This is a genomic window from Pseudomonas agarici (genome assembly GCF_001543125.1).
Classification (GTDB): Bacteria; Pseudomonadota; Gammaproteobacteria; order Pseudomonadales; family Pseudomonadaceae; genus Aquipseudomonas; species Aquipseudomonas agarici.
Genome location: NZ_CP014135.1, coordinates 883,062 through 974,888, shown reverse-complemented (window position 1 = coordinate 974,888; position 91,827 = coordinate 883,062). Strand labels below are relative to the sequence as shown.

Here is a 91,827-nt window from a genome sequence, read left to right as displayed (position 1 = left end):
AGCGACGGCCATGCGGAGATATTGGTACCGGCCAGCTACCTGAGTGGATTGGGCCATGGAACTTCCCTGTCGGCGACGTTCAAGGCGACGTTTGATCGCAGCAGCGTCGAGGCCAATGCGCTGACGTTCCCGGCGCACGGATTGAGGGTGGAAAACAACCCGCGCATCCTGACGGCGCCGGCCATGCGAGAGTCGGACTTACTTAATGACACTCTCAACCTGGTAAAACCCGTCACGAGCGTCACCATCGAAGTTGATTACCTGGGTATGCAACTACAGGACCAGATCACAATGGTCTGGGAAGGTACGGTTGGAGCAGGCTCCACAACACAAACCAAAACAGTCACGACACTGGGGCGCCAGACATTCTCGGTCAGCAGTACCGTCATTACGCCCAACCATAATCGAACGGTAAGGATCTACTACCGTGTGCTACCGAAGGGCGCAATCGAGGAAATGCCACCATCGCCGACGCGGAGCATTTCCATTGTTAATACCGCACTGACCGGTCGTGCTACCTATCTTGACGGTACATCCCCTCATAGCTATCGACTGACGGCTCCCTTAACGCTCATCATTACACTCCCCGCTACCCCAGACTATACGGTGCTGCTAACCACCCATGCGAATAGCACGGATAGAGTCACCAGAATACGTGAAGCCGACTCAAAAGCGATGCATCACTATTTTATCAATCGAATCGGAAGCGAACCTGCCCCCTCATCAAATTTAAATCCGACCAACGTACCTGGAATCTGGTATCGATACACTCTAAGTGATAGGCCCGCGCAGATCGTAGGCCCAAGACTTCTTGCCGCAGGCTCTACTTTTTACAACGTCATTGGCAACATGGCAACGTTGGAGTTTGTAAAAGTAGGAACTGTGACCACAGGTACAATTTCGGCTGGAACACTCCTCGAATCTTTTATGGGGACAAACAGACTTTTGTATAACAGCTTCGTATTAACCAACAGCATTACCTTTAGTGCGCCATAGTTCTTTGTCTTATTCAGGACGGGACACAGAAAACCAAAAGAGGAAGCCAAGGCTTCCTCTTTTGGTTTACACGGATCGCTTACCAGCTATAGCGGATCCCGACATTGGCACCCCAGGGCTGGTCAATCTTCTCGCCCTTGCTGAAGTCCAGGTCCGCATGCACTTGCCATTTCTCGCTCAACGACATCGCCACACCAGTACCGATCTCCACCCGCGAACCCGACAGGTCGTTGTGGAACGTGTTGTCGTTGACCTGCACCTTGTTGTTCTTGGCGAACTCCTGCACGAACGCCGTGCGCAGGTAAGGCTGAGCCACGCGACCTTCACCCATGTCGAAGTTGCGCCCGCCCGTCACCCCAACCTTACCGAGCAACGACAAGGTGCGACCGTTTTCCGCCTTCAGGCCGTTGTCCAGCTTGTAGTCCTTGGCTCCTATCGCCATCGCCGTGACCTGTACCGCCGGCTCGACGAAGTAGTCGTTGTCCAGCTTGATGTGCTTGCCGAACTCTCCGGAAACACTGGCACCCAGATCCTTGTAGTTGCCCTTGGCCTTCTGGCCGTCGCTGAGCGCCACCGAGGCCTTGTTGTGGAAGCTGTTGAGCTTGGCCACACCGTCGAAGTAGTAACCGCTCTGCTCATCCAGCCAAGTGGTATATCCACCGATGTAGGTACTGTGCACCGTGCCATGGGTACCACGGCCCAGGCTCAAGTCGGATTTGCTGTAGCCTGCCATTACACCGGCCAGCCATTGCCCGTCACCCACCGGCAGACGCCCGTCCGCACCGAGGGAAAGGCCCTGCTGAACCTGGTCATAGGCGCCGCCCTTGCCAGCATCGACCTTGTGCTTGTTGCCATAGGTGCGCATCCAGCCACCGCTCTGGCCGCCGTTGAAGCGCAGTTCACCCATGCGCGAACGCAGGGAGGTCAGCTCGCCGTACATCACGGTCGGCGCGACATTGGCCAGGGCCAGCACCGAACGGGTGCCGGGGCTGATGACTTTGGTGGACGGGTCCAGGTGCCAGTCCTTGCCATCGTCATCGGCGATCAGGCTGTAGGAGTAGGTCCCGACGTCCACGCGGTCGCCCAACAGGCTGAAGGTCGCGCCGCCATCGGCGGTGCGCACGACATGCAAGCGGTCCTCGGACAGCGGATCGGCACCGCTGCTGCTGATCAACAGTTTGTGCTCGCCCTCGGAGGTGCCGGTAACGTTGAGGAAATCACTCTGCAGGTGGGCGAAGTCGGCGGTCATGATAAAGGTACCGTTGCCCGCCAGGTTTTCCACGTCCAGTTGATAGAACGCACCGGGGTCGCCGAACTTGACGTTACCGCCGGCCATGTTCAGGTCACCGATGCTCTGGTGGTCGGTCATCACCCAGGTGGCATCACTGTTGAGCGCCAGGGTATCGACATTGTCCAGGCGACCGGTGAGGACCGAACCGTTGTTCAAGGCCACGTGGGCGGTGCCACCGGCATCCTTGACCACATCGCCGGTCATGGAAGCGCCGTCCAGGCTCAGGTCCAGGGTGCTGGCGTTGCCGACCTGGATATTGCCGGTCAGGGCGCTGTTGCTGACGCGCATATTGGCGTTGGCACCGTTGGCCAATTCCACCATGTTGCCGTTACTGCCCACCAGGGTCGAGCCGTTGCGCACGTCAATTTCGCCAGTGATCAGGGTGTCGAGCAGAATCGCCGGTCCGGCCTGGCCGATTACATGACTGTTATCCAGGGTCAGCTCAGGCTGCGTACCGCTCGGAGAATTACTGTCACGGGTCATGAGCACACCGTTGGTGGCACCGGTGATCAGGCTGCCAACAGCCGTGGCTTCACCGCCACGCAAGATCAGGCCTTCACGGCTCTCACCGGTCACGGCGGAGTTGTTCAGCAACAAGGTACTGAATTGTGTAACGTTCGCACCGTAGGTCGCACCGGTGATCGTACTGTTGTTGACCACGGCTTCGGAGCCAGTAGTGGTCGCAGGGTTACGTACCACGTCCAGGCCACCGGCCATGGTGCTGCTGATATTAGAGTTGGAAATCGTGCCATGGCTGTTGGCCAGACTTACGGCTACCGTTGCAGCAGTAGAGCGTACCCGGCCACCGTCCATGTTCAGGGTGGAGCCTGCCATTGCCCGAATATCATTGGTCCGGCCACCGGCATGAACATTCAAGGTCGCACCGTTCCTCAGGATATAGCTGTCCGACAGAGTGGAGGAGGTGACATTAAAGGTTTTGCCATCGATTTCAGTGGCAGCGAAAGCTTGTCCGCCAAGAAAGTACAAAGGTGCGATAGCCATCAATTTGATAGCTGTAAATAATCGTGTGTGATGAAAACGTGGTGTTTTGATATTACTCATGTCATGCGGCTCTCAGAAAAGTTCCAGTTAGAACCCGGATCCCCGTATCGAATAGGTCTCCGTTTTCAAGGCCGTTCAGACTACATACCGACTTAACTTACCTATGTAGGATTTTTCTCCATTATAAGTAGTAAAAGTATTATAAAAAATAATCAAAACACACATTCTCTGCGTAACCGCTACGTTGACTTACAGGTTCAATCGGAAGATGTCGACGTGCAATATAAAAAAACATCCAGGTAGCACGCTACCCGGATGCTGAGTCAACGTATTTCAAACCCGCTAGTGGCCTCGTGTGGCACCCGGCACACAAGTCCCAGACACGGCGCCGCTGCGCACATCCCACCTGGCACGCACCTCATCGGAAGTCCCCCGATCCTCGCTCGATGGCCTGAAAAGGCTCCAGGTAATACCGACATAACCCCGACCTCCCGTCTCGGTATACATGCCGAAATAGGGCAAATTCAGCTCACGAGTAAAACCATCCTGGACGTCATTGAGCCTCACCTCATATTCAGAAGAGTCCACTTGGCTTCCGGGTACCAATGCAATGGGGTTGAAGGTATATCTGACCGCATGAACAACGACAATATCACCAGGTTCCAACGTGCTGCTGTCGAAAATTCTGATGGGAACTCCCAGCCATGGTTCATGGGCACACAGAATAGTGTCGTTGGCATTTACTTTTTCGAAAACAGGATCCTGCAATCCTTCCAAAACAAAAACACGGACACTGACAGTTTCTGACGGAGAATGTTTGTAGTTGTTTGCATTACTAATCTTGTAATAGACAGGAATCTGGCCATTGCCATACAAGTCAATAGTGCTCCACGGAATAGTCAACCTCACTTCAAAGTCGGGATCCTCGTCTCCCTGTACCGTGTAGCTATCTGTCAATACGCCCGGCGCCGTACCGTAATACAGCTCAATGGTCTCGCCCGCCAGAGAGCCTGGATAGATGGTAAAAGTCGCGTGGGCATCGTCCCCCCGATCGCTCGGGATCAGGACGTTATCCATTTGCGAAGTGCCTTTTACCAGAGGGAGCTCAAGGATTGGGTCCTCTGGACCCGGTCCAGGGTTGACCACACCCGGCTCTGTCAAATTGACTTCCACTGAAGCTGGTGGAGCGCCGTAATCGTCACCACCACGCCTGACAATGTACGTCACGTTTGCGTCGTACTCATTACCCGGTGCCGCCACCACGTTGTAATCGGCGATGAATGACAAGGGAAATAAAGGTGCCAGTCCAAGTCGTTGATCACCGATGTATGTACCGTGCCAGTAGCAGTAGACCACATCATTTTGCAGGTAATCGGTGAAGGTCGGCACTTCCACCACCACGCCATTGCGTGCCATTTCCTTATTGATCAACGGTGCCCCTACGACAACCGGAGGCTGCAGCCCAGTAGGCGGGTTACTGAGTTGAACATTGACTGTCGTCGGAAACGAGGTCTGGGTAAAGTTGCCGGCCCGGTCCGCGATCTCATAGGTAATCGCCTTGTCACCTTCTCCACGGTTCGTGATGATCAGGGACGATACGAAGACGTTAATCGGTCCAATATCAGGGACGAGGCCATCCAGGGTCGCTGTAGGGCTTGTGCCCCAACGTATTTGCCAGGTGTCGCCGGGCCTGCTGTCTACAGGACGCGGGATAGTTAGCGTAATACCGTTGCCATGACTACTCAGGTACTCGGGCGTGAGGGTATTTCCTGGCAAATCCGCAGGCAGTTCGATCGCCCTCGGCTGATTGTTGAGATTGGGGTCCACAGTGTCTACAAAAATAGTAACAGGATCAGATTCCGCAGGGTTTTCACCGTTCAGCGTAACGATATACCTGATTTCTTTTTCTCCATGCTGCTGGAGCAAAGAAGATTGGACGGTGATTGACACAGGGTCGTCCGTGATAGGGCCTGGAAAGTCGAAAATACCAACCGGTCGAGTTCCGATGTAGGCGATGACCGTGTCCACCTCCCCAAGTTGGTCCGACGCATGCATCCACAACGGAATATCAAAATCAACCCCATTCACTTGGGCCTCAACGGGGACTACGTTAGTCTGACTGTCGCCGACGATGTCCTCCAGAGTATTGGTCGGAATCGGCGCCGCTGCGGGAGGATCGTTGTCTAACAGACCATTATTAATAGAAGTAATCTTTTGCGTTGACATGTTTGCAAGCTCCTTACAAAAGCGGACAAATCCCGGGCTGAACAAAACCATGGGCGAACGCCCAAAGGATGTCGTGATGAAAGAAAGGTACTTCCACCCAACAACGCGCCGTAGACGAATCGGGAAAGAAATCGGTCGGCTTGCGTTGAAGTCAAAACCATTAAACAAACATCCGGTTGTTGGCGAAACTGTCAGTGTTGACAGGTGCCAAAAAGCCGAAAATGTGCATCAGCCAAATGTTGTATATTTTTTTCAACCTGCTAGAAAAAACACCTTGTGTCATAACACTGGGTAGCAAACAACCACCGCCCTGCTCCAAATCACTCTAAAGAATTTGGAGGTATTCAGCAGTCTCAAGAAAGAGTTCAACCGAACGTCGGGTATGTTGAATTGAAGCTATCAGACCTATATGAAGGGGTTCATTTATTGAGTGCAACAAAAGGATCAGAAGGGCCATGGCCCTTCTGATAGACAGATCGCCACAAGCCGGACGATTCAGTCTTCGCCAAGGCACGGAGGCTGGTTGACGCGAATCAGACTGATAGGTAGCAATCTCTCCCCCGATTTGCCCACCCCACCCTGCGCCTTGATCAACCTGTAACCTACAACCGCACAGCCATTCCTCGGGCTGTCCGACCCTTCCGCAGGCTTGATCAACCCGGGAAGTTTGACGTAAGGATCGAACGGCACTACGAAAATATAACCATTGAGGGCCTCTTCCGCTGTCAATGTATGCGGGAACACCTCCACCGTTTCCGGGATGACCGGTGCGTTGTTGGTGGCACCGGCATGGCCGACCCAGGACAGTTCTATTTTATCGCCCATCGCCAACCGCACGGGGTCACCCGGTATTCTCACCCGAACCCCAAGCCAGGGCAGATGCGAACAGTTGATAAACCCCGAGCTAGGTCCCCCGTCATAAGTAACATCCGGAAACTCAGGGCGCGCCAATCCGATGATGGGGATCACATTGACGTTGATCGGTGTGTCAGGCGCGCGTTGCCGGTTCACCCCATTGAATGTCCAGTAGTAGGCCTGCACCACGGCGTTGCCGACAGGTTCGACGATAGCCCAGGGGATGAAAAACTCCACTTCATCTCCTTCTCTCTCGCCGGTCTGTACGGTGTGGGTATCCACCGGCGTAGGATGCGCGGCCCACATCAATTCGAGTTCCTGACCCGGACGGGGATCTGCATACAAGGGCACGACAGCTCGAACGGGCCTGCCGGCATCGGCGCCGGTAATGATGTTATCGCCGGTTACCCCCTTGATCGTCACCTGTTCGAGCCGATTATTGATCGGATCAGGGTTGCCCGGATTGACCGGACCAGCGACGGTCAGGTCAACCGGTACGAAGCGTGGATCGGAAGGCCTTGCGGTGCCGATACCCCGGCGCCAGGTATAACGGGCCAGAACGGTACCCGGCGTGACTTCGAAGCCTCCAGCGGACAAAATGCTCCAATCGATAGCGACCCTTTGCGGCCAGGTCAGGGAGGCGTCGAACACGATCACGGGCAGAGGAATCATATTCCAGAACGGGCTGATGACATCTCCATCCTCGAGATCGAGGACTCGGTCGATGAGCATATAAACGCCACCTGGGGAACGGGCGTCCTCCAAGTCAACCAGCCCGTCGTCTGCTTGTGGCACCCGGGGAGCGGGCAATGTTATGGGAGAAGCCGTCAGGTTGACCCGAACCAAGGCACGATCGGAGCGCAAGCCGGTATTTCCAGCCCTGTCGATCAGATGGTAGTAGGCTGTGAATTCACCGTTGCCGTTGCGACGAATATCCTCACCCTCGAAGATCAGCTCGACAGGCGCGCCGTCCTTGTGCATTTGCTCGATTTCAACGCTAGCCACCGGATCGAGATCTCGAAAGGGTAAACGCTCCCAATAGGCTTCGACCACATCCTCAAGACGTATGTCGGACCAGTGCTCCACGGTGGCGACCACGCGATCACCATTGACCGCCAGATAGGCATCGGTGACCCCATCTCTCTCCACCTCCGCCGGGAACTTCAGTTTCACCCACGGTTGCGCCTGATTGGGCCCTTCCTTATCGATATTCACACTGATCGGATGCGAAAGCTCCGTCGGGTTTCCCGATACCAGTTCGACCACATAGCGCACCTGATGTGGGCCTGAAACGCCCAGTTTGAGAGCGGGGATAAATCCGAAAAAGGGAATGATTTCGCTTCCATAAGGGGCCATCACGGTGCGCGTGTCAACCGGCTTGGCCTCATCGTCCCAATAAAACTCGACCGTTGTAATTTCTCCGGGGTCCAGCGTCCCCGATCCACCCCACAGCTCAACGACTTCTACCCGTAAGTCCTGGGATTGAGCTGAACGGGGGATCACGTAGGCGCTCTCGTCCGCTAGCAGCGGCAGTGCATCGGGGACATGAGGTTCCTTGAGCGCCTTCGGGGTTTCTTCGTTTCGAGAGGGAAACCCAGTGGCTGCTGACTTGGCTTCAGGCATGTCTGTTCTCCTTGCGAGGTTGACCAACGAAGCGGCCGCTGACCACCGGGTTGGGGCATGACCAACCGACAAGGCCGTGGAGAACATTTAATGCGCAAAGCCCTGGAGCGGATACTGTCAGAAATGACAGGTCGCGGGGCCTTACGTCTGAAAAGCGAAGCCGCCAGATGCCGTTGATCGGGGATTGCCTGGCAGTTTTTTGGCTTGATGTGCTGCATTACGACAAAAAAGCCCCTGTCACTAGGGCTCCATTCGCTGCGATTTGAGGAAAAAAGGCATTACCATTGGCGTGAATGACTTGCATATCGCCACGCACGCCAGAAGCGCCGGGCTGGTGGTGGCAGTGGTGACGAACAATGCAAACTAATTCCCGCGCGGCAATGGCTTGATTGTCGAAAACCGGGTCACAAGTTAACCGGAGCGGCGGGACAGGCCGAACTTCCCACTCCTTCTCGGTTGTTTATCGCAGATCGTGGCTACGCTCGGCGCTACTGTCATTTCTGACATGATCAACCGACAAGGCCGTGGCAAACATCTAATGCGTAAAGCCCTGGGGCGGATACTGTTAAGAATGATGGGTCAGTGCTTACCTCTGAAATACAGGCCTGCGGATCTACGGTTTGTCTGCGAAGGTTTTTGGCGTTTTTGAGGTTCTCATCGCTGGCAACCCCCTTGTACACAAGGATCGAGGCAGTTGTCAGAGCGGCGGCAACGCCCACTCGATCGGCGCCAGGCCATTCTGCTCGAGGAACTTGTTGGTCCGGCTGAAATGCCCGCAACCGATAAACCCACGATACGCCGACAGCGGCGAGGGATGCACCGACTTGAGCACCAGATGCTTGGTGGCGTCGATCAGCTTCTGCTTGCCCTGGGCATGGGCACCCCATAGCAGGAATACCAGTTTGTCCTGGCGCTCGCTGACCACTTCGATGATGCGATCGGTGAAGAATTGCCAGCCCCGGTTAGCATGCGAGGCGGCATTGCCGCGTTCCACGGTCATGGTGGTGTTGAGCAGCAGCACGCCCTGCTCGGCCCAGCTTTGCAGGTAGCCGTGGTTGGCGATATCGATGTTCAGGTCGCGTTGCAATTCCTTGTAGATATTGACCAGCGACGGCGGCGCCGGCACCCCGGGTTGCACCGAGAAGCACAGGCCATGAGCCTGACCGGGACCGTGATACGGGTCCTGGCCGAGGATCACCACTTTCACCTGGTCCAGCGGGGTGGTGTTCAGCGCATTGAAGATCAGCGGCCCCGGCGGATAGATCTGCTTGCCGGCAGCATGTTCCAGGCGCAGGAACTCACGCAACTCGGCCATGTAGGGCTTGTCGAACTCATCACGCAAGGCGCGTTTCCAGCTCGGTTCGAGTTTGATGCGGTCGTCGTCGGTCATGAGGTCCTGTCCTGAGTGAGCCATGGGGCGGACACTAGGAAAGCCGATCACGCTTGTCAATTGGTCCGACGCATTACCGGCAGTTTCCCACACAAGGATCATACTGAGCATTCAACCCGCAGTTTGAGGTCGCAATGAATCTGCACTTCGAAGAGCTCATCGGCACCGATGGCGCGCGGATCGGCGTCGCCAGCCTGAATGCCCCACACACGCTCAACGCCCTCTCGCTGCCGATGATCGCGGCCCTTGATGAACGGCTCGATGCCTGGGCCAAGGATCCACAGATCGCCGGCGTGCTGTTGCGCGGCAACGGCGCCAAGGCCTTTTGCGCCGGTGGTGAGGTCCGTAGCCTGGCGCAGGAATGCCGCGCCCGACCGGGCGAGGTGCCAGCGCTGGCGGCGGCGTTTTTTGCTGCGGAATACCGCCTTGACTATCGCCTGCACACCTATCCTAAGCCGCTGATCTGTTGGGGTCATGGCTATGTGCTCGGTGGTGGCCTGGGCTTGTTACAAGGTGCCAGTATCCGCATCGTGACACCCAGCAGCCAACTGGCGATGCCGGAAATCGGCATCGGCCTGTACCCGGATGTCGGCGGCAGTTGGTTCCTCTCTCGCCTTCCGGGCAAGTTGGGGTTGTTCCTCGGCCTGACCGGGGCGCGAATGAATGCACGCGATGCAGTGGACCTCGGGTTGGCCGACCGCCTGCTGCGCGACGATCAGCAAGAAGACTTGATCAATGGCCTGCTCCGGCTCAACTGGCAGGAACAGACGGCCAGGCAGCTCAACAGCCTGCTCAAGGCGCTGGAACATCAGGCTCGCGAGCAGAGCCCGGCGGCACAGTGGCTGCCACGCCGGGAGCGGATCGATGCGCTGCTGGATGTCAGCGATGTGGCCTGTGCCTGGCGAACGCTGGTCCAGCACAGCGAGGATGCCGACGAACTCATGGCCATGGCGGCGAAAAACCTGAAGGGCGGCTGCCCGTTGACGGCTCACCTGGTGTGGGAACAGATCGCTCGGGCACGGCACCTGTCATTGGCTCAGGTGTTCCAGATGGAATACACCCTGAGCCTGAACTGCTGCCGCCACCCGGAATTCAGTGAGGGCGTGCGGGCCCGCTTGATCGACAAGGATCAACGACCGCGTTGGCATTGGCCGGATGTGACGGCGGTGCCACGGACGGTGGTCGAGGCACATTTCCACAAGGTCTGGGAGGGGCGGCATCCGTTGGCGGACCTGTCGGATTACTGAAGGATGGTCGAGGTGATGGAGTGAAGTTGTATGCTGAAGTTCTGCCTCGCCACAATACTAGTGCCCACGGCCCGCGCCGTGCCTGTATCTGCCGTTGCCACCATGATCGCCCCCGCCGTATCGGTAAGGCTGGCCCCAGCCATGGTTCGAATAGCCCCGTGGCGCCGGTGTGTAATAACGCGGTGCGGCGTAATAGCGAGGCCGCGGCGAGTAATAGCGCGGTTGTGGCGCGTAGTAGTAGTCTCGACGGTAGTAGGAACCGCCGCCGTAGTAAACCGGGGCGGGCACTGTGTAGACCTCGGAACGGTAGTAGTTCGCACCGCCATCGTAATAAGGCACACACGCGCAAAGAGTCAAAGCCAAGCTTGCCGTGAGCAGAAGTCGAGGGTACATGGCGGCCTCCTGGACCGCGAAGAAGCTACACCAGCGACGCTGGTAAGCATGCGTCGACAAACCCATCCACGCACGTCATTTAAGACTTTGAAATCGGCATGAAGTGCCGTTTAAGCAATATTTTGAAACATGCTTTTTAAGAGAGAGCAGGGTTGACGGATCGCTCCCAGGCTGGCGCGTGGGAACGATCAGGGCCGGGACTCAGGGCCGTGCATTGAGTTGCTGTTGCAGGTTCTGGATCTGGCTTTGCAGGGTGTTGATATTGCGCGTGACCTGACCACGGAAGGCGTCGAACTCCGCGGTGCTGGCGCTCTGACCGCCCGCGCTCCGGCGGCTGTCCTGTTCGCTCTTGAGCACGATCATATCCTGCTCCAGACGCTCCAGGGCGACGCTCGGGTTGCCCTGTTTCTTCAACGCGGCAATATCGGCGGCATGGCCCTTGAGCTCGGCATCGAGCTTGCCGGCATCCGCCTGAGCGGCCTTCAGCGTCGCCAGGTCGCTCGTCAGGCTCTTGACCTGGGCCTGCAACTGGCCATTGGCACTCTGCAGCTCACTGGTTTGCGCGCTCATCTGTTGCAGGCGCTGCTCCAGTCCGGTCTGCTGACCGGCGACACCTTGCTGTTGCTTGCCCTGTTCCAGCAACTTGCCTTCCAGTTGTTTGACCTGCAGCTTCAACGCTTCGCTGTCGCTATTGACGTTGGATTCAGTGGCCACCACCTTGCCGGAAATTGCCTGCAGGCGCCCCGCCGCGTCCTCGCTGATCCGCGCAAAACTCTCCTGGGTGGCAACCAGCTGCTGCTCCATCAGCGAGATCTGCTGGAAGCTCCACCAGGCCAGCCCGGCAAAGGCGAAGAACAGCGCCCCCACCAGCGCCCACAACGGACCGGTGCCCGGTCCCTTGATCTTGGCCACCGGGGCGCTGCGCGAAGCGACTCTCGTGCGCTCACGGGCAGCCGGCGTCACCGGAAAATCATCCTCATCGCCCACGTCGGCGCGCAGGCTCGGTACATCGTCGAAATCGTCGTTGGCATCGTTACGCATGAAAGAACCTTTGCGGACCACATTGATGGCGAAATATACCGAGTATAAACCCGTTACCCACCGCGCTGATCGACTCTGAACCCGGCGCAGGGTTCAACCCTGGTCACTGAATGTTTCACCGGGTCGCCGGTTCCTGGGCCTGCCACCAATGGCAGAACTCATCCAGCGCCGCCCACAGGCTGACCTTGGGCTCATACCCTAGATAATGCCGTGCGCGACTGATGTCCAAGGTGAAATCTTTGTTCATGACCTGCATCCCGAGTCGTGACAGGGTCGGCTCCGGGCGCCCGGGCCACAACCCGCAAACAGCCTCGTTCAACGCCGCGACGCTGTAGGCCAAGCCAAAGGAGCGGTAACGCATGACTTGCGGCACCTGCATCTGCCGCATCACGTAGTTCACCACGTCCCAAAACGGCACCGGCGCGCCGTTGCTGATGTTATAGACCTTGCCCAGGGCCGAGCCCCCTACTTGCAGGCAACTCAGCAATGCTTCGTTGAGGTTCTGCACACTGGTGAAATCGACCCTGTTCAAGCCATTGCCGACAATCGCCAGGCGCCCCTTGCGCTGTATCCTCAGCAGGCGCGGGAAGACGCTCATGTCGCCAGCCCCGGTGACCAGACGCGGACGCAGAGCAAGAACCTCCAAGCCGAACTCCTGAGCGCCGAAGACCTTCTGCTCGGCGAGAAACTTGGTGGCGGCGTAGGGGTGACTGAAGCGCTTGGGCACCTGTTCCTCGGTCAACTCCAAGTGCGAGCGACCATCGAAGTAGACCGAGGGCGAGGACAAGTGGACCAGGCGCCGCACCCGCTCCTTAAGGCAGGCTTCGACGACGTTTTCGGTAACCAGCACATTGCCCCGGTGAAAGTCCTGGTAGCGGCCCCACAGGCCGACGGCACCGGCGCAATGCACCACGGCTTCGACATCGCGGCACAGATTGCGCACAAGCTGCGGGTCCGTCAGGTCGCCCTGGACAAACTCGGCACCACGGCGTACCAGATGCTCGACGCTTTCGGCCCGACGGCCATTGACCCGCACGTCATAGCCCTGCTCCAGGGCGCAACGCGCAAAGCGCCCGCCAATAAAGCCGCTCGCGCCGGTGACCAAAATTTTCATGTCGTGCTCCAAATACCTTGATTCGTCTTGCCTGTTACTTAAACGCTGCCCGTCACGCCAGAGGCACCAGCCATTGCGCCGCCGAGCGCGCCAGATGCTCGGTCAACCGCGCCAGCAATTGACCGCCGTTGCGCCAATGATGCCAGTACAACGGCACGTCGACCGGCTTATCTGGAATCAACTCCACCAATTGGCGCCGCGCCGACTGCTCGCGCACCTGCAATTCGGGAACCAGGCCCCAGCCCAGCCCGGCTTCGTTCAGCCGCAGAAAACCTTCGGCGGAGGGACACAGATGGTGCTCGAAACCACCCTCCACGCCCAACGCGGCGAGGTAGCGATGTTGCAGCAGGTCGTCCGGACCGAACACCAGTGCCGGTGACTGCGCCAGCGAACGGGCATCGACTCCGTCAGGGAAATGCCGGGCGATAAATGCCGGCGTCGCCAGTGCCCGATAGCGCATGGCCCCGAGCAGCAGGCTGCGAGCGCCAGCAATCGGGCGCTCGCTGGCACAGACGCAAGCCGCTACTTCACCGGCACGCATGCGCTTGAGGCCGACGGTCTGGTCCTCAACTACCAGATCCAACAACACATGATGGCGAACACAGAAATCGCTCACCGCCTGGGCCCACCAGGTCGCCAGGCTGTCGGCATTCAGGGCAATGCGCAGGCGATCCGGCAGCCCTTCTTCGTCCAACGCCGGGACCTGGCCTTGCAGGTCGCGTTCGAGCAAGCGCACCTGTTGCACATGGTTGAGCAGGCGCCGGCCGATCTCGGTCGGCGTCGGCGGCGTGGCCCGCACCAAAACCGGCTGGCCAACCCGCGCCTCCAGCAACTTGATCCGCTGGGATATCGCCGACTGGGACAAGCCCAGCACCTGCGCCGCCCGCTCGAAACCGGCCTGTTCGACCACGGCGGCGAGGGCCGAGAGCAATTTATAGTCGAACATCAGTTTTCCTAATGAGCGATCACTAATATTGATTTCTCTTATACAGGATCCCTCTGGAGAATGCCCACCGGTACTCTTTGAATGAAGGACAGTGACATGGCTGGCGAAACCTCCCTGGCAATCCTGTTGCGCAGCATGAGCCCCCACCTCAATGATGGCGACTATGTGTTCTGCAGCATCGCCGATGCCGCCTTGCTCAAGGGCCGCGAAGCCATCGGCAGCTTTCGCGAGCGTGAGGGCCTGACGGTGATTCTCCAGCGTGAAGACGCAGCGGCGCTGGGCCTGCCCTTCGACTACCTCGCGGCCTGGATCACTCTGAACGTGCATTCGGCCCTGGAAGCCGTCGGCCTCACCGCCACCTTCGCTGGCGCATTAAGCCAGGCCGGTATCAGTTGCAACGTGATCGCCGGTTACTACCACGACCATCTGTTCGTCGCCCGCGACGACGCCGAACGCGCCATGTCCGTATTGCGGGACCTGGCCCACCAGAGCGAGCGGCAAATCCGTCAACAATCAGGAGCGTAAGCTTCATGTGGCAAAGTTATGTCAATGGCCTACTGGTTGCCGCCGGACTGATCATGGCCATCGGTACGCAGAACGCTTTTGTCCTGGCCCAGAGCCTGCGCCGTGAACACCACGTGCCGGTCGCGGCCTTGTGCGTGGTCTGCGACGCGATCCTGGTGGCGGCGGGCGTCTTCGGCCTCGCCACGATGCTGGCACACAACCCGACGTTGCTGGCGATTGCTCGCTGGGGCGGTGTCGCCTTCCTGCTCTGGTACGCCAGCCTGGCCCTGCGCCGCGCCTGCTCGCGGCAAAGCCTGCACCAGGGGCAGGCCCAGACGGTGCGCTCACTGCGTGCCGTGCTGCTCAGCGCCCTGGCGGTGACCTTGCTCAATCCCCACGTCTACCTCGACACCGTGCTGCTGATCGGTTCCCTCGGCGCTCAGCAGACCGAGCCTGGCGCCTACGTGGTCGGTGCCGCCAGTGCTTCGCTGCTGTGGTTTTTCACCCTGGCCCTGGGTGCGGCCAAGCTGGCGCCATGGCTGGCACGCCCGGCAACCTGGCGGGTTCTCGATCTGCTGGTGGCGGTCATGATGTTCAGTGTGGCGGTACAACTGATCGGTGCCGCGTGATATTCCAAAAAGCTCTGGAACCTCTATTCCACACAGTTGTTGCGTGGTTATGCCGCAACCCCGGTGCTATGATCGCGAACCTGCGCCGTAAAGAGTACAGACTCCCCGGCGCATAGTTCGGCCGCCCGTGATCGGCCTTGCGCTCACCGCAACTGACCTGATTAGGAGAATAACCATGGCTTTCGAATTGCCACCGCTGCCCTATGCACACGATGCCCTGCAGCCGCACATCTCCAAGGAAACCCTGGAGTTCCACCACGACAAGCACCACAACACCTATGTCGTGAACCTGAACAACCTGGTGCCAGGCACTGAGTTCGAAGGCAAGACCCTGGAAGAAATCGTCAAGTCTTCCTCGGGTGGCATCTTCAACAACGCCGCTCAAGTCTGGAACCACACGTTCTACTGGAACTGCCTGGCGCCAAACGCTGGCGGCCAACCTACTGGCGCATTGGCCGAAGCGATCAACGCTGCGTTCGGCTCGTTCGACAAGTTCAAGGAAGAGTTCACCAAGACTTCCGTCGGCACCTTCGGTTCCGGTTGGGGCTGGCTGGTGAAGAAGGCTGATGGCTCCCTGGCCCTGGCCAGCACCATTGGCGCCGGCAACCCGCTGACCAGCGGCGACACTCCGCTGCTGACCTGCGACGTCTGGGAACATGCCTACTACATCGACTACCGCAACGTGCGTCCAAAGTATGTCGAAGCGTTCTGGAACCTGGTGAACTGGAAATTCGTCGCCGAGCAGTTCGAAGGCAAAACCTTCACCGCTTGAGACTCAATCGTTTGAGAAAAAACCCGGCCAGGCCGGGTTTTTTTATGTCCGCACCGTGCCCCCCATGACCGATAGTCCCTTGCTCCCACTTCGTCCGGGGCTACGCTGAATAATCCGCTAAATTGAATGGCAGATCCTCAAGTTATGCAGCCTCCCTACGACACAGTACCTATGGTCTGAAAAGGTTCGACAGGCACATTTTACCCAGGCTCAGGCACGGATCGTCCCCGGTCGCATTGCCTCTTTGACTGCCGGGGCTGGATTGCCAATACTCATAGCGACTTGATGCTACCCGCATGGAACAAGGAATAACCCTTTGAAGCTGGAACTCAAGAACAGCTTGTCGGTGAAGTTGCTCCGGGTGGTGCTGGTGTCGGCACTGATTGTCGGCGTGGTACTGAGCTGTGCGCAGATCGTCTTCGACGCCTACAAGACCCGCCAGGCGGTTGCCGCCGACGCCCAGCGAATTCTCGATATGTTCCGCGACCCCTCGACCCAGGCCGTCTACAGCCTCGACCGGGAGATGGGCATGCAGGTGATCGAAGGTCTGTTCCAGGACAAGTCCGTGCGCATGGCCTCCATCGGCCACCCCAACGAACCCATGCTTGCCGAAAAGCTCCGCGACCTGCAGACCTCCTCCAGCCGCTGGCTCACCGACCTGATCCTCGGCCAGGAACGCACTTTTACCACGCAACTGGTCGGGCGCGGCCCTTACAGCGAGTATTACGGCGACCTGAGCATCACCCTCGACACCGCGACCTACGGCCAGGGCTTTATCGTCAGTTCAGTGATCATCTTCATTTCCGGCGTGCTGCGGGCCTTGCTCATGGGACTGGTGTTGTACCTGGTCTATCACTGGCTACTCACCAAGCCACTGTCGCGGATCATCGAGCACCTGACTAATATCAACCCGGATCGTCCGGCCGCGCATCAGTTGCCCTTACTCAAGGGCCATGAACAGAACGAGTTGGGGATCTGGATCAACACTGCCAACCAGTTGCTGGCCTCGATCGAGCGCAATACCCATTTGCGCCATGAGGCGGAAAACAGCCTGCTGCGCATGGCTCAATACGACTTTCTGACGGGCCTGCCGAACCGCCAGCAGTTGCAACAGCAACTGGACAAGATCCTGTCCGATTGCCTGCGCCCGCAACGCCGGGTCGCGGTGCTGGTGGTCGGCCTCGACGACTTCAAGGGTATCAACGAACAGTTCAGCTACCAGACCGGCGATCAATTGTTGCTGGCCCTCGCCGATCGCCTGCGTACCCACAGCGGCCGCCTCGGCGCCCTGGCGCGCTTGGGGGGCGATCAGTTCGCCCTGATCCAGGCAGATATCGAACAGCCCTATGAGGCCGCCGAATTGGCGCAAAGCATCCTCGATGACCTGGAAGCACCGTTCGCCCTCGATCATCAGGAAATCAGCTTGCGCGCCACCATCGGCATCACCCTGTTCCCGGAAGATGGCGCCAGCACCGAAAAGCTGCTGCAGAAAGCCGAACAGACCATGACCCTGGCCAAGACCCGCTCACGCAACCGTTACCAGTTCTATATCGCCAGCGTCGACAGCGAAATACGCCGCCGCCGCGAGCTGGAAAAGGACCTGCGCGACGCCCTTAACCGCAACCAGTTCCACCTGCTCTACCAGCCGCAAATCAGCTACCGCGATCATCGCGTGGTGGGTGTCGAAGCCTTGATCCGCTGGCAACATCCGGAGCATGGCCTGGTGCCACCCGATCAGTTCATTCCGTTGGCCGAGCAAAACGGCACCATCATCGCCATCGGCGAATGGGTGCTGGACCAGGCCTGCAGGCAATTGCGCGAGTGGCACGACCAAGGCTTCATTGACCTGCGCATGGCGGTCAACCTGTCCACCGTGCAACTGCACCACGCCGAGCTGCCGCGAGTGGTCAACAATCTACTGCAAATGTACCGCTTGCCGCTGCACAGCCTGGAGCTGGAAGTCACCGAGACCGGCCTGATGGAAGACATCAGCACGGCTGCCCAGCATCTGCTGAGCCTGCGCCGCTCCGGCGCGCTGATCGCCATCGACGACTTCGGCACCGGATACTCGTCCCTGAGCTATCTCAAGAGCCTGCCGCTGGACAAGATCAAGATCGACAAAAGCTTTGTCCAGGATCTGTTGGACGATGACGACGACGCCACCATCGTGCGAGCGATCATCCAACTGGGTAAAAGCCTGGGCATGCAGGTCATCGCCGAAGGCGTGGAAACCGTCGAGCAGGAGGCCTATATCATTGCCGAGGGCTGCCATGAAGGCCAGGGCTATCACTACAGCAAGCCGCTGCCAGCCCGCGAACTGGGCGCTTACCTCAAGCAAGCTCAGCGCACTAATGCGGCGATCCTGTGAGACGACAAATAGCCTCGCAGAGTGCGGTGGAACATTTTAAATAATTAATACCAAATATTTTAATAACTAAATCTTTACTCAAATGCAACTCTTTCGCATTATGTGCCGGTTCTGCGTGCCCCCGCGCTCCCGCCCAACCTCTCGAAGCAGGATATCCGTCATGATTCGTATGCCTCTGGCCACCGCCAGTCTGTTGGCCATCGCCATCGCTCTCGCCGGTTGTGGCGACAAGGACAAAGAAAAAAACGCGACCGTTTCACCAACACCCGCTGCCACAGTCATCGCCACGCCAGCCAGCGACAGTGCCGGCAAAGTTGACGAAGCAGCCGGCAAGGCCGTGGTCGCGCATTACGCCGAGATGGTGTTCGCCGTCTACAGCGATGCCCAATCCACCGCGAAAACCTTGCAGAGCGCTGTCGACGCCTTCCTCGCCAAGCCAGACGCCGATACCCTGAAGGCCGCCAAGGCAGCCTGGGTCGCTGCTCGCGTACCGTACCTGCAGAGCGAAGTGTTCCGCTTCGGTAACACCATCATCGACGACTGGGAGGGCCAGGTGAACTCCTGGCCCCTGGACGAAGGTCTGATCGACTACGTCGATGCTTCCTATGAGCACGCACTGGGTAATCCGGGAGCTAGCGCCAATATCATCGCCAACAAACAAATCCAGATCGGCGAAGACAAGGTCGATGTGACCGAGATCACTCCGGAAAAACTCGCTAGTCTGAACGAACTGGGCGGCTCCGAGGCCAACGTGGCGACCGGCTACCACGCCATCGAATTCCTGCTCTGGGGTCAGGACCTGAACGGTGCCGGCCCAGGCGCCGGCAACCGTCCGGCTTCGGACTACTTGCAAGGGCCCGGTGCCACGGGCGGCCATAACGATCGCCGCCGCGCCTACCTCAAGGCCGTGACCCAGTTGCTGGTCGACGATCTGGAAGAGATGGTCGGCAACTGGCAGCCGAACGTAGCCGACAACTACCGCGCCAGTTTGGAAGCGGAGCCTGCGCAAAGCGGTCTGCGCAAGATGCTGTTTGGCATGGGTAGCCTGTCCCTCGGTGAACTAGCGGGCGAACGGATGAAGGTCTCCCTGGAAGCCAACTCGCCGGAAGACGAGCAGGATTGCTTCAGTGACAACACTCACAACTCACACTTCTACGATGCCAAAGGCATTCGTAACGTCTACCTGGGCGAATACACTCGTCTGGACGGCACCAAGCTGACCGGCCCGAGCCTGTCGTCGCTGGTAGCGAAGGTGGATCCGGCTGCCGACAGCGCGCTCAAGGGCGACCTGGAAGCGACCGAGGCGAAGATCCAGATCATGGTCGACCACGCCAACCAAGGTGAGCATTACGATCAATTGATCGCTGCCGGCAACGACGCGGGCAACAAGATCGTGCGTGATGCCATCGCCGCGCTGGTCAAACAGACGGGTTCGATCGAACAGGCCGCCGGCAAGTTGGGCATCAGCGACCTGAACCCGGATAACGCCGATCACGAGTTCTGATCGACGCCCTGCCCGTGTGGGCGAGGGATGCTTGCTCCACAGGACCGCGAAGCGGTCCTGAAACCGCTGATCTGGGCTTGCCAGATCAAACGAGATAGTCGGTTTTGCGGCTGCTTCGCAGCCGAGCGCGGGCAAGTCCACTCGCCACAAGAGGTTCAGCACAGGCAACGGCAGAGCTTTTGCCGCAGATCAAGCAAACGTCGATTGCGCTGATTCCATACACCCCGGCCTGATAAACTTCGCGCCCTGTCTTGAAGCCTGTTCTGGATGCCGATGCCCTCGCTGCCCCTTCGCCTGTCGTCGCTACTCCTGGCCCTGGGCCTGAGCGCCTGTGATGACGCGCTACGCTTTACCAAGCCCGAACCCGGCGAGGAACGCTCCGCTGGCACCACCACCGTGCGCGCTACCGATCGCAATGCCTTTTCCCTGCCAGCAGCCAACCTGTCGCCCACCCGCCGCCTGGAATTCAGTGTCGGCAACAGTTTCTTTCGTAGCCCGTGGGTGATCGCTCCCTCGACCACCACCGCACGCGACGGCTTGGGCCCGTTGTTCAACACCAACGCCTGCCAAAATTGCCATATCCGGGACGGACGCGGGCACCCTCCAGGGCCTGATGCCGACAACGCCGTGTCGATGCTGATACGCCTGTCGATCCCCAACGCGCCTGCCTACGCACGCCTTATCGAGCAACAGGGCGTGGTCCCCGAACCGGTCTATGGCAGCCAGTTGCAGGATATGGCGATTCCGGGCGTTGCCCCGGAGGGCAAGGTACGGGTCGAATACGATACCGTACCGGTACATTTCCAGGATGGTACTGAAATCGAACTGCGCAAACCGCGACTGCTGATCAGCCAATTAGGCTACGGTCCGATGCACCCGGACACACGTTTTTCCGCTCGTATCGCCCCGCCGATGATCGGCCTCGGCTTGTTAGAAGCCATTCCCGAGGAAGCCATTCTCGCCAATGCGAAAGAGCAGCAACGCAATGGTATCGCCGGCCGGCCTAACCGGGTCTGGGACGATGCCCTGCAAAAGACCGTACTTGGCCGGTTTGGCTGGAAAGCCGGGCAGCCGAACCTCAATCAACAAAATGTTCACGCACTTTCTGGTGATATGGGCCTCACCACAACCCTGAGACCTGCCGATGACTGCACCTTGATCCAGACCGCCTGTCGCAATGCCCCCAATGGCAACGGCGCCAACGGCGAACCGGAAGTCAGCGATAACATTCTGCGCCTGATGCTGTTCTACACCCGCCACTTAGCGGTCCCGGCACGACGGGATGTCGACGCGCCGCAGGTACTGGCCGGCAAGAGCCTGTTCCATCAGGCCGGCTGCCAGAATTGCCACACGCCACGGTTCACCACGTCGACCACGGCTGCCGAGCCTGAGCTGGCGGGCCAGGTGATCCGTCCCTACAGCGATCTGCTGCTGCATGACATGGGTCCAGGGCTGGCGGACCAGCGCAGCGAATTCCAGGCCGGCGGCAGCGATTGGCGTACCCCGCCGCTATGGGGGATCGGTCTGACCGGGACCGTCAGCGGTCACACCCAGTTTCTGCACGATGGCCGTGCGCGTAATCTGCTCGAAGCCATACTCTGGCACGGCGGCGAAGCCTTGCCGGCACAGCAACAGGTGCTGTCGTTCAACGCCAAGCAGCGTGCCGCGCTACTGGCCTTCCTGAATTCCTTATAAGACTTCTCTAAAAAGAGGACACGGACATGTTCCGCCCCAAACTGTTGTTCACCAGCCTTGCCGCCCTTGCCCTCGGCGCCTGTTCGCCACAGGATCCACAGGCCCTGACCTCGGCCGCCATCGCCAAGCAGGTGATCCTGCCGACCTACAGCCGCTGGGTCGAGGCCGACCGCCAGTTGGCAATCAGCGCCCTGGCCTTCTGCCAAGACCAGGAGAGCCTGAGCACCGCCCGTGCCGATTTCCTCCATGCGCAGAAAGCCTGGGCCGAGCTGCAACCCTTGCTGATCGGCCCGCTGGCCGAGGGTAACCGTTCCTGGCAAGTGCAGTTCTGGCCTGACAAGAAAAACCTGGTGGGACGCCAGGTCGAGCAACTGGTCAGCACCCAGCCGCAGGTGGATGCTGCCACCCTGGCCAAATCCAGCGTGGTGGTCCAGGGCTTGTCGGCCTATGAATACATCCTGTTCGACAGCAAGATCGACATGGCCGACAGCACACAGAAAGCCCGCTACTGCCCACTGTTGACCGCCATTGGCGAACGCCAGAAAACCCTCGCCGAGGAAATCCTGTCGAGATGGAACAGCAACGACGGCATGCTCGCGCAGATGAGCAAGTTTCCGAACCAGCGCTATGCCGATTCCCGCGAAGCCATCGCCGATTTGCTGCGCGTGCAGGTGACCGCGCTGGATACCCTGAAGAAGAAGCTCGGCACACCGATGGGTCGCCAGACCAAAGGTATCCCACAGCCGTTCCAGGCCGACGCCTGGCGCAGCCAGTCTTCGCTACAGGGCCTGGAGGCCAGCCTGGCCGCCGCCCGCACTGTCTGGGTCGGGGTCGACAACAAAGGTCTGCGCGGCCTGCTGACCGCCGAGCAGAAGCCGCTCGCCGAGAAGATCGACGCCGCTTATGCCGCCTCTCTGAAACTGTTCGCCAGCAACCAGCGCTCGCTGACCGACATGCTCGACGACGATAGCGGTCGCCAGCAGCTCAATGATCTGTATGACAGCCTCAACGTTGTCCACCGCCTGCACGAAGGCGAGTTGGCCAAGGCGCTGGGCATCCAATTGGGCTTCAATGCCAACGACGGTGATTGATAATGTTACGACGCCAGGCCTTGACCTTCGGTAGCCTCCTGCTCAGCGCGATCACCCTGGGCGGTTGGACGCTGTTGCGGCAAAAAGGCCAAAGCCCACTGCTGCTTTCCGCCCGCGACGATAGCAATGGCAGGCACTATGCCGTGGGCTATCGGCTAGACGGCCAACAGGTCTTCGCAACCCAGGTTGGCCAGCGTTGCCACGACATCATCAATCACCCGACACTAGCGCAAGCGCTGTTCGTCGCACGTCGCCCCGGTACCGAGAGCTACTTGATCGATCTGCGTGACGGGCGCCTGCTGCAAACGATCGCCTCGCAACCGAACCGGCACTTCTACGGCCATGCGGTGATCCACAAGAGCGGCGATTGGGTATACGCCACTGAGAATGACACCCGCGATCCGGGTCGCGGCCTGCTCGGGGTCTACAAGTTCGAAGGTGAACGGCTGGTTCACAGCGGGGAAATTTCCACCCATGGCATCGGTCCGCACCAGGTGTCGTGGATGCCCGATGGCGAGACCCTGATCGTCGCCAACGGCGGCATTCGTACCGAGGCCGAAAGTCGGGTAGAGATGAACCTCGACGCTATGGAGCCAAGCCTGGTGCTGATGCGGCGCGACGGCACCCTGCTGAGCAAGGAAACCCTGGCTCAACAGATGAACAGCGTGCGCCACCTTGGCGTGGCCGACGACGGCACCATCGTCTCCGGCCAGCAGTTCATGGGGCCGGCTCACGAGTCGTCGGAACTGTTGGCGATCAAGCGCCCCGGCCAGCCCTTTGTCGCCTTTACGGTGGCCGAACAGCAATTGCAGGCCATGGGACACTATACCGCCAGCGTCGCAGTACACAGCGAGTTGCGCCTGGTGGCGTTGACCGCGCCGCGAGGCAATCGATTCTTCATCTGGGACCTGGACAGCGGCGCGTTACGGTTGGATGCACCGCTACCTGATTGTGCAGGGGTCGGCGCGGTTGCCGATGGTTTCGTCGTCACATCTGGACAGGGCCGCTGCCGTTTCTATGACTGCCGCCAGAAAGAACTGACCGCCCAACCACTGGATCTACCCGCCGGGCTCTGGGACAATCATCTGCATCTGGTGTAATGCCGTTGGAGCCGACGCCGCACGACTCAGGCGCACAGCAAGGCCTGCAGAACGCTTATCATGGGCCACAAGAGTGGCTTGCCAGCGATGAGGTCGTTTGATCGACCGTCATCACCGGCAAGCAGCTTTCTAGAAAAGCCTGTGTTGCGTCACTGGAACAACGACTCACTGGACAAGCCGTTCTTTTCGAGGATCTCACGCAGGCGCTTGAGGCCTTCGACCTGGATCTGCCGCACCCGCTCACGGGTCAGACCGATCTCCAGGCCAACGTCCTCCAGCGTGCTACTCTCGTGACCGCGCAGGCCGAAGCGGCGCACCACCACCTCGCGCTGCTTGTCGGTCAACTCGGACAGCCACTGGTCGATGCTCTGGGACAGGTCGTCGTCCTGCAATAGCTCGCAAGGATCGGTTGGCCGGTCATCCGTCAGCGTATCGAGCAGGGTCTTGTCCGAATCCGGGCCGAGCGAGACGTCCACCGAGGATACCCGTTCGTTCAGGCCAAGCATGCGCTTGACCTCTCCGACCGGTTTTTCCAGCAGGTTGGCGATCTCTTCGGGGGACGGCTCATGGTCGAGCTTCTGGGTCAGCTCGCGAGCCGCCCGCAGATAGACGTTGAGTTCCTTGACCACATGAATCGGCAGGCGAATGGTCCGGGTCTGATTCATGATCGCCCGTTCAATGGTCTGTCGGATCCACCAGGTAGCGTAGGTTGAAAAGCGAAAGCCGCGTTCCGGGTCGAACTTCTCGACCGCCCGGATCAATCCGAGGTTGCCCTCTTCGATCAAGTCCAACAGGGAAAGCCCACGATTGACATACCGCCGGGCGATTTTCACCACCAGACGCAGGTTGCTTTCGATCATGCGCTTGCGTCCCGCCGGATCGCCGCTTTGCGACAGACGCGCAAAATGGACTTCTTCTTCGGAGGACAACAAAGGGGAGAAACCGATTTCATTGAGGTACAACTGGGTCGCATCCAGAGCCCGGGTGTAGTCAATGTACTTGTGCTGCTTGAGCGCAGCAGCGTTTTTGGTCTTAGCACGAACTGGGGGTGAAGAACTGTCGTCCTCCGGCATCATGTCCATGACAATGTCGGAGTCCGCAAGGAGCACCTCATCGTCGATGTCAAACCCCCGCGCTTCTTTACTGAGAGCCATTGTTATAATCCTTTGGTGAGTTCGACCTCAAGCTCAAGCGGCACCTTTATCCTTGGCAACGCTAGAGCCTGTTCCCTCTACGTCATGAGAACAGGCTGGCAAACGGATCAACGACGAGGCAGGAATTGCAATGGGTCTACGGGCTTGCCCTGGCGGCGAATCTCAAAGTGCAGTTTCACCCGGTCTGTACCAGTTGATCCCATCTCGGCAATTGTCTGTCCGACTTTGACCAGCTGCCCCTCCCGAACCAACAGCCTACGGTTGTGGCCGTAAGCACTGACGTAGGTATCGCTGTGTTTGATGATGACCAGTTCACCGTAGCCCCGCAATCCACTCCCGGCGTAAACCACTGACCCATCAGATGCAGCTAAAACAGGCTGTCCCAAATCTCCGGCGATATCAATACCTTTATTCAAACTACCGTTTGAAGAGAACTTTCCAATCAGAATGCCGTTTGCAGGCCATGCCCAGCCTTTCGGGGCGGGTCCAGGTACAGGCGTCGGCGTCGCCATTGCAGTCGGTGCCGTTCCGGCAGCCGTCACTGGACGCCGGGTAATGGTGGTTTTGCTGGAGGATGAACTCGACGACGTGCTCGTCACCGTCGCCACTGCCGGTGTTGAATTTGCACGACCGTCGAAGCGAATCGCCTGACCGACCTGAATAGTGTAGGGCGCCGGAATATTGTTGCGTGCGGCCAGGGCTTTCCAGTCCCAACCATAGCGAAAGGCAATCGAGAACAATGTATCGCCTCGAACCACCACGTGCTGGCCCGTGGTGGTCATCGGTCGTTGCGGTGCGCCACCGACACTGCTCGCATTGCCATTGCGATCCACCACGCGCACGCCGTTCTTCGGGGCACTGGAACAACCAGCCAGTAAAGCACTGAGGGCAAGACCGATCATCAGACGTTGAACGCTTGTTTTACCCATACGCTGCCAAATGACTGTGAGACTCACCCGCCGCTCCCTTTGTGTTGGCTGAAATAACTATAGAGTGCCCGTATAGGCCTTAGTGTGCGCAAGTATAACTGGCCGTTGAAGTTTTACGGACAGCAAAGCTCGACAAGCGTCCCCCTGGCACGGTTGGACAGTGACACTGGACACACTTTTAAACACCTATTATCTGCAAGATCCGGCCCTATGACCGACAACGTTCAACAGAATTCAGCGCATCGCTTAAACAAATGCAACAAATGCTCAGGCCAGTGGCCCATTGAGCAGCGGAACGAAGCGCACCGCACCGAGTACATGCCGGGAAAATCCATGTTCCTCGCGCACAATCAGCATCAGTTGCTGGACTTCACCCGCCCCTACCGGGATGACCAGGCGCCCGCCAGGGGCCAACTGGTCGAGTAACGCCTGTGGCACATCGGCGGCCACCGCAGTGACGATAATGCCGTTATACGGTGCAAGCGCCGGCCAGCCTTCCCAGCCGTCGCCCCAGCGGAATACCACGTTGCGCAGGTTGAGCTCGACCAGGCGCTCCTTGGCGCGATCCTGCAGGACCTTGATCCGCTCGACCGAAAACACCCGCTCGACTAACTGTGACAGCACAGCGGTCTGGTAGCCGGAGCCGGTACCGATCTCCAACACTTTGTCCAGCGGGCCGGCTTCCAGCAGCAGCTCGCTCATGCGTGCCACCATATAGGGCTGGGAAATGGTCTGGTTGTGGCCGATCGGTAGCGCGGTGTCTTCATAGGCACGGTGAGCCAGTGCTTCGTCGACGAACAGATGGCGCGGGGTTCGACGGATCACTTCCAACACCCTGGCGTTGCACAGGCCCTCGTCATAAAGCCGCTGGATCAGGCGTTCACGGGTTCTCTGCGAAGTCATGCCGATTCCGCCGCGCAGCAAATCGTTTTCACGCGCCATCAAGCAAGCCCCTCCAGCCAACCGTCGAGGCTACTAAAGGCATCGTTAAAAGTGCGGTCCAGTTGCAGCGGTGTCACAGAAACGAAACCTTGCATCAGTGCATGGAAATCCGTCCCCGGACCACCGTCTTCCACATCGCCGGCCGCAGCGATCCAGTAACCGGCCTTGCCTCGCGGATTGACCTCGACGATCGGCTTCGCCGCCCGTGCCCGATGGCCCAGACGGGTCAGTCGGATACCACGGATATGCTCCAGCGGCAGGTTCGGCACATTGACGTTGAGGACCGTGCGCGGCGGCAAGCGGAGCCCTGCATGGGCCTCTACCAACAACCGCGCAAAGTGCCCGGCAGTCGCCAGGTTATCGAGCTGGCGCGAGGCCAACGAGAAGGCAAACGAGGTTCGCTCAAGGAAGCGCCCTTCGAGCGCGGCAGCGACCGTGCCGGAATAGAGCACGTCATCGCCCAGGTTGGCGCCCAGGTTGATACCCGATACCACCATGTCCGGCTCCTGCTCCAGTAAGCCGTTGAGCCCCAGGTGCACGCAGTCGGTAGGCGTCCCGTTAAGACTGATAAAGCCATTGGGCAAGGTATGTGGATGCAGCGGACGATCGAGCGTCAGCGAGCTGCTGGCACCACTTTTATCCTGGTCCGGGGCAATCACCCGGCACTCGGCATAATCCGCCAGCGCAGCATGAAGCGCGGCGAGACCGGGAGCAAAAACCCCATCGTCGTTGGAAATCAAAATACGCATGAGCTGTCCGTCTGCCCTACCGACACAAGATCAACCAGCTCGCGCACCAGAACAGTGGCGAAGCATCCGGCCGGCAGGACGAATTCCAATTGCAGAATGTCCAGCGAGGGATAATGCCACGTCAGCCCGCCAATGGGCAGCCGCAGGATGCGACGTTCGTGCTCCATTCCCGCCTTGACCAGCCATTGGCACAGCTCGGCTTCACGCTCGGCGACGGCTTGCTCCAGTTCGAAGGTCGCCCCTGTCGTCGGCGACGGCCCCGCGCCCCATTGCGGACCGGTCGGGTGCAGGTCGAGAATCGCCAGACGCGGATCGCTGCACTCGGCCTCACCCGCCGGGAAAAAACTGCGGCTGTCGGTAAAAGCCAGCAAGTCGCCGACCTGGGCGCGATTCCAACTGCCGTCGGCGACCCGCGCCGCCAGTACCTGGTTGAACAGGTAGCTGCGGGCGCTGGACAGCAGTCGCGAACGCAGGTTGCGCTGCTCGGGCAGGGCCTGGCGTGCGGCGTAGTCGCGCGCCTCGCCGAGGTTGCCGCCCAGATGGCCGAAGCGCTGGGCACCAAAATAGTTGGGAATCCCCTGCCGGCTGATCTGTTCGAGACGTTGCTGCAGGCCATCCTTGTCCGCTGCCAGTTGGCTCAGGCGCAAGGTGAAGCCGTTGGCCGCATGGGCCCCGCGCTGTAACTTGCGCTTGTGCCGGGTACGCTTGAGAATTCGCAAAGTGTCGTTCTGCGCCGCGCCCATGTCCGGGTCGGCCTTGCCCGGCAGTTGGATGCTGAACCATTGCCGGGTGAGGGCCTGGCGATCCTTCAGACCCGCATAGCTGACCGTGCGCAAAGGTACGCCGGCAGCCCTGGCCAGGCGCCGGGCGGCCTCTTCGGTGTTCAGGCCGCGTTTTTCGACCCACAGCCATAGATGCTCGCCGTCGCCGGACAAGGGGATGTCGAGCACTTCATCGACCTGGAAGTCTTCCGCGCTGGCCTTGAGCACCGCACGGCCCAAGGCGTCGCCATAGGCACGCGGGCCCAGCAGTTCGCGTTCCGTCATGCGCGCAACAACAAGGCAACGCAATGCACCGCGATGCCTTCTTCGCGCCCGGTAAAGCCGAGCTTTTCAGTGGTGGTGGCTTTTACATTCACTTGATCCAACTCAACTTCAAGATCCATGGCAATCAGCGCACGCATCGATTCGATATGCGGAGCCATTTTCGGCGCCTGGGCAACGATGGTGTTGTCGACATTACCGACCTTCCAACCCTCGGCCTTGATCAGAGACACCACATGGCGCAACAGCACGCGGCTGTCGGCGCCTTTATAGGTGGGATCGGTGTCCGGGAAATGTTTGCCGATGTCCCCAAGTGCCGCCGCCCCCAACAGCGCGTCACTCAGGGCGTGCAGCAACACGTCGCCATCGGAGTGAGCCAGCAATCCGTGATGGTGTGCAATGCGCACGCCGCCCAGAGTGATGAAGTCGCCTTCGGCGAAACGGTGCACATCATAGCCGTGGCCAATACGCATAAAAAAACGCCCCGAGTTAGTCAGGGCGTGATTCTACCTATTTTGTCCGACATTAGGTTCTAGTACGAGCACTAGTGGCCTGTGTGGTTAGTTCTATGAGTCAATTTCGGCGCCATAAATCCCTGGCTTGCGTTGCTGTTCCTCGCCATAGCCCGGCTATGACTCGTCACAGCGCCTTAGCCATGAACTTATGGCATCCGAACTTGAACTAACGAACTCACCGTACAGGCCACTAGCCTGCGCCAAGCGCTTCGCTGTGATGGATCAAGTGGTCCTCAATAAAGCTGGCGATGAAGAAATAGCTGTGGTCGTAGCCTGGCTGCATCCGCAGGATCAACGGATGCTGCGCCAGCCTGGCCGCCTGCCGCAGGGCTTCAGGCTTGAGCTGGTTGGTCAGGAAGTCGTCCCGGTCGCCCTGATCCACCAGGATCGGCAGCTTTTCCTTCGCTTCGCCGATTAGCGCGCAGGCATCCCATTCGCGCCAGCGTGAGCGCTCTTCTCCCAGATAACGCGAGAAGGCCTTCTGTCCCCACGGGCAATCCATTGGGTGGCTGATCGGAGCAAAAGCCGACAGCGATTGGTAACGCCCAGGATGGCGCAGGGCACAGATCAGCGCACCATGCCCGCCCATGGAGTGACCGCTGATGCCACGTTTGTCGGACGCGGGAAAATGCGCCTCGATCAGGGCCGGCAGCTCCTGCACCACATAATCGTGCATCCGGTAATGGTGTGCCCAGGGCTCCTGCGTGGCATTCAGGTAGAAGCCAGCCCCGTGACCGAAATCCCAGGCGTTCTCGGGATCGCCGGGGACGCCCGCGCCACGCGGACTGGTGTCCGGCGCGACGATGATCAGCCCCAGTTGCGCGGCCATACGCAGGGCGCCGGCCTTGTGCATGAAGTTTTCATCGGTGCAGGTCAACCCCGACAACCAATACAGCACCGGCAGCTTGACGCCCTGTTCCGCCTGCGGCGGCAGATAGACGGCAAACACCATGTCACAATTGAGTACGTCGGAATGATGTTTATAGCGTTTATGCCAGCCGCCGAAGCTTTTCTGGCAGGAAAGGTTTTCCAGGCTCATGACCGACCTCAGAAATGAATGACGCTGCGGATGCTCTTGCCTTCATGCATCAGGTCGAAGGCCTTGTTGATCTCTTCCAGGCCCATGGTGTGGGTGATAAAGGCGTCCAATGGGATTTCGCCCTTCTGCGCCATCTCCACATAGCTCGGCAGTTCACTGCGCCCGCGCACGCCGCCAAAGGCCGAACCGCGCCAAACGCGACCCGTCACCAGTTGGAACGGACGCGTGGCGATCTCCTGCCCCGCACCGGCCACGCCGATGATCACCGATTCGCCCCAGCCCTTGTGGCAACATTCCAGCGCTGCACGCATCAATTGCACATTGCCGATGCACTCGAAGGAGAAATCCACACCACCCTCGGTCATGTCGACGATAACTTCCTGAATCGGTCGATCAAAGTCCTTCGGGTTCACACAATCGGTGGCCCCCAGTTGCCTGGCAATCTCGAACTTGGCCGGGTTGATATCGATGGCAATGATCCGCGCCGCCTTGGCCTGGACCGCGCCGATCACCGCCGACAGGCCGATGCCGCCGAGACCGAAGATCGCCACGGTGTCACCCGGCTTGACCTTGGCGGTATTGATCACCGCGCCGATGCCGGTGGTGACGCCGCAGCCCAGCAAGCAGACCTTCTCCAACGGTGCGTCCTTGGCGATCTTGGCCACGGAGATTTCCGGCAATACGGTGTACTCGGAGAAGGTCGAGGTGCCCATGTAGTGGAAAATCGTCTCGCCCTTATAAGAGAAACGCGAAGTGCCGTCCGGCATCAGGCCCTTGCCCTGGGTAGCACGGATTGCCTGGCAGAGATTGGTCTTGCCCGACCGGCAGAATTTGCACTGGCCGCATTCCGGGGTGTACAGCGGGATCACGTGATCACCGACCGCCACCGATGTCACTCCTTCGCCGATGGCCTCGACAATCGCCCCGCCTTCATGACCCAGGATCGCCGGGAAAATGCCTTCCGGGTCAGCGCCGGACAAGGTGTAGGCGTCGGTGTGGCAGACGCCGGAGGCCACGACACGCAACAACACTTCACCAGCCTTGGGCAAAGTGACATCGACTTCGATGATTTCCAGAGGTTTGTTTGCCTCGAAGGCAACGGCGGCACGTGACTTGATCATCCAGCAACTCCTGAAAAGTGAACGCGAAAGATTGCAGTGTAAATCATCGTTTGTTGATGAATAATCCAGCCAAAAGCAAAACATTATTGCTGTACAGGGATAATCAGATGAACGAGAACCGCTGGGAAGGCATCGACGAATTTGTCGCCGTGGCCGAGTGCAGCCAGTTCACCGCCGCCGCGCAACGGCTGGGGGTATCTTCTTCGCATATCAGCCGGCAGATCGCCCGGCTGGAAGAGCGGCTGCAAACGCGCCTGCTGTATCGCAGTACCCGGCGCGTCACGCTGACCGAAGCCGGCCAGACCTTCCTGCAACATTGCCAGCGCTTGCAGGATGGCCGCGACGAAGCCCTGCGGGCGGTGGGTGACCTGCACAGCGAGCCCAAAGGCTTGTTACGCATGACCTGTGCCGTGGCCTACGGCGAGCGTTTTATCGTGCCACTGTTGACCCGCTTCATGGGCCTGTATCCACAACTGCGCGTGGATATCGAGCTGAGCAATCGCACCCTGGACCTGGTGCATGAAGGGTTGGACCTGGCGATCCGCTTAGGTCGCCTGCAGGACTCGCGACTGGTGGCGACGCGGCTGGCACCGCGACGGATGTATTTGTGCGCGTCGCCCTCCTATCTGGAACGTTATGGTCGTCCTCACAGTCTCTCGGAACTGAGCCGACACAATTGTTTGATCGGTAGTTCAGATATCTGGCAACTGGCCCAGGACGGGCGCGAATTTTCCCAGCGGGTGCAGGGTAACTGGCGCTGCAACAGTGGCCAGGCGGTACTCGATGCGGTGTTGCAAGGGGTGGGTTTGTGCCAGTTACCGGATTATTACGTGCTGGAACACCTGCACAGCGGCCAGTTGGTTTCGCTGCTGGAAACCCACCAGCCGCCGAATACGGCAGTGTGGGCGTTGTACCCGCAACAGCGACACCTGTCACCGAAGGTGCGCAAGCTGGTGGATTATCTCAAGGAGGAGTTGGCGAAACGCCCCGAGTACGCCGCTTGATCCATTACCCACATAATGACCACCTAATCCATAGTTATTATAAACCAGATACCACCCAGCATCAGTGTGGACATGGCGATTGCCGCATCGATCTGATAAGGAGAAAGCAGGGAATACCAAGGCACGCGAATGGCCAGGATACACAGGAGCAAACCGAAACAGGCTCTGTATCTGTGCCGCAGCTTGTAGCGCAATGACATATAGAGCAGGAGCTGGATAAAACCGAATATTAAAAGAGAAATCAGCAGGTCTACTAAATACATCGTCACACCCTCACAACATGGAGTTAAAAACCATTATAAATAGGATTGATCTGATATATCTGTAGGACATCAAAATTCTGATCTCAGGAAGGTGACAACAAATTGCTCAATGCTTTCTTAGGTATCCTTATCCATAGTTATTATAAACCAGATACCACCCAGCATCAGCGTAGGCATAGCGATTGCCGCATCGATCTCATAAGGAGAAAGCAGGAAATACCAAGGCACGCGAATGGCCAGGATACACAGAAGCAAACCGAAACAGGCTCTGTATCTGTGCCGCAATTTATAGCGCAGTGACATATAAAGTAGAAACTCGAGGAAGCCGAATATAGAAAGAGAAATCAGCAGCTCTACTAAATACATCGTCACACCCTTAGCATCTTGACTTAAAAATCGCTATAACAAAAAACGGCCAGGATGCACAGGACAAACCAGACGCAAACTTGTGAAGTAGTCTCCGAAAAATCAGCCCCAATAGCCAACAATATGAAAAGTGCAATCTAGTATTAAGCGAATTCATTTTTAATAACCGTATTCTCCGGACTTCAAAATCATGGAAGAAGACGACTGCTGCGGACCAATCCCGCCATCAACGACGGCGACAAGACTTACGATAACATCGCTCGCGTGATAGGTCGGCAATTTTCCACCTACAAACTTGCTCGTCGATGCCCAAATAACGCCTCTGGCAATGCGCTGCGCCAACCCACTGGGAATAGCCGCCCCCATGGCGCCAAAGGCTGATGATGTAAGATTTGAGACAAGAGTACGCTGATCATTCAAAAGATCCCCTTGCTCCCGGGTCAACGGTTGCGAAAATGCGACCATCATCAAACAGGGGCGCTCTTGAGCCAGCATCTTGTCATATAGCTGGACGATCAACTGCGTCACTTTGTACTGGGCGGCACGCGCTTCGCAAAAATATAAGGAATTGTACAAATTTCCGCGATCAGCAGGCTGAACGATAAAACGGTTGACATGAAAAACAATGCCCCAGTTTCCCTGATAGCGATATCGCTCAATATTCATATGGGTTTCCTCGACAGCCGATAAGTCCTACTGGATTTTTTGCAGCAGCAGGGACTAAACGCTACAAGAACCAGGGAACATTAAAAATAGGGCTGATCTGATATACCTGTAGGACATCAAGATTCAGAGCCAAGGAAATCACCCGCTTGCGCACCGCTTCGCAGCCGCCCCCGTGGTCCTGCGTGGCAGCGATCTGAAAAGTAGGTAACAGGTTTCAACGATAACGCCGCGAGCTTGCCACCTGCGCCGGAAAAATCGGTAATAACCGAAAAATCTCAAGGAGGGCCAAACGACTCGAGTAGGTGATGTGCTGACCACCTTGCCGACGATGGTGGTCGTGTAACCAAGGCCAGGCTCAAGAACCTCAGCGACGATTGGTCCAACGCAGGCGCAGCCACTCCAGGTCTTCGGGGCGGGTGACTTTGATATTGTCCGCACGCCCTTCCACCAGGCGCGGTGCCTGGCCCGCCCACTCCATTGCCGAGGCTTCGTCGGTGACGGTGACCTCCGCCACCAGGCTGTCGGCCAGCGCCCGATGCAAGGCGCCGAGACGGAACATCTGCGGTGTGTAGGCGTGCCAGATCAAGCTGCGATCAACGGTTTCAACCACCCTACCGTGCGGGTCGACACGCTTGAGGGTGTCCCGAGCCGGCACGGACAGCAAGCCGCCCACCGGATCGTCGGCGAGTTCGCCCAGCAATTTGTCGAGATCGTCACGGGACAGGTTCGGTCGGGCCGCATCATGGACCAGTACCCAGTCCTCATCCGCCGCGCCCTGGGCATGCAGATGCAGCAGGGCATTGAGTACCGAGTCGGCGCGCTCGGCGCCACCGTCGACGCGTTGGATACGCCGGTCACTGGCACAAGCCAGGCCAGGCCAATAGGGATCGGCCGGCGCCAGGCAGAGCAGCAGTCCCTTGAGCCCCGGATGATCGAGAAAACAGCCGAGGCTGTGTTCGAGAATGGTTCGTCCGCCCAGTTGCAGGTATTGCTTGGGACGGTCGGCCGCCATACGAGCCCCCACGCCCGCGGCAGGAATCACGGCCCAGAAGGCCGGTAGCGATAAGTCAGTCATTGTGCCAACTGATAAAGGGTTTCGCCGTCCTTGACCATGCCCAGTTCATGGCGAGCCCGCTCTTCAACGGTTTCCATGCCTTTCTTCAGTTCAAGAACTTCCGCATCGAGGACACGGTTACGCTCCAGCAAACGCGCGTTCTCGGCGTGCTGGTCGGCAATTTGCTGTGTCAGGTCGGCTACCTGCGCCAGACTCCCGTTACCCACCCAAAGGCGGTACTGCAGGCCAGCCAGCAGCAAGAGCAAGACAAGGAACAACCAATTGGGACTGCGCATCGAATTTCGTTTACCCAGTGAAAAAGACAGCCAAGCCGACTTCCGTATACCCAACAGCACGAAGCCTGGAAGGACCAGACTTGTGCTTGTCAGCCATCAGATTAGTTGCGAAAAGGTCGCTATAGCGACTTTTCCGACACAACCTGGTGCCTTTTTACCATCTAGCGCTTAACCGCGAAACTCGGAACGACCGTTGTACTTCGCCTTGGCGCCCAATTGCTCTTCGATACGCAGCAGTTGGTTGTACTTGGAAACACGGTCGGAACGGCACAGCGAACCCGTCTTGATCTGGCCGGCAGCAGTGCCCACGGCCAGGTCGGCAATGGTCGAGTCCTCGGTTTCACCGGAACGGTGCGAGATCACTGCCGTATAGCCGGCGGCCTTGGCCATCTGGATGGCTTCCAGGGTTTCGGTCAGGGTGCCGATCTGGTTGAACTTGATCAGGATGGAGTTAGCGATCCGCTTATCGATGCCTTCCTTGAGGATCTTGGTGTTGGTCACGAACAGGTCGTCGCCCACCAGTTGGGTCTTCTCGCCAATCTTGTCGGTAAGAATCTTCCAACCAGCCCAGTCGGACTCGTCCAGGCCGTCTTCGATGGAGATGATCGGATAGCGCTGGGTCAGGCCTTTGAGGTAGTCGGCGAAACCTTCGGCGGTGAACACCTGGCCTTCGCCGGACAGGTTGTACTTGCCGTCTTCGAAGAATTCGCTGGCGGCGCAGTCCAAGGCCAGGGTCACGTCGGTGCCCAGCTTGTAACCGGCGTTGGCAACAGCCTCGGAGATGACTTTCAGGGCGTCTTCGTTGGACGCCAGGTTCGGCGCGAAACCACCTTCGTCACCCACGGCAGTGCTCAGGCCACGAGCCTTCAGCACGGCCTTGAGGTGATGGAAAATCTCGGTACCCATGCGCAGCCCTTCGGAGAAGGTCTTGGCGCCCACCGGCTGAACCATGAATTCCTGGATGTCGACGTTGTTGTCGGCATGCTCGCCGCCGTTGATGATGTTCATCATCGGCACCGGCATGGAGTAGACACCCGGAGTACCGTTAAGGTTGGCAATATGCGCGTACAGCGGCAGGTCCTGGTCCTGGGCAGCGGCCTTGGCAGCGGCCAGGGACACGGCGAGGATGGCGTTGGCGCCCAGGGTCGCCTTGTTCTCGGTACCGTCCAACGCAATCATTGCGCGGTCCAGAGCCTTCTGATCGGAAGGGTCCTTGCCCAGCAACAGCTCGCGGATCGGACCGTTGATGTTACCGACAGCCTTCAGCACGCCTTTGCCCAGATAACGGCTCTTGTCGCCATCACGCAGCTCAAGCGCCTCACGCGAGCCGGTAGAGGCACCGGACGGAGCGCAGGCGCTGCCGATGATACCGTTGTCCAGAAGGACATCCGCTTCCACGGTGGGGTTGCCACGGGAGTCGAGAACCTCACGACCTTTGATGTCGACGATTTTTGCCATTGTTGTAAACACTCCAAAGTTGACGAAAACGACGCAGCTGAAGGAAATTTTTTATCGTCGGCAAGTCAATGAAAGCAGGCAGTCTTGCAGACGAAAAGGCTCTGGAGCTGGGGCCAGAGCCTTAAATCGTGCGGTACTTTACCGGAGATTTGAGGATTACGCGGTTTCTATCGTCGGAAAACTCTTCACTAGCTCATCCAGCGCCTTGAGTTGAGCCAGGAACGGCTCCAGCTTGTCCAGGCGCAGGGCGCAAGGACCGTCGCACTTGGCGTTGTCCGGGTCCGGATGCGCTTCGAGGAACAGCCCCGCCAGCCCCTGGCTCATGCCGGCCTTGGCCAGGTCGGTGACCTGGGCCCGACGACCGCCGGCGGAGTCCGCACGACCGCCCGGCATCTGCAGGGCGTGGGTCACGTCGAAGAACACCGGGTATTCAAACTGCTTCATGATGCCGAAGCCGAGCATGTCGACCACCAGGTTGTTGTAGCCGAAGCTGGAACCACGCTCGCAGAGGATCAACTGGTCGTTGCCGGCTTCCACGCACTTGCCCAGGATGTGTTTCATTTCCTGTGGCGCGAGGAACTGGGCCTTCTTGATGTTGATCACCGCGCCGGTCTTGGCCATGGCGACCACCAGGTCGGTCTGGCGCGACAGAAAGGCCGGCAACTGGATGATATCGCAGACCTCGGCAACCACGGCGGCCTGGGCCGGCTCGTGGACGTCGGTGATGATCGGCACGCCGAACGCTTGCTTGATGTCCTGGAAGATACGCATGCCCTCTTCCAGGCCGGGGCCACGGTAGGAGGTCACGGAGGAACGGTTGGCCTTGTCGAAGCTGGCCTTGAACACGTAGGGGATACCGAGCTTTTCGGTGACTTTGACGTACTCTTGGCAGACCTGCATCGCCATGTCACGGCTTTCCAGCACGTTCATGCCACCGAACAGCACCATCGGCTTGTCGTTGGCGATCTCGATGCCGCCAACGCGAATGATCTTCTGGGCCATCAGCGTTACGCCTTCTTCTGGTGTTGGGCCAAGGCCGCTTTGACGAAACCGCTGAACAACGGGTGGCCATCACGCGGGGTCGAAGTGAACTCTGGGTGAAACTGGCAGGCGACGAACCATGGATGATCCGGGGACTCAACCACTTCGACCAGCGCACCGTCACCGGAACGACCGGAAATCCTCAGGCCAGCTTCCATGATCTGCGGCAGCAAGTTGTTGTTCACTTCGTAGCGATGACGGTGACGCTCGACGATCACGTCCTTGGCGTAGCAACCGTGAACCAGCGAACCCGGCTCCAGCAGACAGTCTTGGGCACCCAGGCGCATGGTGCCACCCAAATCAGAGGCCTCGGTGCGGGTTTCGACCGCGCCGGTGGCATCTTCCCACTCGGTGATCAGGCCGACGACCGGGTGAGCGCTGGTGCGATCGAATTCGGTGGAGTTGGCATCTTTCCAGCCCAGCACGTTACGGGCGAATTCAATCACGGCCACCTGCATGCCCAGGCAGATACCCAGGTAGGGCACTTTGTTTTCACGGGCGTATTGCACAGCGGTGATCTTGCCTTCCACGCCACGCAGGCCGAAACCGCCCGGCACGAGGATCGCATCGACGCCTTCGAGCAAGCCGGTGCCCTGGTTCTCGATGTCTTCGGAATCGATATAGCGCAGGTTGACCTTGGTGCGGTTGGTGATGCCGGCGTGACTCATCGCCTCGATCAACGACTTGTAGGCGTCCAGCAGTTCCATGTACTTGCCGACCATGGCGATGGTGACTTCGTGCTCGGGGTTGAGCTTGGCGTCGACCACCTGCTCCCACTCGGACAGGTCGGCACCGTTGCATTGCAAGCCGAAACGCTCGACGACGAAATCATCCAGACCCTGGGCGTGCAGGACCGCCGGGATCTTGTAGATGGTGTCGACGTCTTCCAGGGAGATCACCGCACGCTCTTCGACGTTGGTGAACAACGCGATCTTGCGACGCGAGGACACATCCACCGGGTGGTCGGAGCGGCAGATCAGCACGTCAGGCTGCAAGCCGATGGAGCGCAGCTCCTTGACCGAGTGCTGGGTCGGTTTGGTCTTGGTCTCGCCAGCGGTGGCGATGTACGGGACCAGGGTCAGGTGCATCAGCATCGCGCGCTTGGAGCCGACTTCGACGCGCAACTGGCGGATGGCTTCGAGGAACGGTTGCGATTCGATGTCGCCCACGGTACCGCCGATTTCCACCAGGGCTACGTCGGCATCGCCGGCGCCCTTGATGATGCGCCGCTTGATTTCGTCGGTGATGTGCGGAATCACCTGGATGGTCGCGCCCAGGTAATCACCACGGCGCTCCTTGCGCAGCACGTGCTCGTAGACACGGCCAGTGGTGAAGTTGTTGTTCTGGGTCATCGTCGTGCGAATGAACCGCTCGTAGTGGCCCAGGTCCAGGTCGGTCTCGGCGCCGTCGTGGGTGACGAACACTTCACCGTGCTGGAACGGGCTCATGGTGCCCGGGTCGACGTTGATGTACGGGTCCAGTTTGAGCATGGTGACTTTCAGTCCCCGCGCCTCCAGGATGGCCGCCAATGAAGCCGAGGCAATGCCTTTCCCCAATGAAGAAACAACACCGCCCGTGACGAATATGTAGCGCGTCATGAAAAACCCTAGAAGTCTGCGTTAAAGCGGTCCGAGCCGCCGGGGAAAGCGAAGGAAGGCCAAAGCCCCCGATCACCTGCATTAATCACAGTGCATCTTTCAAAAAAACCGCCGCGTTGGGACGGACCGCAAGTGATAACACCGGTACGTTGCTCGCTACACATTTTTTGGAATCGCCCAGCAAAGACTGCTTGGTAATCGGCAACTCCTGCCATTCAGGCGAATCCACAGAAGTTGTATCAAGAAGGGAGCGTAGTCTACCGGAAAGCAGCTTTCAGCTCAAACCTTGATCGCTCGAAGGTGGGTGCCAGCGCAAATGCCAGTCTCCGAACGAACTACCATCGAGCCCCGCCAGGTTGGCCACAGCCAGCAATTGCTCGCCCCGATAGACCAGCGGCAATCGGCCGCGGACAAACCAGGGCACCCCGCTTTCGTTAAGCAGGCGCTTGAGATCACGATGCCCGCGGTCTGGCAGATGCAGCACCTCGCCGCCCTGACGATAGCGCACTCGCAACGGGCCGGGCGGCGCATCGCCGATGATCAGCAATTCGCCGTTGTCCGGTAACTCCAGGGAAGGCCCTGGGTGGGTCCACTCGATATCCGCCACCGGCTGGCGCAGCCAGGAACCGCTCAACCACCACAAGTGCTCGTCGGCGCGGTGCAATTCGCCTTCGGCCAGGCGCCACTTCGGTCTCGCATCGTGCCCGGCATCGCGCAAATCATCCCAACCAGCCCAGTGATCGCTGTCCGGCAGGCGGGTCAACGGCGCCAGCCAGTGACGCAACAAATTGCGCTGGCGCGCCGGCGACAGCTCGATCACCGCGTCCAGCGCCAGCGACGGCATGCCCAGCCAGTCGTAGCGGGAATGGGCCTGAGCGCCGTCAAGATCGACGTCAGCCAGCTCATCCAGCAACTCCTGGGCCTCGCGCAGGTGTGCGGCGCTGCGCACCATGCTGCTGACCGCCTGCGGCCAACGCTCGCTGAGGTCGGGGAAAACCCGGTGGCGCAGGTAATTGCGGGAAAACTGCTGATCGGCGTTGGACGGGTCCTCGATCCAATGCAAACCCTGATCGCGGGCGTACTGTTCCAGCTCCGCACGCGAAACATCAAGCAGCGGCCGGACCAGATACCCACCGCCCACTTCACGCTCGCTCGGCATGGCCGCCAGCCCCCTAACCCCGGCGCCGCGCAACAGTCGGAACAACAGCGTCTCGGCCTGGTCGTCGCGATGCTGGGCTGTCAGCAGGACTTCGTTCAACCGAGTCACCCCGGCGAATGCCAGGTAGCGCGCATCACGGGCGGCACGCTCAAGACTGGCACCGAGCTGGACGCTCACTCGTACCACCTGCAAGGGCACGCCCAGCGTGTCGCAGAACGCCTGGCAGTGTTCGGGCCAACTGTCGGCGGCGACCTGCAAGCCATGATGGATATGCAGGGCCGAAAGCTCAGGCAGGGATTGGCTCTTGCCCAGTCGGACCAGCAGATGCAGAAGGACGGTGGAGTCGAGGCCACCGGAGAAGGCCAGGCGCCAGGTCGAGGCAGTGCGCCAAGGGGCCAGGGCGTGGAGAAGCCTGGAAGGTAAATCGATATCTGACTGACGCATCACTTGACGCCCCCGATCCTGTAGGAGCCGAGCCTGCTCACAAAAGCGATTTCACCTAGGTGATGAAATTCACCGAATGGTCGCCTGTAGCGGTTCGCAAGCAAGCCCGGCGCCTACAGTCCATGCAGGGGCGAGCGTGCTCGCGAGGAACGCCAATGGGGGTTCTATCAGAGACCGTAGCTCATCAACCGCTCATAGCGACGGGCCAGCAACGCATCGTTGTCGAATTTCTGCAACATCGCTAGCTGCGCGCTCAGTTCAGCACGGATCAGCCCGGCTGCGGCCACCGGATCACGGTGAGCGCCGCCCAGCGGCTCGGCGATCACTTTGTCGACGATGCCCAGGCCTTTCAGACGCTCGGCGGTAATACCCATGGCTTCCGCAGCATCCGGGGCCTTCTCGGCGGTCTTCCAGAGGATCGAGGCACAGCCTTCCGGAGAAATCACCGCGTAGGTCGAGTACTGCAACATGTTCAGTTGGTCGCAGACACCGATCGCCAGCGCACCGCCGGAACCACCTTCACCGATAACCGTGGCGATGATGGGGGTTTTCAGGCGCGCCATGACCCGCAGGTTCCAGGCGATGGCTTCGCTCTGGTTGCGCTCCTCGGCATCGATGCCCGGGTAAGCGCCCGGCGTGTCGATAAAGGTCAGGATCGGCATTTTGAAGCGCTCGGCCATTTCCATCAGGCGGCAGGCCTTGCGATAACCTTCCGGGCGCGGCATGCCGAAGTTGCGACGCACCTTCTCGCGCACTTCACGGCCTTTCTGGTGACCGATGACCATCACTGGCTGGTCTTCCAGGCGGGCGATACCGCCGACGATCGCGGCATCGTCGGAGAAATGGCGGTCGCCGTGCAGTTCATCGAACTCGGTGAAGATGTGCTCGATGTAGTCCAAGGTGTAGGGACGACGTGGATGACGCGCCAGGCGCGCGATCTGCCAACTGGTCAGTTTGCCGAAAATGTCTTCGGTCAGCGTGCTGCTCTTGTCCTGCAGGCGAGCGATTTCATCGCCGATGTTCAGCGAATTGTCATTACCGACCAAGCGCAGTTCTTCGATCTTGGCTTGCAGGTCAGCGATCGGCTGTTCGAAATCAAGAAAATTCGGGTTCATAAGCATCCGTCTTGGGTCGAGCACAGTAGTTTTTACACAGCCTGGCCGGCCGATTGATCTATATCGCGCCCTACCTTAAGGGATATGGCGCGCTCAGGTCGAGATTAAAAGTAAGTTCCAGGTCGGGACGCATTGATAGCACCACCACCTCAACGGTATTGGAGAAAGACGTTGTCTCGCCCGAACTGGTCACGCAATGCCTGAATCAGACTGTCAGCGGGGTCGATCTTCCAACTGTCGCCGAGCTGCAACAGCGCCTTGGCATCCGGACCGGTGTACTCCATGGTGATGGGACAGGCGCCTCGGTGCTTCTTGAACAACTCGCCCAGCCAGCGCAGCTCATCGCCCTGGAGCCTGGCACTTTGCACCTTCAGGCGCAGGCTCTCGGCCAGTTGGGTACGGGCATCCTCCATGCTCATCACACGCTTGACCCGCAGGCGCAGACCACCGGAGAAATCATCGTTACTGACCTCGCCCTCGACCACCACCATTGCATCGGTCTGCAACAACGATTGGGCCGACATAAAAGCATCGGCGAACAATGACGCCTCGATTCGCGCCGAGCGGTCGTCGAGGGTGATAAAGCCCATCTTGTCGCCTTTTTTGTTTTTCATCACCCGCAGGTTGATGATCATCCCCGCCACGGTCTGGGTATCCCGGGCCGGCTTCAGGTCGATGATGCGCTGGCGGGCGAAACGACGAATCTCGCCCTCGTACTCATCGATCGGATGACCGGTCAGGTAAAGACCGAGAGTGTCCTTCTCGCCTTTCAGGCGCTCCTTGAGGGTCAGTTCCTTGGCCTTGCGGTGATTGCCATAGACATCCGCGTCTGCCTCGACGAACAATCCGCCAAACAGGTCGGCGTGGCCGCTGTCATGGGTGCGCGCGGTCTGTTCGGCGGCCTTGATCGCTTCTTCCATCGCCGCCAGCAGGACCCCGCGGTTACGGTCGATATTGGCCTGGTAAGGCTTGGGCTCGTCGTGGAAATACGGACCGAGCCGATCCAACGCGCCACTGCGGATCAGGCCGTCGAGGGTGCGTTTGTTGATGCGCTTGAGATCGACCCGTGCGCAGAAATCGAACAGGTCCTTGAAGGGACCGTCCTGGCGCGCTTCGGTAATCGCCTCCACCGGGCCTTCGCCGACGCCCTTGATGGCGCCGAGGCCGTAGATGATCCGGCCTTCGTCGTTCACCGTGAACTTGAACTCCGAAGCATTCACGTCCGGCGCGTCAAGACGCAGCTTCATGGTGCGCACTTCTTCGATCAAGGTCACGATCTTGTCGGTGTTGTGCATATCGGCCGAGAGCACTGCGGCCATGAACGGCGCCGGATAATGGGTCTTCAGCCAGGCAGTCTGGTACGACACCAGGCCGTAGGCGGCGGAGTGGGATTTGTTGAAACCGTAACCGGCGAACTTCTCTACCAGATCGAAGATGTTACCGGCCAGGTCCGGGTCGATGTTGTTGGTCTTGCAGCCCTCGATAAATCCACCGCGCTGCTTGGCCATTTCCTCGGGCTTTTTCTTACCCATGGCCCGACGCAGCATATCCGCGCCGCCAAGGGTGTAGCCGGCCATGACCTGGGCAATCTGCATCACCTGTTCCTGGTACAGGATGATGCCGTAGGTCGGCGCCAATACGGGTTTGAGGCCCTCGTACTGGTAATCGGAGTGCGGGTACGCCAGCTCGGCACGACCATGCTTGCGGTTGATGAAGTCATCCACCATGCCGGACTGCAGCGGGCCCGGACGGAACAGCGCCACCAGGGCGATGAGGTCTTCCAGGCAGTCGGGCTTGAGCTTCTTGATCAGCTCTTTCATGCCACGCGACTCCAACTGGAACACCGCCGTGGTCTCGGCCTTCTGCAACAGGCTGTAGGTCGGTTTGTCGTCCAGCGGGATAAAGGCAATATCCAGCGGCGGTTCGTTGACCTTGGCCCGGTCACGGTTGATGGTCTTCAGCGCCCAATCGATGATCGTCAGGGTCCGCAGGCCCAGGAAGTCGAACTTCACCAAGCCGGCCGCCTCAACGTCATCCTTGTCGAACTGGGTCACCAGGCCTTCGCCTTCTTCATCGCAATAGATCGGCGAGAAGTCAGTCAGCTTGGTCGGCGCGATCACCACCCCGCCGGCGTGCTTACCGACGTTGCGCACCACACCTTCAAGCTTGCGGGCCATCTCCCAGATTTCCGCCGCTTCTTCATCGACCTTGATGAAGTCACGCAGGATCTCTTCCTGCTCGTAGGCTTTTTCCAGGGTCATGCCGACTTCGAAAGGAATCATCTTCGACAGGCGATCCGCCAGGCCGTAGGACTTGCCCTGCACCCGCGCCACGTCGCGTACCACGGCCTTGGCGGCCATGGAGCCGAAGGTGATGATCTGGCTTACCGCGTTGCGGCCATATTTTTCGGCCACGTAGTCGATCACCCGATCACGACCGTCCATGCAGAAGTCGACGTCGAAGTCGGGCATGGAAACCCGTTCCGGGTTGAGGAAGCGTTCGAACAGCAGGTCATATTCCAGCGGGTCGAGGTCGGTGATCTTCTGTACATAGGCCACCAGCGAACCGGCACCCGACCCCCGGCCAGGGCCGACCGGCACGCCGTTGCTCTTGGCCCACTGGATAAAGTCCATGACGATCAGGAAGTAACCGGGGAAGCCCATCTGGATAATGATGTCCAGCTCGAAATTCAAGCGGTCGACATAGACCTGGCGTTTGGCCTCGTAGTCTTCAGTGGTGTCCCTGGGTAGCAGGACCGCCAGACGCTCTTCGAGACCATCGAACGACACCTTGCGGAAATACTCGTCGATGGTCATGCCATCGGGAATCGGAAAGTTAGGCAGGAAGTGCGTGCCCAGTTTCACCTCGATATTGCAGCGCTTGGCGATCTCGACGGTGTTTTCCAGGGCATCGGGCAGGTCGCTGAACAGCTCGGCCATTTCCTCGGCGCTTTTGAGGTACTGCTGGTCGCTGTAGTTCTTCGAGCGACGCGGGTCATCGAGCGCCCGGCCTTCACCGATGCAGACGCGGGTTTCGTGAGCCTCGAAATCTTCCTGCTTGATAAACCGCACATCGTTGGTCGCCACCAGCGGCGCCCCCAGCTTCTCGGCCAGGGCCACGGCGCCGTGTAGCTGTTCTTCGTCGTTCGGGCGATGGGTGCGCTGGATCTCCAGGTAGAAACGCTCCGGGAACACCGCCATCCACTCACGTGCCAGGGCTTCGGCTTCGGCGGCGTTATCGCCGAGCAGAGCCATGCCGATCTCGCCCTCCTTTGCCGCCGACAGCATGATCAGGCCCGCATTGGCCTCGGCGACCCACTCACGCTCGACGATGATCATGCCGTTGCGCTGACCCTCGATGAAGCCACGGGAAATCAGCTCGGTCAGATTGCGATAACCCAGGGGGTTCATCGCCAGCAGGCTGATCCGGCTCAACGGCGCATCGGAGTCTTTGTTCGACAGCCACAGGTCGGCACCGCAGATCGGCTTGATTCCGGCGCCCATGGCGGTCTTGTAGAACTTGACCAGGGAACACATGTTGTTCTGATCGGTCACCGCCACGGCGGGCATATTCAAGCCGGCCAGGGCCTTGACCAGCGGCTTGATCCGCACCAGACCGTCGACCAGGGAATATTCAGTGTGCAGGCGCAGGTGAACGAATGAAGCCGGCATAGTGATCCTGTAGAAGCATGAAAAACGACAAGGCCCGGATTGTACCGGGCCTGGGCTAAAACATCAGCAGACTAAAGCTCGACAAGGCTTTCACGGGCCTCCCAGGCCAGCCGCACGGGCGCGAACGAGCGCCGGTGAATCGGCGTCGGCCCCAGACGACTCAAGGCTTCCAGGTGTACCGGAGTCGGATAACCCTTGTGCCCGCCGATCCCATAACCGGGATAGATCAATTCAACAGCCGCCATTTCACGATCACGGCTGACTTTGGCCAGAATCGACGCCGCCGCAATCGCCGGTACCTTGCTATCGCCCTTGACCACAGCCTGCGCCGGCATCGGTAGTTGCGGGCAGCGGTTGCCGTCGATCATTGCCAACCTGGGCTGGATATGCAGGCCCGCGACCGCCCGCTGCATTGCAAGCAGGGTGGCATGGAGGATATTCAGCGCATCGATTTCCTCGACCTCGGCTCGGGCGACGCACCAACTCAGGGCTTTTTCGCAGATTTCGTCATACAGTTTTTCGCGCCGGGCCTCGGTCAGTTTCTTCGAGTCGTTCAACCCGAGAATCGGTCGCTTGGGATCAAGGATCACCGCTGCCGTGACCACCGCACCGCAGAGCGGACCGCGACCAACTTCATCGACGCCGGCGACCAGATCCTCGGCGTCGGCCACCAGGCTGAAGTCCAGTCCCATCTGCATCTTCACGTTACTCATACCGGCTTACCGATCAACGTCAGGACCGCATCGGCGGCCTGGTTCGAGGCATCCAGGCGCAGGGTCCGGTGGATCGCCTCGAAATCGCGGGTTTGTTCCCGACCATCCTCGATCAGCGGCGACAGGGCGTTGGCCAGCGCTTCAGGCGTGGCATCGTCCTGCAACAGTTCGGGCACCAGCAGACGCTGGGCCAGCAGATTGGGCAAGGAGACGTAGGGGCTTTTCACCAGGCGCTTGAGAATCCAGAAGGTCAGCGGCGCCAGGCGGTAGGCGACCACCATCGGGCGTTTGTAGAGCAATGCCTCGAGGGTAGCCGTGCCGGAAGCGATCAACACCGCATCGCAGGCCTCCAGTGCCTTATGGGACTGGCCATCCAGCAGCGTCAACGGCAGGTCGCGCTCCGCCAGCAACGCCTCGATCTGGCTACGACGCTGCGCACTGGCGCACGGCATGACAAAACGAATGCCCGGATGCATCGCTTGCAACCGTTGCGCCGTATCCAGGAACAACCCACCCAGGCGTGCCACTTCGCTGCCACGGCTGCCGGGCATCAACGCCACCAACGGGCCGTCCGGCAAACCGAGTTCGGCACGCGCTGCCGAGCGATCGGTCTGCAGCGCAATGGTGTCGGCCAGGGTGTGCCCGACAAATCGCACCGGCACACCCTGCTCTTCGTAGAAACGCGCTTCAAACGGCAACAGCGTCAACATCAGATCACAGCCTTCGCGGATCTTCAGCACCCGCTTCTGGCGCCAGGCCCAGACAGATGGACTGACGTAGTGCACGGTCTTGATCCCGGCTCGACGCAGCTTGAGTTCGATGTTGAGGGTGAAGTCAGGGGCGTCGATGCCGATAAAGGCATCCGGCTTTTCGGCAATCAGCGTCTGGATCAACGTCTTGCGCCGCTTGAGCAACTCAGGCAAACGCCCGAGCACCTCGACCAGGCCCATGACCGACAGGCGCTCCATGGGGAAATAGGAGACCAACCCTTGCGCCTCCATCAAGGGACCGCCCACACCGATAAACTCGACAGCGGGATGCCGCGCCTTGAGCGCCCGCATCAGACCGGCACCGAGAATATCGCCGGACGCTTCACCGGCAACCAGTGCAATACGCAGGCTGGCCATGATCAGCGGGTGATGCCGCGGGTCGAGGACTGGATGGATTCGAGAAACACCGCCACTTCCGGGTACTGCGCGGCAGGCTCGGCCAGTTCGACAATCGCCTGATCCACCGTCAGGCCCTGGCGATACACCACCTTGTAGGCCCGGCGCAGCGCATGGATCACTTCTTCGCTGAAGCCCCGACGGCGCATGCCTTCAAAGTTCATGCTGCGGGCTTCGGCCGGGTTGCCGAACACCGTGACATAGGCCGGGACGTCCTTGCCAATGGCGGTGCCCATGCCGGAAAAACTGTGGGCGCCAATATGGCAGAACTGATGCACCAGCGTGTAGCCGGAAAGGATCGCCCAGTCATCGACATGCACGTGACCGGCCAGCGCCGTGTTGTTGACCAGGATGCAATGGTTGCCGATCACGCTGTCATGGCCGATATGGGCATAAGCCATGATCAGGTTGTGATCACCCAGTGTGGTTTCCGAGCGATCCTGGACCGTGCCGCGATGAATCGTCACGCCTTCGCGGATGATATTGTGGTCACCGATCCACAGACGAGTGTCCTCGCCCTTGTACTTAAGATCAGGGGTATCCTCACCCACCGAGGAAAACTGGTAGATGCGGTTGTGTTTGCCAATCCGGGTCGAGCCCTTGAGGACCACATGCGGCCCGATCACTGTTCCCTCGCCGATTTCCACACCTGCGCCGATGATCGACCAAGGGCCGACCTCGACGCCGTCGGCCAGCACGGCCGCCGGATCGATGATTGCGCGAGGGTCAATCAAACTCATACCGCCTGTTCCGCGCAGATGATCTCGGCCGAACACACCGGTTTGCCGTCAACCGAGGCCTGGCACTCGAATTTCCAGATCTTGCGCTTGCAACTGATGAAGGTGGCTTCGAGGATCAATTGATCGCCCGGCTTGACCGGCTGGCGGAAGCGCAGCTTGTCGGAGCCGACGAAATAGTAAAGGGTGCCATCGGCAGGCTTCACGTCCAGGATCTTGAAACCAAGGATGCCGGCAGCCTGGGCCATGGCTTCAATGATCAATACGCCCGGCATGATCGGATGCGCCGGAAAATGGCCATTGAAGAAAGGCTCGTTGATGCTGACATTCTTGTAAGCACGAATGCGCTTGGCCTCGACATCCAGTTCCACCACCCGGTCAACCAGCAGGAACGGATAACGGTGAGGCAGGTATTCGCGAATCTCGTTGATGTCCATCATTTCGTGGGGAAGCCTGTAGTAAAGATGGGGAGCACGCCACGGGCATGCGCCTCTAGCAAATCAAGAAGTTAGCTTTCGTACAGACTCAGGCGACTACTTGATATGGAAATGGTATCAGCCTTCAGATGAAGCGTTCGCGTCCGGGGTCACGTCCCCGACACGTTTTTCCAGCTGTCGCAGTCGCCGCGCAATGTCATCGAGTTGGCGAATACGCGCCGCGCTCTTGCGCCACTCGGCGGCCGGCTGCATGGCCGTACCGGAAGAATAGGAGCCCGGCTCAGTGATCGAGTGGGTCACCATGGTCATCCCGGTCAGGAACACGTTATCGCAAATTTCGATGTGCCCTACGAGGCCGACGCCACCGGCGAGCATGCAATGCTTACCGATTTTGGTACTGCCGGAAATGCCGCAGCAGGCCGCCATTGCGGTGTGATCACCCACCTGGACGTTATGGGCGATCTGGATTTGGTTGTCGAGCTTGACGCCGTTACCGATGATCGTATCGGCCAATGCGCCGCGATCGATGGCGGTATTCACACCGATTTCCACGTCATCACCGATCACCACGCCGCCGATTTGGGCGATCTTGTGCCAAACGCCCTTTTTGTTGGCGAAACCGAAGCCTTCACCACCGAGCACCGCGCCGGACTGGATCACTACACGCTTGCCGATACGCACGTCGTGGTACAGGGTGACCCGTGGCGCCAGCCAGCCGCCATCGCCGATTTCACAACGAGCGCCGACAAAGCACTGGGCGCCAATGGTCACGCCCGCGCCAATGCGCGCACCGCTCTCAATCACCGCGAAAGCGCCGATACTCGCCGCCGGGTCGATCAGCGCATCCGCCGCCACGACAGCACTCGGGTGAATACCTGGCGCCGCCTTGGGTTTCGGGTCGAACAGGTGCGAAATACCTGCATAGGCTAGGTAGGGATCGGCCACTACCAAGGCATTCCCAGCATAAGCCTCGGCCTCGGCGGCCTTGAGCAACACAGCGCCGGCCTGGCAGTCCGCGAGGTATTTACGGTATTGGGGATTTGCCAGAAAACTCAATTGAGCTGGGCCAGCCTCCTGCAAGGTGGCCAGCCCGGTGATTTCCTTCTCCGGGTCACCACGCAGGGTGGCGCCGAGGATCTCGGCCAATTGGCCGAGCTTGATAGTTGCAGTCATGGATTACTTCAGCTGATTCATGCGCTCGATAACCTGGCGAGTGATGTCGTACTGAGGTTTGACATCGATCACTGCACCACGCTCGAACACCAGGTCAAAAGCACCTTTCTTGATGACTTCTTCTACCGCGCTGTCCAGTTTGGGCTTCAATTGCTTGAGCATTTCACGGTCGGCTACGGCCTTGGCTTCGTTCAATTCCTTGGACTGGAACTGGAAGTCACGGGCCTTTTGCTTGAATTCCAGCTCAAGGCGCTCACGTTCGCCCTGTTGCATCTTGTCGCCACCGCTGACAAGGCGGTCCTGGATGCCCTTGGCGCTGCTTTCCAGGGCTTTCAGCTTAGTCAGTTGCGGGCCGAACTTCTTCTCGGCATCCACGGCGTATTTCTTGGCCGCGTCGGATTCCAGCAACGCCATCTGGTAGTTCAGGACAGCGATCTTCATTTCGGCAAACGCCGGGGTAGCCACCAGGACGGTCGCCAGCAGCACCAGTTGAGTCAACTTACGCACGATAAACTCCTACAAATTCATTGTCGTTATCTTGGGTCAGACTATCAGAACGTCTGACCGAGGGAGAATTGGAATATCTGAGTTTCAGCGTTATCCGGTTTCTTGACTGGCATCGCCAGGGCAAAGCTCAACGGGCCCAGGGCAGTGACCCAGGTCACGCCCACACCGACGGAGCTGGCGAGGTTGCTCAAACTGATATCGTTGCACTGTGTATTGGAAGCTGAACCGTTGGTGTTCTTGACCTGATCGCACTTGGAGTCGAACACGTTACCCACATCCCAGAATACCGAGGTGCGCAGGGAGCGTTGATCCTTGACGAACGGCAGCGGGAACAGCACCTCCGCGCCGCCCTGGATCAGCACGTTACCACCGAACGGCAGCGGATCATTGTCTGAGTCGGCAATGGTACCGACGTTACCCGTCACGCCCACACCGCGGCTTGGCGTACCACGAGGACCCAAGGTGCTGTCCTTGAAGCCACGGACCGAGTTGAAACCACCGGCATAGTAGTTCTCGTAGAACGGCAAGCCCTCGGTCGAGCCATAGCCGTCGCCGTAACCCAGTTCGGTATGGAAACGCATGGTGTAGGTATCAGTCAGCGGCGCGAACACTTGGCCGCGGTAGTCGAGCTTGAAGAATGACAGGTCGCTGCCTGGCGTGGTGGCTTCCAGGGTCACGCTCTGGGAATGACCACGGGTGGCCAGGACGCCCTTGTTCAGGGTCGATTCCGACCAGCCGACCGAGGCCTTGAAGTTCAGGTAGCTGTCGCCCTCGCGGTTCACGAAGTCGAAGATCTCGTCCACGGTATACAGGCCGGTCTTGATCTTGTCCTGCTGCGCAGTCAGACCGAAGGTCAGACGCGAGGTCTCGCTGATCGGGTAACCCACGCTCACACCGGCACCCAGGCTATCTACCGCATAGCTGGCAACATCGACGTCGAGGTCTTTGTAGTCGGTGGTGCGATAGAACACGTTGTAACCCAGGCTGACACCGTCGGTGGTCCAATAGGGATCGACGTAGCCGAAGTTGTAACGGCTCTGGTATTCACTGCGGGTCAGGCCGATGCTGACTTTGTTACCCGTACCGAGGAAGTTGTTCTGGGTAATCGAACCACCGAGGATCAGACCGGCACTCTGGGCAAAACCGACGCTGGCGGTGATCGAACCCGAAGCCTGCTCTTCCACCGCGTAATTCACATCGACCTGGTCGTCGACACCTGGAACCGCCGGGGTCTCGACGTTGACTTCCTTAAAGAAGCCCAGGCGTTCGAGACGGGTCTTGGACTGGTCGATCAGGTAGGTGGAAGCCCAACCGCCTTCCATCTGGCGCATTTCACGACGCAACACTTCGTCGGCGGACTTGGTGTTGCCACGGAAGTTGATCCGGTTGACGTAGGCACGCTTGCCCGGATCGACCACAAAGGTGATATCGACGGTGTGATCCTCGTCGTTCGGCGTCGGTACGCCGTTGACGTTGGCAAAGGTATAACCATCGTTACCCAAGCGACGGGTGATCAGCTCCGAGGTAGTGGTCATCAGCTTACGCGAGAATACCTGGCCCTTCTCGACCAGCAGCAGGGACTTGACCTGGTCTTCAGGCACTTTCAGGTCACCGCTGAGCTTCACCTCGCGAACCTTGTATTTCTGACCTTCGGTGACGTTGACGGTGATATAGACGTTTTTCTTGTCCGGCGTGATCGAAACCTGGGTCGAGGCGATATCCATGTTGATATAGCCACGGTCCAGGTAATAGGAACGCAGGCGCTCCAGGTCACCGGAAAGTTTTTCACGAGCATACTTGTCGTCGTTCTTGAAGAACGACAACCAGTTGGTGGTCTTGAGTTCGAACAAATCGATCAGGTCTTCGTCGGGGAATACCGTGTTGCCCACCACGTTGATGTGCTGGATGGCGGCAACGGTGCCTTCGTTGATCTTGATTTTCAAGCCTACGCGATTGCGCGGCTGTGGCACCACTTCGGTCTCGACCTCGGCGGAGTAGCGGCCTTGGGCCACGTACTGACGCTGGAGTTCGTTACGAACACCTTCGAGGGTTGCGCGTTGGAAGATCTCACCTTCGGCCAGACCGGACTGCTTCAGACCCTTTATCAGGTCGTCAGTCGAAATGGCCTTGTTGCCTTCTATATCGATACTGGCCACCGAAGGCCGCTCGACCACCGTGATAACCAGAACGTTACCGTCGCGCCCCAGCTGGATATCCTGGAAAAACCCGGTTTTGAACAACGCGCGAGTGGATTCCACCAGGCGCCGATCATCCGCTTGCTCCCCAACGTTCAATGGTAACGCGCCAAACACACTACCAGCGGATACCCGCTGAAGGCCATTGACACGAATATCGGAGATAGTGAAGGACTCGGCGTGAACTTCGGCGATCATCAATACGGTGAGAACCGCAGTTAGCAGCAGACGTTTCATGAAGTCCTTTCTTATTCCAACTGGCAATAAACAAATTGCCGCAAAAAAATGCGGCGAACTCGCAATTTCTTCGGCGCGTTACAGTCGACCCAGATCGTTGACCAGGGCAAGTAGCATCACCCCAACCACCAAACTGATGCCGATTTGTATCCCCCAACCCTGTACTCGCTCCGACAACGGGCGACCACGGGCCCACTCGATCAGATAAAACAGCAAATGCCCCCCATCCAGTACCGGGATAGGCAACAAATTCAGAACGCCCAGGCTGATGCTCAAATAAGCCAGGAAATTCAGGAAATCAGCGACACCCGACTGGGCCGAAGCGCCCGCCACTTTAGCAATGGTTATCGGTCCACTCAAGTTTTTTACCGAGAGCTCGCCGAACAACATTTTCTTTAGCGAATCCAGGGTCAGAACGCTCATGTTCCAGGTACGCCTGGCCCCCTCGCCGATCGCCGCCAAAGGCCCGAAGCTGACCTCTCGGACCATCTCCGGCGGCCAATCCACGGCCTTGACGCCTGCCCCCAGGTAACCGCTGGCAGACTTACCCTCACCCCGGGAAGCCAAGGTCAGCGGGACATCGATTTGAGCACCATCGCGCTCCACATGCAGCACAATTTTGGTATCCGGCCGTACACGGACCCAATCCACCACTTGCTGCCAGTCATCGACGGCATCGCCATTCAACGACAGCAGGCGATCGCCGGTCTTCAGGCCAGCGGCCTGAGCCGGGCCTTTGGGGTCGAGTTCGGCTAACAATGGCGGTAGCGCCGGGCGCCACGGACGAATCCCCAAGGACTTGATCGGGTCGGGCTCGTCAGCGCCATGCAGCCAGTGGTCAAGGATCAGCTCACGGGGAGAGTCGCTGGTCGAACCCGGCTCACGCACCTGCAAGTGCAACGTGCCACTTTCTCCCAGCCGACGGACCAACTGCAGGTTGACGGCGGACCAACCGGTGGTCGGCTCGCCATCTATGGCGACAATTTCCTGACCGACGTTCAAACCCGCCTTGGCTGCGATACTGCCGCTCTCCACCCCGCCGATGATCGGACGTACCTGCTGGCTGCCGAGCATCGCCAGCACCCAAAAAAACACGATTGCCAACAGGAAGTTGGCGATTGGGCCGGCAGCGACAATAGCGATGCGCTGACGCACGGTCTTGCGATTGAAGGCCTGATCGAGCTCGCCCGGCGCAACCGCCGCTTCACGCTCGTCGAGCATCTTCACGTAGCCGCCGAGCGGAATCGCCGCCAACACGAACTCGGTGCCATGACGGTCATGCCAACGCAGCAGCGGCGTACCGAACCCCACGGAAAAGCGCAACACCTTGACGCCGCAGCGGCGCGCCACCCAGAAGTGACCGAATTCATGAAAAGTAACCAGCACACCCAATGCCACCAGGGTGCCGACAATCATATAGAGCGCGCTCATCTACTTTCTCCGCAATCCTATCAAGTGTCGCATCGCGCTTACGCTACACCGGGCTCAACGCCCGTTGCGACTCAGCCACTGTTCGGTCAATGCCCGTGCCTTGGCATCTGCTGCGAATACCGCGCCGAGTTCATCGACCGCAACAACAGGTTCCAGATTCAACACTGCCTCGATGATACTCGCGATCTCGGGATAACGGATACGCCGTTCGAGAAACGCGGCTACGGCCACCTCATTGGCCGCATTGAGCATCGCCGGTGCGCTGCCGCCGGCTTCGGCGGCGGCCCGCGCCAGGCGCAAACAAGGGAAACGCTGCTCATCCGGCGCCTGGAAGTCCAGCCGTGCCACAGAAAACAAATCCAATGGAGCGACACCGGAATCGATGCGCTCCGGCCACGCCAGCGCATTGGCAATCGGCGTGCGCATGTCCGGATTGCCCAATTGGGCGAGCACCGAGCCATCGACATAATCGACCAGCGAATGGATCACGCTCTGCGGGTGAATCACCACCTCGACCTGGCTCGGCAGAGCATCGAACAGCCAGCAGGCCTCGATCAACTCCAACCCCTTATTCATCATGCTCGCGGAGTCGACGGAAATCTTGCGCCCCATTGACCAGTTGGGGTGCGCACAGGCCTGATCAGGTGTCACATGCTCCAGCTCGGTTAACGGCGTTTGCCGGAATGGGCCACCGGAGGCGGTCAGCAGAATGCGTCGCACTCCCACTGCCCCCAGTCCACGGGCGAAATCGCCTGGCAGGCATTGGAAAATCGCATTGTGCTCACTGTCGATTGGCAGCAGCACCGAACCGCTCTTGCGCACTGCCTGCATGAACAGGGCGCCGGTCATCACCAACGCCTCCTTGTTGGCCAACAAGATTTTCTTGCCGGCCTCAACCGCCGCCAGGGTAGGACGCAAGCCTGCCGCACCTACGATCGCCGCCATCACGGTGTCGACTTCGGGGTCAGACGAAATCTGGCACAACGCCTCTTCGCCTACCACTACCTCGGTAGACAGGCCAGCGGTGCGCAAATCCTCCTGCAGACGACGAGCATCGGCTCGCTCAGGCACCACTGCAAAACGCGGCCTGTGACGCACGCACAAGGCGAACAGCTCAGCCAGGCGGCTGAAGCCGCTCAAGGCAAACACTTGATAACGCTCGGGGTGCCGAGCAATGACATCAAGGGTGCTCATGCCGATGGAACCGGTAGCGCCCAATACCGTGATCTGTTGTGGGCGGCTCACGATGCGGCGATCCACAGCAACACCGCGAACATCGGGATCGCCGCGGTCAAGCTGTCGATACGGTCGAGCACGCCACCATGACCGGGCAACAGGTTACTGCTGTCCTTGATCCCGGACTGACGCTTGAACATGCTTTCGGTCAAGTCGCCGACGACCGAAATGAACACGATGACCGCCGCACCCAACAGGCTCGCCAGGATCTGGCCAAAGCCCCAGCCGTACACCAGGCCAACCACTGCCGTAATCACCAGACTCAACAGCAGGCCGCCATAGACACCCTCCCAGCTCTTACCCGGACTGACCGCCGGCGCCAGCTTGCGTTTGCCAAAGGCCCTCCCGGAAAAATAGGCGCCGATATCGGCACCCCAGACCAGGATCATCACCGCCATGATCAACAGGTTGCCGTGGCCGGAAGCATGCTGCTTGATTTCGATCAGCCCCTGCCAGGCCGGCAACAGGATCAGGAAACCGATCACCAGCTTGCTCGCCGTGCTCGACCAGTGCGCACTGGACTGCGGATAGGTCAGCACCAGGTAGACCGCCAACCCCCACCACAACACCGACGCTCCCAGCACCCAGGGTGCCAGGTTCGGCAGCACGTACATGAAAAACAGCAAAACCGCGACCGACGCCGCATACGCCACACGCGCCGGCTGCCCCTCAAAGCCTGCCAGGCGGGCCCACTCCCAGGCACCAAGAGTGATGACTACGCCGATAAACAGCGCAAACCAGAACCCTGAGAGCAGAAAAAAACCGCACAAGGCAATGGGTAGAAGGATCAGTGCCGTGACGATGCGTTGCTTGAGCATTAAACTCGGGCCCCCGCTTCGACCTGCTCGCTCGTTTTACCGAAGCGACGCTGGCGGGAAGCAAAATCAGCCAGCGCGTTGCGCATGGCATCGTGTTTGAAGTCCGGCCAGAACAGGTCGGAGAAATGCAGCTCGGCATACGCCAACTGCCACAACAAAAAGTTACTGATGCGATGTTCGCCACCGGTACGAATGCACAAGTCCGGCAGCGGCTGATCGCCAGTTGCCAGACAGGTCTGCAGCAACTGCGGGGTGATGTCGTCCGGACGCAGATGCCCGGCCTGCACTTCGCAAGCCAGACGTTGCGCCGCTTGGGCGATATCCCACTGTCCACCGTAGTTGGCGGCGATTTGCAGAATGAAACGATTGTTGCCCGCCGTCACGGCTTCCGCCTCGCGCATCGCTGCCTGGAGTTCAGGATGGAATCGCGAGCGATCACCAATGATCCGCAAGCTGATGTTGTTATCGTTGAGGCGCTTGGCCTCGCGCCGCAACGCCTTGAAAAACAGATCCATCAAGGCGCTGACCTCGTCAGCGGGGCGCTGCCAGTTCTCACTGGAGAAGGCGAACAAGGTCAATACCTCGACCTTGGCCTCGGCACACACCTCGATCACCGCCCGCACTGCATCGACACCGGCCTTATGGCCGGCGACACTGGGCAAGAAACGCTTCTTCGCCCAGCGATTATTACCATCCATGATGATCGCGACGTGGCGCGGTACCGAGGACAGTCCTGCCTGCTTGGTCTTTTCCATGAAAACGTCCTGACCCTTATACAGCCATCAGGTCCGCTTCTTTTTGCTTCACGGCCACTTCGATTTTAGCCACGAAGCTGTCAGTCAGCTTCTGGATCTCGTCGGCAGCACGACGTTCTTCGTCTTCGCTGATTTCCTTTTCCTTGACCAGGTCCTTCAGGTCGCCCAGCACGTCACGGCGAATGTTGCGCACCGCAACTCGGGCGTTTTCTGCCTCTTCGCGGGCCTGCTTGGTGAAACCACGACGGGTTTCTTCGGTCAGGGCCGGCATGGAAATCAGCAGCAGCTCGCCCAGGTTGGTCGGGTTCAGGTTCAAGCCGGCGCTACCGATGGCCTTGTCCACCGCGCCGAGCATGTTGCGCTCGAATGCCACCACCTGCAGGGTCCGTGCATCCTTGACGGTGATGTTGGCCACCTGTTTGATCGGGGTATCGGCGCCATAGTAAGGCACCATCACGCCTTCCAGAATGCTCGGATGAGCCTGTCCGGTACGGATGCGACCGAAGTTGTGAGCCAGGGACTCCAGGGATTTCTGCATGCGCTCTTGAGCGTCTTTCTTGAGTTCGTTGATCATTGTTGGCCTTCCTCGATCAGGGTTCCTTCAGCGCCGCCATGCACGATGTTCAGCAGGGCGCCGGGCTTGTTCATGTTAAATACACGTAGCGGCATTTTGTGATCACGGCACAGGCAGATAGCGGTGAGGTCCATGACACCGAGCTTGCGATCCAGTACTTCATCGTAGGTCAGATGATCGAACTTCTCGGCATGCGGATCCTTGAACGGATCGGCGGTGTAGACACCATCGACCTTGGTCGCCTTAAGCACCACGTCGGCATCGATTTCGATTGCGCGCAGGCAAGCGGCCGAATCCGTGGTAAAGAACGGATTGCCGGTACCCGCTGCGAAAATCACCACTTCCTTGGAGTTGAGGTGACGCATTGCCTTGCGACGATCGTAATGATCGGTCACGCCGACCATGGAAATGGCCGACATCACGATGGCAGAGATATTCGCACGTTCCAGCGCGTCGCGCATCGCTAACGCGTTCATCACGGTAGCCAGCATACCCATATGGTCGCCGGTGACGCGATCCATCCCCGCAGCGCTCAGGGCGGCGCCACGGAACAGGTTACCCCCTCCGATCACCAGGCCGACCTGCACACCGATGCCGACCAACTGCCCCACTTCCAGCGCCATGCGATCCAGGACTTTCGGATCGATCCCGAACTCTTCCGAGCCCATCAGGGCCTCGCCACTCAGCTTGAGTAGAATGCGTTTATAGCGAGCTTGATAACCACTGCCCTGCTGAGCCATTGCGAATCTCTCCTGCGGCGTTTAAAAAACTTGCGAATTGTTTGCAACTCGCGCTAACACTAGCTGGACGCTGCTACAGCGCCATCGGAACACAGCCTTGTAAGCCGGCTCCGAAAGGAAAAAGAGAAACTCTCCTCCCATTTGAAAAGAGGCTGCGCGCGTAAGCGGGCAGCCTCTTGGGTCGACAGTTGAAAACCGTCTTATTGCTTGGCGGCAGCCAGCTGTGCAGCCACTTCCTCAGCGAAGTTGTCGGCTGGCTTCTCGATACCTTCGCCTACTTTGAAATAGGTGAAGGAAACGATTTCGGCGCCACCTTTCTTGGCCAGCTCGCCGACCTTGATTTCAGGGTTCTTGACGAACGCCTGCTCAACCAGGCTAGCTTCGGCCAGGAACTTGCTGATACGGCCCTTGACCATGTTCTCAACGATGTTTTCCGGCTTGCCTTTGATCTTCTCTTCGTTCAACTGCAGAAACACGGCTTTTTCGCGTTCGATAGCTTCAGCGGAAACTTGCGAAGGCAGCAGGAACTCAGGGTTGCTGGCCGCTACGTGCATCGCAATGTCCTTGGCCAGGTCGACGTTACCGCCGTTCAGAGCCACGACCACGCCGATCTTGTTGCCGTGCAGGTAGGAACCGATCACGTCACCCTCGATACGGGCCAGGCGACGGATATTGACGTTCTCGCCCACTTTGGCAACCAGGGCTTCGCGAGCGACTTCTTGAGCGGCGATCAGCGGAGCGGCATCGGTCAGTTTGTCAGCGAAAGCTTTTTCAATGCTGGCAGCAACGAAGTTCTTGAAGTCGTCTTGCAGAGCCAGGAAGTCGGTCTGCGAATTCACTTCCAGGATAACGGCAGACTTACCGTCGTCCTTGATCGCGATAGCCCCCTCGGCAGCAACGTTGCCTGCTTTCTTCGCGGCTTTGATGGCGCCCGATGCGCGCATGTCATCGATGGCTTTTTCGATGTCGCCACCGGCCTTGGTCAAGGCCTTCTTGCAGTCCATCATGCCTTCGCCGGTACGCTCGCGCAGTTCTTTGACCAACGCTGCAGTAATCTCTGCCATTTCAAAATTCCTCTTGGATAGGTTATCAACCATTCCACCCGATCGAACGGGCGTTCAATTCTTCTCGAACCACCCTTGTTAGCAGCTACACGTTACAGACATTGCAACGGCGCGCCAGACAAATGGTTTTCGAGGGGGCAAAAAGGGGGCCAGGCCCCCTTTTTGCTTACTGAGCCAACGCCAGGGCGTCGATTACTCAGCGGCGGCAACCGGCGCTTCTTCGGTGAACTCAACGGTACCGCCAGGAACGTTGGTGCGACCGCGGATCACCGCGTCAGCCATCGAACCCATGTACAGCTGGATGGCGCGAATGGCGTCATCGTTGCCTGGGATGATGTAGTCAACACCTTCCGGGCTGCTGTTGGTATCGACAACGCCGATGACCGGGATACCCAGCTTGTTGGCTTCGGTGATCGCGATGCGCTCGTGGTCAACGTCGATCACGAACAGTGCGTCTGGCAGACCGCCCATGTCCTTGATACCGCCCAGGCTACGATCCAGCTTTTCCAGATCGCGAGTGCGCATCAGCGCTTCTTTCTTGGTCAGCTTGGCGAAGGTGCCATCTTCGGCCTGCACTTCAAGGTCACGCAGACGCTTGATGGAAGCACGGATGGTCTTGAAGTTGGTCAGCATGCCGCCCAACCAACGGTGATCGACATACGGCGAACCGCAACGTGCTGCTTCTTCAGCGACGATCTTGCCAGCGGAACGCTTGGTACCGACGAACAGAATCTTGTTTTTACCCTGGGCCAGACGCTCTACGAAAGTCAGAGCTTCGTTGAACATTGGCAGGGTTTTTTCGAGGTTGATGATGTGGATCTTGTTACGCGCGCCGAAAATGTATTTGCCCATTTTCGGATTCCAGTAACGGGTCTGGTGACCGAAGTGCACACCGGCCTTCAGCATATCGCGCATGTTGACTTGGGACATGATAGTTCCTTAATTAAGTCGGGTTTGGCCTCCACGCATCCCAATGACCAACCCGGCAGCATCAAGCTGAAGGCACCCAGGTCATCGTGTCGACACGTGTGTGGATTTAAGCCTTTCGGGGCATCCCCGCAAAGCGGCGCATGTTATACCACAGGGAGGACAAAAACGAAACCTGGATTCGTATTTCCTATCAAGGACTTTGGTGCGCCCCTTGGTTTTGCACCTGAAGCCCCCATTCTTTATGGAGACAAGCGATATCCGGACCTCATGATTTGCCTCCTCAGTCTGTTAGAATCGCATTTTTCAGGGTTTTGAGAACGCAACACTCCATGACCGGATGTTGCCCTGCTCGACCTTTTCCCGTGTTTATCAGCGCCGACGAGCGCATAGAGAGCCTGTATGACCGTCACCCTCAAAACTCCCGAGGACATCGCAAAAATGCGCGTCGCCGGCAAGCTGGCCGCCGATGTACTGGAAATGATCGGTGAATACGTCAAGCCTGGCGTCACCACCGAGGAACTGGACCGCCTTTGCCACGACTATATCGTCAACGTACAACAGGCCATTCCCGCGCCCCTCAACTACAAGGGTTTCCCTAAGTCGATCTGCACCTCGGTCAACCACGTGGTCTGTCATGGCATCCCCGGCGACAAGCCGCTCAAGGATGGTGACACCGTGAACATCGACGTGACCGTGATCAAGGACGGCTACCACGGCGATACCAGCAAGATGTTCCATGTCGGCAACGTGCCGGTCTGGGCCGAGCGCCTGTCCCAGGTGACCCAGGAATGCATGTACAAAGCGATCGAGATCGTCAAGCCTGGCTGCCGCCTGGGCGATATCGGCGAAATCATCCAGAAACACGCTGAAAAGAATGGCTTCTCGGTGGTTCGCGAGTTCTGTGGCCACGGCATCGGCAAAATCTTCCACGAAGAGCCACAGATTCTGCACTATGGCCGCGCCGGTACCGGCATGGAACTGAAAGCCGGCATGACCTTCACCATCGAGCCGATGATCAACCAGGGCAAGGCCGACACCAAGGTGCTGGGCGACGGCTGGACCGCTATCACCAAGGACCGCAAGCTCTCGGCCCAGTGGGAACACACCTTGCTGGTCACCGAAACCGGCTACGAGATCTTCACCCTGCGCCGCGATGACACCATCCCCCGCGTCTCAGCCTGATCCACAAAGGTAAACCAATCGATGCCGCAGGTGGACCCCGAACTCTTCGACCGCGGTCAGTTCCAGGCGGAACTGGCCTTGAAGGCCAGCCCGATAGCGGCATTCAAGAAAGCCATCCGCCAGGCTCGTGAGGTCCTCGACGCACGCTTTCGCAGCGGACGCGATATCCGTCGGCTGATCGAGGATCGCGCCTGGTTCGTCGATAACATCCTGCAAAAAGCCTGGGAGCAGTTCGACTGGAACGAAGACGCCGATATCACCCTGGTGGCAGTCGGCGGCTATGGCCGGGGGGAATTGCACCCCTACTCGGACATCGATTTGCTAATCCTGCTGGACAGCGCCGACCACGAGATTTTTCGCGACTCCATCGAGCGCTTCCTGACCCTGCTCTGGGATATCGGCCTGGAAGTCGGCCAGAGCGTTCGCTCGATCGACGAGTGCGCCCAAGAGGCACGCGCCGACCTGACCATTATCACCAACCTGATGGAAAGTCGCACCATCGCTGGCCCCGAGCACCTGCGCCAGCACATGCTTGAGGTCACCAGCACCGCCCACATGTGGCCGAGCAAGAACTTTTTCCTGGCCAAACACGCCGAGCAGAAGGCCCGCCACCACAAATACAACGACACCGAATACAACCTGGAACCCAACGTCAAGGGCTCGCCCGGCGGTCTGCGGGATATCCAGACGATTCTCTGGGTTGCCCGTCGCCAGTACGGCACCCTGAACCTGCGCGCCCTGGCTGGCGAAGGCTTCCTGGTGGAAAGTGAAAACGCACTGCTGGCCTCCTCCCAGGAGTTTCTCTGGAAGGTCCGCTATGCCCTGCACATGCTCGCCGGGCGCTCCGAGGACCGCCTGCTGTTCGACCATCAACGCAGCATCGCCGGGCTGCTGGGGTTTCAGGGCGACGACGCCAAGCAGGCCGTTGAGAACTTCATGCAGCAGTATTACCGGGTGGTCATGAGCATTGCCCAGCTCAGCGACCTGATCATCCAGCACTTCGAAGAGGTCATCCTCGCCCCGGCAGACCAGGCTGCGCCGCAGCCGCTCAACTCGCGTTTCCAACTGCACGACGGTTATATCGAAGCAAGCAAGCCGAACGTCTTCAAACGCACGCCATTTGCCATGCTGGAAATTTTCGTACTGATGGCTCAGCAACCGGAAATCAAGGGCGTGCGTGCCGACACCATCCGCCTGCTGCGCGAACACCGTCACCTGATCGACGATGACTTTCGCAACGACATCCGCAACACCAGCCTGTTCATCGAGCTGTTCAAGTGCAAGATCGGTATCCACCGCAACCTGCGCCGGATGAACCGCTACGGCATCCTCGGGCGTTACCTGCCGGAGTTCGGCGACATCGTCGGGCAGATGCAGCACGACCTGTTCCACATCTATACGGTCGATGCACACACCCTGAACCTGATCAAGCATCTGCGAAAGCTGCAGTACACCCAGGTTTCCGAGAAATTCCCACTGGCCGCCAAGCTGATGGCCAAGCTGCCCAAGCCCGAACTGGTCTACATGGCCGGGCTCTACCACGACATCGGCAAGGGCCGCCACGGCGACCACTCGGAGCTCGGCGCAATCGACGCCGAAGCCTTCTGTAAGCGCCACCAGTTGCCCGCCTGGGACAGCCGCCTGATCGTCTGGCTGGTACAAAACCACCTGGTGATGTCCACCACTGCCCAGCGCAAGGACCTGTCCGATCCGCAGGTCATCCATGACTTCGCCCAGACCGTCGGCGACCAGGTGTACCTGGATTACCTGTACGTGCTCACCGTCGCCGATATCAACGCGACCAACCCGAGCCTGTGGAACTCCTGGCGCGCCAGCCTGTTGCGCCAGCTCTACACCGAGACCAAGCGCGCCCTGCGCCGCGGCCTGGAAAACCCGGTAGACCGCGAAGAGCAGATTCGCCAGACCCAAAGCGCCGCCCTGGATATCCTGGTGCGCGCGGGCACCGACCCCGACGATGTCGAGCAACTCTGGTCGCAACTGGGCGATGACTACTTTCTGCGTCACACCGCCGGCGATGTCGCCTGGCACAGCGATGCAATCCTCCAGCAGCCAGCCGATGGCGGACCGTTGGTGTTGATCAAGGAAACCACACAGCGCGAATTCGAAGGCGGCACGCAGATCTTCATCTACGCCCCGGACCAACATGACTTTTTCGCCGTGACCGTGGCCGCCATGGACCAGCTCAACCTGAACATCCATGATGCCCGGGTCATCACCTCCAGCAGCCAGTTCACCCTCGACACCTATATCGTGCTAGACAACGACGGCGGCGCCATCGGCGACAACCCGAAGCGGGTCCGGCAGATCCGCGATGGCCTGACCGAGGCCCTGCGCAATCCCGACGACTACCCCACCATCATCCAACGCCGAGTACCGCGCCAGCTCAAGCACTTCGCCTTCGCCCCGCAGGTAACCATCCATAATGACGCCCAGCGCCCGGTGACTGTACTTGAGCTCAGCGCTCCAGACCGGCCCGGCCTGCTGGCACGGATCGGCAAGATCTTCCTGGAGTTCGACCTGTCGCTGCAGAACGCCAAGATCGCCACCCTCGGCGAACGGGTGGAGGATGTGTTCTTCATTACCGACGCCGACAACCAACCGCTGTCCGACCCGCAACTGTGCAGCCGATTGCAAGACGCTATCGTCGAACAGTTGAGTGTCGACGCCGAACCGCCCCCTGAAACGACGCGCCTGAGTCTCTGACGCGCCGACACCTGAATGAAGCGAGCACCGTTACCGATGAACAACGCCCTGAACCAGTTGCAGCCCTACCCGTTCGAGAAGCTGCGCGCCCTGCTCGCCAGCGTGACGCCGAACGCGGATAAGCGGCCGATTGCTCTGTCCATCGGTGAACCGAAACACCGCTCGCCGGCGTTTGTCGCCGAGGCCCTGAGCGCCAACCTGGAGCAGATGGCCGTGTACCCGACGACCCTCGGCGTATCGACCCTGCGTGAAGCCATCGCCGGCTGGTGCGAGCGGCGTTTCGGCGTGCCGAGCGGCTGGATCGATCCGGCGCGCAATGTCCTGCCGGTCAATGGCACCCGCGAGGCGCTGTTCGCCTTCACCCAGACCGTGGTCAACCGTGACGACGATGCACTGGTGGTCAGCCCCAACCCGTTCTATCAGATCTACGAAGGCGCGGCCTTCCTCGCCGGAGCCAAGCCGCACTACCTGCCGTGCCTGGACGAGAACGGCTTCAACCCAGACTTCGACACCGTATCGAGCGAGACCTGGCAGCGTTGCCAGATTCTGTTTCTCTGCTCACCGGGCAACCCGACCGGCGCACTGATTCCAGTAGAGACCCTGAAAAAACTGATTGCCCTGGCTGACGAACACGACTTCGTGATCGCCGCCGACGAGTGCTACAGCGAACTGTACTTCGATGAGCAGACACCGCCGCCAGGCCTGCTCAGCGCCTGCGTGGCGCTGGGTCGCAAGGATTTCAAGCGTTGCGTGGTGTTCCACAGCCTGTCCAAACGTTCCAACCTGCCGGGGCTGCGTTCGGGTTTTGTTGCCGGTGACGCCGATATTCTCAAGGCTTTCCTGCTGTATCGCACCTATCACGGTTGCGCGATGCCAGTGCAGACCCAGTTGGCTAGCGTGGCTGCCTGGAACGACGAAGTCCATGTACGCTCTAACCGTGCGCTGTACCGGGAGAAATTCGATGCGGTGCTGGAGATCCTGGCACCCGTGCTGGATGTACAGCGGCCGGATGGCAGCTTCTATCTGTGGCCGAATGTGCAAGGCGACGATGCGGCGTTCTGCCGTGATCTGTTTGCCCAAGAGCATGTAACCGTGGTGCCCGGCTCCTACCTGTCCCGCGAAGTGGCCGGCGTCAATCCGGGGGCCGGGCGCGTGCGCATGGCACTGGTTGCGCCACTCGCCGAATGCGTTGAAGCCGCTGAGCGGATCCGCGCGTTTATCCAACGCCGCAAGTAGTTACAGCCAGGAACGCTCTCAAGTCGCCGGGTCATGGCATAATCTTCAACCTTTCATCCCTCACATCTCCAAAGGGGAGGCAATTGCTGTGACCGCTTCGAGCAAAACGTTGCACCTTTTCGGAATCAAGGCATGCGACACCATGAAAAAGGCCCGTACCTGGCTCCAAGAGCAGGCCGTGCCGTATGAGTTTCACGACTACAAGACCGCCGGCATCGACCGCGAACACCTGACCCGGTGGTGCGACGAGCACGGCTGGCAAGTAGTGCTGAACCGCGCCGGAACCACCTTTCGTAAACTCGACGACGAACATAAAGCCGATCTCGACCAGGCGAAAGCGATCGAGCTGATGCTCGCTCAGCCCTCGATGATCAAGCGCCCGGTGCTCGATCTCGGTAACCGAACGCTGATTGGCTTCAAGCCAGATAGCTACGCGGCGGCCCTCAACTGAGCCAGAGCGCTCAAGGCCCCCACTCATTTTTGCAAGAGGTAACTGCATGTCCACTACTCTGTTCAGCCTGGGCTTCGGCGTTGGTACCCAGAATCGTCAAGGTGTCTGGCTGGAAGTGTTCTACGCCCAACCGCTGATCCAACCGTCCGCCGAACTGGTCGCAGCCATCGCGCCAATATTGGGTTACACCGGCGGCAACCAGGCGATCGGTTTCACCACCGCTCAAGCCTCGCAATTGGCCGAAACGCTGAAAGGGATCGACGCCGCCCAGGCCGCGCTGCTGACCCGCCTGGCCGAAAGCCATAAGCCGCTAGTGGCCACCCTGTTGGCTGAAGACACCCAACTGAGCTCCACCCCCGAGGCCTACCTTAAGCTGCACCTGCTGTCCCACCGCCTGGTCAAGCCCCACGGCCTGAGCCTGGCCGGCGTATTTCCGTTGCTGCCGAACGTGGCCTGGACCAGCCAGGGTGCCATCGACCTCTCCGAGCTGGCCGCGCACCAACTGGAAGCCCGCCTGCGTGGCGAGCTGCTGGAGGTATTCTCGGTGGACAAGTTCCCGAAAATGACCGACTACGTGGTGCCGAGCGGCGTGCGTATCGCCGACAGCGCACGGGTTCGCCTGGGCGCCTATATCGGCGAAGGCACGACCGTGATGCACGAAGGCTTCGTCAACTTCAACGCCGGTACCGAAGGCCCAGGCATGATCGAAGGCCGTGTGTCGGCGGGAGTATTCGTTGGCAAGGGCTCGGACCTCGGCGGCGGCTGCTCGACCATGGGCACCCTGTCCGGAGGCGGTAATATCGTGATCAAGGTCGGCGAAGGCTGTCTGATCGGTGCCAACGCCGGTATCGGTATCCCGCTGGGCGACCGCAACACCGTGGAGTCCGGCCTGTACGTGACTGCCGGCACCAAGGTCGCGCTGCTCGACGAGAACAACCAGTTGGTCAAAGTGATCAAGGCCCGCGATCTGGCCGGCCAGCCGGACCTGCTGTTTCGGCGCAATTCGGAAACCGGCGCGGTGGAATGCAAGACCCACAAGTCGGCCATCGAGCTGAACGAAGCCCTGCACGCGCATAACTGAGCAGGATCGCTGTTGTAAGGCCGGCTTGCCGGCGAGGGTGCCCACGAGGCCACCTTCGCCAGCCAGCTCGGCGCCTCCGGGTTTGCGCATCCCCGTCCATGCAACCAGGGCCGAACACTATGTTGATTCCCTCTCCCTGGCGTGCCGACTTTCCGGCCATCGCCGCCCTGCAACGGCAGGACCAGATCTATCTGGACAGCGCCGCCACCACGCAAAAACCGCAAGCCCTGCTCGATGCCCTGGCGCATTATTACGCCAATGGCGCGGCCAACGTCCATCGCGCCCAGCACCTGCCCGGCGCCCATGCGACCCAGGCCTTCGAAGACAGCCGGATCAAGGTCGGCCAATGGCTGAACATCGCAGACAGCGGGCAAGTGATCTTCACCCATGGCGCCACCTCGGCGCTGAACCTGCTGGCTTATGGCCTGGAAGCGCTTTTTCAAGCGGGCGATGAGCTGGTTATCAGTGCCTTGGAACACCACGCCAATCTGTTGCCCTGGCAGCAACTGGCACAACGCCGAAGCCTCAAGCTGATCGTCTTGCCCATCGATGCGGCTGGCCTGATCGATGTTGAGGCTGCGTGTGGCCTGATCGGTAAACGCACCCGCCTCCTGGCCGTCAGCCAGCTATCCAATGTGCTCGGCGCCTGGCAACCCTTGCCGGAGCTGCTGGCATGGGCGAAGAACCAGGGCGCCCTGACGGTCGTCGACGGCGCACAGGGGGTGGTACACGGTCGCCACAACGTGCAGGCGCTGGGTAGCGACTTCTACGTGTTCTCCAGCCACAAGCTGTATGGTCCCGAAGGGCTCGGCGTGCTCTATGGTCGCGATGAGGCACTGCATCAGTTGCGTCATTGGCAATTCGGCGGCGAGATGGTCCAGGATGCCGATTACCAACACGCCAGCTTTCGCCCCGCTCCGCTGGGTTTCGAGGCCGGGACACCCGCCATTGCCAGCGTGATCGGGTTGGGGGCGACCCTCGACTACCTCACCGGCCTGGACCAATCCGCCGTCTTCGCCCACGAAGCAGCGCTGCACGCCCACCTGCTGCAAGGCCTGAAAGTGCGCAAGGGCATTCGGCTACTCGGCGAGCCGCAAACGGCATTGGCCAGTTTTGTCGTCGACGGCATGCATCATGCCGATCTTGCCCACCTGCTGACCGAACAGGGCATCGCGGTCCGGGCCGGCCATCACTGTGCGATGCCGTTGATGAAACGCCTCGGCCTGAACGGCGCGATCCGCGTATCGCTGGCGCTGTACAACGACTCCGATGATCTCGAGCGTTTTTTCGAAGCGCTGGATCAGGCAATGGATCTGTTGCGATGAGTTTGCCCAAACAAGCGCAGAGCGCTTTGGAGAGCTTCCAGATGGCAGCGAGCTGGGAGCAACGAGCACGGTTGCTGATGCAATGGGGCGAACGCCTGCCCCCCTTGGCCGATGTCGACAAGATCGAGGCTAACCGGGTACACGGCTGTGAGAGTCAAGTCTGGTTGACCGGCTTATTGCAGGACAACCGCTGGCAGTTTGTGGCCCACGGCGATGCACGGATAATCCGCGGACTGCTGGGGTTGCTGCTGGTACGGGTCAATGGCCTGACCGCTGAAGAGCTGCAAGGGATCGACCTGCCAGGCTGGTTCAACCAGTTGGGGCTAGCCCGGCAGTTGTCGCCCTCCCGTAGCAACGGCCTGCACGCGGTGCTGCAGCGGATGCATGAGCTGACCGGCACGCAGGGTTGAACGGACTCCCGTGGCGAGCGGGCCAGCTCACTCGCCACGGGAGTCCGTCCGCTACTCGGGTTTTATCCGCTCCGATGGCCGTCGCACACCCGCAACGATCTTGTCCACCGCCTTGGTGGCCGCCACCATGCCGAAGGTCGCGGTGACCATCATCACCGCGCCGAATCCTCCGGCACAGTCCAATTTCACGCCATCGCCGACAAAACTCTTCTGCAGGCAGATGCTGCCATCGGGCTTCGGATAACGCAGTTGCTCAGCGGAAAACACACAGGGCACGCTGTAATGGCGAGTCACCGTGCGGGAGAAGCCGTAATCGCGACGCAGGGTCGAGCGTACCTTGGACGCCAACGGATCGTTGAAGGTGCGATTCAGGTCGCAGACCTGGATCAGTGTTGGATCGATCTGCCCACCGGCGCCGCCCGTGGTGATGATCTGGATCTTGCGCCGCTTGCACCAGGCAATCAGCGCCGCCTTGGCATTGACGCTGTCGATGCAGTCGATCACGCAATCGATATCCGTCGTGATGTACTCAGCCATGGTGTCGCGGGTGACGAAATCCGTCACCGCCTGTACGCGACATTCCGGGTTGATCCCCTTGAGGCGCTCGGCCATGACCTCGACCTTGGCGCGGCCCACGGTGCTGTCAAGAGCGTGTAGCTGGCGATTGCTGTTGCTGACGCAGACATCGTCCAGGTCGAACAGGGAAATCGCCCCCACGCCACAGCGGGCAATCGCTTCCGCTGCCCAGGAGCCAACCCCGCCCACACCGACGATGGCCACGTGCGCAGCCTTCAACCGCGCCAACCCTTCAATGCCATACAACCGGGCAACGCCGGCAAACCGTGGATCTTCTGCGCTCATGACCAATAACCCGAAAAATCGGCGCGCATTATAGGGCCGTTCGAAGGCTGCAGGCACCTTCAGGCTACGAATGGCTGTCGCTTGAGTAAAAATGACACCATCTTCACCAGAAACAAGCTACAAAGATCCAGGAAAGAACTTAAGCAAACTGTCATTGCCAAAGCTCAACCATCCACCACTTTGTTGTGCGCTCAGCGAATTGCAGGTGTAGGATGCGCGCCGCGCCGTTCAACGTTCTAGCTTTCGGAATCCGAAATACCTATGTCATCGCGTAAATTTGGACTCAATCTGGTGGTGGTGCTGGCAATCGCCGCGCTGTTCACCGGCTTCTGGGCATTGATCAACCGTCCGGTATCGGCCCCCAACTGGCCTGAACACATTTCCGGCTTCTCCTACTCACCGTTCCAACAGGGCCAGTTCCCGCAGAAAGACCAGTTTCCAACCGACGATGATATGCGTCGCGACCTGGAAATCATCAGCAAGCTGACCGACAACATCCGTACCTACTCGGTCGACGGCACGCTGCAGGATATTCCCAAACTGGCTGAGGAGTTCGGCCTGCGAGTGACCCTGGGTATCTGGATCAGTCCGGACCAGGAGCGTAACGAACGGGAAATCAGCCGTGCCATCGAACTGGCCAATACCTCGCGCAGCGTGGTTCGCGTGGTGGTGGGTAACGAGGCGATTTTCCGCGAGGAAATTACCGCCAAGGAACTGGGTGTACTGCTCGACCGCGTGCGTGCAGCCGTCAAAGTGCCGGTCACCACCTCCGAGCAATGGCACATCTGGGAACACAACCCGGAACTGGTCAAGCATGTCGACCTGATCGCCGCGCACATCCTGCCGTACTGGGAGTTCATCCCGATGGAGAAGTCCGGCCAGTACGTGCTGGACCGCGCCCGCGAACTCAAGCGCCTGTTCCCGAAGAAGCCCTTGCTGCTGTCGGAAGTCGGCTGGCCGAGCAACGGCCGGATGCGTGGCGGCGCCGATGCCACCCAAGCCGACCAAGCGATCTACCTGCGCACGCTGGTGAACAAACTTAACCGCCAGGGCTTCAACTACTTCGTGATCGAGGCTTTCGACCAGCCCTGGAAAGCCAGCGACGAAGGCTCCGTGGGCGCTTATTGGGGCGTGTACAACGCGGCCCGCCAGCAGAAATTCAACTTCGAAGGCCCGGTAGTCGCCATCCCGCAATGGCGCCTACTGGCTATTGGCTCGGTGGTGCTGGCGATGCTGTCCCTGGCCACGCTGCTGATCGACGGCTCCGCCCTGCGCCAGCGTGGCCGGACTTTCCTGACCTTCATCGCGTTCCTCTGCGGTTCGGTGCTGGTATGGATCGGCTATGACTACAGCCAGCAATACAGTACCTGGTTCAGCCTGACGGTAGGTTTGCTGCTGGCTCTCGGCGCACTGGGGGTATTTATCGTGCTACTGACCGAGGCTCACGAACTGGCTGAGACGGTCTGGACCCGCAAGCGTCGGCGCGAATTCCCACCGGTGGAGGGTGACTCACACTACCGCCCGAAAGTCTCGATCCATGTGCCGTGTTACAACGAGCCGCCAGAGATGGTCAAGCAAACCCTCGACGCCCTGGCGGCCCTCGATTATCCGGACTACGAAGTCCTGATCATCGACAATAACACCAAGGATCCGGCGGTCTGGGAGCCGGTGCAGGCCTATTGCGAAACCCTGGGTCCACGCTTTCGCTTCTTCCACGTCGCACCGCTAGCCGGTTTCAAAGGGGGTGCGCTGAACTACCTGATCCCGCATACCGCCAAAGATGCCGAGGTGATCGCGGTGATCGATTCGGACTACTGCGTCGACCGCAACTGGCTCAAACACATGGTGCCGCACTTCGCCGATCCGAAGATCGCCATCGTGCAATCGCCACAGGACTACCGCGACCAGAGCGAAAGCACCTTCAAAAAGCTCTGCTACTCGGAGTACAAGGGTTTCTTCCATATCGGCATGGTCACGCGCAACGACCGGGACGCCATCATCCAACACGGCACCATGACCATGACCCGGCGCTCGGTGCTCGAAGAGCTGGGTTGGGCCGACTGGTGCATCTGCGAAGATGCCGAACTGGGCTTGCGGGTATTCGAGAAAGGCCTGTCGGCAGCCTATCATCACGAAAGCTATGGCAAGGGGCTGATGCCGGATACCTTTATCGACTTCAAGAAACAGCGTTTCCGCTGGGCCTACGGAGCGATCCAGATCATCAAGCGACACACCGCCAGCCTGCTGCGCGGCAAGGACACCGAGCTGACCCGTGGCCAGCGCTACCACTTCCTCGCGGGTTGGTTGCCGTGGGTCGCCGATGGTATGAACATCTTCTTCACCGTCGGTGCTCTGCTTTGGTCGGCGGCGATGATCATCGTGCCGCAGCGGGTCGATCCGCCACTACTGATTTTCGCAATCCCGCCGTTGGCGCTGTTCGTGTTCAAGGTCGCCAAAATCCTGTTCCTCTACCGCCGCGCGGTCGGGGTCAACATGAAGGATGCCTTTGCCGCCGCACTCGCCGGCCTGGCGTTGTCGCACACCATTGCCAAGGCCGTGCTGTACGGTTTCTTCACCAGCAGCATTCCATTCTTCCGCACGCCGAAGAACGCCGACAATCACGGCCTGTGGGTGGCGATCTCGGAAGCTCGGGAAGAGTTGTTTATCATGCTGCTGCTATGGGGGGCGGCACTGGGGATCTTCCTGGTACAAGGCCTGCCAAGCAACGACATACGTTTCTGGGTGACCATGTTGCTGGTGCAGTCGCTGCCGTACCTGGCCGCCCTGGTCATGGCCTTTGTTTCTTCGCGGCCCAAACCAATCGGGGCGCCGGAACAACTGCCTGTAGCGTAGCACGCTGGCGCGCAAAGGCGTCGCGGCGACGCCAGCGCCCCACAAATGCACTAAACGGCGGCCTCTGGTCGCCGTTTTGCTTTAAGATATCCGCCATTTTCCACGCCTTGGTCGAGCACGGTTCCACGGCCAAACCAACATACCGTGGACTGAGCCTGTCTTTCATGTTTTCGGAGTTTCCCATGACGGCCCACGCCGACCTTTCGCCCACCCTGCAACTTGCCTGTGATCTGATCCGTCGCCCGTCGGTGACCCCTGTCGACGCCGACTGCCAGAAGCTGATGATGCAGCGCCTGGGTGATGCCGGTTTCAAGCTGGAGCCGATGCGAATTGAAGATGTGGATAACTTCTGGGCCAGCCATGGCCGCCACGAAGGTCCAGTGCTGTGCTTCGCCGGTCATACCGACGTGGTCCCAACCGGCTCGCTCCAGGCTTGGCAAAACGATCCCTTCGATGCAGTGATCGACGAACACGGTATGCTCTGCGGACGCGGCGCCGCCGACATGAAGGGCAGCCTCGCGGCGATGCTGGTGGCGGCCGAGCGGTTTGTCGCCGACTACCCGGACCACAAGGGCTCGGTGGCCTTCCTGATCACCAGCGATGAAGAAGGTCCGGCCCATCACGGCACCAAGGCTGTGATCGAACGTCTGGCCGCCCGCCAGGAGCGCCTGGACTGGTGCATCGTCGGCGAGCCATCGAGCACCTCGCTGGTGGGCGACGTGGTCAAGAACGGTCGCCGTGGCTCTCTCGGCGCCAAGCTCAGTGTACGGGGCGTGCAAGGCCACGTGGCCTACCCGCACCTGGCGAAAAACCCAATCCATCTGGCCGCCGCGGCTCTGGCCGAATTGGCCGCCGAGCACTGGGACGAAGGCAATGCGTTTTTCCCGCCAACCAGCTTCCAGATTTCCAACCTCAACTCGGGCACCGGCGCGACCAACGTGATCCCCGGCGAGCTGACCGCGCTGTTCAACTTCCGCTTCTCCACCGAGTCGACCGTCGAGGGCCTGCAGCAGCGGGTCGCGGCGATCCTCGACAAGCACCAACTGGACTGGCATGTGGACTGGGCGCTGTCCGGCCTGCCGTTCCTCACCGAACCAGGCGCACTGCTCGATGCGGTGTCGGCCAGCATCAAGGCGATCACTGGCCGCGAGACCCAGGCCTCGACCAGCGGCGGCACCTCTGATGGACGCTTTATTGCCACCCTCGGCACCCAGGTGGTGGAACTGGGCCCGGTCAACGCGACCATTCATCAGGTCAACGAGCGGGTCCTGGCCAGCGATCTCGATGTACTGACCGAAATCTACTACCAGACTCTGATCAAGTTGCTCGCCTGATGCTCACCTGCCCTCTCTGCGGCGCACCGCTGAGTGCAGTCGACAACGGTGTCGCCTGTCCGGCTGGACACCGTTTCGACCGCGCCCGCCAGGGTTACCTGAACCTGCTGCCGGTGCAGCACAAGAACAGCCGCGAGCCAGGTGACAACCAAGCAATGGTCGAGGCCCGGCGAGACTTCCTCAATGCCGGGCATTACGCCCCGGTGGCCAGGCGCCTGGCCGAGCTGGCCGCCGAACGCAACCCAGGGCGCTGGGTCGATATCGGCTGTGGCGAGGGTTACTACACCGCGCAGCTCGCCGAGGCGCTGCCCGCCGCCGACGGTTATGCCCTGGACATCTCCCGTGAAGCGGTGAAGCGCGCCTGCCGGCGCAATCGGCAATTGACCTGGTTGATCGCCAGCATGGCGCGTATTCCGCTGGCCACCGCCAGTTGCCAGTTTCTTGCCAGCGTCTTCAGCCCCCTGGACTGGCAGGAAGCCAAGCGCCTGCTCAGCCCCGGCGGCGGCCTGATGAAGGTCGGACCGACCAGTGGTCACCTGATGGAGCTGCGCGAACGGCTCTACGAGGAGGTGCGTGAATACACCGACGACAAGCACCTGGCGCTGGTACCGGAAGGCATGACGCTGCAACACAGCGAAGTGTTGGAGTTCAAGCTGAGCCTGACCAGTGCCCAGGATCGCGCCAACTTGCTGGCGATGACTCCGCACGGCTGGCGCGCCAGCGCCGAGCGGCGCGCCCTGGTGATCGAACAGGCCGAGCCATTCGAAGTCAGTGTGTCGATGCGCTACGATTACTTCGTTGTGCCCTAACCCTACAACCTACTTCGCCAGCCCTGGTTGGCGATCGACCGAATCCGCGAATGGATTTTTTCAGTGGCCGCAACGAGGATATCCATGCGCCAGCCCGATATCGAGATTTATCTGAAAGACGCTGACGTCGACCACAAAGCCATTGCCATCTGGCTCGGCGAAGCCCTCGGTCCGTGTACCGAATGGAGCCAGAAGGGTCAGACCTGGAAGTGCCAGGCAGGAGGCGTGCCGGTAACCTGGTTGCCCAAGGCTGTGGGCAAATGGAACAGCCTGTACCTGGAAAGTGATCAGACGCCGTGGGACGATGACATTGCCTGCGCCCGCGCCGCCTTTGCCGCGCTGAACATCGAAGTGCGCTGCGCGCCGGGGAGCTGGGTCGAGGAAGAAGGCGAGGAAAGCGCCGATCGCTGGATCCGCGTCAGCGCCGATGGCGAAGAAGAGATCACCTGGCGTACCGTGTAACCGCCGCAAGCCGGGCTTGCATGGATCCTCTGTGGCGAGCGGCCAGCCCTCGCCACAATATCTCCTGTCAGCAACGTCACACGGTATTACAGCCCGACCACGTCCTCAGCCTGCCAGCCCTTCTGGCCTTCCACCAGTGCGTACTCGACCTGCTGCCCATCGGCGAGGGAACGATGGCCTTCACCACGAATCGCGCGGTAATGCACAAACACGTCCGTGCCGTCTTCGCGTTGGATGAAGCCGTAGCCCTTGGCATCGTTGAACCACTTCACACTGCCTGTCTCGCGAGTTGCCATGAATCCGTACTCCGTCTTTATTATTATCGAATGAACCCCGCTCGTAGGGTTCTCCAAGCCTGATCGCCAGAGCTTCACGTGACGCGCATGGGTCATACCGCTCATGGCGAACCTGGGAGTATAAGACAGCTCGAAAAACTCTCAATCAATATTACTTCGTCGCCTTTTTGCCGATTTTCGGCAGATACGGCACACTACCAACCCCGAGCGAACACTCGGTCTATTTCTCCTGAAGCAGCCACCTTAAGCAGAAGCCGTATGACCCGCTCCCCGTTCCGCCGTCTTGCGTTTGGCACCTTGCGCCGCCTGCTGTATCTGTGGGTGCGCTCGGAGACGATCAATCAGTCGGCCCTGACGCTCAACCTCGACCGTAGTCGCCCAGTGTTCTACGTTCTGCAATCGCCGTCGCTGACCGATCTGGCCGTGGTCGATCACGAATGCACCCGGGCCGGCCTGCCACGCCCGGTGCTGCCGGTATCGGTAGGGTCGTTGATGGAGCCGGCGGCATTTTTCTACCTGACCCCGGATCCGGACTGGCTGGGCCGCCAGGACAAGCGCGGCGCACCGCCGACCCTGACCCGCCTGGTCGATGCCTTGAGCCAACACGCCGCCGAAGATACCCTGATCATCCCAGTCAGCGTGTTCTGGGGACAGTCGCCAGACAGCGAATCGAGCCCCTGGAAACTGCTGTTCGCCGATAGCTGGGCAGTCACCGGGCGCCTGCGCCGGCTGCTGAGCATCCTGATTCTCGGGCGCAAGACCCGCGTGCAGTTCTCCGCGCCGATCCACCTGCGCGACCTGGTGGAACACAACAAGGGTTTGGAGCGCACGGTGCGCATGGCCCAGCGCATCCTGCGGGTGCACTTTCGCCACCTCAAGACCGCCGTCATCGGTCCCGACCTGTCCCACCGACGCAATCTGGTCAAAGGCCTGGTCAACGAGCCGTTGGTACGCCAGGCGATCCTCGAACAGGCCCAGCGTGAGAACATCTCCACGCAAAAGGCCAAGGCCCAGGCCCTGCGTTACGGCAACGAGATCGCCTCGGACTACACCTACACCGCGATCCGCTTCCTCGAAGTGGTACTGAGCTGGTTCTGGAACAAGATCTATGACGGCATCAAGGTCAACCACATCGAAGGCGTACAAGCCGTGGCCCCTGGTCACGAGGTGATCTATGTGCCCTGCCATCGCAGCCACATCGACTATCTGTTGCTGTCCTACCTGCTGTTTCGCAACGGCCTGACCCCGCCGCACATCGCTGCCGGGATCAATCTCAACATGCCGGTGATCGGCAGCCTGCTGCGTCGTGGCGGTGCGTTCTTCATGCGCCGCACGTTCAAGGGCAATCCGCTTTACACCTCGGTGTTCAATGAATACCTGCATACCCTGTTCACCAAGGGTTTTCCGGTGGAGTACTTCGTCGAGGGCGGGCGCTCGCGCACCGGGCGCATGCTACAACCGAAGACCGGGATGCTGGCCATCACCCTGCGCAGCTTCCTGCGCTCCTCGCGCACACCGATTGTCTTCGTTCCGGTCTACATCGGCTACGAGCGAGTACTGGAAGGTCGCACCTATCTCGGTGAACTGCGCGGAGCAAGCAAGAAAAAGGAATCGATCTTCGACATCTTCAAAGTCATCGGTGCCCTCAAGCAGCGCTTCGGCCAAGTGGCCGTCAACTTCGGCGAGCCGATCAAGCTCGCCGAATTCCTCGACCAGGAGCAGCCCGACTGGCGTACTCAGGCGCTGGGGCCGCAGTTCAAACCGGCGTGGCTGAATGCAACCACCCACCGCCTCGGCGAACGTGTGGCCCGGCACCTGAACGAAGCCGCCGCGATCAACCCGGTGAACCTGGTGGCCCTGGCCCTACTGTCCACCAGCCGCCTGGCCCTGGACGACCGCGCCATGGCCAGGGTCCTCGATCTTTACCTGGCCTTGCTGCGCCGTGTGCCCTACTCGCCGCACACCACCCTGCCGCAAGGCGACGGCCAGGCGCTGATCCGGCACGTCAAGGAAATGGACCTGCTCTCCGAGCAAAGCGATGCCCTGGGCAAAATCCTCTACCTGGACGAGCAGAACGCCGTCCTGATGACCTACTATCGCAACAACGTCCTGCATATCTTCGCCCTGCCGGCATTGCTGGCGAGTTTCTTCCAGAGCTCGTCACGCATGAGCCGTGAACTGATCCTGCGCTATACCCGGGCGTTGTACCCGTACCTGCAATCGGAACTGTTCATTCGCTGGTCCCTCGACGAACTCGACGCAGTGATCGATCAGTGGCTCGAAGCCTTTGTCGAACAGGGCCTGCTGCGCTTCGAAAACGAAGTTTACCTGCGCCCGGCACCCAGTTCGCGGCATTTCGTACTGCTGACCCTGCTGTCGAAAAGCATTGCCCAGACCCTGCAGCGTTTTTACATGGCCATCTCGCTGCTGCTCAACAGCGGCCAGAGCAGCATCAGCGCCGAGGAGCTGGAAGACCTGTGTACGGTCATGGCCCAGCGCCTGTCGATCCTGCATGGGCTCAACGCGCCGGAGTTCTTCGACAAGAGCCTGTTCCGCCACTTTATCCAGACCTTGCTCGACCTCGACGTCCTGCGCCGAAACGAAGCCGGCAAACTGAGTTATCACGAACTGCTCGGCGAGCTGGCGGAAGGCGCAGCCAAACGCGTGTTACCAGCGCAGATCCGCTTATCGATCCGCCAGGTGGCGCTGCACCGTAGCGAAGACGCCGCCGACCCACAGGCCAATCTCGGAGAATAAGCAGACCTCACGTCAGACAATTCAACAAAGATACACGGATGTTTCCTTATCGATTTTTACCCACGCACAGTCGTATAGACTGAACCCTGCGTTGCTTTTGACGCGTTCGATAAGGATATCGAGATGACTGCAAAAAATGCCGTGACCGCTATTTTCCACTTCCCGCCGGATTACTCGATCCCAACCATGGCCGAGACCCGGATCATCCTGCGTAACCGCTGTACCGGTACGGTCCTGGGTACTTGGACCGCTGCCCGACTTCCCGCCCAAGCGCCGTGGCGCTTCACTTTCGAACTCCCACAGGATCTCAGGTACAACTGCAAAATCGAGATCGAGTTCGACCTGAGCGTCGCCGGTGTCTCGCTGCTGGCCGACCTCAAGTACAGCTTCCGCTGGCGTAAAGACAATCAGCAAGAAAATTTTCACCTGAGCCCACCCGGCTATCTCTACCTGAGCGCCGCCCTGGTGCCGTTGATCGGTACGGAAGAAAACACCCTGGCCACCCTGAAACTCGTCGCCCTCACCGAGCCCGGCATTCCGCCGTATGTTCTCAGCGAGGAAATCACCTTGCTCAAGGGTTCGATTCCCCGCTACCTGCGTTATGATCCGCTCAAGGTCAAACCCGGCCAGGCCTACGAGACCCAAGGCACCTTCGGCAGCCGTCGCAAATTCACTATGAAACCTATCCCCAGGACCGTGGTGCTGCAGAAGGAAAAACCGCAAAACCTTACCCTGAGCGCCTGAGACTAGCGGCCTGTGTGGTGAGTTCTATGAGTCAATTTCGGCGCCACAAGTCCCTGAGCGGCGTTGTCGTTCCTCGTCATAGCCCGGCTAGACGAGTCACAGCGCCTTGACCATGAACTGCTGGCATCCGAACTTGAGCTAACGCACTCACCGTCCAGGCCAGTAGCCGTCGAGCGCTGACGTTCGGCGGCAAATCCGTTAGATTCTCGTGGGTACCAGGTTGCTTCTCCGCAACCCTGGCGGACCCGTGTCGTCTGCCCGGTCATTTCTCACCTCTCGAATAAGGAAGCTTTCCATGCGCCGCCCTTCCCTACATCTGCTTGGCCTCTGTGCCGGTTTGCTGATTTGCACCAACGCCCTGGCCCTGTCCCTGGACAGCCTTTCCCAAGGCGAAGCCTCGGGCGGCCTCAAGGATGCCTTGGCCCAGGGTGCCGTGGCGGCTGTGACGACGCTCGGCAAACCGGGCGGCTTCAGCAATAACCCTGAAGTGAAGATCGAACTGCCGGGCAAGCTAGGCAAAGTCGCCAGCAAGATGAAACAGTTCGGCATGGGTGAACAGGTCGAGCAGTTGGAAACCGGTATGAACAAGGCCGCGGAGGCAGCCATGCCACAGGCCCAGGCGCTGCTGGTGGACGCGGTGAAAAAGATGACCGTAACCGATGCCAAGGGCATTCTCAGCGGTGGCAAGGACTCGGCCACCCAGTACCTGGACAAGAGCAGCCGCGAGCAAATCCGCGCCAAGTTCCTGCCGATCGTCAAACAGGCCACCGACCAGGTCGGCCTGGCCAAGCAGTACAACTCGTTCGCCGGACAAGCCGCGACCCTCGGCGTGCTCGATGCCAAGAGTGCCAACATCGAAAACTACGTGACGGAAAAGGCTCTGGATGGCCTCTTCAAGATGATCGCGCAAAAGGAAGAAGGCATCCGCGCCAACCCGGCGCAAGCGGCGACCAGCTTGGCGAAAAAGGTGTTCGGCGCGCTGTAGGCACTTCCCTCTCACAGAGAGGGAACGACTGCTGCGCAAGGTGCGCCAGAGCTATGGCTGCGGCGAACCCCGGAATGCCGAGAAAGACCAGGCGTATGTGCTCGAGGTGGTGAGGCCAGACCCTGAATCATTCAGGGCCAGCCGCTGGCTTCAGGGCTTTAGCGCTTTCTTCGGATAGATATCGTAGCGGCTCGACTTGCCATCCAGGGCATGGCTGGGCTTGAGCCCGGCAACGCACGGCGCTTTGCGCGGGCGCTTGACCACCACTCGGTGAGTGGCCAGCGCCAACGCGGCCTCAAGCAATGCCGGGGCATCAGGATCATCGCCGACCAATGGCCGAAACAGGCGCATTTCCTTCTTCACCAAGGCGGTTTTCTCCCGGTGCGGGAACATCGGATCCAAGTAGATCACTTGTGGCGGCTCACCTTCCCAGTGGCGCATCATTTCGATCGAGTTGCCCTTGAGCAGGCGCATGCGCGCAACAATTGGCGCCACATCGAAATCATCCTGACCACGGAGCAGGCCATCTTCCAACAACGCGCCGATCAGCGGCTGACGCTCGATCAGGCTCATCTCACAACCCAGGCTGGCCAGCACAAACGCATCCTTGCCCAGCCCAGCCGTGGCATCGAGTACCCGCGGACGCACTCCTTGCTGGATCCCGACCGCCTTGGCGATCATCTGGCCGCTGCCACCACCGTACAGGCGACGATGCGCAGCGCCGCCTTCGACGAAATCCACCCGTACCGGGCCCGGCGCATCCGGCCCGAGCTGCTGCAGTTGCAATCCCCGCTCGCCGACCTGCAAGGCAAACTCAGCCCCCGGCTCCTGCAGGGGCAGCCCCAGCCGTGCAGCCCATTGCTCGGCCTGAGGCTGAAACTCTACGGCCAAAGCCTCGACACTGATTCGTATGGCCGCTTGCTGCTCACTCATGAAAAACACGCTCAAAAATTTAATGATCGGCAAAAACTGTCGATAACAGAAGTATCCACCATATTGCCAGAGCCGGGCGTCGATCGAGAGCTATGTCAGACTTTCAACGCACATCCATAGGTTATCTATCGCCGGTCGGCGATTACGGCTTGCGAAATTCCCAAGCACTGAGCGGCGTCAGCCATCTGTGGCAGGATTTCTTTGTCCGGGCCATGGCCGAGCAAGTGGGTGATGCGCCCGAACAAGCTGCTGTCGATCTGCCGGTCGATGGTCCGGTCGAGCCGACCGCAGGGGCGAAAATGCTCGCGCAGATCGTTGACCAGCGGCACTGCGATGTCACCGAAACGCCGATTCGTCCGCCGGAGCCGCTGTTCCTGCCCATCGCCGAGTTTGAACTGGACCTGCTGAAAAAACCCGCACCGCCCTATCCGGACGACGAAATCGTCGCGCAACAGCACCAACAGGATTTCGATAACGGCTGGGTTCGCCCGCTCGTACTCAGTGCCGGTCAGCCGCTGCCCAATCCCGGCGTAGCGCCACGACCGCGCCCGCTGCACTTGCCAATCGCCGAATTCGAACTCGACCTGCTGGAAAAACCACCTGTGCCATTCGACGAGCAGACACTGGCCCGGCAACAGCAAGCAATGGACTACGACCTGCTCTGGGCTCGCCCGCTGGTGGCCCACAACCTGCGCCTGGCGGCCTGAGCCGCCACTCCCTGTCTCAACCCTTTTCTCACGCGTTGAACATCGGCTTGATCCTGCCGAACCGTATCGCCCTCAGAGCAACCCGAGTTGCTCCACAGCGGGCTCTCTGTATAGCTCAGGCAGTGCCGGCAAGCCAGGCAAACGTGCCATCAGGCGCTGATGAAAACGTCGAGCCAGCTCCGGCGCCAGGCGGTTGTCCGAAGTGTGCAGGAAGATATACGGCGTGCGCCCCTCCTCGATCCAGACGGCGACTTTCTCGATCCAGGGCGTGAGAAAGATGTCATTGGCCGCCAGTTCCGGATGGCCGATAAAACGCACCTGAGGGCACTGGGTAAAGGCCGCCGGACGTGGCGGTACCTTGGGTTTTTTCGACTGGGCGTGCACCACCGAAGGTTCGGTCGAAGTACAGCTGAACAGTGCCCGGGGATCGAGGCAGATGCGCTCCACGCCACGGTCGAGCAGAAGGCGATTGAGCATCCGCTCGGCATCGCCTCTGGCGAAGAATTCCGGGTGGCGGACCTCAATGGCCAGCGGTCGCTGCAAATCGTCGATGAAACCGACCAGTTCACTCAGGCGATGGGGGGCGAAACTCGCCGGCAATTGCAACCATAGCGGCGACACGCGCTCCCCCAGCGGTGCAAGCAGTTGCAGGAAGCCCTCGGCTGCCGGCGCTTGCTCACGCAAATCGCCGCCATGACTGATATCGCGGGGGAACTTGGCGGTGAAGCGAAAATGTCCGGGCATGACCTGCGCCCAGCGTTCGACGGTAGCCGGCGCCGGCCGCGCATAGAAGGTGGTGTTGCCCTCAACCGCGTTGAAGACCTGAGAATAGAGATCGAGGAAATCGGTCGGACGGGCGTTTTCCGGGTACAGAAATTCGCGCCAGGCGTTTTCACTCCAGGAAGGGCAACCAAGGTAGTAAGGCAGAACGGGACCGGTCATGACACTGATTAGATCAGATATGCAGGTCGAGCCCCAGTACTTCCATATCCCATTCGACAAAACCGGCAGTGGTCAGGTAGCTGGCCAAGGCGGTCGCGACACTTTTGCTCATCGAGCGCGGGAAGATCATATCCTGCGGGCGGGCGGGCAAATTGGCCAGGCGACCGCCAGCGGCTTGAGCGCGAGCGGCGATGTCCGACAGATCGTCAGTTTCGCTGTCCAGCACTTCCTCATCGCCATCGAGCACCACGCCAACTTTGCGGGGTTTGCGCTTGATGGGGTAGGACTGTGATGAAGCACCGTCTATACGCATTGAGGCAGGCCCGGTGTAGATGATGGCAATTTAGCAGCACGCACCGCACATAGCTATTGCCCGAGTGATAACCAGACCACAGAACCTGGAAAAGGTTTTCACACCAGTACATCCATCGCTGCAAAACATGACGGACGGCACATTTTTGACTGACCCGGCTGGGTTTTCTATCCGTTGGGGTCAAGGTTCAGTTTAGCTTGGAATTTATCGAGCAGCGCAGATCCCTATGGGAGCCGGCTTGCCGGTGAGAAGCCAATGGGTCTTACGCGATGAGACGCCTCTCTATCAACCTGGCAATCTCAACGGGCCTTCGGGGTCGCGACCTTGTCGCGCAGATAAACCGGCTGCGCGTCGTCGGCAACCACGGCTTCGCCACGCGTCCAGGCGAATCGCGCCAGGGTCAGCAGGTCTTCGGCATGGGGCAGCATGCCAGCATCCTGACCGGCGAGGACGACGTTAATCCGTTCGCCATAACCCCAGCCGGTCCCCGCACCGAACCATGGGCCATTGGCCCCCTCCGGCAGGGCGGCGACTTCCGGCGGCAGCACCGCCTCGGCACCGACCAGGCGCATTTCCCCGGCTGCTTCGCGGTAGCAGCCCCAGTACACCTCATCCATCCGCGCATCGATAGCCGCCGCGACCTGGCTGACGCCATGCTCGCGAAACGCCCGCTGCGCCAGCACCGCCAGGTTGGACAGCGGCAACACCGGTCGCTCCAGGGCGAACGCCAGGCCCTGGACCACGCCGATGGCGATCCGCACGCCAGTGAAAGCGCCCGGTCCGCGACCAAAGGCAATGGCGTCCAGCGCCGACAGCGCGATGCCGGCGTCGGCCAGCAATTGCTGGATCATTGGCAGCAGCTTCTGCGCATGCAGGCGCGGGATCACCTCGTAGTGGCTCGTGACCTTGCCGTTATGCAGCAAGGCAACGGAGCAGGCTTCAGTCGCGGTGTCCAGGGCCAGCAAGGTGCTCATCGATGTTTCCGTCAGGTCAGAGTGAAAAAAGTGCGACAGTATAAACAACAACAGCCCGCAAGCGGGCTGTTGTAGAGGCTGGCAATCATCAGCTCAGGGCATCGAGCACCTTGTTGGTGATGACTTCGACCGAACCGACGCCAGCGATGTGGCTGTATTTGGGCTTGCCGTAGGCGGCCGCCAGCTTCTGGTAGAAATCCACCAGCGGCTTGGTCTGGGAATGATAGACCGACAGGCGATGGCGCACGGTTTCCTCGGTATCGTCCTTGCGCTGGATCAACTCGTCGCCAGTCAGGTCATCCCTGCCTCCGACCTTGGGTGGGTTGTAGACGATGTGATAGACGCGACCGGAAGCTTCGTGGACACGGCGACCGGCGATGCGCTGGACGATCTCTTCGTCGTCGACGGCGATCTCGACCACGTTGTCCAGTTCGACACCGGCGTGCACCAGCGCTTCAGCCTGGGGAATGGTGCGTGGGAAACCGTCGAACAGAAAGCCCTTGGCACAATCGGGCTGGGCAATACGGTCCTTGACCAGCGCGATGATCAGGTCATCGGAAACCAGGCCGCCGGCATCCATGATGCCCTTGGCCTTGATGCCTAGCTCGGTGCCGGCCTTGACCGCCGCACGCAGCATGTCACCCGTGGAGATTTGCGGGATGCCGAATTTTTCGGTGATGAACTTAGCCTGAGTACCTTTACCGGCACCGGGAGCTCCCAGCAGAATGACGCGCATCGATGTGCTCCTCAATTTTTTATTTAGAAACGCTCGGATTCGCCTCGTGGGGCCAATCTCAACAATAGGGTGATGGCCGCCCAAACGGCCAAAGGTTGATCAAGATACACAGCCGACCGACCCCACACAAGCCGCCGAAAGTCGCAATAATCAGTGCCACCATGGCAGCGCAAACGCGCTATCGCATCTCGCAACCCAACCACAAAGTGTCGCCACACAAAAAACCACCGCGCAGTCAGGAGCCGTGTCTTTTTGTGTGGCGACCTGCGTCCGCGATCTCCGGGCACGTTAGCCGGTATTGCGCAGTCCGGCGGCAATCCCCGCCACAGACACCAGTAAAGCCTGTTCCAGCGGGCTGTCCTGGGCAGCTTCCTGGCGACGCGAACGGGCGAGCAGCTCGGCCTGCAACAGGTGCAACGGGTCCAGATAGGTATTGCGCACGCGAATGAACTCAAGGGTCTCGGGGCTACGGGCAAGCAGTTGCGATTGGCCGGTCAAGCCCAGAACCACCGCACATGCCTGCGACAATAGGTCGCGTAAATGCACCCCCAGCGGCAGCAGTTCAGCTTGCACCAGACGCTCGTCGTAGGACCGTGCAATGTCGCCGTCGGCCTTGGCCAGGACCATTTCCAGCATGTCGATGCGTGTGCGGAAAAATGGCCACTGCTCGCGCATCTGCTCCAACAGTTCGCCGTCACCGCGCTCCAGCGCCTTGCGCAAGGCCGTTTCCCAGCCCAGCCAGGCCGGCAGCATCAGGCGCGTCTGGGTCCAGCCGAAGATCCACGGGATGGCCCGCAGGCTCTCGATGCCACCGGCCCGGCGCTTCGCCGGACGACTGCCCAGCGGCAAGCGCCCCAGTTCCTGCTCCGGGGTCGACTGGCGAAAATACTCGACGAACTGCGGATTGTCCCGCACCTCGGCGCGATAGGCACTGAGGCCGTCCGCCGCCAATTGGTCCATCAGGCTGCGCCAGGCCGGCTGTGGAGGTGGTGGCGGCAGCAAGGTGGCTTCGAGCACGGCAGCCAGATAAAGGTTGAGATTCTGCTCGGCGATGTCCGGCAGACCGAACTTGAAACGGATCATCTCGCCCTGTTCGGTGGTACGCAAACGCCCTGCCACCGAGCCTGGCGGCTGCGACAGGATCGCCGCATGGGCCGGACCGCCGCCACGCCCGACAGTACCGCCGCGACCGTGGAACAACAACAGTTCGACCTGTTGTTCCCGACAGATTTCCACCAGCCGCTCCTGAGCCCGATACTGCGCCCAGGCCGCCGCCGTGGTACCGGCGTCCTTGGCCGAGTCGGAGTAGCCGATCATCACCTCCTGCGGGCCTTGCAGACGCGCGCGATAACCGGGCAACAGCAACAAGCGCTCCATGACCGGGCCGGCGTTATCCAGGTCGGCCAGGGTCTCGAACAGCGGCACCACGCGCATCGACCGCAAGACCCCGGACTCCTTGAGCAACAGTTGCACCGCAAGCACATCGGAGGCCGCGCCCGCCATGGAGATCACATAGGAGCCCAGCGAGGCCGCCGGTGCCGCCGCGATCTCCTTGCAGGTCGCCAGCACTTCGGCGGTGTCCACCGAGGGCTCGAAGTACGCCGGCAGCAGCGGTCGACGGTTGGCCAACTCACTCGTGAGGAATGTCAGGCGCGCCTCTTCATTCCAGTCTTCATAGCGCCCCAGCCCTAAATAGTCAGTGATTTCACTCAGGGCGCCAGCATGTCGCGACGCGTCCTGGCGCACGTCCAGGCGGACCAGAAACAGCCCGAAGGTCACCGCCCGCCGCAGACAGTCGAGCAACGGTCCATCGGCGATCACGCCCATACCGCATTCGTGCAGGGACTGATAGCAGAGCTGCAACGGCTCCAGCAACTCGCTATTGTTCTGCAGCACCGCCTCCGAAGCCGACTGGGTCACCGCCAGCGAAGCATGAGCCCACTGGCGGGTGGTGCGCAGCCGTTCGCGCAATTGCTTGAGCACCGCGCGATAAGGTTCGGCGCTGTCACCCGCCTGGGCACGCAAGGCCTCGCTGGCTTGCTGCATCGACAGATCGGCGGCCAGGTGATCGACATCGCGCAGATACAGATCGGCGGCCATCCAGCGTGCCAACAGCAGCACTTCGCGGGTAACCTTGGCCGTGACATTCGGGTTGCCGTCGCGGTCGCCGCCCATCCAGGAGGCAAAGCGAATCGGCGCGGCCTCCAGCGGCAGGCGTAGGCCGGTGGCGGCATGCAGGGCCTGGTCGGCCTTGCGTAGATAATTCGGGATCGCCTGCCAGAGGGAATGCTCGATCACCGCAAAGCCCCACTTGGCCTCATCCACCGGGGTCGGTCGGGTACGACGGATTTCCTCGGTGTGCCAGGCCTCGGCGATCAGCCGCTGCAAACGTTGGCGGATCTGTTCGCGCTCGGCCCCGGTCAGGTCACGGTGATCCTGCAGCGCCAGTTGCGCGGCGATGGCGTCGTATTTCTGGATCAGCGTGCGACGCGCCACCTCGGTAGGATGCGCGGTGAGCACCAACTCGATGTCCAGGCGGCCCAGTTGTCGCGCCAGGAACTCAGCGCCATGGCCTTCCGCCCGCAGGCGGGCGAGCAGTTCCGGTAACACTCGCGACTCGAACGGCGCCGGCTGGGACTCGTCGCGCCGATGGATCAGTTGATATTGCTCGGCGATATTGGCCAGGTTGAGAAACTGGTTGAAGGCCCGAGCGACCGGCAGCAACTCGTCGTCACCCAGATCATCGAGGCTGGCGCTCAACTGCGCACTCGCGCAGTTGCTGCGATCCGCCTTGGCGCTTTTGCGAATCCGCTCGATCTTGTCGAGAAACTCATCGCCATGCTGGTCTCGGATGGTATTGCCCAACAGCTCACCCAACAGGTGAACGTCTTCACGCAAACGCACATCAATATCGGACATCGACAGGCTCTCCGGTGGACTCTGAGGCGGTTCCCGAACCCAAGAGTGCACCACAGCGACGAAAGCTTACAAGCCGACCGAGCAATTGCTGGCCGGCAAATATTCTCCGCTGAACCTCGTCTCCAGCAGCTAGTCTGATGATGAGGCCCTACAAGAGCGGGTCGCCAGCCCTGACTGGGCTCTGTGGGGTTGCGTTGGCTCACGTTCGAACGCCATACCGCCATGGCCAGGTGACACGTCATAGTTCGCCATGGTGAGCCACAGCGACACGGGCTTGGGGCCTGTGGCGCCGAAATTGACTAACGGAACTCGCCCCACCGGCTCTAAATGCCAGTCCGGCCACTCATCAATAGCCGCCATCGGCGGATGCGAATTGAGGTCGATATGAAAATCCGCGAGCTAGCCCAGCACTGGGAAGAACATGCCAAGGGTCGCCTGACCGATACCGGGTATACCATTCATCTGGACCTGGAAGCCGCTGCTCGTCTCGCCGCGATTACCGAAATGTACCCCAAACGCAGCCCACAGGAGCTGTTGGGCGAGTTGATCGGAGCGGCCCTGGAAGAACTCGAAGCGAGCTTTCCCTATGTCCAGGGACCGCATGTGGTCACCACCGACGAAGAGGGTGACCCGCTTTATGAGGACATTGGCGCAACGCCACGTTTTCTCATGCTGTCACGTCGTTACTTGCACGATTTGGCCTCCCAGGCCGATGAGCCAAAGCACTGAAACCTTAACGGACTCTCTCCTCAAAGCCCCGGTATCCCTGGCTCCACTCCGATTCCGGGATACCGCCGCGCGTCGCCAAAGTTCAGTTTTTTTGCATTGACCGATCGATCAATATTTTTTCGGGCAATTAGCCATCTTTTCCTGAACTATTCAAAAAAGCCGCAGGTCACAGCCAACAGCCATCATCGAAACAGGCGCCGTAAGACGCCCCCGACCGGCAGGGCGGGATCGATGCCGAAGGCCCTCGGGACGGTGATGGGTATTGATGTTTTTCAGGAGTTATCCAATGGAGTTGAAGACCATGAAGACCAGCACCGCCAAATCCTCGTTTAACCACCTGCATGGGCTGAAACTGGCCGCGCTGGCCCTCGGCACCAGCTTCATCCTGGCCGGTTGCGCCGGGAACCCGCCGAGCGAGCAGTACGCGGTGACACAATCTGCCGTCAACAGCGCGGTCAGCGCCGGAGGTACCGAATACGCCGCCGTCGAAATGAAGTCGGCCCAGGACAAGCTCAAACAAGCCGAGCTGGCCATGCATGACAAGAAATACGACGACGCCCGGCGCTTGGCCGAACAAGCCGAATGGGATGCCCGCGTCGCCGAGCGCAAGGCCCAGGCCACCAAGGCCGAACTGGCGTTGAAGGACTCCCAGAAAGGCGTTCAGGAACTGCGCCAGGAAAGCCAACGCTCCGTGCAGCCCGCGCAATAAGCCTGTGCATCGCCTCCCGCACCCTGAAGTTTCAATGGATAGATAAGGACGAACCACTATGCCTAAACAATTGATGATCCCTGCCCTTCTGGCTCTGAGCGTAGCGCTTGCAGCCTGCTCATCGAAGCCCAACGCCAGCCTGGAGCAGGCCCGGACCAACTTCTCCGGCCTACAGAGCAATCCACAGGCGAGCAAGGTCGCGGCCCTGGAAACCAAGGACGCCAGTGATTACTTGGACAAGGCCGACAAGGCCTACCAGAACGGTGAAAAAGAGCAGACCGTCGACCAACTGGCCTACCTGACCAACCAGCGGGTGGAAGTGGCCAAGCAGACCATCGCCCTGCGCACCGCCGAAGCCAACCTGAAAAATGCGGCGGCACAACGGGCACAAGCTCGCCTGGATGCCCGTGACGCGCAGATCAAGCAGTTGCAGAACAGCCTGAACGCCAGACAGACCGAGCGCGGCACACTGGTGACCTTCGGTGACGTGCTGTTCGCCACCAACAAGGCCGACTTGAAGTCTAGCGGCCTGGTCAACATCAACAAGCTGGCGCAATTCCTCCAGGAAAACCCGGACCGCAAGGTGATTGTCGAAGGCTATACCGATAGCACCGGCGCGGCGGCGTACAACCAAAGCCTGTCCGAGCGGCGCGCGACCTCGGTCCAGGTTGCCCTGATCAAGATGGGCGTGGACCCTGCCCGCATCGTCACCCAAGGTTATGGCAAGGAGTATCCGGTGGCGGATAACAGCAGTGTCTCGGGACGAGCCATGAACCGTCGCGTGGAGGTGACCATTTCCAACGACAACCAACCTGTGGCGCCACGTTCGTCGGTCACAAGCGCTTACTGATCGGTTGCCCCTTCCATGAAAAGTCCCCGTCTGATCCGATCAGACGGGGACTTTTCAATTGTTGATCCGTTGATCGTTGCCACACGAAGCAGAGGAGCAATCGGACGATCCGGTAACGTCACTGCACCAGTTTCGGCGTCTCTTGGCCCATGCAACGCACCGCCTGCTTCTGGTCGTTGATCAGTACACCGCTCAGGCCTTTCTGTTCGGTGTCGAACAATACCAGCACACCATCGATGCACTGCGCGACTTCGTTGGCCGGGGTCAGGGACACCTTGTAGTCCTCGCCCGGCACGGTCTTGAGCAGGGTGAACTGCTTGAGCAGCAGCGCATCCTCCGGCTTGGCGAAATGCAGGTAGCCGTAGTACCACAGGCACCCCACCGTACCGATGATGCTGACGATACCCGTGATAATCAGGGGAATGGCGTTGCGTTCTTCAGTCATTGCACACTCTCTGGTTCAACTTGCGAATTCGGCACGGCGGGGTAATTGGGGATCTCGCCCAATCGGCGCAGGCCGTTGAAGTGTTGCGGATCTTCCAGGTAGCGCAGCATCACCTGGCGCCAGGTCGGGTCGGCGAAGGTCTGCACATGACCGCCACGGGTCAGTTGCAGCACCCGTGGCGGTGGCGCCGACTGATACAGGACAATCCCGTTGGACATCGGCACCAGTGGGTCGTCGATACTCTGGAAGATCAGCTTTGGCACACCGGTCAAGCGCGGCATGGCGTCCAACGCACTATCGCGGTCCGGCACCAGCCAGGACAACGGCACCTGTATGGGCCAGGTCAGCCAGGAACCCGCCAGGGCGAAGCGTCCGACGGAGCGATAGCTGGCTGGCACACCATCCAATACCAGGGCCTTGAGGCGCGACTGATAGTCGGGGTGGCGTTCCACCAGGTAGTGAACCACCAAGGCTCCGCCCAGACTCTGGCCCAGCACCACCAGGGGCTTGTTTTGCACTTCGGGGGCTTGTTGCAGCCAGTCGAACGCCGCATCGATATCCTGGTAAACCGCCGGCAGGCTCGGCTCGCCTTCGGATACGCCGTAGCCACGATAGTCGAGCATCAGCACCTGATAGCCGTGCTCCGGCAACCACCCGCTACCGCCCAAGTGCGCGGACAGATTGCCGCCATTGCCATGCAGGTGCAGCACCGTGCCCTTGACCGGCACCCCGGCCCTGGCCGGCAGCCACCAGGCACGCAAGCGCTTACCGTCAGCGGTTGTCAGGGTGATATCGCGGTATTGGAGATGAGCGTTATCCGGAGTGAACGGCAGGCCCGGCTCGGGATAGAACAGTAGGGAACTGCAGCCGTTGAGGGTCAGCAGCAGGCACAGGATGCCGAGGATTCTCATCCGTTCGAAACCTCGCGATAGTTATTGGAAACAAGGACAACCCACTGTGGGAGCCTCTCACAGAATATTGGAGTAATCCGCCTCGATCCGATCCAGGCTCAAGTGATTCAGGAAGTTGCTGAAACACATCCAGGCCGACAGCGCATTCATATCGCGAAACTGTTCCGGCAGGTACTTGGGCGGGACCACCAAGCCTTCATCCACCAACTGGCGCAGGGTGCGCATGTCCTCCAATGTAGTCTTGCCACAGAACAACAACGGCACCTGCTCCAGCTTACCCTTACGCACGGCCAACTGAATGTAGTTGTACACCATGATAAAGCCCTTGAGGTAAGACAAGTCCTTGGTAAACGGCAGCCCCGTAGGCGTCGACCCACGAAAGATCCGGCTGGCATTACCGTAGCTTTGCGCCATCTCAAAACCCTGCTCGCGGAAGAACTCGAACACCTGCAGGAAGTCCGCGCCCTGCTCCACCATGTCGATGGCCCGGGTCCGGTTGGTCAGCTTGCGCAGGCGGCTCGGATAGGAGGCGAAGGTGATGATTTCCATCAGGATCGCCAGGCCTTCCTGGGTGACCGTCGAGGATGGCGGGCCCTTGGACAGGAAGGTGCAGATCGGTTGGTTCAAGCCATTAAGCGTGGTACCGACATGCACCAGGCCTTCGTGGACCTCCAGCGCGCGTACATCCCGCGAATTGAACAGCGCATCGGCGCGAATCTTGATGTAGTCGGCACCGGCCGCCGCATCAGCGACGATCCCATCGGACTCGAACACCCGGATGGTTTCCTCAGCCTCGCCGAACACCTTGTTCAAGCGGCTCTGCAGCAGTTCGACGGCATCCTTGGCGGTCAATGTCTTGGGTTCATCCTTGAGGTCGCCACGGCCGTCGATATTGTTCAAATAGTCGGAAAGCATCAGCCCCAGGTCCGCCAGGGTCGGATCCCCGGCATGGAACGCATCGGAGGCCGCACCGTAGAGTTCCTGGGAGATCAACCCAAAGTCCGCGGTGCCTCGCGCTTCGA

The 91,827-nt window shown here is 59.8% G+C and carries 81 protein-coding genes (1 of these 81 cut by a window edge); 29 read left to right on the top strand and 52 right to left on the bottom strand.

Translation table 11 applies throughout. The annotated features are described in order from the left end of the window. The coding region (locus AWM79_RS04405; RefSeq protein ID WP_167375414.1) for a hypothetical protein at positions 1-996 on the top strand (996 nt) is incomplete at its 5' end. A gap of 79 nt (positions 997-1,075) precedes the next feature. Here the strand turns inward: AWM79_RS04405 and AWM79_RS04400 are convergent. The 4 genes from AWM79_RS04400 to ung all read right to left on the bottom strand — a co-directional run bounded on the left by AWM79_RS04400 (position 1,076) and on the right by ung (position 9,383). After that, entirely contained in the window at positions 1,076-3,289 is a 2,214-nt protein-coding gene (locus AWM79_RS04400; protein WP_017130903.1) for an autotransporter outer membrane beta-barrel domain-containing protein, read from the bottom strand. Between the two features lie 342 nt (positions 3,290-3,631). Further along, complete coding sequence (locus tag AWM79_RS04395; RefSeq protein WP_060782232.1) at positions 3,632-5,515, bottom strand: hypothetical protein; 1,884 nt, start codon at positions 5,513-5,515, stop codon at positions 3,632-3,634. A 495-nt stretch (positions 5,516-6,010) separates the two neighbouring features. Then, positions 6,011-7,993, bottom strand: coding sequence for a hypothetical protein (locus AWM79_RS04390; protein WP_017130901.1), 1,983 nt, complete (start codon positions 7,991-7,993; stop codon positions 6,011-6,013). 697 nt (positions 7,994-8,690) lie between these two features. Beyond that, positions 8,691-9,383 (bottom strand): uracil-DNA glycosylase, encoded by a 693-nt coding sequence (ung, locus tag AWM79_RS04385; RefSeq protein WP_060782231.1) that lies wholly within the window; start codon positions 9,381-9,383, stop codon positions 8,691-8,693. Between the two features lie 134 nt (positions 9,384-9,517). On the opposite strand from ung, the gene AWM79_RS04380 reads away from it, so the two are divergent. Further along, positions 9,518-10,630, top strand: a complete 1,113-nt coding sequence (locus AWM79_RS04380; protein ID WP_060782230.1) for an enoyl-CoA hydratase/isomerase family protein — start codon at positions 9,518-9,520, stop codon at positions 10,628-10,630. Positions 10,631-10,687: 57 nt separating this feature from the next. On the opposite strand, the gene AWM79_RS24105 is transcribed toward AWM79_RS04380, so the two are convergent. The 4 genes from AWM79_RS24105 to AWM79_RS04365 form a co-directional block, all read right to left on the bottom strand. After that, positions 10,688-11,023: a hypothetical protein gene (locus AWM79_RS24105; protein WP_082712571.1), complete on the bottom strand. Its 336-nt coding sequence runs from the start codon at positions 11,021-11,023 to the stop codon at positions 10,688-10,690. A gap of 201 nt (positions 11,024-11,224) precedes the next feature. Next, the gene (locus tag AWM79_RS04375) at positions 11,225-12,064 is read right to left on the bottom strand and encodes an ATPase (RefSeq protein ID WP_017130897.1); all 840 of its coding nucleotides are present in this window, start codon (positions 12,062-12,064) and stop codon (positions 11,225-11,227) included. 115 nt (positions 12,065-12,179) lie between these two features. Further along, positions 12,180-13,178 carry an NAD-dependent epimerase/dehydratase family protein gene (locus AWM79_RS04370; RefSeq protein ID WP_060782229.1) on the bottom strand — a complete coding sequence of 333 codons (999 nt, stop codon included), beginning with the start codon at positions 13,176-13,178 and terminating at the stop codon, positions 12,180-12,182. Between the two features lie 52 nt (positions 13,179-13,230). Continuing rightward, positions 13,231-14,124 (bottom strand): LysR family transcriptional regulator ArgP, encoded by an 894-nt coding sequence (locus tag AWM79_RS04365; protein WP_017130895.1) that lies wholly within the window; start codon positions 14,122-14,124, stop codon positions 13,231-13,233. A gap of 96 nt (positions 14,125-14,220) precedes the next feature. On the opposite strand from AWM79_RS04365, the gene AWM79_RS04360 reads away from it, so the two are divergent. From AWM79_RS04360 to AWM79_RS04325, 8 genes are all read left to right on the top strand, one after another. After that, a complete protein-coding gene (locus AWM79_RS04360; protein WP_026013058.1) occupies positions 14,221-14,649 on the top strand; it encodes an ACT domain-containing protein in 429 nt (142 codons plus the stop codon). Between the two features lie 5 nt (positions 14,650-14,654). Next, complete coding sequence (locus AWM79_RS04355; RefSeq protein ID WP_017130893.1) at positions 14,655-15,257, top strand: LysE/ArgO family amino acid transporter; 603 nt, start codon at positions 14,655-14,657, stop codon at positions 15,255-15,257. Positions 15,258-15,432: 175 nt separating this feature from the next. Beyond that, complete coding sequence (locus tag AWM79_RS04350) at positions 15,433-16,029, top strand: superoxide dismutase (RefSeq protein ID WP_017125974.1); 597 nt, start codon at positions 15,433-15,435, stop codon at positions 16,027-16,029. A gap of 316 nt (positions 16,030-16,345) precedes the next feature. Then, a complete protein-coding gene (locus tag AWM79_RS04345) occupies positions 16,346-18,397 on the top strand; it encodes a putative bifunctional diguanylate cyclase/phosphodiesterase (protein ID WP_060782228.1) in 2,052 nt (683 codons plus the stop codon). 160 nt (positions 18,398-18,557) lie between these two features. After that, complete coding sequence (locus tag AWM79_RS04340; RefSeq protein ID WP_017130891.1) at positions 18,558-19,901, top strand: imelysin family protein; 1,344 nt, start codon at positions 18,558-18,560, stop codon at positions 19,899-19,901. Positions 19,902-20,174: 273 nt separating this feature from the next. Further along, on the top strand, positions 20,175-21,596 hold the full coding sequence (locus AWM79_RS04335) for a di-heme oxidoreductase family protein (RefSeq protein ID WP_026013057.1): 1,422 nt from the start codon (positions 20,175-20,177) through the stop codon (positions 21,594-21,596). 26 nt (positions 21,597-21,622) lie between these two features. After that, a complete protein-coding gene (locus AWM79_RS04330) occupies positions 21,623-22,687 on the top strand; it encodes an imelysin family protein (RefSeq protein ID WP_017130889.1) in 1,065 nt (354 codons plus the stop codon). A 2-nt stretch (positions 22,688-22,689) separates the two neighbouring features. Beyond that, positions 22,690-23,787, top strand: coding sequence for a DUF1513 domain-containing protein (locus AWM79_RS04325; protein ID WP_017130888.1), 1,098 nt, complete (start codon positions 22,690-22,692; stop codon positions 23,785-23,787). 149 nt (positions 23,788-23,936) lie between these two features. On the opposite strand, the gene rpoS is transcribed toward AWM79_RS04325, so the two are convergent. From rpoS to AWM79_RS04285, 8 genes are all read right to left on the bottom strand, one after another. Beyond that, entirely contained in the window at positions 23,937-24,941 is a 1,005-nt protein-coding gene (gene rpoS / locus AWM79_RS04320; protein ID WP_017130887.1) for an RNA polymerase sigma factor RpoS, read from the bottom strand. Between the two features lie 107 nt (positions 24,942-25,048). After that, the gene (locus AWM79_RS04315) at positions 25,049-25,897 is read right to left on the bottom strand and encodes a peptidoglycan DD-metalloendopeptidase family protein (protein ID WP_039792256.1); all 849 of its coding nucleotides are present in this window, start codon (positions 25,895-25,897) and stop codon (positions 25,049-25,051) included. A gap of 240 nt (positions 25,898-26,137) precedes the next feature. Continuing rightward, on the bottom strand, positions 26,138-26,773 hold the full coding sequence (locus AWM79_RS04310) for a protein-L-isoaspartate(D-aspartate) O-methyltransferase (RefSeq protein WP_208599926.1): 636 nt from the start codon (positions 26,771-26,773) through the stop codon (positions 26,138-26,140). A 38-nt stretch (positions 26,774-26,811) separates the two neighbouring features. Further along, on the bottom strand, positions 26,812-27,561 hold the full coding sequence (surE, locus tag AWM79_RS04305) for a 5'/3'-nucleotidase SurE (RefSeq protein ID WP_017130883.1): 750 nt from the start codon (positions 27,559-27,561) through the stop codon (positions 26,812-26,814). Then, entirely contained in the window at positions 27,549-28,607 is a 1,059-nt protein-coding gene (gene truD / locus AWM79_RS04300; protein ID WP_060782226.1) for a tRNA pseudouridine(13) synthase TruD, read from the bottom strand. The genes surE and truD overlap by 13 nt, the downstream gene beginning before the upstream one ends. Beyond that, positions 28,604-29,077 carry a 2-C-methyl-D-erythritol 2,4-cyclodiphosphate synthase gene (gene ispF / locus AWM79_RS04295; protein ID WP_017130881.1) on the bottom strand — a complete coding sequence of 158 codons (474 nt, stop codon included), beginning with the start codon at positions 29,075-29,077 and terminating at the stop codon, positions 28,604-28,606. Before ispF ends, truD begins: the two co-directional genes overlap by 4 nt. A gap of 232 nt (positions 29,078-29,309) precedes the next feature. Beyond that, on the bottom strand, positions 29,310-30,158 hold the full coding sequence (gene fghA, locus AWM79_RS04290; protein WP_017130880.1) for an S-formylglutathione hydrolase: 849 nt from the start codon (positions 30,156-30,158) through the stop codon (positions 29,310-29,312). Positions 30,159-30,166: 8 nt separating this feature from the next. Continuing rightward, positions 30,167-31,279, bottom strand: a complete 1,113-nt coding sequence (locus AWM79_RS04285) for an S-(hydroxymethyl)glutathione dehydrogenase/class III alcohol dehydrogenase (protein WP_060782225.1) — start codon at positions 31,277-31,279, stop codon at positions 30,167-30,169. A gap of 107 nt (positions 31,280-31,386) precedes the next feature. Here AWM79_RS04285 and AWM79_RS04280 point away from each other — a divergent pair, with 107 nt between their 5' ends. Next, the gene (locus AWM79_RS04280) at positions 31,387-32,283 is read left to right on the top strand and encodes a LysR substrate-binding domain-containing protein (protein ID WP_060782224.1); all 897 of its coding nucleotides are present in this window, start codon (positions 31,387-31,389) and stop codon (positions 32,281-32,283) included. Between the two features lie 23 nt (positions 32,284-32,306). On the opposite strand, the gene AWM79_RS04275 is transcribed toward AWM79_RS04280, so the two are convergent. From AWM79_RS04275 to rpsB, 25 genes are all read right to left on the bottom strand, one after another. Continuing rightward, complete coding sequence (locus tag AWM79_RS04275) at positions 32,307-32,546, bottom strand: hypothetical protein (RefSeq protein ID WP_060782223.1); 240 nt, start codon at positions 32,544-32,546, stop codon at positions 32,307-32,309. 525 nt (positions 32,547-33,071) lie between these two features. Beyond that, positions 33,072-33,578: a hypothetical protein gene (locus tag AWM79_RS04265; RefSeq protein WP_060782221.1), complete on the bottom strand. Its 507-nt coding sequence runs from the start codon at positions 33,576-33,578 to the stop codon at positions 33,072-33,074. A 364-nt stretch (positions 33,579-33,942) separates the two neighbouring features. Next, on the bottom strand, positions 33,943-34,653 hold the full coding sequence (gene ispD / locus AWM79_RS04260; RefSeq protein ID WP_060782220.1) for a 2-C-methyl-D-erythritol 4-phosphate cytidylyltransferase: 711 nt from the start codon (positions 34,651-34,653) through the stop codon (positions 33,943-33,945). After that, positions 34,650-34,928, bottom strand: coding sequence for a cell division protein FtsB (ftsB, locus tag AWM79_RS04255; protein WP_017130873.1), 279 nt, complete (start codon positions 34,926-34,928; stop codon positions 34,650-34,652). The genes ispD and ftsB overlap by 4 nt, the downstream gene beginning before the upstream one ends. Positions 34,929-35,096: 168 nt before the next feature. Continuing rightward, positions 35,097-36,386: a phosphopyruvate hydratase gene (gene eno, locus AWM79_RS04250; RefSeq protein ID WP_060782219.1), complete on the bottom strand. Its 1,290-nt coding sequence runs from the start codon at positions 36,384-36,386 to the stop codon at positions 35,097-35,099. Positions 36,387-36,542: 156 nt separating this feature from the next. Further along, positions 36,543-37,388: a 3-deoxy-8-phosphooctulonate synthase gene (gene kdsA, locus AWM79_RS04245; protein ID WP_060782218.1), complete on the bottom strand. Its 846-nt coding sequence runs from the start codon at positions 37,386-37,388 to the stop codon at positions 36,543-36,545. A gap of 5 nt (positions 37,389-37,393) precedes the next feature. Next, complete coding sequence (locus AWM79_RS04240; protein ID WP_026013055.1) at positions 37,394-39,025, bottom strand: CTP synthase; 1,632 nt, start codon at positions 39,023-39,025, stop codon at positions 37,394-37,396. Positions 39,026-39,299: 274 nt separating this feature from the next. After that, entirely contained in the window at positions 39,300-40,628 is a 1,329-nt protein-coding gene (gene tilS, locus AWM79_RS04235; protein ID WP_060782217.1) for a tRNA lysidine(34) synthetase TilS, read from the bottom strand. Between the two features lie 167 nt (positions 40,629-40,795). After that, entirely contained in the window at positions 40,796-41,743 is a 948-nt protein-coding gene (locus tag AWM79_RS04230) for an acetyl-CoA carboxylase carboxyltransferase subunit alpha (protein WP_017130868.1), read from the bottom strand. Between the two features lie 149 nt (positions 41,744-41,892). Further along, entirely contained in the window at positions 41,893-45,414 is a 3,522-nt protein-coding gene (gene dnaE / locus AWM79_RS04225) for a DNA polymerase III subunit alpha (RefSeq protein ID WP_017130867.1), read from the bottom strand. A 71-nt stretch (positions 45,415-45,485) separates the two neighbouring features. Beyond that, entirely contained in the window at positions 45,486-46,112 is a 627-nt protein-coding gene (gene rnhB / locus AWM79_RS04220) for a ribonuclease HII (RefSeq protein WP_060782216.1), read from the bottom strand. A gap of 11 nt (positions 46,113-46,123) precedes the next feature. Then, a complete protein-coding gene (gene lpxB / locus AWM79_RS04215; protein WP_060782215.1) occupies positions 46,124-47,254 on the bottom strand; it encodes a lipid-A-disaccharide synthase in 1,131 nt (376 codons plus the stop codon). A gap of 2 nt (positions 47,255-47,256) precedes the next feature. Next, a complete protein-coding gene (lpxA, locus tag AWM79_RS04210) occupies positions 47,257-48,033 on the bottom strand; it encodes an acyl-ACP--UDP-N-acetylglucosamine O-acyltransferase (protein ID WP_017130865.1) in 777 nt (258 codons plus the stop codon). Continuing rightward, the gene (gene fabZ / locus AWM79_RS04205) at positions 48,030-48,470 is read right to left on the bottom strand and encodes a 3-hydroxyacyl-ACP dehydratase FabZ (RefSeq protein ID WP_017127129.1); all 441 of its coding nucleotides are present in this window, start codon (positions 48,468-48,470) and stop codon (positions 48,030-48,032) included. Before fabZ ends, lpxA begins: the two co-directional genes overlap by 4 nt. A gap of 114 nt (positions 48,471-48,584) precedes the next feature. Beyond that, on the bottom strand, positions 48,585-49,640 hold the full coding sequence (gene lpxD, locus AWM79_RS04200) for a UDP-3-O-(3-hydroxymyristoyl)glucosamine N-acyltransferase (RefSeq protein WP_017130864.1): 1,056 nt from the start codon (positions 49,638-49,640) through the stop codon (positions 48,585-48,587). Between the two features lie 3 nt (positions 49,641-49,643). Then, positions 49,644-50,147, bottom strand: coding sequence for an OmpH/Skp family outer membrane protein (locus tag AWM79_RS04195; RefSeq protein ID WP_017130863.1), 504 nt, complete (start codon positions 50,145-50,147; stop codon positions 49,644-49,646). A gap of 44 nt (positions 50,148-50,191) precedes the next feature. Further along, on the bottom strand, positions 50,192-52,579 hold the full coding sequence (gene bamA, locus AWM79_RS04190; RefSeq protein ID WP_060782214.1) for an outer membrane protein assembly factor BamA: 2,388 nt from the start codon (positions 52,577-52,579) through the stop codon (positions 50,192-50,194). Between the two features lie 78 nt (positions 52,580-52,657). Then, the gene (gene rseP, locus AWM79_RS04185) at positions 52,658-54,010 is read right to left on the bottom strand and encodes a sigma E protease regulator RseP (RefSeq protein ID WP_017130862.1); all 1,353 of its coding nucleotides are present in this window, start codon (positions 54,008-54,010) and stop codon (positions 52,658-52,660) included. A 54-nt stretch (positions 54,011-54,064) separates the two neighbouring features. Further along, on the bottom strand, positions 54,065-55,255 hold the full coding sequence (gene ispC / locus AWM79_RS04180) for a 1-deoxy-D-xylulose-5-phosphate reductoisomerase (RefSeq protein WP_017130861.1): 1,191 nt from the start codon (positions 55,253-55,255) through the stop codon (positions 54,065-54,067). Next, the gene (locus tag AWM79_RS04175) at positions 55,252-56,064 is read right to left on the bottom strand and encodes a phosphatidate cytidylyltransferase (RefSeq protein WP_017130860.1); all 813 of its coding nucleotides are present in this window, start codon (positions 56,062-56,064) and stop codon (positions 55,252-55,254) included. Before AWM79_RS04175 ends, ispC begins: the two co-directional genes overlap by 4 nt. Then, on the bottom strand, positions 56,064-56,819 hold the full coding sequence (gene uppS / locus AWM79_RS04170; protein ID WP_060782213.1) for a polyprenyl diphosphate synthase: 756 nt from the start codon (positions 56,817-56,819) through the stop codon (positions 56,064-56,066). The genes AWM79_RS04175 and uppS overlap by 1 nt, the downstream gene beginning before the upstream one ends. 16 nt (positions 56,820-56,835) lie before the next feature. Beyond that, positions 56,836-57,393, bottom strand: coding sequence for a ribosome recycling factor (frr, locus tag AWM79_RS04165; protein ID WP_017127121.1), 558 nt, complete (start codon positions 57,391-57,393; stop codon positions 56,836-56,838). Beyond that, on the bottom strand, positions 57,390-58,133 hold the full coding sequence (gene pyrH / locus AWM79_RS04160; RefSeq protein ID WP_003189161.1) for a UMP kinase: 744 nt from the start codon (positions 58,131-58,133) through the stop codon (positions 57,390-57,392). Before pyrH ends, frr begins: the two co-directional genes overlap by 4 nt. A 200-nt stretch (positions 58,134-58,333) precedes the next feature. Further along, the gene (gene tsf, locus AWM79_RS04155) at positions 58,334-59,197 is read right to left on the bottom strand and encodes a translation elongation factor Ts (RefSeq protein ID WP_060782212.1); all 864 of its coding nucleotides are present in this window, start codon (positions 59,195-59,197) and stop codon (positions 58,334-58,336) included. 192 nt (positions 59,198-59,389) lie between these two features. Next, entirely contained in the window at positions 59,390-60,127 is a 738-nt protein-coding gene (gene rpsB / locus AWM79_RS04150) for a 30S ribosomal protein S2 (RefSeq protein WP_017130857.1), read from the bottom strand. 399 nt (positions 60,128-60,526) lie between these two features. On the opposite strand from rpsB, the gene map reads away from it, so the two are divergent. From map to AWM79_RS04115, 7 genes are all read left to right on the top strand, one after another. Beyond that, positions 60,527-61,309: a type I methionyl aminopeptidase gene (map, locus tag AWM79_RS04145; RefSeq protein ID WP_060782211.1), complete on the top strand. Its 783-nt coding sequence runs from the start codon at positions 60,527-60,529 to the stop codon at positions 61,307-61,309. 21 nt (positions 61,310-61,330) lie between these two features. Beyond that, positions 61,331-64,033, top strand: a complete 2,703-nt coding sequence (locus AWM79_RS04140; protein ID WP_060782210.1) for a [protein-PII] uridylyltransferase — start codon at positions 61,331-61,333, stop codon at positions 64,031-64,033. A gap of 36 nt (positions 64,034-64,069) precedes the next feature. After that, the gene (gene dapC / locus AWM79_RS04135; RefSeq protein ID WP_060782209.1) at positions 64,070-65,269 is read left to right on the top strand and encodes a succinyldiaminopimelate transaminase; all 1,200 of its coding nucleotides are present in this window, start codon (positions 64,070-64,072) and stop codon (positions 65,267-65,269) included. Positions 65,270-65,411: 142 nt separating this feature from the next. Then, complete coding sequence (locus AWM79_RS04130) at positions 65,412-65,720, top strand: arsenate reductase (protein WP_017130853.1); 309 nt, start codon at positions 65,412-65,414, stop codon at positions 65,718-65,720. 46 nt (positions 65,721-65,766) lie between these two features. Then, positions 65,767-66,801: a 2,3,4,5-tetrahydropyridine-2,6-dicarboxylate N-succinyltransferase gene (dapD, locus tag AWM79_RS04125; protein WP_060782208.1), complete on the top strand. Its 1,035-nt coding sequence runs from the start codon at positions 65,767-65,769 to the stop codon at positions 66,799-66,801. Positions 66,802-66,920: 119 nt separating this feature from the next. Then, the gene (locus AWM79_RS04120; protein ID WP_060782207.1) at positions 66,921-68,126 is read left to right on the top strand and encodes an aminotransferase class V-fold PLP-dependent enzyme; all 1,206 of its coding nucleotides are present in this window, start codon (positions 66,921-66,923) and stop codon (positions 68,124-68,126) included. Then, positions 68,123-68,536, top strand: coding sequence for a SufE family protein (locus AWM79_RS04115; protein WP_060782206.1), 414 nt, complete (start codon positions 68,123-68,125; stop codon positions 68,534-68,536). The genes AWM79_RS04120 and AWM79_RS04115 overlap by 4 nt, the downstream gene beginning before the upstream one ends. A gap of 51 nt (positions 68,537-68,587) precedes the next feature. Here the strand turns inward: AWM79_RS04115 and tcdA are convergent, their stop codons facing one another. Next, positions 68,588-69,397 carry a tRNA cyclic N6-threonylcarbamoyladenosine(37) synthase TcdA gene (gene tcdA, locus AWM79_RS04110; RefSeq protein ID WP_017130849.1) on the bottom strand — a complete coding sequence of 270 codons (810 nt, stop codon included), beginning with the start codon at positions 69,395-69,397 and terminating at the stop codon, positions 68,588-68,590. Positions 69,398-69,658: 261 nt separating this feature from the next. Between tcdA and AWM79_RS04105 the strand changes: the two genes are divergently transcribed. The 4 genes from AWM79_RS04105 to AWM79_RS04090 all read left to right on the top strand — a co-directional run bounded on the left by AWM79_RS04105 (position 69,659) and on the right by AWM79_RS04090 (position 74,855). Beyond that, a complete protein-coding gene (locus AWM79_RS04105) occupies positions 69,659-72,250 on the top strand; it encodes a glycosyltransferase (protein ID WP_060782205.1) in 2,592 nt (863 codons plus the stop codon). Between the two features lie 182 nt (positions 72,251-72,432). Continuing rightward, positions 72,433-73,584, top strand: a complete 1,152-nt coding sequence (gene dapE, locus AWM79_RS04100) for a succinyl-diaminopimelate desuccinylase (RefSeq protein ID WP_060782204.1) — start codon at positions 72,433-72,435, stop codon at positions 73,582-73,584. Continuing rightward, entirely contained in the window at positions 73,584-74,393 is an 810-nt protein-coding gene (locus AWM79_RS04095; protein WP_060782203.1) for a putative RNA methyltransferase, read from the top strand. The genes dapE and AWM79_RS04095 overlap by 1 nt, the downstream gene beginning before the upstream one ends. An 84-nt stretch (positions 74,394-74,477) precedes the next feature. Then, the gene (locus tag AWM79_RS04090; RefSeq protein WP_060782202.1) at positions 74,478-74,855 is read left to right on the top strand and encodes a hypothetical protein; all 378 of its coding nucleotides are present in this window, start codon (positions 74,478-74,480) and stop codon (positions 74,853-74,855) included. A gap of 86 nt (positions 74,856-74,941) precedes the next feature. On the opposite strand, the gene AWM79_RS04085 is transcribed toward AWM79_RS04090, so the two are convergent. After that, a complete protein-coding gene (locus AWM79_RS04085) occupies positions 74,942-75,151 on the bottom strand; it encodes a cold-shock protein (RefSeq protein ID WP_060782201.1) in 210 nt (69 codons plus the stop codon). A gap of 258 nt (positions 75,152-75,409) precedes the next feature. On the opposite strand from AWM79_RS04085, the gene plsB reads away from it, so the two are divergent. From plsB to AWM79_RS04070, 3 genes are all read left to right on the top strand, one after another. Continuing rightward, on the top strand, positions 75,410-77,908 hold the full coding sequence (gene plsB, locus AWM79_RS04080) for a glycerol-3-phosphate 1-O-acyltransferase PlsB (RefSeq protein WP_060782200.1): 2,499 nt from the start codon (positions 75,410-75,412) through the stop codon (positions 77,906-77,908). Positions 77,909-78,031: 123 nt separating this feature from the next. Continuing rightward, positions 78,032-78,652 carry a hypothetical protein gene (locus AWM79_RS04075; RefSeq protein WP_060782199.1) on the top strand — a complete coding sequence of 207 codons (621 nt, stop codon included), beginning with the start codon at positions 78,032-78,034 and terminating at the stop codon, positions 78,650-78,652. 295 nt (positions 78,653-78,947) lie between these two features. Continuing rightward, complete coding sequence (locus tag AWM79_RS04070; RefSeq protein WP_060782198.1) at positions 78,948-79,637, top strand: DUF4197 domain-containing protein; 690 nt, start codon at positions 78,948-78,950, stop codon at positions 79,635-79,637. Positions 79,638-79,787: 150 nt separating this feature from the next. Here the strand turns inward: AWM79_RS04070 and AWM79_RS04065 are convergent, their stop codons facing one another. Further along, positions 79,788-80,570: a class I SAM-dependent methyltransferase gene (locus AWM79_RS04065; RefSeq protein WP_060782197.1), complete on the bottom strand. Its 783-nt coding sequence runs from the start codon at positions 80,568-80,570 to the stop codon at positions 79,788-79,790. Between the two features lie 92 nt (positions 80,571-80,662). Here AWM79_RS04065 and AWM79_RS04060 point away from each other — a divergent pair, with 92 nt between their 5' ends. Continuing rightward, a complete protein-coding gene (locus tag AWM79_RS04060; RefSeq protein WP_017130839.1) occupies positions 80,663-81,277 on the top strand; it encodes a hypothetical protein in 615 nt (204 codons plus the stop codon). Positions 81,278-81,349: 72 nt separating this feature from the next. Here AWM79_RS04060 and AWM79_RS04055 read toward each other — a convergent pair whose 3' ends face one another. The 5 genes from AWM79_RS04055 to ppc all read right to left on the bottom strand — a co-directional run bounded on the left by AWM79_RS04055 (position 81,350) and on the right by ppc (position 87,161). Continuing rightward, a complete protein-coding gene (locus tag AWM79_RS04055) occupies positions 81,350-82,219 on the bottom strand; it encodes a DUF72 domain-containing protein (protein ID WP_017130838.1) in 870 nt (289 codons plus the stop codon). Positions 82,220-82,232: 13 nt separating this feature from the next. Then, positions 82,233-82,532 carry a hypothetical protein gene (locus AWM79_RS04050; protein WP_017130837.1) on the bottom strand — a complete coding sequence of 100 codons (300 nt, stop codon included), beginning with the start codon at positions 82,530-82,532 and terminating at the stop codon, positions 82,233-82,235. Between the two features lie 299 nt (positions 82,533-82,831). Further along, entirely contained in the window at positions 82,832-83,506 is a 675-nt protein-coding gene (gene tsaB / locus AWM79_RS04045) for a tRNA (adenosine(37)-N6)-threonylcarbamoyltransferase complex dimerization subunit type 1 TsaB (protein ID WP_017130836.1), read from the bottom strand. Positions 83,507-83,594: 88 nt separating this feature from the next. Further along, complete coding sequence (gene adk / locus AWM79_RS04040; RefSeq protein WP_017130835.1) at positions 83,595-84,242, bottom strand: adenylate kinase; 648 nt, start codon at positions 84,240-84,242, stop codon at positions 83,595-83,597. A 288-nt stretch (positions 84,243-84,530) separates the two neighbouring features. Continuing rightward, the gene (ppc, locus tag AWM79_RS04035) at positions 84,531-87,161 is read right to left on the bottom strand and encodes a phosphoenolpyruvate carboxylase (RefSeq protein ID WP_060782196.1); all 2,631 of its coding nucleotides are present in this window, start codon (positions 87,159-87,161) and stop codon (positions 84,531-84,533) included. Positions 87,162-87,545: 384 nt separating this feature from the next. Here ppc and AWM79_RS04030 point away from each other — a divergent pair, with 384 nt between their 5' ends. From AWM79_RS04030 to lptF, 3 genes are all read left to right on the top strand, one after another. Then, a complete protein-coding gene (locus tag AWM79_RS04030) occupies positions 87,546-87,890 on the top strand; it encodes a hypothetical protein (RefSeq protein WP_017130834.1) in 345 nt (114 codons plus the stop codon). A gap of 286 nt (positions 87,891-88,176) precedes the next feature. Then, positions 88,177-88,599 carry a DUF4398 domain-containing protein gene (locus AWM79_RS04025; RefSeq protein ID WP_017130833.1) on the top strand — a complete coding sequence of 141 codons (423 nt, stop codon included), beginning with the start codon at positions 88,177-88,179 and terminating at the stop codon, positions 88,597-88,599. Between the two features lie 58 nt (positions 88,600-88,657). Continuing rightward, positions 88,658-89,449, top strand: coding sequence for a lipotoxin F family OmpA-related lipoprotein LptF (gene lptF, locus AWM79_RS04020; RefSeq protein WP_017130832.1), 792 nt, complete (start codon positions 88,658-88,660; stop codon positions 89,447-89,449). Positions 89,450-89,567: 118 nt separating this feature from the next. Here the strand turns inward: lptF and AWM79_RS04015 are convergent, their stop codons facing one another. The 3 genes in view from AWM79_RS04015 to AWM79_RS04005 are tightly spaced (at most 57 nt apart) and all read right to left on the bottom strand, a layout consistent with a single transcriptional unit that may run on beyond the window. Then, on the bottom strand, positions 89,568-89,894 hold the full coding sequence (locus AWM79_RS04015) for a PA3694 family proteiin (RefSeq protein WP_017130831.1): 327 nt from the start codon (positions 89,892-89,894) through the stop codon (positions 89,568-89,570). Beyond that, entirely contained in the window at positions 89,891-90,805 is a 915-nt protein-coding gene (locus AWM79_RS04010) for an alpha/beta hydrolase (protein ID WP_017130830.1), read from the bottom strand. Before AWM79_RS04010 ends, AWM79_RS04015 begins: the two co-directional genes overlap by 4 nt. Positions 90,806-90,862: 57 nt before the next feature. After that, positions 90,863-91,827, bottom strand: partial view of a flavohemoglobin expression-modulating QEGLA motif protein gene (locus tag AWM79_RS04005; RefSeq protein ID WP_060782195.1) — the 3' portion only. 313 nt of this gene lie beyond the right edge of the window; only the last 965 of its 1,278 coding nucleotides appear in the window; its start codon lies off the right edge, out of view; it ends in the stop codon at positions 90,863-90,865.

Excerpts from the sequence above, each read along its gene's own strand:
- AWM79_RS04400 (WP_017130903.1), bottom strand. The coding sequence starts at position 3,289 with ATGGCTATCGCACCTTTGTACTTTCTTGGCGGACAAGCTTTCGCTGCC.
- AWM79_RS04395 (WP_060782232.1), bottom strand. The coding sequence starts at position 5,515 with ATGTCAACGCAAAAGATTACTTCTATTAATAATGGTCTGTTAGACAAC.
- AWM79_RS04390 (WP_017130901.1), bottom strand. The coding sequence starts at position 7,993 with ATGCCTGAAGCCAAGTCAGCAGCCACTGGGTTTCCCTCTCGAAACGAA.
- ung (WP_060782231.1), bottom strand. The coding sequence starts at position 9,383 with ATGACCGACGACGACCGCATCAAACTCGAACCGAGCTGGAAACGCGCC.
- AWM79_RS04380 (WP_060782230.1), top strand. The coding sequence starts at position 9,518 with ATGAATCTGCACTTCGAAGAGCTCATCGGCACCGATGGCGCGCGGATC.
- AWM79_RS24105 (WP_082712571.1), bottom strand. The coding sequence starts at position 11,023 with ATGTACCCTCGACTTCTGCTCACGGCAAGCTTGGCTTTGACTCTTTGC.
- AWM79_RS04375 (WP_017130897.1), bottom strand. The coding sequence starts at position 12,064 with ATGCGTAACGATGCCAACGACGATTTCGACGATGTACCGAGCCTGCGC.
- AWM79_RS04370 (WP_060782229.1), bottom strand. The coding sequence starts at position 13,178 with ATGAAAATTTTGGTCACCGGCGCGAGCGGCTTTATTGGCGGGCGCTTT.
- AWM79_RS04365 (WP_017130895.1), bottom strand. The coding sequence starts at position 14,124 with ATGTTCGACTATAAATTGCTCTCGGCCCTCGCCGCCGTGGTCGAACAG.
- AWM79_RS04360 (WP_026013058.1), top strand. The coding sequence starts at position 14,221 with ATGGCTGGCGAAACCTCCCTGGCAATCCTGTTGCGCAGCATGAGCCCC.
- AWM79_RS04355 (WP_017130893.1), top strand. The coding sequence starts at position 14,655 with ATGTGGCAAAGTTATGTCAATGGCCTACTGGTTGCCGCCGGACTGATC.
- AWM79_RS04350 (WP_017125974.1), top strand. The coding sequence starts at position 15,433 with ATGGCTTTCGAATTGCCACCGCTGCCCTATGCACACGATGCCCTGCAG.
- AWM79_RS04340 (WP_017130891.1), top strand. The coding sequence starts at position 18,558 with ATGATTCGTATGCCTCTGGCCACCGCCAGTCTGTTGGCCATCGCCATC.
- AWM79_RS04335 (WP_026013057.1), top strand. The coding sequence starts at position 20,175 with ATGCCCTCGCTGCCCCTTCGCCTGTCGTCGCTACTCCTGGCCCTGGGC.
- AWM79_RS04330 (WP_017130889.1), top strand. The coding sequence starts at position 21,623 with ATGTTCCGCCCCAAACTGTTGTTCACCAGCCTTGCCGCCCTTGCCCTC.
- AWM79_RS04325 (WP_017130888.1), top strand. The coding sequence starts at position 22,690 with ATGTTACGACGCCAGGCCTTGACCTTCGGTAGCCTCCTGCTCAGCGCG.
- rpoS (WP_017130887.1), bottom strand. The coding sequence starts at position 24,941 with ATGGCTCTCAGTAAAGAAGCGCGGGGGTTTGACATCGACGATGAGGTG.
- AWM79_RS04310 (WP_208599926.1), bottom strand. The coding sequence starts at position 26,773 with ATGACTTCGCAGAGAACCCGTGAACGCCTGATCCAGCGGCTTTATGAC.
- surE (WP_017130883.1), bottom strand. The coding sequence starts at position 27,561 with ATGCGTATTTTGATTTCCAACGACGATGGGGTTTTTGCTCCCGGTCTC.
- truD (WP_060782226.1), bottom strand. The coding sequence starts at position 28,607 with ATGACGGAACGCGAACTGCTGGGCCCGCGTGCCTATGGCGACGCCTTG.
- ispF (WP_017130881.1), bottom strand. The coding sequence starts at position 29,077 with ATGCGTATTGGCCACGGCTATGATGTGCACCGTTTCGCCGAAGGCGAC.
- fghA (WP_017130880.1), bottom strand. The coding sequence starts at position 30,158 with ATGAGCCTGGAAAACCTTTCCTGCCAGAAAAGCTTCGGCGGCTGGCAT.
- AWM79_RS04285 (WP_060782225.1), bottom strand. The coding sequence starts at position 31,279 with ATGATCAAGTCACGTGCCGCCGTTGCCTTCGAGGCAAACAAACCTCTG.
- AWM79_RS04280 (WP_060782224.1), top strand. The coding sequence starts at position 31,387 with ATGAACGAGAACCGCTGGGAAGGCATCGACGAATTTGTCGCCGTGGCC.
- AWM79_RS04275 (WP_060782223.1), bottom strand. The coding sequence starts at position 32,546 with ATGTATTTAGTAGACCTGCTGATTTCTCTTTTAATATTCGGTTTTATC.
- AWM79_RS04265 (WP_060782221.1), bottom strand. The coding sequence starts at position 33,578 with ATGAATATTGAGCGATATCGCTATCAGGGAAACTGGGGCATTGTTTTT.
- ispD (WP_060782220.1), bottom strand. The coding sequence starts at position 34,653 with ATGACTGACTTATCGCTACCGGCCTTCTGGGCCGTGATTCCTGCCGCG.
- ftsB (WP_017130873.1), bottom strand. The coding sequence starts at position 34,928 with ATGCGCAGTCCCAATTGGTTGTTCCTTGTCTTGCTCTTGCTGCTGGCT.
- eno (WP_060782219.1), bottom strand. The coding sequence starts at position 36,386 with ATGGCAAAAATCGTCGACATCAAAGGTCGTGAGGTTCTCGACTCCCGT.
- kdsA (WP_060782218.1), bottom strand. The coding sequence starts at position 37,388 with ATGGCCCAGAAGATCATTCGCGTTGGCGGCATCGAGATCGCCAACGAC.
- AWM79_RS04240 (WP_026013055.1), bottom strand. The coding sequence starts at position 39,025 with ATGACGCGCTACATATTCGTCACGGGCGGTGTTGTTTCTTCATTGGGG.
- tilS (WP_060782217.1), bottom strand. The coding sequence starts at position 40,628 with ATGCGTCAGTCAGATATCGATTTACCTTCCAGGCTTCTCCACGCCCTG.
- AWM79_RS04230 (WP_017130868.1), bottom strand. The coding sequence starts at position 41,743 with ATGAACCCGAATTTTCTTGATTTCGAACAGCCGATCGCTGACCTGCAA.
- dnaE (WP_017130867.1), bottom strand. The coding sequence starts at position 45,414 with ATGCCGGCTTCATTCGTTCACCTGCGCCTGCACACTGAATATTCCCTG.
- rnhB (WP_060782216.1), bottom strand. The coding sequence starts at position 46,112 with ATGCAGATGGGACTGGACTTCAGCCTGGTGGCCGACGCCGAGGATCTG.
- lpxB (WP_060782215.1), bottom strand. The coding sequence starts at position 47,254 with ATGGCCAGCCTGCGTATTGCACTGGTTGCCGGTGAAGCGTCCGGCGAT.
- lpxA (WP_017130865.1), bottom strand. The coding sequence starts at position 48,033 with ATGAGTTTGATTGACCCTCGCGCAATCATCGATCCGGCGGCCGTGCTG.
- fabZ (WP_017127129.1), bottom strand. The coding sequence starts at position 48,470 with ATGATGGACATCAACGAGATTCGCGAATACCTGCCTCACCGTTATCCG.
- lpxD (WP_017130864.1), bottom strand. The coding sequence starts at position 49,640 with ATGACTGCAACTATCAAGCTCGGCCAATTGGCCGAGATCCTCGGCGCC.
- bamA (WP_060782214.1), bottom strand. The coding sequence starts at position 52,579 with ATGAAACGTCTGCTGCTAACTGCGGTTCTCACCGTATTGATGATCGCC.
- rseP (WP_017130862.1), bottom strand. The coding sequence starts at position 54,010 with ATGAGCGCGCTCTATATGATTGTCGGCACCCTGGTGGCATTGGGTGTG.
- AWM79_RS04175 (WP_017130860.1), bottom strand. The coding sequence starts at position 56,064 with ATGCTCAAGCAACGCATCGTCACGGCACTGATCCTTCTACCCATTGCC.
- uppS (WP_060782213.1), bottom strand. The coding sequence starts at position 56,819 with ATGGAAAAGACCAAGCAGGCAGGACTGTCCTCGGTACCGCGCCACGTC.
- frr (WP_017127121.1), bottom strand. The coding sequence starts at position 57,393 with ATGATCAACGAACTCAAGAAAGACGCTCAAGAGCGCATGCAGAAATCC.
- pyrH (WP_003189161.1), bottom strand. The coding sequence starts at position 58,133 with ATGGCTCAGCAGGGCAGTGGTTATCAAGCTCGCTATAAACGCATTCTA.
- tsf (WP_060782212.1), bottom strand. The coding sequence starts at position 59,197 with ATGGCAGAGATTACTGCAGCGTTGGTCAAAGAACTGCGCGAGCGTACC.
- rpsB (WP_017130857.1), bottom strand. The coding sequence starts at position 60,127 with ATGTCCCAAGTCAACATGCGCGATATGCTGAAGGCCGGTGTGCACTTC.
- map (WP_060782211.1), top strand. The coding sequence starts at position 60,527 with ATGACCGTCACCCTCAAAACTCCCGAGGACATCGCAAAAATGCGCGTC.
- AWM79_RS04140 (WP_060782210.1), top strand. The coding sequence starts at position 61,331 with ATGCCGCAGGTGGACCCCGAACTCTTCGACCGCGGTCAGTTCCAGGCG.
- dapC (WP_060782209.1), top strand. The coding sequence starts at position 64,070 with ATGAACAACGCCCTGAACCAGTTGCAGCCCTACCCGTTCGAGAAGCTG.
- AWM79_RS04130 (WP_017130853.1), top strand. The coding sequence starts at position 65,412 with ATGAAAAAGGCCCGTACCTGGCTCCAAGAGCAGGCCGTGCCGTATGAG.
- dapD (WP_060782208.1), top strand. The coding sequence starts at position 65,767 with ATGTCCACTACTCTGTTCAGCCTGGGCTTCGGCGTTGGTACCCAGAAT.
- AWM79_RS04120 (WP_060782207.1), top strand. The coding sequence starts at position 66,921 with ATGTTGATTCCCTCTCCCTGGCGTGCCGACTTTCCGGCCATCGCCGCC.
- AWM79_RS04115 (WP_060782206.1), top strand. The coding sequence starts at position 68,123 with ATGAGTTTGCCCAAACAAGCGCAGAGCGCTTTGGAGAGCTTCCAGATG.
- tcdA (WP_017130849.1), bottom strand. The coding sequence starts at position 69,397 with ATGAGCGCAGAAGATCCACGGTTTGCCGGCGTTGCCCGGTTGTATGGC.
- AWM79_RS04105 (WP_060782205.1), top strand. The coding sequence starts at position 69,659 with ATGTCATCGCGTAAATTTGGACTCAATCTGGTGGTGGTGCTGGCAATC.
- dapE (WP_060782204.1), top strand. The coding sequence starts at position 72,433 with ATGACGGCCCACGCCGACCTTTCGCCCACCCTGCAACTTGCCTGTGAT.
- AWM79_RS04095 (WP_060782203.1), top strand. The coding sequence starts at position 73,584 with ATGCTCACCTGCCCTCTCTGCGGCGCACCGCTGAGTGCAGTCGACAAC.
- AWM79_RS04090 (WP_060782202.1), top strand. The coding sequence starts at position 74,478 with ATGCGCCAGCCCGATATCGAGATTTATCTGAAAGACGCTGACGTCGAC.
- AWM79_RS04085 (WP_060782201.1), bottom strand. The coding sequence starts at position 75,151 with ATGGCAACTCGCGAGACAGGCAGTGTGAAGTGGTTCAACGATGCCAAG.
- plsB (WP_060782200.1), top strand. The coding sequence starts at position 75,410 with ATGACCCGCTCCCCGTTCCGCCGTCTTGCGTTTGGCACCTTGCGCCGC.
- AWM79_RS04075 (WP_060782199.1), top strand. The coding sequence starts at position 78,032 with ATGACTGCAAAAAATGCCGTGACCGCTATTTTCCACTTCCCGCCGGAT.
- AWM79_RS04070 (WP_060782198.1), top strand. The coding sequence starts at position 78,948 with ATGCGCCGCCCTTCCCTACATCTGCTTGGCCTCTGTGCCGGTTTGCTG.
- AWM79_RS04065 (WP_060782197.1), bottom strand. The coding sequence starts at position 80,570 with ATGAGTGAGCAGCAAGCGGCCATACGAATCAGTGTCGAGGCTTTGGCC.
- AWM79_RS04060 (WP_017130839.1), top strand. The coding sequence starts at position 80,663 with ATGTCAGACTTTCAACGCACATCCATAGGTTATCTATCGCCGGTCGGC.
- AWM79_RS04055 (WP_017130838.1), bottom strand. The coding sequence starts at position 82,219 with ATGACCGGTCCCGTTCTGCCTTACTACCTTGGTTGCCCTTCCTGGAGT.
- AWM79_RS04050 (WP_017130837.1), bottom strand. The coding sequence starts at position 82,532 with ATGCGTATAGACGGTGCTTCATCACAGTCCTACCCCATCAAGCGCAAA.
- tsaB (WP_017130836.1), bottom strand. The coding sequence starts at position 83,506 with ATGAGCACCTTGCTGGCCCTGGACACCGCGACTGAAGCCTGCTCCGTT.
- adk (WP_017130835.1), bottom strand. The coding sequence starts at position 84,242 with ATGCGCGTCATTCTGCTGGGAGCTCCCGGTGCCGGTAAAGGTACTCAG.
- ppc (WP_060782196.1), bottom strand. The coding sequence starts at position 87,161 with ATGTCCGATATTGATGTGCGTTTGCGTGAAGACGTTCACCTGTTGGGT.
- AWM79_RS04030 (WP_017130834.1), top strand. The coding sequence starts at position 87,546 with ATGAAAATCCGCGAGCTAGCCCAGCACTGGGAAGAACATGCCAAGGGT.
- AWM79_RS04025 (WP_017130833.1), top strand. The coding sequence starts at position 88,177 with ATGGAGTTGAAGACCATGAAGACCAGCACCGCCAAATCCTCGTTTAAC.
- lptF (WP_017130832.1), top strand. The coding sequence starts at position 88,658 with ATGCCTAAACAATTGATGATCCCTGCCCTTCTGGCTCTGAGCGTAGCG.
- AWM79_RS04015 (WP_017130831.1), bottom strand. The coding sequence starts at position 89,894 with ATGACTGAAGAACGCAACGCCATTCCCCTGATTATCACGGGTATCGTC.
- AWM79_RS04010 (WP_017130830.1), bottom strand. The coding sequence starts at position 90,805 with ATGAGAATCCTCGGCATCCTGTGCCTGCTGCTGACCCTCAACGGCTGC.